102 protein-coding genes, 1 pseudogene and 1 riboswitch (2 of these 104 only partly in view) are annotated in these 115,343 nt (G+C 48.9%); of the genes and pseudogenes, 70 read left to right on the top strand and 33 right to left on the bottom strand.

Annotated features, from left to right (window positions below):
• Positions 1-1,026, bottom strand: the 5' portion of a protein-coding gene (locus tag AC58UX_RS21425; RefSeq protein ID WP_497256433.1) for a methyl-accepting chemotaxis protein. 441 nt of this gene lie to the left of the window's left edge; the window shows 1,026 of its 1,467 coding nt (coding positions 1-1,026); the start codon lies at positions 1,024-1,026; the stop codon falls past the left edge of the window.
• 159 nt (positions 1,027-1,185) lie between these two features.
• Here AC58UX_RS21425 and AC58UX_RS21420 point away from each other — a divergent pair, with 159 nt between their 5' ends.
• On the top strand, positions 1,186-1,956 hold the full coding sequence (locus tag AC58UX_RS21420) for a GNAT family N-acetyltransferase (RefSeq protein ID WP_497256431.1): 771 nt from the start codon (positions 1,186-1,188) through the stop codon (positions 1,954-1,956).
• Between the two features lie 50 nt (positions 1,957-2,006).
• Here the strand turns inward: AC58UX_RS21420 and AC58UX_RS21415 are convergent, their stop codons facing one another.
• Both AC58UX_RS21415 and AC58UX_RS21410 read right to left on the bottom strand, forming a co-directional pair.
• Entirely contained in the window at positions 2,007-3,296 is a 1,290-nt protein-coding gene (locus tag AC58UX_RS21415; RefSeq protein ID WP_497256429.1) for a sensor histidine kinase, read from the bottom strand.
• Positions 3,296-3,976, bottom strand: coding sequence for a response regulator transcription factor (locus AC58UX_RS21410; RefSeq protein ID WP_497256427.1), 681 nt, complete (start codon positions 3,974-3,976; stop codon positions 3,296-3,298). Before AC58UX_RS21410 ends, AC58UX_RS21415 begins: the two co-directional genes overlap by 1 nt.
• Positions 3,977-4,183: 207 nt before the next feature.
• Here AC58UX_RS21410 and AC58UX_RS21405 point away from each other — a divergent pair, with 207 nt between their 5' ends.
• From AC58UX_RS21405 to AC58UX_RS21350, 12 genes are all read left to right on the top strand, one after another.
• Complete coding sequence (locus AC58UX_RS21405; RefSeq protein WP_497256425.1) at positions 4,184-4,939, top strand: polyphosphate polymerase domain-containing protein; 756 nt, start codon at positions 4,184-4,186, stop codon at positions 4,937-4,939.
• Positions 4,936-5,616 (top strand): DUF4956 domain-containing protein, encoded by a 681-nt coding sequence (locus tag AC58UX_RS21400; RefSeq protein WP_497256423.1) that lies wholly within the window; start codon positions 4,936-4,938, stop codon positions 5,614-5,616. The genes AC58UX_RS21405 and AC58UX_RS21400 overlap by 4 nt, the downstream gene beginning before the upstream one ends.
• Before the next feature lie 30 nt (positions 5,617-5,646).
• The gene (locus AC58UX_RS21395) at positions 5,647-7,422 is read left to right on the top strand and encodes a carbohydrate-binding domain-containing protein (protein WP_497256421.1); all 1,776 of its coding nucleotides are present in this window, start codon (positions 5,647-5,649) and stop codon (positions 7,420-7,422) included.
• A 409-nt stretch (positions 7,423-7,831) separates the two neighbouring features.
• Positions 7,832-8,200 (top strand): GntR family transcriptional regulator, encoded by a 369-nt coding sequence (locus AC58UX_RS21390; RefSeq protein ID WP_497256419.1) that lies wholly within the window; start codon positions 7,832-7,834, stop codon positions 8,198-8,200.
• A gap of 3 nt (positions 8,201-8,203) precedes the next feature.
• A complete protein-coding gene (locus tag AC58UX_RS21385; protein ID WP_497256417.1) occupies positions 8,204-8,917 on the top strand; it encodes an ABC transporter ATP-binding protein in 714 nt (237 codons plus the stop codon).
• Entirely contained in the window at positions 8,918-9,661 is a 744-nt protein-coding gene (locus AC58UX_RS21380) for a hypothetical protein (RefSeq protein ID WP_497256415.1), read from the top strand.
• Positions 9,662-9,663: 2 nt separating this feature from the next.
• Complete coding sequence (locus AC58UX_RS21375) at positions 9,664-10,743, top strand: DUF4097 family beta strand repeat-containing protein (protein ID WP_497256413.1); 1,080 nt, start codon at positions 9,664-9,666, stop codon at positions 10,741-10,743.
• A gap of 41 nt (positions 10,744-10,784) precedes the next feature.
• Positions 10,785-11,717 (top strand): ABC transporter ATP-binding protein, encoded by a 933-nt coding sequence (locus tag AC58UX_RS21370; RefSeq protein WP_497256411.1) that lies wholly within the window; start codon positions 10,785-10,787, stop codon positions 11,715-11,717.
• Positions 11,710-12,654: an ABC transporter permease gene (locus AC58UX_RS21365; RefSeq protein WP_497256409.1), complete on the top strand. Its 945-nt coding sequence runs from the start codon at positions 11,710-11,712 to the stop codon at positions 12,652-12,654. The genes AC58UX_RS21370 and AC58UX_RS21365 overlap by 8 nt, the downstream gene beginning before the upstream one ends.
• Before the next feature lie 329 nt (positions 12,655-12,983).
• Positions 12,984-15,230 carry an EAL domain-containing protein gene (locus tag AC58UX_RS21360; protein ID WP_497256407.1) on the top strand — a complete coding sequence of 749 codons (2,247 nt, stop codon included), beginning with the start codon at positions 12,984-12,986 and terminating at the stop codon, positions 15,228-15,230.
• Between the two features lie 4 nt (positions 15,231-15,234).
• On the top strand, positions 15,235-16,878 hold the full coding sequence (locus tag AC58UX_RS21355) for a thiamine pyrophosphate-binding protein (RefSeq protein ID WP_497256405.1): 1,644 nt from the start codon (positions 15,235-15,237) through the stop codon (positions 16,876-16,878).
• Positions 16,879-16,896: 18 nt separating this feature from the next.
• Positions 16,897-17,289: a carboxymuconolactone decarboxylase family protein gene (locus AC58UX_RS21350; RefSeq protein ID WP_497256403.1), complete on the top strand. Its 393-nt coding sequence runs from the start codon at positions 16,897-16,899 to the stop codon at positions 17,287-17,289.
• A 43-nt stretch (positions 17,290-17,332) separates the two neighbouring features.
• Here AC58UX_RS21350 and AC58UX_RS21345 read toward each other — a convergent pair whose 3' ends face one another.
• The 6 genes and pseudogenes from AC58UX_RS21345 to AC58UX_RS21320 all read right to left on the bottom strand — a co-directional run.
• On the bottom strand, positions 17,333-18,013 hold the full coding sequence (locus AC58UX_RS21345; protein ID WP_497256401.1) for an ABC transporter permease: 681 nt from the start codon (positions 18,011-18,013) through the stop codon (positions 17,333-17,335).
• Positions 17,982-18,932 (bottom strand): ABC transporter ATP-binding protein, encoded by a 951-nt coding sequence (locus AC58UX_RS21340; protein ID WP_497256399.1) that lies wholly within the window; start codon positions 18,930-18,932, stop codon positions 17,982-17,984. Before AC58UX_RS21340 ends, AC58UX_RS21345 begins: the two co-directional genes overlap by 32 nt.
• A gap of 15 nt (positions 18,933-18,947) precedes the next feature.
• The gene (locus AC58UX_RS21335) at positions 18,948-19,883 is read right to left on the bottom strand and encodes a sensor histidine kinase (protein ID WP_497256397.1); all 936 of its coding nucleotides are present in this window, start codon (positions 19,881-19,883) and stop codon (positions 18,948-18,950) included.
• A 1-nt stretch (position 19,884) separates the two neighbouring features.
• The gene (locus AC58UX_RS21330; RefSeq protein ID WP_497256395.1) at positions 19,885-20,583 is read right to left on the bottom strand and encodes a response regulator transcription factor; all 699 of its coding nucleotides are present in this window, start codon (positions 20,581-20,583) and stop codon (positions 19,885-19,887) included.
• A gap of 73 nt (positions 20,584-20,656) precedes the next feature.
• A complete protein-coding gene (locus tag AC58UX_RS21325; protein WP_497256393.1) occupies positions 20,657-21,451 on the bottom strand; it encodes a DUF2705 family protein in 795 nt (264 codons plus the stop codon).
• 79 nt (positions 21,452-21,530) lie between these two features.
• Positions 21,531-22,178, bottom strand: a pseudogene (locus AC58UX_RS21320) (ABC transporter ATP-binding protein); the annotation flags it as partial.
• A 181-nt stretch (positions 22,179-22,359) separates the two neighbouring features.
• Here AC58UX_RS21320 and AC58UX_RS21315 point away from each other — a divergent pair.
• A complete protein-coding gene (locus tag AC58UX_RS21315; protein WP_497256391.1) occupies positions 22,360-22,851 on the top strand; it encodes an SRPBCC family protein in 492 nt (163 codons plus the stop codon).
• A gap of 32 nt (positions 22,852-22,883) precedes the next feature.
• A complete protein-coding gene (locus tag AC58UX_RS21310) occupies positions 22,884-23,900 on the top strand; it encodes an SDR family oxidoreductase (protein ID WP_497256389.1) in 1,017 nt (338 codons plus the stop codon).
• 298 nt (positions 23,901-24,198) lie between these two features.
• On the opposite strand, the gene AC58UX_RS21305 is transcribed toward AC58UX_RS21310, so the two are convergent.
• Positions 24,199-24,786 carry a TetR/AcrR family transcriptional regulator gene (locus tag AC58UX_RS21305; RefSeq protein WP_497256387.1) on the bottom strand — a complete coding sequence of 196 codons (588 nt, stop codon included), beginning with the start codon at positions 24,784-24,786 and terminating at the stop codon, positions 24,199-24,201.
• A gap of 173 nt (positions 24,787-24,959) precedes the next feature.
• Here AC58UX_RS21305 and AC58UX_RS21300 point away from each other — a divergent pair, with 173 nt between their 5' ends.
• On the top strand, positions 24,960-25,868 hold the full coding sequence (locus AC58UX_RS21300) for a ketopantoate reductase family protein (RefSeq protein ID WP_497256385.1): 909 nt from the start codon (positions 24,960-24,962) through the stop codon (positions 25,866-25,868).
• Positions 25,869-26,221: 353 nt separating this feature from the next.
• Here AC58UX_RS21300 and AC58UX_RS21295 read toward each other — a convergent pair whose 3' ends face one another.
• The 3 genes from AC58UX_RS21295 to AC58UX_RS21285 all read right to left on the bottom strand — a co-directional run bounded on the left by AC58UX_RS21295 (position 26,222) and on the right by AC58UX_RS21285 (position 29,979).
• Complete coding sequence (locus tag AC58UX_RS21295) at positions 26,222-27,796, bottom strand: catalase (RefSeq protein WP_497256383.1); 1,575 nt, start codon at positions 27,794-27,796, stop codon at positions 26,222-26,224.
• 120 nt (positions 27,797-27,916) lie between these two features.
• A complete protein-coding gene (locus tag AC58UX_RS21290) occupies positions 27,917-28,759 on the bottom strand; it encodes an aldo/keto reductase (RefSeq protein ID WP_497256381.1) in 843 nt (280 codons plus the stop codon).
• Entirely contained in the window at positions 28,756-29,979 is a 1,224-nt protein-coding gene (locus AC58UX_RS21285; RefSeq protein WP_497256379.1) for an MFS transporter, read from the bottom strand. Before AC58UX_RS21285 ends, AC58UX_RS21290 begins: the two co-directional genes overlap by 4 nt.
• Positions 29,980-30,116: 137 nt before the next feature.
• Between AC58UX_RS21285 and AC58UX_RS21280 the strand changes: the two genes are divergently transcribed.
• Both AC58UX_RS21280 and AC58UX_RS21275 read left to right on the top strand, forming a co-directional pair.
• Positions 30,117-30,533, top strand: coding sequence for a winged helix-turn-helix transcriptional regulator (locus AC58UX_RS21280; protein WP_497256377.1), 417 nt, complete (start codon positions 30,117-30,119; stop codon positions 30,531-30,533).
• Entirely contained in the window at positions 30,530-30,895 is a 366-nt protein-coding gene (locus AC58UX_RS21275; protein WP_497256375.1) for a DUF4180 domain-containing protein, read from the top strand. Before AC58UX_RS21280 ends, AC58UX_RS21275 begins: the two co-directional genes overlap by 4 nt.
• 351 nt (positions 30,896-31,246) lie before the next feature.
• Here the strand turns inward: AC58UX_RS21275 and AC58UX_RS21270 are convergent, their stop codons facing one another.
• Together AC58UX_RS21270 and AC58UX_RS21265 are read right to left on the bottom strand one after the other, a co-directional pair.
• Positions 31,247-31,573 carry an antibiotic biosynthesis monooxygenase gene (locus AC58UX_RS21270; protein ID WP_497256373.1) on the bottom strand — a complete coding sequence of 109 codons (327 nt, stop codon included), beginning with the start codon at positions 31,571-31,573 and terminating at the stop codon, positions 31,247-31,249.
• Positions 31,574-31,658: 85 nt separating this feature from the next.
• Complete coding sequence (locus AC58UX_RS21265) at positions 31,659-32,327, bottom strand: HAD family hydrolase (protein WP_497256371.1); 669 nt, start codon at positions 32,325-32,327, stop codon at positions 31,659-31,661.
• A gap of 170 nt (positions 32,328-32,497) precedes the next feature.
• Here AC58UX_RS21265 and AC58UX_RS21260 point away from each other — a divergent pair, with 170 nt between their 5' ends.
• The 3 genes from AC58UX_RS21260 (at position 32,498) to rlmN (ending at position 36,555) form a co-directional block, all read left to right on the top strand.
• A complete protein-coding gene (locus tag AC58UX_RS21260) occupies positions 32,498-34,282 on the top strand; it encodes a methyl-accepting chemotaxis protein (RefSeq protein ID WP_497256369.1) in 1,785 nt (594 codons plus the stop codon).
• 162 nt (positions 34,283-34,444) lie between these two features.
• A complete protein-coding gene (locus AC58UX_RS21255) occupies positions 34,445-35,290 on the top strand; it encodes an ABC transporter ATP-binding protein (RefSeq protein ID WP_497256367.1) in 846 nt (281 codons plus the stop codon).
• Positions 35,291-35,472: 182 nt separating this feature from the next.
• Positions 35,473-36,555: a dual-specificity RNA methyltransferase RlmN gene (gene rlmN, locus AC58UX_RS21250; RefSeq protein ID WP_497256365.1), complete on the top strand. Its 1,083-nt coding sequence runs from the start codon at positions 35,473-35,475 to the stop codon at positions 36,553-36,555.
• A gap of 59 nt (positions 36,556-36,614) precedes the next feature.
• Here rlmN and AC58UX_RS21245 read toward each other — a convergent pair whose 3' ends face one another.
• The 3 genes from AC58UX_RS21245 to AC58UX_RS21235 all read right to left on the bottom strand — a co-directional run bounded on the left by AC58UX_RS21245 (position 36,615) and on the right by AC58UX_RS21235 (position 39,834).
• Positions 36,615-37,115: a hypothetical protein gene (locus tag AC58UX_RS21245; protein WP_497256603.1), complete on the bottom strand. Its 501-nt coding sequence runs from the start codon at positions 37,113-37,115 to the stop codon at positions 36,615-36,617.
• Positions 37,116-37,286: 171 nt separating this feature from the next.
• Positions 37,287-38,675, bottom strand: a complete 1,389-nt coding sequence (gene thrC, locus AC58UX_RS21240) for a threonine synthase (RefSeq protein WP_497256363.1) — start codon at positions 38,673-38,675, stop codon at positions 37,287-37,289.
• Positions 38,676-38,805: 130 nt separating this feature from the next.
• A complete protein-coding gene (locus AC58UX_RS21235; protein ID WP_497256361.1) occupies positions 38,806-39,834 on the bottom strand; it encodes a copper amine oxidase N-terminal domain-containing protein in 1,029 nt (342 codons plus the stop codon).
• Between the two features lie 198 nt (positions 39,835-40,032).
• On the opposite strand from AC58UX_RS21235, the gene AC58UX_RS21230 reads away from it, so the two are divergent.
• Both AC58UX_RS21230 and AC58UX_RS21225 read left to right on the top strand, forming a co-directional pair.
• The gene (locus tag AC58UX_RS21230) at positions 40,033-41,763 is read left to right on the top strand and encodes an ABC transporter ATP-binding protein (RefSeq protein ID WP_497256359.1); all 1,731 of its coding nucleotides are present in this window, start codon (positions 40,033-40,035) and stop codon (positions 41,761-41,763) included.
• Positions 41,764-41,825: 62 nt separating this feature from the next.
• Positions 41,826-43,574: an ABC transporter ATP-binding protein gene (locus tag AC58UX_RS21225; protein ID WP_497256357.1), complete on the top strand. Its 1,749-nt coding sequence runs from the start codon at positions 41,826-41,828 to the stop codon at positions 43,572-43,574.
• 292 nt (positions 43,575-43,866) lie between these two features.
• Here the strand turns inward: AC58UX_RS21225 and AC58UX_RS21220 are convergent, their stop codons facing one another.
• A complete protein-coding gene (locus AC58UX_RS21220; protein WP_497256355.1) occupies positions 43,867-45,078 on the bottom strand; it encodes an MFS transporter in 1,212 nt (403 codons plus the stop codon).
• A gap of 173 nt (positions 45,079-45,251) precedes the next feature.
• On the opposite strand from AC58UX_RS21220, the gene AC58UX_RS21215 reads away from it, so the two are divergent.
• From AC58UX_RS21215 to AC58UX_RS21095, 25 genes are all read left to right on the top strand, one after another.
• Positions 45,252-45,695: a MarR family winged helix-turn-helix transcriptional regulator gene (locus tag AC58UX_RS21215; RefSeq protein ID WP_497256353.1), complete on the top strand. Its 444-nt coding sequence runs from the start codon at positions 45,252-45,254 to the stop codon at positions 45,693-45,695.
• Between the two features lie 112 nt (positions 45,696-45,807).
• The gene (locus tag AC58UX_RS21210) at positions 45,808-46,764 is read left to right on the top strand and encodes a ring-cleaving dioxygenase (protein WP_497256351.1); all 957 of its coding nucleotides are present in this window, start codon (positions 45,808-45,810) and stop codon (positions 46,762-46,764) included.
• Positions 46,761-47,369: an alpha/beta hydrolase gene (locus AC58UX_RS21205; protein WP_497256349.1), complete on the top strand. Its 609-nt coding sequence runs from the start codon at positions 46,761-46,763 to the stop codon at positions 47,367-47,369. Before AC58UX_RS21210 ends, AC58UX_RS21205 begins: the two co-directional genes overlap by 4 nt.
• A 36-nt stretch (positions 47,370-47,405) precedes the next feature.
• Positions 47,406-48,017, top strand: a complete 612-nt coding sequence (locus tag AC58UX_RS21200; RefSeq protein WP_497256601.1) for a flavin reductase family protein — start codon at positions 47,406-47,408, stop codon at positions 48,015-48,017.
• Between the two features lie 227 nt (positions 48,018-48,244).
• On the top strand, positions 48,245-49,282 hold the full coding sequence (desA, locus tag AC58UX_RS21195; RefSeq protein WP_497256347.1) for a Delta(5) desaturase DesA: 1,038 nt from the start codon (positions 48,245-48,247) through the stop codon (positions 49,280-49,282).
• A gap of 129 nt (positions 49,283-49,411) precedes the next feature.
• A complete protein-coding gene (locus tag AC58UX_RS21190; RefSeq protein WP_497256345.1) occupies positions 49,412-50,035 on the top strand; it encodes a TetR/AcrR family transcriptional regulator in 624 nt (207 codons plus the stop codon).
• A 63-nt stretch (positions 50,036-50,098) separates the two neighbouring features.
• Complete coding sequence (locus AC58UX_RS21185; protein ID WP_497256343.1) at positions 50,099-53,209, top strand: MMPL family transporter; 3,111 nt, start codon at positions 50,099-50,101, stop codon at positions 53,207-53,209.
• 178 nt (positions 53,210-53,387) lie between these two features.
• Complete coding sequence (locus tag AC58UX_RS21180; protein ID WP_497256341.1) at positions 53,388-54,350, top strand: ABC transporter permease; 963 nt, start codon at positions 53,388-53,390, stop codon at positions 54,348-54,350.
• A gap of 18 nt (positions 54,351-54,368) precedes the next feature.
• A complete protein-coding gene (locus AC58UX_RS21175) occupies positions 54,369-55,250 on the top strand; it encodes a carbohydrate ABC transporter permease (protein WP_497256339.1) in 882 nt (293 codons plus the stop codon).
• Positions 55,251-55,399: 149 nt separating this feature from the next.
• Positions 55,400-56,980 (top strand): extracellular solute-binding protein, encoded by a 1,581-nt coding sequence (locus tag AC58UX_RS21170; RefSeq protein WP_497256337.1) that lies wholly within the window; start codon positions 55,400-55,402, stop codon positions 56,978-56,980.
• Between the two features lie 88 nt (positions 56,981-57,068).
• Positions 57,069-58,106 carry a response regulator transcription factor gene (locus tag AC58UX_RS21165; protein WP_497256335.1) on the top strand — a complete coding sequence of 346 codons (1,038 nt, stop codon included), beginning with the start codon at positions 57,069-57,071 and terminating at the stop codon, positions 58,104-58,106.
• Positions 58,107-59,960, top strand: a complete 1,854-nt coding sequence (locus AC58UX_RS21160) for a cache domain-containing sensor histidine kinase (protein WP_497256333.1) — start codon at positions 58,107-58,109, stop codon at positions 59,958-59,960.
• 92 nt (positions 59,961-60,052) lie between these two features.
• Positions 60,053-60,820: an SDR family NAD(P)-dependent oxidoreductase gene (locus AC58UX_RS21155; RefSeq protein WP_497256331.1), complete on the top strand. Its 768-nt coding sequence runs from the start codon at positions 60,053-60,055 to the stop codon at positions 60,818-60,820.
• Positions 60,817-62,868, top strand: coding sequence for a heparinase II/III domain-containing protein (locus AC58UX_RS21150; RefSeq protein ID WP_497256329.1), 2,052 nt, complete (start codon positions 60,817-60,819; stop codon positions 62,866-62,868). Before AC58UX_RS21155 ends, AC58UX_RS21150 begins: the two co-directional genes overlap by 4 nt.
• Positions 62,869-62,992: 124 nt before the next feature.
• On the top strand, positions 62,993-65,293 hold the full coding sequence (locus AC58UX_RS21145) for a DUF4962 domain-containing protein (protein WP_497256327.1): 2,301 nt from the start codon (positions 62,993-62,995) through the stop codon (positions 65,291-65,293).
• A 222-nt stretch (positions 65,294-65,515) separates the two neighbouring features.
• On the top strand, positions 65,516-66,862 hold the full coding sequence (locus tag AC58UX_RS21140) for an extracellular solute-binding protein (protein WP_497256325.1): 1,347 nt from the start codon (positions 65,516-65,518) through the stop codon (positions 66,860-66,862).
• 104 nt (positions 66,863-66,966) lie between these two features.
• A complete protein-coding gene (locus AC58UX_RS21135) occupies positions 66,967-67,857 on the top strand; it encodes a carbohydrate ABC transporter permease (protein ID WP_497256323.1) in 891 nt (296 codons plus the stop codon).
• A 17-nt stretch (positions 67,858-67,874) separates the two neighbouring features.
• Complete coding sequence (locus tag AC58UX_RS21130; RefSeq protein WP_497256321.1) at positions 67,875-68,756, top strand: carbohydrate ABC transporter permease; 882 nt, start codon at positions 67,875-67,877, stop codon at positions 68,754-68,756.
• Positions 68,757-68,837: 81 nt separating this feature from the next.
• Positions 68,838-70,682 carry a sensor histidine kinase gene (locus AC58UX_RS21125; protein ID WP_497256319.1) on the top strand — a complete coding sequence of 615 codons (1,845 nt, stop codon included), beginning with the start codon at positions 68,838-68,840 and terminating at the stop codon, positions 70,680-70,682.
• 10 nt (positions 70,683-70,692) lie between these two features.
• Positions 70,693-71,889: a response regulator gene (locus AC58UX_RS21120; protein WP_497256317.1), complete on the top strand. Its 1,197-nt coding sequence runs from the start codon at positions 70,693-70,695 to the stop codon at positions 71,887-71,889.
• A 158-nt stretch (positions 71,890-72,047) separates the two neighbouring features.
• Positions 72,048-72,578 carry a C40 family peptidase gene (locus tag AC58UX_RS21115; RefSeq protein WP_497256315.1) on the top strand — a complete coding sequence of 177 codons (531 nt, stop codon included), beginning with the start codon at positions 72,048-72,050 and terminating at the stop codon, positions 72,576-72,578.
• 81 nt (positions 72,579-72,659) lie between these two features.
• Complete coding sequence (locus AC58UX_RS21110) at positions 72,660-73,058, top strand: pyrophosphohydrolase domain-containing protein (RefSeq protein WP_497256313.1); 399 nt, start codon at positions 72,660-72,662, stop codon at positions 73,056-73,058.
• Positions 73,059-73,070: 12 nt separating this feature from the next.
• The gene (locus AC58UX_RS21105; protein ID WP_497256311.1) at positions 73,071-73,289 is read left to right on the top strand and encodes a helix-turn-helix domain-containing protein; all 219 of its coding nucleotides are present in this window, start codon (positions 73,071-73,073) and stop codon (positions 73,287-73,289) included.
• A gap of 169 nt (positions 73,290-73,458) precedes the next feature.
• Positions 73,459-73,659 carry a cold-shock protein gene (locus AC58UX_RS21100; protein WP_028555213.1) on the top strand — a complete coding sequence of 67 codons (201 nt, stop codon included), beginning with the start codon at positions 73,459-73,461 and terminating at the stop codon, positions 73,657-73,659.
• A gap of 188 nt (positions 73,660-73,847) precedes the next feature.
• Positions 73,848-76,478 carry an SLC13 family permease gene (locus AC58UX_RS21095; protein WP_497256309.1) on the top strand — a complete coding sequence of 877 codons (2,631 nt, stop codon included), beginning with the start codon at positions 73,848-73,850 and terminating at the stop codon, positions 76,476-76,478.
• A 50-nt stretch (positions 76,479-76,528) separates the two neighbouring features.
• Here the strand turns inward: AC58UX_RS21095 and AC58UX_RS21090 are convergent, their stop codons facing one another.
• The 4 genes from AC58UX_RS21090 to AC58UX_RS21075 all read right to left on the bottom strand — a co-directional run bounded on the left by AC58UX_RS21090 (position 76,529) and on the right by AC58UX_RS21075 (position 82,411).
• The gene (locus tag AC58UX_RS21090) at positions 76,529-77,863 is read right to left on the bottom strand and encodes a 5'-deoxyadenosine deaminase (RefSeq protein WP_497256307.1); all 1,335 of its coding nucleotides are present in this window, start codon (positions 77,861-77,863) and stop codon (positions 76,529-76,531) included.
• A 73-nt stretch (positions 77,864-77,936) separates the two neighbouring features.
• A riboswitch (purine riboswitch) is annotated at positions 77,937-78,036 on the bottom strand.
• Between the two features lie 125 nt (positions 78,037-78,161).
• Positions 78,162-80,069, bottom strand: a complete 1,908-nt coding sequence (locus tag AC58UX_RS21085; RefSeq protein WP_497256305.1) for a multicopper oxidase family protein — start codon at positions 80,067-80,069, stop codon at positions 78,162-78,164.
• Positions 80,070-80,130: 61 nt separating this feature from the next.
• A complete protein-coding gene (locus AC58UX_RS21080; protein WP_497256303.1) occupies positions 80,131-80,307 on the bottom strand; it encodes a hypothetical protein in 177 nt (58 codons plus the stop codon).
• 7 nt (positions 80,308-80,314) lie between these two features.
• Entirely contained in the window at positions 80,315-82,411 is a 2,097-nt protein-coding gene (locus tag AC58UX_RS21075) for a multicopper oxidase family protein (RefSeq protein WP_497256301.1), read from the bottom strand.
• 308 nt (positions 82,412-82,719) lie between these two features.
• On the opposite strand from AC58UX_RS21075, the gene AC58UX_RS21070 reads away from it, so the two are divergent.
• The 4 genes from AC58UX_RS21070 to AC58UX_RS21055 all read left to right on the top strand — a co-directional run bounded on the left by AC58UX_RS21070 (position 82,720) and on the right by AC58UX_RS21055 (position 87,161).
• Positions 82,720-82,920 carry a cold-shock protein gene (locus tag AC58UX_RS21070; protein ID WP_314800096.1) on the top strand — a complete coding sequence of 67 codons (201 nt, stop codon included), beginning with the start codon at positions 82,720-82,722 and terminating at the stop codon, positions 82,918-82,920.
• Positions 82,921-83,010: 90 nt separating this feature from the next.
• A complete protein-coding gene (locus tag AC58UX_RS21065; protein ID WP_497256299.1) occupies positions 83,011-83,238 on the top strand; it encodes a cold-shock protein in 228 nt (75 codons plus the stop codon).
• Between the two features lie 126 nt (positions 83,239-83,364).
• Positions 83,365-84,810, top strand: coding sequence for a peptidoglycan DD-metalloendopeptidase family protein (locus AC58UX_RS21060; protein ID WP_497256297.1), 1,446 nt, complete (start codon positions 83,365-83,367; stop codon positions 84,808-84,810).
• A complete protein-coding gene (locus AC58UX_RS21055; protein ID WP_497256295.1) occupies positions 84,810-87,161 on the top strand; it encodes an ATP-dependent DNA helicase in 2,352 nt (783 codons plus the stop codon). The genes AC58UX_RS21060 and AC58UX_RS21055 overlap by 1 nt, the downstream gene beginning before the upstream one ends.
• 59 nt (positions 87,162-87,220) lie before the next feature.
• Here AC58UX_RS21055 and AC58UX_RS21050 read toward each other — a convergent pair whose 3' ends face one another.
• Positions 87,221-88,384: an iron-containing alcohol dehydrogenase gene (locus tag AC58UX_RS21050; protein WP_497256293.1), complete on the bottom strand. Its 1,164-nt coding sequence runs from the start codon at positions 88,382-88,384 to the stop codon at positions 87,221-87,223.
• 167 nt (positions 88,385-88,551) lie between these two features.
• On the opposite strand from AC58UX_RS21050, the gene AC58UX_RS21045 reads away from it, so the two are divergent.
• The 3 genes from AC58UX_RS21045 to AC58UX_RS21035 all read left to right on the top strand — a co-directional run bounded on the left by AC58UX_RS21045 (position 88,552) and on the right by AC58UX_RS21035 (position 92,006).
• Positions 88,552-89,604 carry a GGDEF domain-containing protein gene (locus tag AC58UX_RS21045; RefSeq protein ID WP_497256291.1) on the top strand — a complete coding sequence of 351 codons (1,053 nt, stop codon included), beginning with the start codon at positions 88,552-88,554 and terminating at the stop codon, positions 89,602-89,604.
• Positions 89,605-89,606: 2 nt separating this feature from the next.
• Positions 89,607-90,002 (top strand): VOC family protein, encoded by a 396-nt coding sequence (locus AC58UX_RS21040; protein ID WP_497256289.1) that lies wholly within the window; start codon positions 89,607-89,609, stop codon positions 90,000-90,002.
• 192 nt (positions 90,003-90,194) lie between these two features.
• On the top strand, positions 90,195-92,006 hold the full coding sequence (locus AC58UX_RS21035) for an ABC transporter ATP-binding protein (protein ID WP_497256287.1): 1,812 nt from the start codon (positions 90,195-90,197) through the stop codon (positions 92,004-92,006).
• Positions 92,007-92,061: 55 nt separating this feature from the next.
• On the opposite strand, the gene AC58UX_RS21030 is transcribed toward AC58UX_RS21035, so the two are convergent.
• Positions 92,062-92,670 (bottom strand): FMN-binding negative transcriptional regulator, encoded by a 609-nt coding sequence (locus tag AC58UX_RS21030; RefSeq protein ID WP_497256285.1) that lies wholly within the window; start codon positions 92,668-92,670, stop codon positions 92,062-92,064.
• A 179-nt stretch (positions 92,671-92,849) separates the two neighbouring features.
• Here AC58UX_RS21030 and AC58UX_RS21025 point away from each other — a divergent pair, with 179 nt between their 5' ends.
• Complete coding sequence (locus tag AC58UX_RS21025) at positions 92,850-93,833, top strand: Gfo/Idh/MocA family protein (protein ID WP_497256599.1); 984 nt, start codon at positions 92,850-92,852, stop codon at positions 93,831-93,833.
• A gap of 56 nt (positions 93,834-93,889) precedes the next feature.
• On the opposite strand, the gene AC58UX_RS21020 is transcribed toward AC58UX_RS21025, so the two are convergent.
• Positions 93,890-95,377, bottom strand: a complete 1,488-nt coding sequence (locus AC58UX_RS21020; RefSeq protein ID WP_497256283.1) for an MDR family MFS transporter — start codon at positions 95,375-95,377, stop codon at positions 93,890-93,892.
• Positions 95,378-95,494: 117 nt separating this feature from the next.
• Between AC58UX_RS21020 and AC58UX_RS21015 the strand changes: the two genes are divergently transcribed.
• Positions 95,495-96,034, top strand: a complete 540-nt coding sequence (locus tag AC58UX_RS21015; protein ID WP_497256281.1) for a PadR family transcriptional regulator — start codon at positions 95,495-95,497, stop codon at positions 96,032-96,034.
• A 13-nt stretch (positions 96,035-96,047) separates the two neighbouring features.
• On the opposite strand, the gene AC58UX_RS21010 is transcribed toward AC58UX_RS21015, so the two are convergent.
• Positions 96,048-96,533: a hypothetical protein gene (locus tag AC58UX_RS21010; RefSeq protein WP_497256279.1), complete on the bottom strand. Its 486-nt coding sequence runs from the start codon at positions 96,531-96,533 to the stop codon at positions 96,048-96,050.
• Between the two features lie 168 nt (positions 96,534-96,701).
• Here AC58UX_RS21010 and AC58UX_RS21005 point away from each other — a divergent pair, with 168 nt between their 5' ends.
• The 3 genes from AC58UX_RS21005 to AC58UX_RS20995 are packed head-to-tail and all read left to right on the top strand — an operon-like array spanning position 96,702 to position 100,225.
• Positions 96,702-98,285, top strand: coding sequence for an MDR family MFS transporter (locus AC58UX_RS21005; protein WP_497256277.1), 1,584 nt, complete (start codon positions 96,702-96,704; stop codon positions 98,283-98,285).
• Positions 98,286-98,336: 51 nt separating this feature from the next.
• Positions 98,337-99,011 carry a response regulator transcription factor gene (locus AC58UX_RS21000; RefSeq protein ID WP_497256275.1) on the top strand — a complete coding sequence of 225 codons (675 nt, stop codon included), beginning with the start codon at positions 98,337-98,339 and terminating at the stop codon, positions 99,009-99,011.
• Entirely contained in the window at positions 99,008-100,225 is a 1,218-nt protein-coding gene (locus tag AC58UX_RS20995; RefSeq protein WP_497256273.1) for a HAMP domain-containing sensor histidine kinase, read from the top strand. Before AC58UX_RS21000 ends, AC58UX_RS20995 begins: the two co-directional genes overlap by 4 nt.
• 783 nt (positions 100,226-101,008) lie before the next feature.
• On the opposite strand, the gene AC58UX_RS20990 is transcribed toward AC58UX_RS20995, so the two are convergent.
• The 4 genes from AC58UX_RS20990 to AC58UX_RS20975 form a co-directional block, all read right to left on the bottom strand.
• Positions 101,009-101,380, bottom strand: coding sequence for a DUF2500 domain-containing protein (locus tag AC58UX_RS20990; protein ID WP_497256271.1), 372 nt, complete (start codon positions 101,378-101,380; stop codon positions 101,009-101,011).
• Between the two features lie 47 nt (positions 101,381-101,427).
• Positions 101,428-101,871 carry a GNAT family N-acetyltransferase gene (locus AC58UX_RS20985; RefSeq protein WP_497256269.1) on the bottom strand — a complete coding sequence of 148 codons (444 nt, stop codon included), beginning with the start codon at positions 101,869-101,871 and terminating at the stop codon, positions 101,428-101,430.
• A 255-nt stretch (positions 101,872-102,126) separates the two neighbouring features.
• Positions 102,127-102,798, bottom strand: a complete 672-nt coding sequence (locus AC58UX_RS20980; RefSeq protein ID WP_497256267.1) for a DUF1961 family protein — start codon at positions 102,796-102,798, stop codon at positions 102,127-102,129.
• 141 nt (positions 102,799-102,939) lie between these two features.
• Positions 102,940-104,016, bottom strand: coding sequence for a M42 family metallopeptidase (locus AC58UX_RS20975; RefSeq protein ID WP_497256265.1), 1,077 nt, complete (start codon positions 104,014-104,016; stop codon positions 102,940-102,942).
• A gap of 291 nt (positions 104,017-104,307) precedes the next feature.
• Here AC58UX_RS20975 and AC58UX_RS20970 point away from each other — a divergent pair, with 291 nt between their 5' ends.
• Positions 104,308-105,033, top strand: a complete 726-nt coding sequence (locus AC58UX_RS20970; protein ID WP_497256263.1) for an MBL fold metallo-hydrolase — start codon at positions 104,308-104,310, stop codon at positions 105,031-105,033.
• 18 nt (positions 105,034-105,051) lie between these two features.
• Positions 105,052-105,624, top strand: coding sequence for a TetR/AcrR family transcriptional regulator (locus AC58UX_RS20965; RefSeq protein WP_497256261.1), 573 nt, complete (start codon positions 105,052-105,054; stop codon positions 105,622-105,624).
• Between the two features lie 166 nt (positions 105,625-105,790).
• Here the strand turns inward: AC58UX_RS20965 and AC58UX_RS20960 are convergent, their stop codons facing one another.
• Positions 105,791-105,922 carry a hypothetical protein gene (locus tag AC58UX_RS20960; protein ID WP_497256259.1) on the bottom strand — a complete coding sequence of 44 codons (132 nt, stop codon included), beginning with the start codon at positions 105,920-105,922 and terminating at the stop codon, positions 105,791-105,793.
• A 98-nt stretch (positions 105,923-106,020) separates the two neighbouring features.
• Here AC58UX_RS20960 and AC58UX_RS20955 point away from each other — a divergent pair, with 98 nt between their 5' ends.
• The 4 genes from AC58UX_RS20955 (at position 106,021) to AC58UX_RS20940 (ending at position 112,088) form a co-directional block, all read left to right on the top strand.
• Positions 106,021-108,021 (top strand): GTP-binding protein, encoded by a 2,001-nt coding sequence (locus AC58UX_RS20955; protein ID WP_497256257.1) that lies wholly within the window; start codon positions 106,021-106,023, stop codon positions 108,019-108,021.
• Positions 108,022-108,191: 170 nt separating this feature from the next.
• Positions 108,192-108,767, top strand: a complete 576-nt coding sequence (locus tag AC58UX_RS20950) for a glycerol-3-phosphate responsive antiterminator (RefSeq protein WP_497256597.1) — start codon at positions 108,192-108,194, stop codon at positions 108,765-108,767.
• A 2-nt stretch (positions 108,768-108,769) separates the two neighbouring features.
• Positions 108,770-110,275 (top strand): glycerol kinase GlpK, encoded by a 1,506-nt coding sequence (gene glpK / locus AC58UX_RS20945; RefSeq protein WP_497256255.1) that lies wholly within the window; start codon positions 108,770-108,772, stop codon positions 110,273-110,275.
• Positions 110,276-110,411: 136 nt separating this feature from the next.
• Complete coding sequence (locus tag AC58UX_RS20940) at positions 110,412-112,088, top strand: glycerol-3-phosphate dehydrogenase/oxidase (protein ID WP_497256253.1); 1,677 nt, start codon at positions 110,412-110,414, stop codon at positions 112,086-112,088.
• Between the two features lie 292 nt (positions 112,089-112,380).
• Here AC58UX_RS20940 and dgoD read toward each other — a convergent pair whose 3' ends face one another.
• On the bottom strand, positions 112,381-113,529 hold the full coding sequence (gene dgoD, locus AC58UX_RS20935; protein WP_497256251.1) for a galactonate dehydratase: 1,149 nt from the start codon (positions 113,527-113,529) through the stop codon (positions 112,381-112,383).
• Positions 113,530-113,731: 202 nt separating this feature from the next.
• Between dgoD and AC58UX_RS20930 the strand changes: the two genes are divergently transcribed.
• The 4 genes from AC58UX_RS20930 to AC58UX_RS20915 all read left to right on the top strand — a co-directional run.
• On the top strand, positions 113,732-114,292 hold the full coding sequence (locus AC58UX_RS20930; RefSeq protein ID WP_497256249.1) for an ornithine carbamoyltransferase: 561 nt from the start codon (positions 113,732-113,734) through the stop codon (positions 114,290-114,292).
• Positions 114,232-114,480, top strand: coding sequence for a hypothetical protein (locus AC58UX_RS20925; protein ID WP_497256247.1), 249 nt, complete (start codon positions 114,232-114,234; stop codon positions 114,478-114,480). Before AC58UX_RS20930 ends, AC58UX_RS20925 begins: the two co-directional genes overlap by 61 nt.
• Positions 114,481-114,499: 19 nt before the next feature.
• Positions 114,500-115,129, top strand: a complete 630-nt coding sequence (locus tag AC58UX_RS20920; RefSeq protein ID WP_497256245.1) for a LysE family translocator — start codon at positions 114,500-114,502, stop codon at positions 115,127-115,129.
• A 134-nt stretch (positions 115,130-115,263) separates the two neighbouring features.
• A protein-coding gene (locus AC58UX_RS20915) for a glycosyltransferase (protein WP_497256243.1) crosses the window boundary here: on the top strand, positions 115,264-115,343 show its 5' end (the start). 574 nt of this gene lie beyond the right edge of the window; the window shows 80 of its 654 coding nt (coding positions 1-80); its start codon is at positions 115,264-115,266; its stop codon lies beyond the right edge, outside the window.

Genomic DNA, 115,343 nt, shown 5'->3' with positions numbered 1-115,343 from the left:
GAACCCTCTGCCGTGCTCGCCGGCACGCGCAGCTTCGATCGCCGCGTTCAGCGCTAGTAAATTGGTCTGCGTCGAAATATGCTTAATCGTAGCGACGATGTCGCTGATACGCGAGTTCTGGTTATCCAGCTCGTTCATGAGCTGAACGGACGAATCCATGGTCTCGTGTGCACTCTTCATTTGGATATTCAGAGATTCCGCTTCTTCGCTGCCGGCCTTCGTCAGTTGAGCAGAGCTTACAGATAGATCTCTCATTTCCGTCGAGCGGTCGGCCAAGGACGTGACCGATTGCTCAATATGGCGAATCGATTCGCTGATGTCCGAGATGCTGGAGGTCTGCGTCTCCGTGCTTGCGGTGATTTCTCCGAAGGCAAAGGTGACTTCTTTGGAAATAGCCCCTGTGGCGGTGGCATTTTGCTTCAAATTGGAGCTGAATTCGGTCAGAGCAACTAGCGATGAGGAGACGAGATTAACCAAATCAACGGATTTGTTTTTCTCAAGAACAGCCTGCTCTCGCTCTGAAAAAATAGTGGTTTGCAGCCTCTCACTAAATCTCGTAGATGCGAATAACGGTACGGCGATAAAAGCTAAATACATAAACATCGTGACAATGTTGTTTTCACCGAATATTTCTGTTTTGTAGGGGCTAAGGAAGAAGTAGACAGTTAGAATCGCTCCCATAAGACTAGAGAAAGCAATCGCTCGAGAGCTGCTGTATAAGGTCATGATGGCTAGATTAACGTAGATAAGCAGGTAAGTTGTCAGGATAGGACCGGTAAGCATTAATAACCAGATTAGTAGTGTAACAATGGCGGATATGATATACATGATGTAGGTTGTAAGCCAACGTTTGTAAGTAAGAACGGTAGCCAAGCCGCTGGTCAATGTGCCGACGACGAGAAGGACGATAATCGAATCCATACCAGCGCCTGTCAGAAAATCGACGGCTATGCCAAGGACGAGCATCCCCCAAATAATATTCACAAGCAGTTTATTGCGGCGATGCAAAGTCTCCAAATAATTCATCCTTCGTCCACCTTTTCCATATAAAGTTACGTTAAAATGATATCATAATACGACAAATTTTTACATATAAACAGCGTGCAAGCACGTAATTCTAGTGATTAAGAACCAGTTAAGCTCAAAAGGAGAATCAACTTGCCCTACATAAAACCAACCGATTACATGAATCGAATTGAAAAAATAGAAACAGAGCTCACCCAGCTGAATGCAAGCAGGTCACTAACCTCAGTGCCAAGAAAGCTTGAAGTCAAGATCATCGGCAACTGCACACTGCTAAGGGACACATCGGGCCAGCCCTCCGCTTACTATAATCGCATCAAGGGCTTCGGTCCTCAGGACCTCGAGAATATCGGTGAATTGATCAGTGAATACGAGCAGGCTTCACCGCCTTCCTTCGATCTGACGCCTAATCACATGACCGAAGAGGTGACGAGTGCGTTAATCGCGAGGGGATTTCTCCCCGTGGAACAACTGGTGTTTATGGTGAAACATCCAGCTGACGATATGGAAGAAAGCACGGCACCCTACCAAATAGAGCGGGTAACGGAAGAAAATGCGGAGCAATTCATCCAGTGGATCGAGAAGTCACATGGACAGATGACAATCACACAGGACATGATTGCGCGGGCGAAGCCCTATTTTTATAATGCTAACTTTATCAATTACATGTTGACGATAGAGGGAGAGCCTGCGGCGATGGGGTCACTTTTCCGAAGCGGGGAAGCGGGGTACATAGCCAATGATTTCACATTTCCCTCGTTCCGAGGAAGAGGTTGCCAAACAGTGCTGCTGAAGCAAAGGCTATCAGATGCAGCGAGGCTAGGCATGACAACCGTGTTCACGGATGTGGAATTCGGTTCAACAAGCCATGCCAACATGGAAAGACAAGACTTTAAGACGGTATTTCTCAATACGTTATGGATCAAAACGTAACAAAAAAGAAGGCAGCCCCTGTAGACGTATCTACGGAGGCTGCCTTTCCTTTATGAAGGAAGCTGCACATAAAACGATGTCGTTTCATGCGGCACGCTTTTTGCATAAATTTTCCCTTTATGCTGCTCAACAATCGACTTGGCTATGGCTAATCCCAGCCCATACCCGCCATGCTTGCGAGAACGCGAAGGATCCGCGCGGTAGAAGCGATCGAAGATCCGCTCCAGATGTTCAGGCGAGATGCCCTCACCTGTATTCGTGATCGTGAGAAGCGCATCATGATGATGCTTCTTGAAGGTGAGTGTAATAGCGCCCTTAGCTGGCGTGTATTTGATCGCATTGTCTAGGAGAATCATCACGACTTGCTTGATTTGCTCGTTGTTGCCGTGCAGGGTCAAATCAGGGTCAATGGTATAGTCCAGTGAAATATCCTTCTCGAACACGACAGCTTCCATGGTAAGAAGGACGCTCTCCACAGACTCGCTCCCATTGAAATTGGCGTAAATCATACTCACCCTGGAATCATCCATTTCCGTGAGGTAAAGGAGGTCATTGGTGAGCGTCTTCATGCGCTCGGTTTCCGATTTAATGCGATGCAGCCATTTCGATTGATTGTCAATCGTATCGTCGCTGTTAGCCAGGAGCACGTCCGCGTTAGTGTTAATGACGGCTAGCGGCGTTTTCAGCTCGTGAGAGGCGTCAGCAATAAATTGTTTTTGCTTATGGAACGCTTCGCGAACGGGCGCGATGGAACGATTGGCGAAAAATCGGCTAGTAAAAAAGATAACGATCAGCATCACCAACCCGACGAGCGTGAACGTATACACAAGGTTCGTAAGGATGTTCTGCTGAGCGGTAACGTCAAGATAAACGACGCAATAGCCAGTGTCATTCTTTTGAACCATATAAGCCCAGCGGTTCCCATCCAGTGTGAACTGGCCGATATCCGACTTGCTGGAGGCGGCTTTCTGAATGGCAAGCTTGTAGAACGCTGTGTCCATGTCATAGCGGGAGTCCGTTGCGGTGATATTCCACTGCGTGTCCGTCTGAAGCTGGAAGGAGACCGACCGCTCGGGCGGCGGGTAGCTATTCAATTTGTTATCTGGCAGGTGAGGACCGCCGCCACCGCCACCACCACCACCGCCAAGCCCAAGCTGTGGACTCCCCTTTTTCCCATCAGGCTTCAGGAAGAAATCAGAGACACGATGCAGATCCATATCGATGTCAGCTCGTACGTTCTGGTAGGTGATGAAATAGATCGTAGCGAATGACAAAAGCATAATACAAGAGATAATCACCAGATTCACGATGAGAAATCGATTGCGAAGCTTGTTGAACATTAGGACGTTACCTCCTCCAGCACATACCCGACGCCTCTAAGGGTCGAGATTCGGACTGCCGCGTGTAGAAAGGTCAGTTTTTTTCGTAAAAAGGAGATATACACTTCCACGTTGTTATGCTCCACCTCGGAATCGAAGCCCCACAGCTTCTCGATAATCTGTTCCTTCGATGTGACCGCCTGCTTCCTCGTCATGAGCAGCTCCAGAAGCTCGCTTTCTTTTAAAATCAGCTTCAGTTCCTTCCCTTTGCACGTCAGCTTGAGATTTCCCGTATGCAATTCGATGTCCCCGAACTTTAGACCATCCTCAGGCACAACCTCGCCTTTACGTCTTAACGCCGCGCGTATGCGGGCTAACAGCTCATCAGTTGAGAACGGTTTGGCCACATAATCGTCGGCGCCGTAATCCAATCCCGTGATTTTATCCGAAATTTCGCCTTTGGCCGTCAGCAGTATGACAGGTGTTGAAATGCCTTTGGCACGAAGCGTCTTCAATATCGTAATCCCGTCTATTTCGGGGAGCATGATATCAAGCAACAATAAATCATATATATCGCTTAACGCGTTGTCCAGACCGGATTGGCCATCATGAACGGCGTCGACGGAGTAGTTGTGTTTTTTTAAAATTTGACTCAAAGCCTCAGCAAGATGAATCTCATCTTCTACAATTAATATCCTCATGTTTGTTTCCCCCTTGTGCTGTCCGACATGCCATCTTATGACATGGCTTCATTATAGGCAGCAAACCTTTAATCAACCTTAATAGTAGCACTTCATGCGGATTTACAAAAAATAAATATATTTAAGTTTCACTAAAGGTTCGGGGGCTAAGATACAGTCATGGAACAGCGAGCAACACCTGATATGAAGAAAAAGGAGGCCACCTCAATGGCAATTGAAGTATTTAATCGATATGAAAATAAGTATCTGATGGATACCAAAGCTTTCTATAACATTTACAATCGACTGCTTGCATACATGGATTTGGACGCCTACAACAAGAACGATGAATTTTATTCGATTAGCAACATTTATTTTGATACCGAACATCATTCGTTAATTCGAAATAGTTTGGCGAAGCCGAAATACCGAGAGAAGCTGCGACTACGAGCTTACGGGGTTCCGAAAGAGGATGCTAAGGTGTATTTGGAGCTGAAGAAAAAGGTGTTCGGGCTTGTGAATAAAAGAAGAACAGCGCTGAAGCTGAACGAGTCGTATGAGTTTGTGCGATCAGGGATAGAACCGGAGTTCAAGGAGTATATGAACAAGCAAGTCATTCAGGAAATTAAGTATTTCCTGTCACGTTATGATCTGGAGCCGAAGGTGTATCTGGCGTATGACCGCATTGCGATGTTTTGTAAAAATAACCGGGATTTGCGTATCACCTTCGATACGAATATCCGTTCAAGACGATATGATCTTAAGCTGGAGAGCGGTGACTATGGGGAACAGTTGATGCCCCGCGGGCAATGGCTCATGGAAGTGAAGGCGGAGAAGACGATCCCGCTCTGGCTGTCCCAAATGCTTTCAGAGCTTCAAATGTTTCGAACGGGTTTCTCGAAGTATGGCAATGAATATAAAAAAATGCGCATGACGCAGCACGAACAACTTCTACAACCAGAAAGGGAGAGGATCCTACTATGATAGATTCCATTTTTGCACAAGTCACAGCAGGTACAGAATTAACGCTAACGAACGCCCTTTTAACACTTATTATCGCAATTGCACTAGGCGGTTTGATCAGCTTAACCTATATGAAAACACAACCGAATTACACACAGAGCTTCACCCTCACGATGATCGTCTTGCCTGTCATTGTAGCCATCATTATTCTGTTGATCGGCAGCAACATTGCTAGAGCATTCAGCCTTGCGGGCGCATTCTCTATTATTCGGTTCCGAAGTGCGCCTGGGGATCCGAAGGATATCGCATTCGTTCTGTTCACGATGGCAGCAGGTCTGGCTTGTGGTGTCGGTTCGTTTGGTTATGCCGTTCTATTTACGCTTATTCTGTGCGTTTTGATGTTTGTTTTGAAGGTAACGAACTTTGGCGCTAAGAAAGCAGCTCAGAAGCAATTAAAAGTGACGATTCCAGAGAGTCTGGGGTATGAGGAAGCGTTTGACGAGATTTTTAAAAAGTTCAACATCGCTTATGAATTGAAAAAGGTACGTACAACCGAGTTAGGCAGCTTATATGAGCTGGTTTATGTCGTTACAATCGACCATCTGACGAGTCAGAAAGAATTCCTAGACGCTATTAGATGCAGAAATGGGAATTTAGATATTACGTTAACGATGAGTCCTACAGCGTCCGAATTCTAAAACAATTGTAACTAGAGAGGAAGAAATCCTATGAAAAAACGTTTAAATATGAAAGGTGCAAGTGTTCTGTTAGTATGTGCAGTTGCGTTAGCAGCATGCAACGATGCGACAGATGTAGCTTCGAATACCTCGGAGGCACCTGCTGCAACGATGGCTGCTTCCAGTGCAAAAGCAACGACCACAGCGGTCACCCAAAAGGTCGAGTATGTGGCGGAGGATGCTTATACGGATTGGGCTTCTGCGAACCCAACGAAGATTGCATTAACGGGTACTAGCGCAACGATTGAGGGTTCAGGCGCTGCGGTGAGTAGCGGTAAGGTTACGCTTACGGCGGCTGGAACGTATGTTGTGAACGGTAAATTGAACGATGGTCAAATAGTCGTAAATGTGAAGGATAAAGGCGTCGTTCGCTTAGTCCTAAACGGTGTGGAGATTACGAACAGCACATCTTCGGCGATCTATGTGGAAGAAGCGGGCAAGACAATCATCTCCTTGCAAGAAGGAACAGAGAACATCGTCTCAGACGGAAAGAAGTACGTGTATCCTGACGCGGCGACAGACGAGCCCAACTCAGCGATTTTCAGTAAAGACAATCTGACGATTAACGGAACAGGCAAGCTCGTAGTAAAAGGCAACTACAACAACGGAATTACAAGCAAGGATAAGCTGCGAATCACCGGAGGTACCTTGGATATTCACGCTGTTGACGACGGGGTGATGGGGCGTGACCTGGTCGCTGTCCAAGCGGGCACCTTAACCATAGATGCAGGCGGCCATGGGATTAAAACCTCAAACGATAAAGCAGGCTCCGAAGGTTATATCAGCCTTGCAGGAGGAACGTTCAACATCAAATCCGGCGAGGATGCTTTGCATAGCAGCGGCGGCATAGACGTAAGCGGCGGGGATTTGCACATTAACGCAGGCGATGATGGCATAAACGCCGATCTCTCCATTGCGATCACAGGTGGTACGATCGATATTGCGCAAAGCAATGAAGGGATCGAAGCGCCTGCTGTCGTGATCTCGGGTGGGAAAACCAACGTCGTCTCCAAGGACGACGGGGTGAACATCTCTAGCGGCAGCGGCGAGACTGCCGCAGGCGGCGCCACAGCAGGAGGGCGCGCACCGGGTGGCGCGCCAGGGGCGTCCGGCGCGAATTCGAGCAACATGCTGACGATTACCGGCGGCAGCTTGACCGTCGACTCCAAAGGCGACGGCTTGGATTCGAACGGCTCCATCACGATGAGCGGCGGTACGGTCGTCGTCAACGGGCCGACGGAGAACAACAACGGGTCGCTCGACTACGATGGCACCTTCGTGATGACAGGCGGCACGCTTGTGGCCGCGGGCAGCTCAGGCATGGTGCAAGCCACGTCTGACAAGTCGACGCAGGCTGGCGTGCTGATGACGTACACGAAGACCCAGCAAGCAGGCGCGCTGGTCCATCTGGCTGATAGCGCAGGTAACACGGTCATCACCTTTGCGCCATCGAAAGCGTACCAGTCCGTGTTCGTAAGCTCCCCGAATCTGAAGCAGGATACGTCGTATACGCTTAGCTCGGGAGGTTCATTGACAGGCACAGCATTGAAAGGGCTATATGAGGGCGGTACGTACCAAGGCGGTACGAAGGTCGTAGATTTCAAGACAGCGTCGCTCATCACGTGGTTAAACGAATCCGGCGTAACCACAGCGCGAAGCGGGATGATGGGTGGTCCGGGTGGCGGACGACCAGGCGGACAAGGCGGACAAGGCAGTGGAGGCGGCATGCCGCCACAAGGTGGCGGTGGACAACGACCGCAAAGATAACAAAGAGCTGTTCCACATCTAGGTGTGGGGCAGCTTTTTTAAGTTGGCGATATTTCACCATAAACGGCGGTGTCTAGATGGCAAAAATGCAAAAGAGCACCCTTTAACGAGGTTACACTTGAACGATTTTAAATAAATGCAAAAAGGCATCTTTTGGGGTCGAAAAGGTTTGAAATGAGCCGAAAACACCAAAATAGATGCCTATTTGCATCAATTTTAGCTAAAACCGTTGATTTGATAGAGAATAGTTGCACTTTTGCATTTCTCAGCACAGGGGAGTAAGCCAGTTGTCGTTTGCATCAGTTTGCATATCCACAAATAGGAATTGACAATCTAATCAAATACAAATATTCTTATAGTGCACTAGTTCAATAGTGCACTGGTTTACGGTGCAGAGGAGGGTAGGACCGTGCAACTTAATTTTAATAGCCCGAAACCGATTTATTTGCAAATGGTCGATGAGGTCAAGAAAGCGCTAGCCAGAGGCGAGCTCAAGCCTGGGGACAAAATCCCATCCCACAAGGAACAGGCACAACTTTTACAAGTGAATCCCAACACGGTAATGCGGGCTTACCAAGAGATGGAACGAGAGGGGTTAACGGAGACGTTGCGTGGACAGGGTACTTTTATCAAGCATGATCCCGCGATTCTGCAATCGATTCGTTCCGAAATGGCGCAAGCCGCGGTGCAGCAATTTATTGAAGACATGCGCGGTCTAGGCATTGAGCCAGAAGAAATGGCACATATGCTCCGTGTTACGTTAAACAAGGAGGGGTAAATCGTGTCCAATTCAGAGAATCCTTACATGATCGAATTAAAGGCTATACATAAGAAGTATTTACTAAAACAAGCCATAAGAGGGATCGATCTTCAAATCAAGAAGGGCACGATTGTGGGCTTGCTGGGGCCTAACGGCAGCGGCAAATCAACCTTGCTCAAGATGCTGGCCGGTTTGATTTATCCCACTTCAGGAAGTATTCTTGTAGGCGGCAGAAAGCCTGATGTGCACAATAAGCAACACGTGGCTTACTTGCCTGAGATTGATCACCTTTATGGGTGGATGACGGTGAAGGAAACGCTGCGTTTTATTTCTGGATTTTATACCGATTGGCAGGAAGAAAAGGCAGCTGCCATGCTGCTAAAGATGGAGCTGGATGAAAATCAGAAGGTTCGAAATCTCTCGAAGGGCATGCGCGCTAGGTTGAAGCTGATCGTAGCTTTGTCGCGCAAGGTTCCGCTTGTGCTGTTGGACGAGCCGTTCTCAGGCATTGATCCTCCGTCACGAGCCAAAATTATTCGCTCGATTATAAGTGAGTTCCAATCCGATGAGCAGACGATTGTTCTGTCTACCCATTCGGTGAATGAATCGGAGCCGATGTTTGACGATGTCATCTTTCTACAGAATGGCCAGATTACGATATTTGACTCCACCGAAAATTTGCGCGCGACCTACGGTTGTTCGTTAGAAAACATATGGGAGAAGGTGTACGGGTAGATGGCGGCTTGGAATCTATTTAGAAAAGAAGTAAAAAGTATTTTCCCCCTATATGGCATTTTCGCGGTGGCAGTTCTGATTCTGCATCTGATTGTTCTGTTTAAAAGCGCCGTCATCGACATGGATGTGACCATGGGGTTAGCACTCCTCATGCCCTATCTCTTCCTTGCTGCGATAGCTTTGGGTACGGGCTACTATCAACTCTATACGGAGTGGAAGTCGAATTCGATTTATCTTCTCCTTTCCTTGCCGATTCGAGGGTGGAAGGTGTTGACAGTTAAGCTGGCAGCGGTAATGTCGCTGCTCATTCTATCGAGTATATGGATCGCGGCTAGCTTTGCCATTTTGCTGTTGAGGAGTCAATGGGAGGAAGTAAGCACAAGTCAGGACTGGTCTTCGATTATGCCAAGCCTGCTTAATATATTGGGGAACTTCTTTTGGATGGGGATTCTGACACTCCTATTTCTGCTGATCGTGGTGCAGTTTACCTTTCTGTGCGGCCAGCTTGTCGCTAAATTCAAATGGATTGTGATGCTAAGCGCATTTCTCGGTATTTTATGGCTTGTCCTGCGTATTAGTCCTTTGCTAGCTTCTCTTCTAGCTTGGATGCCAGACATCGTGATTGGCGGACAGGAATCCGATATGGCTTTTTTACATTCGGGTGCGTTTATTGGAATTGCTTTACTTAGCATTGGATTGACTGCGGTGAATGGTTTTATTTTTGAGAAAGAAGTGGAGGTATGAGGATGTCTTTTCGCCAAAAAAGGAGTGTTCTTCTCGCCTCGGTTGCGTTGCTATTCTTGTTCTCTATCTTAGATATTTCTTTCCTCGAGGAGGACATATTCGAACGCTTTGGTAAGCAATTTGTGAATGAACAAAAGATGGATGCCATGATCGGGACCAATCGAGCCGTTACGGTCACTGCCCAGCTTCAATCGGAGATTACGAAGCAAGACATTAAGGAAGTGCTGCTTGCAAGTCGTAGAGGCAAAGTAACGGTAACGCGTTCAGATTCTCCGAACATCCGTCTTCAATATACGGTTACAGCTACAGGGGCGGATACAGAGACAGCCAATCGCAGACGAGAAGCTGTTAAAGTAGAAGAGGCAATCCAGAATGGACAGCTAACCCTCGTTACGAAGGCGAATGGCAAGCCCATCGATCCAGACAATGTATCCGTCGATTATGTGCTCTCTATGCCGGATGGCATGAAGGTGGCGATCCAGAATGAAGATGGAGCTGTGCGAATTAGCGGAATAAATGGGAATGTTTCTGCCTCTTCTACTAGTGGCCTTATGGAAATTGCTGATGTTAAGGGTGAACTTTCGGTGAAATCAACGTATGGCAGTCTATTTATGGCTAATATCACGGGCAATATGGATCTAGTAAGTCACTCTAGTAAAGTAAATATTGACCACACGCAAGGTAATTTGGTATTCGATAATCAATCCAGTCAAACCTATTTAACTGACATCACGGGTAAGATTACAGGAAAAACGCAATATGGCTCTGTGCATTTCCGTGAAATAAAGAGTCCTGTAGACGTGACAGGCCGCGGTTCCGATATGCAATTCGATCATATGCAAGGAGATACCCGAATTGTGTCTAAAGCAGGAGGCAATATGACCTTCATTTTACCGAAGGATGAGGGCTATACGCTGGATGCCGCGGTGAGTGGGGGACGCATTCAGACACTGCTTCCATTACCTATCCAAAAGGTGCAGGACAGCGAATACGAAACTCGTATGAGCGGTGTCGTGGGCAAAGGAACAAGAAAAGTAGACATCAAGATGAAGTCAGGTGACTTGATCGTTCAAGCCAACTAAATGAAGGCTGTAAACCAATTAAATTGAAAAGGAGACTCCTTATGAGTAGTGAGCCTATCGTAAGTCTGCGTGGTGTCACCAAGCGAATCGGACGCACCACGGTCATTGATAATCTGACCTTCGACGTACCGCAAGGTGAGATATTCGGATTCCTAGGGCCTAACGGCGCTGGTAAAACGACAACGATCCGCATGATGGTTGGTTTAATGTCCATCACGCAGGGAGAAATTGTGATTAAAGGGAAGAACATTCAGCAGGAGTTTGAGCAGGCCATTCGCCATGTCGGCGCCATTGTGGAGAACCCTGAAATGTACAAGTTCTTGAGCGGCTATCATAACTTGGTTCATTATGCGCGCATGGTGCCTGGGGTGACGAAGGAACGGATCGACGAAGTCGTTAAGCTGGTAAGGCTGGAAACTCGGATTCATGACAAAGTGAGGAAGTACTCACTGGGCATGCGCCAGCGCTTGGGTGTAGCGCAAGCGCTCCTACACAGGCCGTCGCTGCTCATTCTGGATGAGCCGACAAATGGTCTGGACCCTGCAGGGATTCGTGAACTGCGCGATTATTTGCGTTATTTGACGCGAACCGAAGGAATCACGGTGATCGTGTCCAGCCATTTGCTATCCGAAATGGAGCTGATGTGTGACCGCGTGGCGATCCTGCAGCAAGGGAAGCTTGTCGATGTGAAGACGATCCAAGATTTCATGCAAGAATCGAAGGATGGGACGCAAACGTATCTGATCGAAGCTTCGCCACCTGAACAGGTTCATGCGGCACTTGTTGGCATGACTGGCGTGAAAGAGTTGAAGGTCGTTCCAGAGGGTGTGGAGCTCGTTACGGAGCGGGATTGCATACCTGACATTCTAGCGCATCTCATGCGTCAGGATGTTCGCATTTATGGTGTTCAAGTGGTGCGGCAATCACTCGAAGATCGTTTCTTGGAAATGACAGGAGGCGAACAAGTTGGTTAATTTAGTTTTGAATGAAAATATGAAGCTCTATCGGCGTGTACGAACATGGCTCATGGTGGCCATTATGATTGCAGTTGTCTTCTTAGGCAGTTTTATGGATTGGTACTATGATGACAAATCAGGAGAAGCAGATGCATGGCGTAATCATGTCGTTGAGCAAAAACAGGAACTCACCGAATCTCTGAAGCAGCCGAAACTAAGTGAGGAGGCTCGGAAGTACATTGGAGAGAGAATAGCCGTATACGATTACCAATTAGCAAATGACATTCACCCGGAAGGGGGGACGATGTGGAGCGGTATTAATAGTTCAGCGGAGTTGATTTTCTTAATCACGGTGTTCACTGTCATCGTAGCGGGGGACAGCTTAGCTGGCGAATTTACGACGGGGACGATTAAGCTACTGCTGATTCGGCCAGCGAACCGAACCAAAATTTTAGTATCGAAGTATATATCGATGATTATATTTGGTTTACTCCTGCTCGTCATCCTGTTCATCGTTTCCTTACTATTGAACGGGCTGCTGTATAAGTTTGAGCATTGGAACTTGCCGCTCGTCAGCGTCAATGACGCTGGCAGCATTATCGAGAGAAACATGTTTAGGAACCTGTGGAAGTTGTACTTGCTCAATGGGGTATCGACCATCATTTTCGTTACGATGGCCTTCATGATATCCACAGCTTTCCGCAGCAGTATCATGGCGATTGGCTTCTCGATCTTCGCCCTCTTCGCGGGCGTGATCTTAATGGAGTTCCTGCAGCCGTATGCGTGGAGTAAATACGTGCTATTCGCCAATATCGACTTGTCGCAGTATCTTAGCGGCCGTCCGTTTCAGCAAGGGATGACGATGAATTTTTCCATTCTCATGTTGAGTATTTATTTCATCCTGTTCAATCTAACCGCGTGGCTCGTGTTCACGAAGAGAGATGTAGCAGCGTAAGTCGTAAGAAAGCCACCCAGTGCCGCACATAGGTACTGGGTTTATTTTTTACTGAAAGTAGGGATTTATTGGTAACTAGCGAATTTTATACTTACAACATTTTTTGATAATATATGCTATTTGGAGGATTCATAGCATTAGAACGCTTTTGAGCTTAAGAAATTGCTCCACCACTGCATTTTATTTACTTTTGTTGCCAAAAATTAAACAGAAAAAAATTGACAAAAAATGATATGCGTTGACATAATGAAAAAGAAACATTTAATGAAGGGTTTCCTCATTATTTAAGTATATTTTTACACTTTTCATGTAACGAAGGGGGGATTACTTTGACGAAAGTATCTTTGATATCGGAGTCTAAAAAGAGATGTGAAAAGCTAGGTATTGATCCATGCGGAATGCCCTCCTTTTCTAACTTTTTATCAGAAAGCGACTTGAATCTAAAACGGACCGAATACGAAGAGATATTGTCCGTTATTAATTTTTTTGTGCATAAAATGTTGGAGCTCATGAAAGGGATTCCACTGCTGATCCTAATCTCTGATGAAAAGGGCTGCATTCTGGAAATGGCCGGAGATGAAGCGATCAAGAGTGTGGTTCAACAATCGGGCATTAAGGTTGGCCTCGTATTTAACGAACAAGAAGCAGGAACCAACAGCATTAATTTAGTTTTGGATCATCTTGAGCCCATTCAACTTGTGGGGGACGAGCATTATTACGAATTTTTGGGATCCTCTGCCTGTTATTCTGTACCTTTTCAATATACGGACATCTCCAACTTGCTCGGGACGATTACGATCATGACGACGATTGATCAGCATAATCCATTTTTATTGGCGATGCTATGCACTGTCGTAGATTCGATCGAAAGAGAGCTACTGCTGAAAAAGCAAAATAGCCGATTGCACATCTTGAATCAGGTGGTCATAGAAACAACAAGAAATGGCATTATTATTACTGATCGGGATGGAAGCATTACCGAGTTTAATAAGTTTGTTGAAATTTTAAGCGGTTCCAAGAAGCAGGATGTCATTAATAAACCTATTCCTGATGTCAAAACAAATGATTTCATTAAAGAAGTCCTTCAAACGGGAAAAGACTACGAAGATGTGGAATTGATGCTTCCCACTCAAACGGGGCAAGATGATCTGGTTTACCTGTTCGACGCCTTCCCTATTCGCGATGAGAATATGCAGATCATGGGCGCATTTGCGCAGTTTCGGGATATTACGGAGCGTTATCATGCGCAAAAGCAGATCAATTATTTGGCCTATCATGACGATTTAACAGGTTTGCCGAATCGAAGATTTTTCACTAGACATATTGAAGAATTGCTGAGACAGGGAGTAAATGAAAACAGTATCTTTGCCGTCATGTTCCTCGATCTGGACAGATTTAAGAAGATTAACGATACGCTAGGTCATAACAACGGTGACGTACTATTGAAGCTAGTTGCCGAGCGTCTGAAATCTTGCTGCCATGCTCCGGATCAACTAGTTTCCAGAATGGGCGGTGACGAGTTCACGATTATCTTGCAAGAGATGACGGAGCAAACGGAAGCCATTCAAGTTGCGGAAGAGATTATTAAAGCATTCGAGAGACCATTTGCAGTAGATGGCTATGAATTCTACATCACAGCTAGTATCGGTATTGCCTTCTATCCTCAAGATGGCAAGAATGTCGAAACGCTGATGAAGAACGCCGACATTGCCCTTTACCGGATGAAAGATGACGGAAAGAACAACTATACCATTTTCAAGCCTATCCCAGACAGTGGCGGTATTGAACGTCTTACATTGGAGAATTCAATCCGCAAAGCTTTGCAACTAGATGAATTCGTATTATATTACCAGCCTCAAATCGATACGCGGACAGGAGAAATTATCGGTACTGAGGCGCTCGTTCGCTGGAATCATCCGACTCTCGGCTTGGTCCCTCCAGGGAAGTTCATCCCGATCGCCGAAGAAACTGGACTCATTGTCCCCCTTGGGGAATGGGTGCTGAGAACCGCCTGCCTTCAAAATCAAATTTGGAAAGAAAAAGGGTTTGCTCCTATGAGCGTATCGGTCAATCTCTCTTCTCGCCAATTTTCAAAGCATAATTTGGTAGATACCATCAGAGATATTTTACTCGAAACCCATATAGATCCCCGATATCTGGAACTCGAAATTACTGAGTCGATGACAATGAATGTTGATGTTGCGATCGAGGTACTCGGGAAACTGAAGAAATTAGGTATACAAATTTGCATCGACGACTTTGGGACAGGCTACAGCAATCTCTACTATTTAAAATTGTTCTCGATTGACCGGCTGAAGATCGATCAGTCCTTTGTCAGGGATATTATGACGGATTCGAATGACGCGGATATTGTAGCTACGATAATAGCTATGGCCCATAAGCTTGGAATTGATGTTATCGCAGAAGGCGTAGAAACCAAGGATCAATTGAATTTCCTGCGTAGTCAGAGCTGCCATGAAGTACAAGGTTTTTATTATCACCCACCTTTACCTGCAGAACAAATCGAGCAGTTGTTGATGGAAATCAAGGAAATCAAGACCAACTTGCAAAGGTGATGTAATGAAAAAAAGAGTGTATACCCTATTAGTCGAGCATTTTAAAAATTGGGGGGTTTCTCACGTATTCGGCATTCCCGGGAAGTCCATTTCTCCGCTGATGTTGGAACTTGAGAATCATGGAATTAACTACGTGTTAGGTCGCCATGAAGCCGGCAGCGGGTTTGAGGCGTCAGGTTATGCACTGGCGAAAAAAACAATGGGGATCGCAATTGGTACTTCCGGGCCAGGAGGAACGAATTTAATTACAGCCGCAGGGCAGGCCAAAGAGTTCCAGTTACCTGTATTGTTCATCACCGGACAGCCTTCGATGCAAGATACTGGACGCGCTTTAAGTCAGGATTCAAGCCAATTCGGGGCTGATTTGGTTAAAATGTTCGAACCCGTAACCTTGTTCAGTGCTCGCATCGAACGTGGTGATCTTCTTTACCTATACCTTAAACATGCGCTGGAAAAAGCCTACACTGGCGAAAAGGGCCCAGTTCATCTTTGTATCCCATTTGATGTGCTGATGGAGGAAGTGGAGAGCTTCTACCTGCCTTTGCCAGACCACATTGCCCCTGTTGTGTCCCCCGATATTGATAAGGCCATATCATTGATCAACGAGGCTAAGAAACCTGTCCTCTTTCTGGGCAAAGGAGCCCTCATGTCGGATTCATATACCCAATTGCGGATCATTGCCGAACATTGGGGGATTCCTGTAGTGACTACACCTGGTGGGAAAGGGGCATTTCCTACCAATCATCCCTTATGCTTAGGAGGTTATGGCCTAGGCGGTTCCCAGTATGCAACAGATTACATGAGATCCGGCATTGACCTGATGATCGTCGTTGGCAGTAAATTGTGCGACATGTCTTTGTCCGGATTTACGGTCGATATGGAGCCGGAAAAGGTGTTGCAATTTGAGTATAACCTTACGTTCGCAGGCAAAACCATTCAGGCGCCGACGCTAGTTCTCCTTGGCGATATTCATTACAATCTGACTCAACTCACACTGCGAAGCGGGGCAACGACCAAAGAGCACGAAGTGCTGACAGCCCGGGCACAAGTAGCAGCAACGACCTCCCAAATGGAGTCCACCATGTCAGCGGGAACGGCGTTCAGGAGTTTGCGGGCCGCGCTTCCCAAAGAGGCAGTTCTCTTCGGGGATGCAGGGAGCCACTCATTTCATGCCGTACAAAATTTTGAAATCATCGAGCCCGGGACATTCTACTTTGATGAAGTGTTCATAGCCATGGGGGCGGCGATCGGCTATTCGATCGGGGCGAAAATCGCCATGCACGAACGCCCTGTCGTCTGTGTGACTGGCGACGGCTGTATGATGATGCATGGCACAGAGATTTCGACAGCAGTTAATCATGGGGTACCGGTTATTTTCTTTGTGCTGAATAACGGTCGTTTAGATATGGTAGAAAAAGGAATGTCCTATAACACGGGGCGCTCCGTGGGCGCTATCTATGAGCGACCGCTGGATGTCAGCTTATTTGCCCAATCCATGGGCGCAATGGCATTTCGCTGTGAAAATGAAATGGACGTTAAGAGGGCGGTCAAGACAGCATTGCAGTCCAATAAGACTACAGTCATCGAGGTAATGGTGGATCCGCAAGAAATTCCGCCGATTCTTACCAGATTGCTTAGTTTAGAGTAAAACTTACGGAGGTCGTACATGGAGAATAATCGCTATGATAAAGGATTAGAAGTTTTACAACAGATGGTAAGTGAAGAAACACTGAACGCAACGGTTAAACAAATGGAGAAATTCTCTCCTGATATGGCTAAGCTGATTGTCGAGTTCCCTTATGGCTCGCTTTATTCTCGGCCAGGTCTGGATTTAAAACAAAGGAGCCTGCTGACCATTGCGGCTATGCTTGCATCAGGAGCAGCATCTCAACTCGATTTTCATATTCAAGGAGCTTTGAATGTCGGGCTTACACCAGCTGAAATTGTAGAGGCCGTCATGCACTGTGTATCTTATGCGGGTTTTCCCAAAACGCTGGATGCCATGTTTGTGGTCATGAGAGTGTTTAATGAACGGGGAATTACTTACCAAGAAGTATGACGCTCAGCTGTCATACTTCTTTTGTATTGTGTGGGAAATTTTTCTATAACTGACTCCTTCGCACGCCCGCGTAAGCCATGAAAACACCGAGGGCAAAGCACATCAAAGCTGCCACTATGAAGTTACCGTAACCTTGATCGACGGACATGTTATTGATAATCACCATCGAGGAATTAGATAGAATAAATGCGCTCACGATCAAGGCAGGCATCGTCTTCCGAATCATGCCGAAATAGAGCGGAATTAACGATACACTCGCGCATGAGAAGGCGAAAATCAGCATTCGAATCACTTCTGTGATCATTCGATCGCGAGTCAGCGGTTCAGTAATGTAGTGGTAGTGCGAATTGGCGAGCAGGAGCGCGGCAATGATGAAGACGTTAGCGAGCAGCACCGTTGCAAAGGTCCAAACGCCAATAATGATGAGCTTCGCGAGGAAGATCAGGTTGCGAGGCACAGGGTAAGCGAAGAGGAGCGTAATCGTTTTGTTCCGATACTCGTCGATGACCATACGAGACATAAGTACCGAAGCGAAGATGATCAAGGTGATCCCCGCATAATTCATAATGCTCAGAAAGGCACGGTCATACGTATGGACTTCGTTACTCGGCACATCACTGCCCACGACCCACAGGGCGAGCATAAGATTAGTGATCACAAGGCTTAGCAACAATCCGCGCCATTTGGTTTTCTTAATTTCCAGCAGGATGAGCTTCCACAGCATCTCGGTCTCCTCCTTCTTTGATTAATCCGAGGAAATAGTCTTCAAGGGAGCGTGTCTTCTTGTTGAGCGCCTCGACGCCGATCTCATGCTGTACCAACAAGCGGTTCAGCTCAGCAGGTGCAAGGCTTGGATCGTAGATCCGAACGGTGCCGCGGTCCATCATTTTATAATTGGTGATAGCTAAATGGTCCTCCAGTACAAGCACAGCCCGACGCACGTCGGTCACGACAATTTCGATATATTCGCTGTGCCGTCCACGGATTTGCTCCATCGAAACCTCTTCGAGCAGTCTGCCCTGACTGATGATACCAATCGTATCGGCAAGTTGCTCCATCTCCTGCAAAATATGACTCGAAATGAGCAGCGTCATGCCATATTCCTTGCTCAACATGCGAAACAGATCGCGGATCTCCCGGATTCCCGATGGATCCATGCCATTCACAGGCTCATCTAAGATGAGCAGCTCTGGCTTTGTACATATTGCCCTAGCGATGCCAAGCCGCTGCTTCATACCGAGCGAATAATCTTTCACCGGCTTGTTGCCGATATTGGATAGTCCGACGAGATCAAGCATTTCGCTAATTGCTTTTTTATCATAATAGCCCATATAGGCGCAGTGCAGCTCCAAGTTACCGCGTGCAGACAGATGTTCATAAAAGATCGGATATTCGATAATGCTGCCTATTCGTTTCATCGTTTCATAGGAGTGGGGCGTCAGGGGAGCGCCGAATAGCTCGATTTCTCCGCTTGTTGGGGGTATTAGATTCGTAATCATGCGCATCACCGTCGTTTTCCCCGCACCATTGGGCCCGAGAAAGCCATAGATCTCGCCACGGTGAACTCGCATATTGACAGAGGAGATGACTTCCGTCTTTTTGAACCGTTTCGTTAATTGTTTCGTTTGAAGAATAATGCTCATCAGATCGGTTTCCTTTCAAAAGCGGAGTGTGGGAAAGCGGACCGTAAACACGGTCTTTTCATGGGGAATACTGTGCAGGGTAATGCTCCCCTCCATAAGCTCAACCAGTCGCTTCGTAATTGCTAGACCTAGGCCGCTGCCTTGATAGGTCGGATTTCTGGAATCTTCCAGCGTGTATAGCCGTTCAAAAACATGCACACGGTCGTGCTCGCCGATACCTTTTCCTCGATCCCAGACGTCGATATAGACGCTGTCCGCATCTTGTCGCAGCGTAATGCCGACAATACCGCCATCGTTTCCATAACGGATCGCGTTGGATAACAAGTTTTGCAGCACACGCCCGAGCGCTTCTGTATTGCTATAGGCATAGATCGGCTCCTCGGGTATGGATACATCCACTTCAAGCCCCTGATCTTCGATCAGCTCATAATAAAATAGAATACCGTTCCGGCATGCTTCACTGAGATTGATTTTGGTCAAAGGGACTGCACGATCCCCCGATTCCAGCCGCGCTAGGTCGAAAAACTGATTCGTCAAATTCAAAATATCAAGCGTTCTCTCGTGAACTTTGAGGGAGAGACGTAGGCGTTCCTCATCACTGGCGGAATGGTCATGTACCAGCGTTTCCGTCAGACCTAGCACAACCGTAAGCGGTGTTTTCAGGTCATGGGACATGTTGGCGATCATTTTTTTAATGGCGTATTCCTTGCGGGTGTAGTCTGCTTCGACTTTGCGATTCGCCTCTAAGAGCCGATTAATGACGATTAACAAGCCTTGGAGCTGAGGGGAATCGGTATGAAGCAGAATTTTCTCCGAGGATTCCTTGTTCAGAATGTCGGTCAGCTTATCTCCCAAATACCGCAGCTCGCGCGCTTGTTTGATTCTATGTCTGACTAGCAGAATGACAAGAATCCCGAGTAGGATACATGCACTAAGCCCAAGCAGGTTCATCTTAGAAATCCCCCATTTTGTAACCGATCCCCCATACGGTCTTAATGTACCGAGGGTTCGCAGGGTCGTCTTCAATTTTCTCTCTGAGGCGGGAAATATGGACCTGAATGGCGTTCACATCATCATAGTAAGCGTCATTCCATACCGAATTATATATTTGCTCTTTGGAGAAGGCGCGTTTGGGATGCGACATCAGCAGTTGTAAAATAAGAAGCTCCTTCGCCGTGAGGCCCAAAGGGACTCCATTTTTGGTCACGAGATGCTCATCGGGATGAAGCGTGAGCTCATGAATGCGTAAGAGGGTGCGCTCAGCGCTAGCAGGCGGACTGGCATATTGAGACGCCCGTCGCAGCATTGCTTTGACCCGTGCAGAGAGCTCAATGAGAGAGAAGGGCTTGGTCAAATAATCGTCAGCCCCGAAGCCGAGGCCAAGCGCTTTCTCCACATCGGTGTCCTTCGCAGACAGAATGAGAACAGGCACCGTGCTTCCGCTCCGCACCCTGCGCAGGACCTCCATGCCATCCACGCCCGGCAGCATCAGATCAAGCAGGATGATATCAAAAGCTTCCTCGGCAAAGAGCCGCAGCGCCGTCTCTCCATCTGGGGCATGACTCACGGTGAGACTCTCTTTCTTTAAATGGCTTGCGACCATTTCAGCGATGGCCAGGTCATCTTCTACAAGCAAAATGTGATTAGACATGTCGTTTCCACCTTTTGTCTTCATGTGCTTTCAGTATACTGCTTTCCTCTCGCATATTGAAACCACACCCGCCTTAGATCGAAACGTCACGCTTCGCGAACACGTACCAAGCAAGGCCAAGGAAAAGAAGCTGATAGCCCGCCAACATAATCAATGAAAAAGAGAGTGACATACTAGGCATGAGCGGCCTGCCGTCGAGATAACTAAGCAAATTCGTATTGGCGAAAATCAGAAATTTGGACCACTCAAATTGTTTGAGGACATAGGCAAGCTGTGCCCCCGTCAGTAAGAAGAACAGAGAAACACCGATCGCTATAGAGCTAGCACGGAAAACGGATGAGAACATGAAAGCGAGTGTCACCATGACGAGCAGTTCGATACCGCTGTAGCCAACCGCTTGCCAGACGTAAGCAACATTGGAGTAAATACCTCCATCATGCAGCTCAGAACCGCCACCGAATCCGAAAAGAGCACCTCCCGTTAAGTACGCAGACAGCAAGAGCAACAAGGTAAGTCCAATTCCAAAAAGGATGACGGTGAGGAATTTGGCAAACAGGATCGTGGATCGGCTAAAAGGGCGAATCAGCAGCAATTTGATCGTACCGCCGGAGAATTCGGAGGCCACAATGCCCGCGGCAACGATAATCGTAAACAAGGTGACGATATCCATGAGATTCGGAATGACGGAGAGGATCAAGTCCATGAACTCCCACACATTGTTCACGGTAAGCTCATCTTCGCCCGAATATCGACAGAGTAAGCCAACGGCGATAGTAAGGATCGGCACGAATGCAAGCAAGACCCAATTGCTGATTTTGGTGAAAATTTTAATGAATTCATTACATACAAGTGTTGTGATATTACGCATAGTGGGCTACCTCCGTAAGTCCGATGTACTTTTCTTCGAGTGTCTGCGATCGTAAGTCCGCCTGCGAGAAGGTCACGCGCAAACGCCCTTCCGTCACAACACCGAAGCGGTCGCACATTTGCTCCATTTCGGCAAGGAGATGAGAGGACACCATCACGGCAATGCCTTCCTCAGCGGCGAGCTTGCGAACGAGCAGGCGCATTTCACGAATGCCCGCCGGATCAAGACCATTGGTCGGCTCATCGAGAATGAGCACAGCCGGCTTGTGCAGCAGGGCCTGAGCGATACCTAGCCGCTGGCGCATGCCGAGCGAGTACGTCTTCACTTTGTCGTGAATGCGGGTGGTCAGCCCGACAAGCTGCACGATCTCGTCGATGCGGCTCTGCGGGATTCCTGCCACCATGCGGGCGAATTGCTTTAGATTTTGCATCCCCGTGAGGTGCTTATACAGCTCGGGATTCTCGATAATCGCACCGACGTGCCGGATCGCTTCCCGGAAGGAGCTGCGAATGCTGTGACCATGAATAGCGACATCCCCGTCGCTCATTCCGATTAGACCGACCATCATGCGGATGGTGGTCGTTTTGCCGGCCCCATTTGGCCCGAGAAAGCCGAATACCTCCCCAGGAAAAAGATCAAAGCTGATCTGATCGACAATGTTTTTATTTCGAATCCGTTTCGTCAGCTGGCGTACTTCGACTACGGGTTGAATGCCCAGTGTGTTCATGTGCGTACCTCCAATAAAGTTTCATACGTTTATCTTACTGAACACACGTTGCAAGACTCTTTCCTAAACCTTACGAAAGTCTTTCGGAGCGAATTTCTTGATTGAGCTAGCAACTACAGGTAATATGAAACTAGGAAAAAGTGGTTATCCGTTCATAGGTAGAAACCAAAGGAGGAATCACATGCTAGCTGATTTTGGGCCGGTTCAAGGCGGTTACGTAGCGCTATATGAGCGTCATTGGCATCATTCTGTAGAGGACGTTTGGTCATGGTTAACGGAGAACGAAAAGCTGGTGCAGTGGTTCCCGGAACTTGAGGTCGAGGAGCTGCGAGCAGGCGGTATCATCAAGTTTCATATGCCAGATGGGACAGTTATTCCGATAAACATCCTAGAGGTTAAAACATGTGCCGTTCTGTCTTACACTTGGGACGAGGACCGGGTTCGATTTGAGCTATATGCAGAGTCAGATGGCGGATGTCGATTGGTTTTTAGTGAGCATTTACATAAAATAACGACCCATACGCCGAGAGATTTGGCGGGCTGGCATGTGTGCCTGGATGTGATCGAGGCTTTGCTGGAGGGGAGAACCATCGCTTCGCGTAAAGAAGTATGGGCTGTATGGTATGAGAAATATAAGCAGCTTACAGAGCCCTACATGACCCATCAGGCATAAGGTGCTGTAAATAAAGAGACGGAGGCGATCGTATGAAGGCGCTATTTATTGGGGGCACAGGTACCATCAGCTCGGCCATCACTAGGCAATTATTAGCCTCAGGGTGTGAGCTGTATTTATTGAATCGAGGCACGCGCAATGCGGACTTGCCAGCAGGGGCGCGCATTCTGCAAGCGGATATTAACGATGAAGCTCTCGTGGCCAAGCTGATCGAGGATTTATCGTTTGATGTTGTCGCGGATTTTATCGCGTTTGAGCCTTCGCAGCTGGAGCGGGATTACCGCCTATTTGCGGGGAAAACGAAGCAGTTCATGTTCATTAGTTCGGCTTCCGCTTATCAGACACCATTGTCCGATTATCGTATTACCGAAGGCACGCCATTATCCAACCCATTATGGGCTTATTCCAGAAACAAAATCGCTTGCGAAGAGTATTTGATCAAGCAGTATAGAGAGCAGGGCTTCCCGATCACGATTGTTCGACCGAGTCATACGTATGACGAGCGCTCTATTCCACTTGGTGTCCACGGGGCAAAGGGGAGCTGGCAAGTGGCGAAGCGCATGCTGGAAAATAAGCCAGTGATCATACACGGTGACGGTACTTCCTTGTGGACGATGACGCATAACAGCGATTTCGCCAAAGGGTTCATCGGGCTCATGGGCAATCTCCATGCGATCGGAGAGTCCGTTCATATCACGTCAGACGAGTCGCTGACTTGGAATCAGATCTACGAAGCGATCGCAGATGCGCTTGGCGTGAAGCTTCAGGCGGTGCATGTGGCGTCTGAGTTCCTGGATGCGGTTAGCACACAGGATTACCGTGGCGGCTTGCTAGGGGATAAGGCGAATTCGGTTGTCTTCGATAATTCGAAGCTGAAGCGGCTTGTGCCAGAATTCGTGGCTACCACCCGATTTGATCAAGGAATCAAGCGCACCATCGCCAATATTTTGGCTAATCCTGAGCTTCAGCGTGAAGATCAGGAGTTTGATGTGTGGTGTGATAAAGTCGTTGGCGCGTTAGAGGCTGCGCGTAGAGTTATCATAGAATAATACAAAGACACTCTCGGTTGAGAGTGTCTTTCTTTGGATAAGAATGGTGCAGGCCCGGTGCAGGTAGCAAGATGCAAAAGAGCATCCTTTACACAAGTAATCATTTAGATGTTTTAAATAATTGCAAAAAGGCATCTTTTGGGGTCGAAAAGGTCCAAAAAGTGCAGAAAACACAAAAATTGATGCTTTTTCGCATTAATTTTAGCTGAAATCGTGTATTTAATAGAGAAAAGTTGCACTTTTGCATTTCTCAGCCAAGAGAACCGTCAGTTCAATTTCACTGACGGTTTTTCTTCGTTTACGGCGCCAATGAGGCCCGCATTCCTGCTAAAACGAAGGGAAGTATTTTCTCCACGACCGCTTCTGGAGCCTCCGGTTGATTTTCCATCATCCACAATTTCGTGGCATCAAAGATGGAGCTGCTGATCATCGTAGCTACCAGTGCGATTCTATCCCGATCCCTTCCCGTTATGACGGTGTTGCTTTCTAGCATGGTTCGCACGATATGTTGAATACGTAGTCGGACAGTGGACTCTACGAGTGAGACCATCGATGTATAAGTATCGAGCTTACATTGCTTATAGACAGCATCTTGGTATTCACATATCGCCATAATGAGTTCTCGGCCAGAATCTTCCGTTAAGCTTTGGCCAGATGGAAGTCGATTGGAGACCATCAGTTGAAACGCTTCGGCGATCATATGCTCCAATAAGATGTACTTATCCTGAAAATGCGCATAGAAGGTTGCGCGGTTTACTGTGGCTCGCTCAGCAATATCTTTTACCGTTATGGACTCAAAGCTCTTCTCATTTACTAAGGCGAGGAAAGCGTCGATGATTAATTTCCGCGTTCGCAGGACGCGTGGATCTGTGTCATTTAGCTGCATGGGAGGGAAATTCCTTTCTATTAAAACAACACATGGCCTCAAGTGTTTACTAGGCAACACAAGGGCAACATTGCTGGTTGTAGGATCATTATTCGTATATTAAAATCCTATCATACAGAAGTTGCTTTAACAACACGTGTTGGATAGATGGTCAAAGGAAGGAAGATAAATAGATGTCAGTTAACAACGGAATTCGGATATTAATTTTTGGAGCAGGGGTTATCGGTAGTGCTTACGCTGTCAAATTTGTACAAGCTGGCTATGACGTCACCATGCTTGCCCGTGGGAAGCGACTGCAAGATTTGAGAGAGCATCGTCTGAGATATCATGAAAAAGGGTCCATCCAATCCATCGACGTACATGTCATTGGAGAACTGGAGCCAACGGATACGTATGACTACATTTTTGTGCCGGTTCGCTATGAACAAGCGGAAACAGCCCTCATGGCGCTGAAGGATAACCAGAGCAAGAACATCGTAACCATGATCAATAATCCCATCGGATACGCCTCTTGGGAGCGGATTGTAGGTGCGGGGAGAATCATTTCAGGTTTTCCGAGCGCGGGAGGCGAGATCAAGGATGGCGTTCTTTATGCCCAATTCGGGCCGAAAGCGATGCAAGCTACGATGTTCGGCGAGATTCATGGCCAGATCACGGCGAGGCTGCGCGCGTTAGGGACGATTTTTACAAGGAGCAAACTGCCATTTACCATTTCAAAAGAGATGGATGCCATGCAAAAGACGCATGTCGCCCTCATCGTGGCCTTATCCAAGGATATGTATACCGAGAACGGTTTTAAAGATCATGCAACAGCGACTAGTAAAGCGTCCGTGCGCGAGATGGTTCTGACACTCAAGAGCTATTTGCGTTCATTGGAGCAAGCTGGGGTTGCGATTGTGCCATCCAAGCTCAACATCCTTCAGCTTTGCCCAACCTGGCTGCTAACCTTCCTGATGCGGAAATTACTGCAAACGAAGCTTGTAAAAGATATTCTCTTTAGCGATCATGCGATGAATATGAAAGCGGAAGTGGAGGCTTTGCATAGGGATTTGGTTGGTTTTTTGCAGATGAATGCCAAGTGATTGCTAGATGAGTGCCAAATGGTAGGTCGCTTTTGGCTTGGACGCCGATTGCCGAAATAGATGGATTTTCTGCAGCTAATTTGGCCAAAAAGTTGGATACAGAGTGAATAACTGGATTTCCTCCAGCTAATTCTGCGTAATGGCGATGGAATGGCTGAAACGTGATAGATTAGCTGTTGTTTTTCCAGTTAGTCAGCTTTTTTCGGGAAAAACGGGGGAAATAGCTGGAGTTTTTCCAGCTAATCCCCGCCCCGCACCCGCCGCGCTGCGCCGCGGCCACAAAGCCCAACCCGCCGGCTGCGCCGCGGCTCCGCAAAACCAAAAAGGCACCCACCCCGGGTGCCTTTCCTACACTAATAGCCGTCCGTCCGACGTCCGGCCGTTTCCGCCAACTCCGCGCCAGCCTGCGCGGCAACGGAGCCCAAATGCTCCGTCGCTACCTTCGCTTGAGCGAGCCCCTCCGACACCCGCCGCCCGTAATCCGGATCGGCCTGACCAAAATGCTTGATCATGTTCTCCTGGATCACAGGCTTACAGATCTTCAAAGCATCCACCAAATTCGCGATCAGCTCATCGCGCTCCCAATCCTCGAACTTGCGGTACGTATCGCCCGCCTGGGCAAAATCATTCGTGCGGCTGAGCTTCTCCCTCACCAGACGATCATTGTACATCGGCTGATGCTCTTTGCCCGAAGGCGCTGCTTCCTGCAACCCGCCGAGTGAAGAGGGCTCGTAATTGACATGCGGATTTTGCCCAGCAGCTTTGTCCACCATCAGCGTCATCTGCCCATCCCGCTGGTTCGTCGCGACAGGCGATTTTGGCGCATTGATCGGCAGTTGCAAATAATTCGTCCCTACACGATACCGCTGCGTATCTGAATAGGAGAACGTTCGACCCTGCAAGAGCTTATCGTCCGAGAAATCGAGGCCATCGACGAGCACCCCCGTCCCGAAAGCAGCCTGCTCCACCTCAGCAAAATAATTCTCCGGATTGCGATCTAGCACCATTTTGCCTACCTTCCGGAAAGGAATCTTCTCATGATCCCACAGCTTGGTCGGGTCAAGCGGATCGAAATCGAGCTCAGGGTGGTCGTCGTCGCTGAGAATCTGCACACACAACTCCCACTCTGGATAGTCGCCGCGTGCAATCGCTTCATACAAATCCTGCGTGGCATGGCTAATATTTTTGCCTTGAATCGCCTCGGCTTCGGACTGTCTCAAGTTTTTTATCCCTTGCTTCAGCGGCTCCCAGTGGTATTTCACAAGCACGGCATCCCCGTTCTGGTTCACCCACTTGTACGTATTAACGCCAGACCCCTGCATTTCCCGATAGTTGGCCGGAATGCCCCACGGCGAGAAGAGGAACGTGATCATATGTGTCGCTTCTGGCGTATTCGAGACAAAATCGAACATTTTCTCCGGGTTCTGTAGATTGGTGACCGGATCCGGTCTAAACGCGTGCACCATGTCAGGGAATTTTAACGGATCGCGGATGAAAAAGACTTTTAAATTATTGCCGACTAAATCCCAGTTGCCATCCTCGGTATAAAACTTCGTCGCAAAACCGCGCGGATCACGCAGCGTTTCTGGCGAGTACGTGCCATGCACCACGGTTGAAAACCGCACAAAAACAGGGGTACGCTTCCCCTTCTCCTGAAAAAGCTTAGCCCGCGTATACGTAGAGACCGGCTCGTCGCCGACCGTTCCATACGCCTCGAAATACCCGTGAGCCCCGGCACCGCGCGCATGTACGACCCGCTCTGGAATACGCTCCCGATCAAAATGGGAAATCTTCTCGATATAATGGTAATTTTCGAGCGTTGAGGGGCCGCGATTGCCAATCGTGCGGATGTTTTGATTATCCGAAATCGGATGGCCTTGTCGGTTCGTTAGGGTCATATTGGTTTGATCTTTATTATCATTGCTCATAGTCCCAGTGCATCCTCCTAACCGTAGTTAGAAGTAATATTTGCCATTAAAAAGGGAATTATTCCTAGCAAAAAGCCCTTCCCGCTTTCCGAAGAAAGGAGGCAGGGCTTCATCACCACATTAAAAATCAAAATTATCCGGATCCGGGCCAACGCGCAGATTCTGATTCATCGCATTGATCGCCGCCATATCGTCGTTTGTTAGCTCGAAATCGAAAATCGATCCATTTTCGAGAATGCGCTGCTCCTTCGTGGACTTCGGAATCGTCACGATGCCACGTTGGAAATCCCAACGCAGAATGACTTGGGAAATGGATTTGTCATAACGTTCAGCGATTGCCTTCAACGTAGGGTTATCCAAAAGCTGACCCTGCATAAGCGGGGACCAAGCTTCCAATTGAATGTCATGCTTTTTACAGAAATCATGCAAGTCAGTCTGAGCGAGAAGGGGATGAAGCTCCACTTGGTTAACCATCGGTTTAATTGTCCCGGTACTCAACACATCCTCCAAATGATGAATCTGGAAGTTGCTCACACCAATCGCCTTGACGCGACCTTCCTTATAAAGCGTCTCTAGCGCTCGCCACGCCTCCACGTATTTGCCCTGAACTGGCCAGTGAATGAGGTATAGATCGAGATAGTCTAAGCCCAGCTTCGCTAAGCTAGCTTCATAGGCAGCAATCGTAGACTCATAACCGAGATCGGCATTCCATACTTTTGACGTTACAAAAAGTTGATCTCTTGTCAGGCCATGTTCAGCCAACCCTTCGCGAATTCCTTGTCCCACGCTGCTTTCATTGCCGTAAATCGCCGCGGTGTCAATACTGCGATAGCCGATTTTGATGGCTGCTTTTATAGCTTGCACAACTTCGGGGCCATCCTCTACTTTAAATACGCCAAGGCCGAGATAGGGCATCGTTACGCCATTGTGAAGTGTGATTGTGGATTGTAGGTTGTTTGTCATTGTGTTATTCCTCCTAAAATGGTTGGTTGTGATCGTTGTAGTTGATCTGCTTTTTCTAGATTGCGGCTCCAAAGGGTAAGTAATACAGCGCCGAAAACCATCAATCCACCTACCCATGTGGTATGAATGAGTCCGATGGAATCGGTGATTACACCGCCAAGGAATGCTCCGCCTGCAATACCGGCATTAAATGCCGCAATGTTGAAGGCTGATGCGACATCCTTAGCTTCAGGTGCGAATCGCTCAGCGAGTTGAACGACATAAATCTGCAGCCCGGGCACATTCATGAAGGCGAGTAATCCCATGAAAAAGAGGGTAATTAAGCCCGCGGCTTTGAACGGCGCTGTGAACATAAACAGGAACAGTACGAGAGACTGTAATAAGAACATGATCAGCAAAGCTTTGCTCGGTTTACGATTCGCGGCGCGTCCTCCGATGACATTACCGATCGCAATAGCAACTCCATACAGGAGTAGGATTAACGCAACGGTATGCTCTTTAAACCCCGTGATCTCATGTAATAACGGAGATAAATACGTGAACACCACGAACGTTCCGCCGTAACCTAGGGCTGTAATCGAGAAGGCGAGCAGCAGACGGCCATTCGTAACCAGCTTCAGCTGTGTGCCAAGTCGTGTGCGTGTCCCTTTGCGCAAATTGGCGGACACCAAGACAAGGTTCGCGATTAGCGCGAGCACGCCGACCGCGACAATGGCGAAGAACGCGGCCCGCCAGCCTAGCTGCTGGCCGAGGTACGTGCCCAGTGGCACACCGGTCACGGTGGCCACGGTCAGCCCCGAGAACATGAGCGCAATCGCGCTGGCTCTGCGGTTCTCGGGCACGAGATCGGCGGCGATGGTCGAGCCAATCGACATAAAGACGCCGTGCGCCAGGGAAGATACGACGCGAGCGATTAAGAGAGCGACGATGCCGCTTGCTGTAGCTGCTAATAGATTACCTGCGATAAAGACAAGCATGATCCAGAGGAGCAGCGTTTTGCGTGAAATGTTGGATGTCAGGGACGTTAAGATGGGTGCGCCGAAAGTAACGCCTAGCGCATATAAAGTGACGGTTAAACCTGCAGCTGTGATCGATATATGAAGGTCTTCAGCAATGAGCGGAAGCAGTCCGACACTGATAAACTCGGTTGTGCCAATGGCAAAGGCGCTAACCGCAAGGGCAAGCAGCGCCAGCGTATTTCGATTCGTTTCTTGTTTCATAGCATTCACTCCAAACTTGTATGTCCCGGCCGGTAAGTGCTATTATCAAGTATCTTAGTCAAAATGAACAGTACGTACTTTTAAGTAAGGTAGGTACTTTTTAGTGCCTATACATCGAATGGGAGGGAGATACTTATATGGGTAAAAAACTATATAACATTTCCGTAGAAGCCACCTTAGAAGTCATTGGCGGGAAGTGGAAATGCGTGATTCTCTGCCATTTAACGCACGGTAAGAGGCGCACAAGTGATCTCAAGCGACTGATGCCGAGAATCACGCAGAAAATGCTGACCCAACAACTCAGAGAGCTTGAGGATGACGGGATCGTGAAGCGAATCGTATACAATCAAGTGCCGCCAAAGGTAGAATATGAGTTAAGCGACTATGGAGCGAGCTTGAAGCCGATTCTGGATTCACTTTGTATGTGGGGAGAGACGCACATCATTAAAGAATACGGAGATAAATTCGCTGTACTTGAGGAAAATGTACTGAACAGACGGGAAGATGAGGACCTTGTCGACGAGCTTATGGAGAAAGAGGTAGAACTGACATGAACACATCAATTAATCAAAAGGGCAATTCCCAGGTTGCCATCGTGGAGAGCACGGACATTCTCATCAGCAACGCTCAGGATGCCCTCGATCTAATGGCCAGCGTCCGCTACTTGTCGGGATGCGACAAATTTATCATTCAACAGTGGAATGTGACCGAGGATTTCTTCGAGCTCAAAACAAAACTAGCTGGTGATGTTCTTCAGAAATACACGAACTATCAGATGAAAATGGCCATCATCGGCGATTTCGACCAATATAACAGCAAAAGCCTGCGCGATTTCATCTACGAATGCAACCATGGCAAGCAATTCTTCTTCGTCAAAGATGAACAAGCGGCGTTGGATGCGTTGCATGCGGTTTAGGGAAGCTGCTTAAGTGTGCATCAGTTCCTGCAGCTACCTCTTACAGCCGCTCGCACCCCAGTTCCCCGCGGCAACGAATAACTGGAAAATCTCCAGTTAATTCGGCTGATTTTCCACCAAAACACGATCTAACTGGAAAACATGCAGCTAATTTATCGCTTTCTGCTCAGTCGGAGATAATTTGCTGAAATTAGATGTAGGAAATCCGGTTAGTTGTCTATACTGTGGGAAATTGTCTGATTTAGCTGTACTTTTTCCAGCTAATCTGGTCGACGGTGGGCGGGCGAGAAGGGGCAACGCGGCTCCCAAGCCATTAAAAAAAGCAGCGCAGGATCTCCCCGCGCCACTTTCTTAGCGCCCGAACTGACCAGGCCGAATTTTTTTCACATCGAACATGCTAACATTCGAGGAGATGACGTACTCTGGACGCTCCTGACCCTTAGCGTTGCGGTGGCCTGCGAGATGCTCGGGGTTTTTCTCCCAGTTTTTCCACGCTTCTTCGGACTCCCAACGGATGAAGACGACGACTTCTTCAGTCTCTTTACTCCGTTTATTGACCATCACGGTCACATCGATAAGTCCTTCCATGCCGTCTAGCGGCCCTTCCTTGCTAAAACGCTCCACCACTTTATCGCTATTACCAGGTTGTACAATAATCGTTCTCTGTTGGATAAGCACGATGTTCAGCTCCTTTTTAACTTCGTTTGATTATGAGAATCATTATCAATGAAAAAGAAGGAGCCGTCAATACATGCTTTTCCAGCTAATTACCCCTAACCGCCTCCAGCAACGCTCCTAGCGATAGCTCCTCCAAAGATTGCACCGTCCGCGGCTCGCCATCAAAGGTAAGGTACGTCGTCACCGTGTTGGGCACGACGATGTAGTGCATGCCGGCAGCGGCAGCCGCGCGCGCTCCGTTCGGCGAATCTTCGATCGCAATCGCTTCATGCGGCTGTACGCCAAGATCCTTCAATGCGAGCTCATACAGCTCGGGGTGAGGCTTCACCAAAGCGACATCTTCAGCGGTGCGAATCGTTTCAAAATAATGGCCGATCCCCAGCTGGGCCAAATACTTATCGATCCAAGCTCGCTTAGAGCTGGAGGCTAGACCAATGCGCAGGCCTAATTCTTTGGCCCCCGCTAAATATGCAAGAATACCCGGCCGAATGCCCTCTTGCGCCATTAGCTCGGTATGTCGAGCGTGAATATTTTGCCTAAACGCGGTCCGATCCAAGGGGATGTTCAGCTCTGTTATCAAATATTCATAGGGATCAAACACATGCAAGGACGTCCCAATGCACTTCCCGTACATGTCCAAAGACAGCTCCACCTCATGCTCGAGATAGGCCTCCCTGAACGCCTCGTACCAAGCCGTCTCCGTATCCAGAATCGTGCCGTCAAAATCAAAAATAAGCGCTCGAATCGCAGTCATTGTCTACAACTCCTTTTTCTATCATCCTCGTAAAGGATCACAACAAATTCTAAATATCAATTAGGAAGGGTTTCTAAAAACTTTGTCGAAATCTAGAAGACTAGCTAGTCTATATTTCCTATTTTTACATAACTGTCGTATGCACAATTCTGGAGGTGTCTTTTTTAATCATGTCACATGCAAAACAACAAGGCAAGCAAGGCTCTGTAGGGTTTTTCAGATCGCTTTCTTTCAAAATTTCCGCTTGGACGGCCGCCTGCTATATTCTCTTATGCGTGTTGCTAACCCTTGTGTCGTACCAACAGCATCAACGTCAAATGTCAGAAAACTTGCTTGCGCTTGAAGGTGTTTTCCAAGCACCGCTCATGCAGAAGCTAGATTATATTGAGAAAGCTAAAACAGAATTGAAGAAAAGTCAGGATGCCTACAAATATGATCCTCAAGTTATGAATATACAAGAGGATATGGACCGCGTTTCACAAGGGGACTTGGTGGAAAATGCGTACTTATTTTACCCGGAATGGACTACGTCGGATGGGGAGCCAGCCCTGTTGAACTTATTGTCTAATGCGGAGCTTTATGTCTCTGAGAAGCCTGCTGAACCTTATGTGCCTGTGCCTGAGCTACTAGATGCCCTAAAGGAAGCAGAGAAATCAGGCTCTGCTCTCACTGGTACCTACACAGATTCATGGGGAACATGGATCAGTGTGGTGAGCGCGATTCGCGACAAGGATGACAAATTAGTTGCTTTCGTTGGTCTTGATTTTAATTACGCTGTAATTGATGCACAAATGTCGAAGTACACCATCGAGTCTTTATGGATTGGATTTACTGCGATTGTTGTAGGGATGATCTTTATTACGATTATCGTGAGGCTGTATTTACGTCAAATAAACCCGCTGGTCAAGCTTGCACAGGCGGCAGCAGCAGGGGATTTATCTCAAACAGATCTAGTTAAAAGTAAAAAGCGTGATGAATTAGGTGTGCTCAGCAATCATTTGCAGGAGATGGTCGGGAACCTTCGCGGACTCATTGTTCAAATCGCACAAGCTGCAGGGCAAGTCTCCTCCGCATCGGAATCCTTACAAACCGGTGCGCAGCAAACGAGTCAATCCGCAGCTTCTGTTTCGAATATGATGGGGCAGCTTGCTTCGCACTCGGATCAACAGCGTCAGGGCACAGAGGAAAGCAGCCATGCCATGAATGAAATGGCCGTCGGGATTCAGCGCGTAGCGGAATCAGCAGGACATGCGACAGACATTTCGGGTCATGCGCATACCCATACAAGCGAAGGGAATGCGCGGATGGGGCAAAGCATGCAGCAAATTACGGAAGCGCTGCGTTCCGTACAGCAGGCGGTACAAGCGATTCAAAGCTTGAAGTCGATGTCTGAGGAAATCGGCGAGATCACCGTACTCATCACGAATGTGACGAGACAAACGAACCTGCTTGCGCTAAATGCCTCGATTGAGGCAGCTAGAGCGGGCGAGCACGGCAAAGGCTTCGTCGTCGTTTCGACCGAAATCCGCAAGCTTGCGGATCAGTCACGACTTGCAACGGAGCGTATCGCTGAACTCGTCGAGCGAGTTCAACACGAAACCGGCGCCGCTGTTGTTGCGATGGATCGCGGTCTCGGAGAAGTGGTGGCGATGCAAGCTGTTGTCGAGCAAACGGACGGCACCTTTAAGGCTCTTTCTACCACTGTTCAGGAAGTCGTCGATCAGATGACCGATGTATCCGCCGTATCAGAGCAAATGTCAGCAAGCTCGGAGGAAGTGCTAGCTGGCATCGTGGAGATGGCGGAGCTGACTCGGATGACAACCGAGCTGACACAAGCCGTTGCTGCCGCAACGGAGCGTCAATTAACGACGATTTCGGAAGTATCCAGAACGGCTAACGAATTGAGCGGCATGTCGAATGAACTGCAATTGGCTGTTGCTCGGTTTAAGGTGTAACAAAAAGATCACATGGAAGAAGAAGGATGCCTTAGGGCATCCTATTTTTGTGTGAAAAACCTTGACATTTTCATTGATAATGATTATCATTTCTATTTAATGGAGAGAAATTATACAATCATTTAACCCTATATACATAATGAAAAAAAGGGGATGTTCCTCATGGCAGTAGCGACGAGAATATATACCGAACAGCTGCATGTTTCTTACGATAAATTGAAAATCATCAACGATTTGAGCATTGAGATTCCAACGGGCAAAATCACGGCGTTAGTCGGTGCGAATGGGTCGGGGAAATCGACGATTCTAAAAGCGATGTCGCGACTACTGAAGCCGACCGAAGGGACCGTATTCCTCGATGGTCATTCTATTCATCACCAATCAACGAAGGAAATTGCGAAGAAGTTAGCGATTTTGCCGCAATCACCCTCCGCTCCAGAAGGCATCACTGCCGAAGAATTGGTGGGGTATGGCCGTTTCCCGCATCAGCGCGGCTTCCAGAAGATGTCCAGCGCGGATCGTGAGATCATCAACTGGGCGTTCGAAGTCACAGGGATGACACCGTTCAAGGATCGTCCGATTGATCATTTGTCAGGTGGACAGCGTCAACGTGTATGGATCGCCATGGCGTTAGCGCAGCAAACGGATATGCTGTTCCTAGATGAGCCTACGACCTATTTGGATATGGCCCATCAGCTTGAAGTTCTTTGTTTGCTCAAAGAAATCAACGAACGCCATAAAACGACCATCGTAATGGTTGTGCATGATTTGAATCATGCGACGCGTTATGCGGATCATTTGATCGCGATAAAATCAGGAAATGTCGTCTACGAAGGCGCACCGATGGATATTGTAACACCGAAAATGCTGCTCGATGTGTTCGCCATTCATGCCGATGTCATCGTGGATAAACGCGCTGGCGTGCCGCTCTGTATCCCTTATGGGCTGGTATCGGATGATGAAGTCGCGGCAGAAGAGGAACGCAAAGTGGAAGTAACTAGCGCCTAATTGGCTCAGATGAGCTTGTGAAAGAGGTGCCTCCGGATTCGGAGGTGCCTTTTCTTTGTGGAAATGAGTACCTTCCCTTGTGTTCGGGGAGGATTTTTGGCACAATACCTATATAGATAGTACGCTTCGGCTGCTTAGAAGAATTAGACTGCACGTGATAGTCTCGAAATGAGGATAACGGAATGAATACATCATCCATTTATGGATTAACTTTTGATCAATTGGTTTCTTGGCTCGCTGAAAAAGGCTACAAAAAATCACGCGCCCTGCAAGTATGGGACTGGCTGTATCGTAAGCGGGTCGCTTCGTTTGCGGAAATGACGGATGTGAAAGCGGATTGCGTAGCAACGCTAAGCGAACACTTCGCCATTCAGACTTTGAACGAGCATACGCGACAAGAATCGGCTGATGGTACGATGAAGTTTTTGTTCAAGCTGTCGGACGGAAATTTGATCGAAACGGTGCTGATGCGTCACAAGTTCGGGTTATCCGTCTGTGTAACCACACAAGTGGGCTGTAACATTGGATGCAGCTTTTGCGCGAGCGGGTTGTTGGCTAAAAGCCGTGATTTGTCCGCAGCTGAGATCGTGGGACAAATTATGAAGGTCCAATTTCATTTGGACACCATGGGGAAAGGCGAGCGTGTCAGCCACATCGTGGTGATGGGGATCGGTGAGCCGTTCGATAACTTCGTGAACATGGTTGATTTTATCCGCGTCGTGAAAGACCAAAAAGGGTTAGATATCGCAGCGCGCCACATTACCGTATCAACTAGCGGTCTTGCGCCGAAGATTAGAGAGTTTGCGGACTCCGATCTGAAAGTGAATCTAGCGATTTCCTTGCATGCGCCGACGAACGAGCTTCGTACCCGCATTATGAAAATCAACAAAGCGATTCCGATCGAAACGTTGATGGAAGCAATCGAGTACTACCTGGAGAAGACGAATCGCCGTATTACGCTTGAGTATATTTTGCTCAAAGATGTGAACGATGGCAGAGAGCATGCGCTCCAACTGGCTGAGCTGATTCAGCATATCCGCCAGCTGGCGAATGTGAACTTGATTCCGTACAATCCGGTGGATGAGCACAGCCAATATCAACGGAGTGAGCGTGAATCGGTGCGCGCCTTCTACGATACGCTCAAGAAGCAAGGCATCTCCTGCAGCGTGCGCTTGGAGCACGGGACGGACATTGATGCAGCTTGTGGACAACTTCGCAGCAAACAAATCAAACAATCCACAGGGGATAACGTTGTGGCAGGATAAAATTAGAAAAAGCCGTCTCCGCAGGTACTCCCTGTGGGACGGCTTTTCATATTTGGCGACTAGTTGCGATTCCGTACAACCATCATCAGTCCACCAACCACGATGAGCGCGATCGCGATGATCGAATTGTTATGGAAGAGCGTTCCGAAGAGCGAGCCAATGGAGAAGATCGCGAAGAACAGCAGCGACATCACCGTCAGAATGTTAATCGGAATGAGCAGATACCGGTTACGGTCGCCGAACCAATACAGTTCGAACAAGCCTACGGCAACAGCCAGCATGAAGCCTGGCCACATGAGGTGCCAGATATCGAACAGTGTGGAGATTTGGCACACGATACCCGCGGTTAAGAGAATGCCTCCGGGAACGAGCACGCCGACACCGCGACGTTGCAGGATGAAGAAGTACATCCAGTGGAAGAAGACACCGACGGGGATTACGAACAGTGTCGGCCAAAAATATTCAAAAATGGTACCCGAGCTAAACGCGACGTCTCCCTTAAGAAACATAAAGACACCTAGTAAAATTAAGATCGGTCCGAGAAAAGCGCTACGATTCATATTCATATGCAATTTGTTCACTCCTACTATGTTGGATTCATTACTCTAAGAATACCACGACAGCGTACAAGTGTCTTCCGACTATAGGGAAGGTCGAAGATCGGTCTCGGGACTGATTTGTAACAAAAAACCTTCCCCCACAAGTGGAAGGAAGGTTTCTAACAACCCTTACTAGAAAAACTTCACGAGCTCATCTTTGATCGCATCGTTTGAACCGCCAACCACCTTCTGAAACTGTGGTTTGTCGAACAAGGCTTGGATTTGCTCCGGATAGGTCTGAGCAATCCCGCGCAAGCGAATCGACTCATCGAACTTCGCCGGATGCGCCGTGGACAACGACACCGTCACCTCGCCAGCAGTGGCGAGCTTATCGGCTGCAGCAACCCCGCACGCTGTGTGCGGATCGAGCAGGTATTCGTACTTCGCGTGGTAAGCGCTGATCGTGTCGAGACACTCCTCGTTCTTCACGCCGTACGCGGCAAAATCAGCCTGCACTGCTTGCAGCTTATCAGCAGGGATAACGACGCGGCCTTCGGCCTTGAACTGCTCCATGATTGCGTTAACTGCCGCAGCGTCTTCGCCGTACAAGTAGAACAAGTAGCGCTCAAAGTTACTCGCGACTTGAATGTCCATGGACGGGCTGTATGTGCCGCGGAACTTGCCTGGTTGATACACGCCTTCTTGGACGAAGCGCTCAAGAATATTGTTTTCATTCGTAGCGAGAATGAGTTTATTGATCGGAAGCCCCATTTTCTGAGCCAGGTAGCCAGCAAAAATATCGCCAAAGTTACCCGTAGGCACGCTGAAGTTGACCTTCGCAGCCTGTTGCTCCTGTGGAAGCTGGAAGTAAGCATAGAAATAATACACCGTTTGCGCCAAAATTCGGGCAATGTTGATGGAGTTAATCGCGCGCAAGTGGTAGCGATGCTTGAACTCGACATCAGCAAAAAGCTCTTTAATAATGCGTTGGCAATCATCGAAGGTACCTTCAACGGAAAGATTCAACACATTCGCATCATTGACGGTCGTCATTTGTAGCTCTTGTACTTTGCTGACCTTCTGGTGCGGATGCAGGATACAAATCCGGATGCCTTCTTTGCCGCGTACGCCTTCGATGGCAGAAGCTCCAGTATCACCGGAAGTAGCTCCGAGGATGTGGATGATGGAATTCGTTTTGCGTGAAACATACGAATACAGATTGCCAAGGAATTGCAGCGCAATATCCTTGAAAGCAAACGTAGGGCCGTGGAACAATTCCAGCACATACGTATCATCGCTCAAGCGTTTAACCGGCGTAACCGCTTCGTCGCGGAACGTGGCATAGCTTTCATCGACGAGCTGCTTCAGCTCATCGCGTGGAATTTCGTTGTTCACATAGAGCGAGAAGATTTCTAGGGCCAGCTCTGAATAGGAGAGCTTCGACCAGCTTTGAAGCGTGTCAGCGGATAGCTGCGGGATGTGTTTTGGCACGAGTAGCCCGCCATCATTGGCCAATCCCATCAGGATCGCATCGATAAAGCCGATGGGTTCTACTTTGCCGCGAGTGCTAATGTATTCCATATGAGTCCCCTTATACGATTGAATTTTCAGTTATTGTATCAAAAAACAGAACATTTGGACAGTGTACATCCACCACGGATATGCTGCCTTTAAAACAAAAGAACCTCCCCTGCTAGGGAAGGTTCACTATTTACTCTTGCGGACTCTCTACAACGATTTTCCAAGCGTTGCTGATCGGTGGCAAGCTTTTGGTCATCATAGGGCCGTAAAACCCAATAACGTTTGCGCCTTTCACAAGCGTGGATTTCTCCACGGGATCACCCTTGCCGTCCACGATCGCCGTATCTGCAGACAATTGCAGTACGATCTCATCCTGTGCTTGCTCTGTGAGGCCCTCACCTTTAACGAGAAGGCTGCCATCTTCGCGAACCGCCTCAATCACACCCGCTGTACCTAACGCGCCTTTATGAGCTGCTGTGTCAAGCACAGTGATATTGGATGCGGACGTTTGCGGTGGCAAGCTCATCGTCATCGCCATGGAATGCTCAGCAGTGATCGTCAATCCAACGTGCAGATCAGCAAGCGTCAACTTCGTACCGTCAAGCATTTGGTACGTTGTTTCTGGGCTTACATTAAGAACGATACCGCCAGTACCCGTGTCTTGAATGTGGATCTGAGCGTTATCTCCTGTCGTACGAATGGAGGTAATGACGCCAGTCGATTGCACCTTTTTGGTCGCTTCTTTCATCGAGATGGCAATGGAATTCCCTTTAGAAGCGAGTGTGCCGTGCAGAATTTTGTTGACGAAGGAAGCAGGCACATACAGCTTGCTGTTCACCAATTCAGGCGCGGTGCCGAGCCCAGTTAACATTTTATTAACCGTATAGCGGTCTTCCCCAGTTTTCACTGTTGTAAAAAGATTACCCTTCGACAGATCAACGGAGTAGGTTTCTGGATTCCACGTTAACGTAAAACCAAGACCTTCTGTTACAGCGCGAAGCGGCAGCATAGGCTCAGTGGCGCCTGATTTCAAATAGCCATTCTCAATGGATTGCCCGTTTACTTGTACGGCAACATCAAGCTGGGTTTTCACAGGTTGGATTTGTTTCGCGTTCATTTCGGGAACGACAGCTTCCGTAGTAGCCGCATATGCCGCTCCTGTTGTCAGCATGCTGGATAGGGAGAGGATGGCGAGCGTTTTTTTCATCATCGGTTTCATGGTTCGTATACGTCCTTCCAATTATGTAAATTATGGTTGATATTCTTGTTCTCTAACGCGTGGACTCGAGAGAAGGTTGCAGACGAGCCGAAAGTTTCATTTTAAATATGTGGCGGAGTAGACTTCATTTGGCCTACACGATAGAATCAATGTGAATGACTGAAATTGGAAAAAGGGGTGGACAGGTTGTCTTTTGTTATGAAGCTGCGATGGTTTTTTAAAGAAAGATGGAGGTACTATGTACTCGCGGTCTCTCTGATGATCGGTGTGAATTTATTACAAACGATTCCGCCTAAAATGATAGGAAACACCATTGACCATATTCGTTATGGAAATTTAACGGCATCGGGGCTCAACCAGACGGTGCTTTTATTAGTTGGACTTTCCCTTCTTCTTTATGTGATGACCTTCTTGTGGATCACGAACTTATTCGGCAACTCCGCCTTAGTGGAAAAGCTCCTTCGGGGTCGGTTGTTAGCCCAACTGACGAATATGTCGCCAGCGTTTTTCCAACGCAACACGACGGGGCAGCTGATGGCTTTAGCAACAAACGATATTTTAGCGATTGGTCAAACATCGGGTTACGGTGTGATGACACTTGTTTCAACGCTAGTAGGGGCTACGGTCGTCATCGTGACGATGGTGTCGCTCATCTCCTTCAAATTAATGTTGGCGGCGCTAATTCCACTGCCTTTCCTGGCTCTTGTGATCAATTTGTTAGGCAAAAAGGTGAGGGTCCGCTTCCTTGCGGCACAGGCCTCCTTCGGTGTCATGAATGATCATGCGTTGGAATCGATCTCAGGCATTCGCGTGATTCGCTCCTATGTGCAAGAGACGCAGGATTTGAAAGCGTTCGATGATGTCACCTCCGATGTGATGCATAAAAACCGCCGTGTTTCGATGCTCAACGCCTTATTTCAACCGCTAACCTCGTTGATCGTTGGCTTGAGTTACTCGATTGGCATCGGATATGGCTCTTATCTCATGTTTCATGATGAAATCACGCTCGGACAGCTCATTTCGTTCAATATTTACCTCGGTATGCTCATCTGGCCGATGATTTCCTTCGGTGAGTTTATTAACGTTCTGCAGCGCGGAAGCGCATCGGCGGATCGTCTGGATAAGGCGTTCTCGCAGAAAGCTGACGTAGTTGATGTAGAGAAGCCAATCCATGTAGCTGTTCCAGATCGTATCGAGATGAGGGGGTTGACGTTCACCTACCCGACAGCTAACCAGCCAAGTCTCAAGGATGTCTCATTTGAGCTAGAGCGAGGACAAACGCTCGGTATTGTTGGCCGAACCGGCAGCGGCAAAAGCACACTGCTCAAGCAGCTCATTCGCCAATACACGATCGAGCCAGGCAAGCTTCTTATTTCAGGCGTCCCTATTGAGCAAATAACGTTGGATCAAATCAAGCGTTGGGTCGCTTATGTGCCGCAGGAGCATTTGCTGTTGTCCAAGTCGATCCGCGACAATATTGCGCTTGGTAAGCATACAGCTTCACCGGAAGAGATTGCGCATGCGGTAGAGATGGCTTCTTTTACCCAAGATGTCGCTCAAATGCCAGAAGGCTTAGCTACCATTGTCGGTGAGAACGGCGTTATGCTGTCCGGCGGACAGAAGCAGCGTTTGGCGATTGCACGGGCCCTGCTGATTGATTCCGAAATTTTGCTTCTGGATGACTCCCTCTCGGCGGTCGATGCGCGAACAGAAAGTCGCATTCTTGGGCATATCCGCCAGGAACGCGCGGGGCGTACGACGTTGATTGCCACACATCGCTTGTCTGCCGTCAGCCATGCCAACTGGATTCTCGTCCTTGATGAGGGCCGAATCATTGAGGAAGGCACGCATGAAGAGCTCATGCTGTTCGGCGGCTGGTATCGCGAGCAGTGGGATCGCCAACAGATGGAAGCCAGTCTTGAAGATTGAGAACTTAGCCTATGCTTACGAAGATCGTTTTACCAAAGTAAAACTTTTAGGAGGACGACGGATTGTCTAAACCGACTACGGCCAGACGACTGATTGCCTACGCACTCGTCTATAAGTTCAGAATTCTCGGTGCGCTGCTGATTCTTTGCTGTTCAGTAGCAGCAGATCTGGGCGGGCCTTTTATAACCAAAACCATTATTGACGGTCATCTCTCCGGTGGTGCACGTGAACTGGCGCCTGTTCTCAAGCTGCTGGGGCTCTACATGGCTTTACTGTTAACCGCAGGTCTATGTAATTATTCGCAAGCTTACATTTTGCAATCCACTGCCTTACAAATTATTAAAAACATGCGCATGGATCTCATGCAGCACATTCATCGCATCTCGCTGCGATATTTTGATAACACGCCGATTGGGCAAGTCGTTTCGCGTATTGCGAATGATACGGAAGCCGTACGTGACCTGTTTATGAGCTTCATGGCGACCTTCGTCGTGAGCATGATGCAGCTCATTGGAATTTATGTGGCGCTTTTCTTGCTGGATTGGCATCTTGCGCTGTTTTGCTTGGCGCTGCCGCCGATCTTCGTCGTAATCATGACCATTCATTTAAAATATTCAAAAATCTTCATCACCATCATGCGCGCTCGACTGAGTGATATGAATGCCATGATTAACGAATCCATCGTCGTGATGCCGATTATTCAAGCTTTCCGCCGTGAGAAGGTCACACTAGATGAATTTGAAGAGCTGAACAAGGATCGTTATGTGAATCAGGTGAAGCAGTTCCGTATCTACGCGCTTTCTACGCGAAATGTGGTGGGAACGATCGGCAGCTTGGTGACAGCGATGGTCATTTGGTATTTTGGCGGAAAATCCTTGGAAAGCTTGATCTCTTTTGGGGTGTTCTACGCGTTTATTGATTATCTGGGACGGATCTTTCATCCGATCATCGGGATTTTTGATCAGTTGACGAATGCCCAGCGGGCGTTTGTATCAGCTGAAAAAGTATTCACGATCCTTGACATGGACGGTCAAGAAATCGATAAGGCGGATCGCGTGCAGCGTCCGGAAGGCATTGTGAAGTTCAACAACGTCACCTTTGCTTATAAAGAAGGGGAGAATGTACTCAAGCAGATTTCGTTTGAAGCGCGAAAAGGGGAAACCATCGCCTTGGTCGGACATACTGGCTCTGGCAAAAGCTCCATCCTAAACCTGCTCCTCGGCTTCTACGAGCCGCAGGAGGGCGCGATTACCATCGATGGCCGAGATATCAAAGGCATGTCGAAACAAGCGCTGCGCAAGCATATGGGGATCGTGCTGCAGGATCCGTTCCTGTTCGCGGGGGATATTAAGTTCAACGTGAGTTTGTATAATCAGGACATCTCACTGGATAGAGTAAAGGCTGCACTGCGCGATGTTGGGGCAGCTGGTTTTATCGAGCAGCTGCCGAACGGCTACAACGAGCAGGTCGTGGAGCGGGGCAGCACGCTGTCCTCCGGTCAGCGGCAATTGATCTCGTTCGCACGAGCGCTGGCGTTCGATCCGTCGATACTGATCCTCGATGAGGCGACAGCCTCCATCGACAGTGAGACAGAAGGACTCATTCAGCGAGCGCTGAAGGTGGTTAGCGAGGGGCGGACGACGCTTATCATCGCGCATCGGTTGTCCACGATCCGCGACGCGGATCAAATTCTTGTGCTGCACCGCGGCGAGATCGCCGAGCGCGGCAATCACGAGACGCTTATGGCGCTGGGCGGGCGCTATGCGAAAATGTACCAACTGCAGAAGGGTGCTGCGGCAGTTGTGGAATAGAAGAAAGGCGCTTCCTTGTGGGGAAGCGCCTTTTTTATATGCGGTCGGGCTGAACTCGCCTCCGAACCCGAGCCCCGAACTTCGCTCTCGAAGCCCAGCTCCCACTGGAATAACTGGAAAACCTCCAGCTATTTTCGCCGAAAACGACCGAAATAGCGGATTAACTGGAAACCCTCCAGTTATAAACCTCGGAATCGCCTGTTTCACCGAAATCAAGCCAAATTAGCTACAGGAAATCCAGTTAGTTTCCTAAATCCGATGAAAGTAGCAGAATTAGCTGTAGTTTATCCAGTTAAGCGTGAGCGGACCTCTTTTTCACCCTACGCTCATGCAAATAACTCCACACCATCAAAACAAACCCCGCCGCGGTCAAGCCCGCGCCGATCCAAGGCAAAGACGCTAGGCCAGTGTGCGTAATCGCCCAACCTCCAAGAAAAGCACCGCCAGCATTGCCCAGATTCAACGCAGAATGCGTTGAGGTGGCGGCTAGCTCTGGCGCTTCTTTGGCCAGATTCATGATACGAATCTGCAGTCCGGGCAAAATCGCGAAAGAGGCAATCCCCCAGATGAAAATGGTGATAATTGCGGCAACCGGGAACTGATCCGTATACGCGAATACGGCTAGAATGAGCGCCAATGCAGCAAAGTTGCCGATTAAGGACGGCATGAGCTTCCAGTCGGCCATTTTGCCACCTACAATGTTGCCGAGCGTCACGCCAAAGCCGAACAAGATAAGAATCCAGGTAACATTGCTTTCTTTGAAGCCAGTGATGTCGATAAGAATAGGCGCGATGTAAGTGAACACCGCAAACAAGCTGCTGCATCCTAATGCCCCGATCAGAAAGACTAACAACAATCGCGGCTGCAAGAGAGAGCGAACCTGACGCACAAGGCTGGTATTCGTTTTCTGTGTGATCTGTGGAATGAAAATAAGAATTCCTATGAAGGATATGATCCCCATGATCACAACTGAACCGAACGATGCTCGCCAGCCGAGATGTTGACCGATGTACGTACCGAGCGGTACGCCAAGAATATTCGCGATAGTTAGTCCCGCCATCATAACCGATATGGCACTGGCCCTTTTTTCAGGCCGAACCAAATTCGCCGCGATAACAGAGCCGACACCGAAGAAGGTTCCGTGTGCCAATGAAGTGATAAGTCGTGCCACGAGTACGATTCCATAGGAAGGTGCCAGAGCAGCTAAGCCATTGCCAAGGATGAATATGAGCATCAGCACCAGTAGGAGACGCTTTTGCGGCAGCTTATGAGTCAACATAGCAAGAATCGGCGCGCCGAATGCGACGCCTAGGGCGTAACCCGTAATTAATTGTCCCGCTTGGGAGATACTAACGTTCAGGTCATCAGCCACATTGGGCAGAATCCCCATGATCACGAACTCGGTCATCCCGATGGCGAAGGCGCCAACCGTTAGAGAGAAGAGGGAGATAGGGAACCGTTCTTTCTCGGTCACTGTCCCTTGTAAGACATGTGAAGTGTTCATATTACGTAACCACCTTTCTAAAGGTTTAATCATACCATGAGAACTAGCGAACAAGGTGTGACAGTCTATGTATCTTTTTTCCATCCATTTTAAAATTAGCCCATTGACAATTATCTTTAAATAAAGTATCTTTAAATTAAGATAAATGAAACGAAGAAACGAGGTGAAGCAACATGAGCGAGTCGAGAAATCATTCTCTAGATCTTTACATCGCCCTTTCCAGAGCAAGCGAGTGGGTGAACGCCCACGGGGATCGAGATATTCGCAAGCATGGACTTAACCGCACAGAGTTTGGTGTACTGGAGCTGCTTTACCATAAGGGAGCACAAGCGATTCAACAAATAGGCAGCAAGGTGTTAATGAGCAGCGGGAACATTACGTATGTTGTCGATAAGCTGGTGAAAAAGGAATTCGTAACGCGCAACACGTCGACGGAGGATCGCAGATTAATTTTTGCTGAAATTACGGACAAAGGGAAACAATTTATAGAGGACGTATTTCCGAAGCATGCGGAAGTGATCGAGAGCGCTGTGGCGGGGTTGACTGATGAAGAGAAGAAGCTAGCTAGTCAGCTGTTGAAGAAACTTGGCAAATTCGCTCAGGAAGGGTTCAAATAGAATCCCTCAGGCTATTTTCGAAAAAGATCACGCAACTTTTTAACATAAACGATAACATCGCATGCAAACTATCTTAAAATAAAGAATCTTAAATATGAAGGAGTTGGCTATTATGACAACAACACAACAAACTGCAGGTATTCACCATATCACCGCTTTCGTTCAACATGCACAGGCAACTGTAGACTTCTATGCTGGTATTTTGGGGCTTCGTATGATCAAAAAAACAATCAATTTTGATGCTCCAGAAGTGTACCATCTTTATTTTGGGAATGAAGCAGGTAGCCCGGGTACAATCATTACCTTCTTCCCTTATGCAGGATCTCGCAAAGGGCGGATCGGCGGAGGCCAAGTTGGCATCACTACGTATGCCGTGCCAACAGGCAGCCTTTCCTTCTGGGAGGCGCGTCTAGAGAAATTCCAGATTGCCTATGAAAAAAATGCTCGATTCGGTGAAACGTATCTACAGTTCAAAGACCCTGATGGTTTAAGACTCGAACTCGTTGAGCGTGAGCAGGGAGCGCTTAGTCAATGGGCATTTGGCGGCGTATCCGTGGACAAAGCAATCAAAGGCTTCGGTGGCGCTGTCCTATACAGCACCGCTCCAGACAAAACTTCGGAGCTCATCGTGAACGTCATGGGACTGCAAAAAGTAGGGCAAGAAGGTGCTTATGCACGCTTCGCTTCCTTCGGCGACTTGGGTAACATCGTCGATATCAACGTAACGCCGATGGACTACGGCGCTGGTGGAGCGGGAACGGTGCATCATATCGCATGGCGCGCTAAAGATGATGCAGAGCACGCGCTGTGGAGAAGTCACGTGGCAAGCCACGGCTACCACCCTACACCAATCGTCGACCGTCAATATTTTAACGCGATCTACTTCCGTGAAGAAGGCGGCATCCTGTTTGAGATTGCTACGGATCCTCCAGGCTTTGCAAGAGATGAAGAGCCGGAAGCACTAGGTGAAAAATTAATGCTACCGGAATGGTATGAACCAAGCCGTGATCAAATCGTGAAAAATTTGCCGCCGATCGAAGTGCGGGTATTGGAAGGTGATAAACAATGAGACATATCTATCAGCAAGGATCTGATATAACAGCGCCCGTGCTCGTTCTGTTTCACGGAACGGGCGGGACAGAGCAAGACCTGCTGCCTTTGGCGCAGGCGATTTCACCAACCTCCTCCGTACTCAGTGTGCGGGGGAACGTTCTAGAGAACGGCATGCCGCGGTTTTTCCGCCGGCTGGCAGAGGGCATCTTCGACGAGGAGGATCTTATCTTCCGTACGAAGGAAGTGTATGATTTCCTCGACGCGGCAGCGGTAGAGCACGGCTTCGACCGCAGCAACGTCGTCGCCATCGGTTACTCAAACGGCGCGAACATTGCGGGCAGCCTCATGTTCCACTACCCGAATGCGCTTCGCGCAGCCATTCTGCATCACCCTATGGTGCCGCGGCGCGGCCTGCAGCTGCCAGACCTCACAGATACGCCCGTATTCATCGGCGCGGGCAAGAACGATCCGATCTGCTCCCCTGAGGAGTCGGAGGAGCTAGAGCGCCTATTGAGCGACGCTGGGGCCGATGTTCATGTGCATTGGGAGTCTTCAGGGCACCAATTGACGCGCTCGGAGGTTTTTGCAGCGGCCGATTGGCTCAAAGTGCTCTCACTCTAATCGTTTAGGATAGGGGAGGGGATTGCGACTATGACGATGTTAGGTATTGATCCAACGACACAATCCGAGCGAGACAACTATAAGCTGCTTATTGGCAGCATTATTCCACGGCCGATCGCCTTCGTCTCGACCTTATCTACAGAAGGCGTACTGAACGCCGCGCCTTTCAGCTACTTCACCATCGTCACGGCAGACCCGCCGATGGTTGCCGTCTCCGTGCAGCGGAAGCAGGGTGTCCGGAAGGACACCTCCCGCAACGCGGTCGATACAGGGGCTTTCGTCGTCCACATCTCCGATGAGTCCTATATCGACCAGATCAACCAGAGCGCCGCTGCGCTGCCGCCAGAGGAAAGCGAAGTGGCGCTCACCGGGCTTACGCCTGTCGCGAGCCGCCACATCGCGGTTCCTGGCATCGCCGAAGCAAGCATCCGCATGGAATGCGTCCTGGAGCAGGCGATCCCTCTCGGGGGAACGGCAGATGCGCCAGCGGCAGATTTGCTGATCGGACGTGTCGTTTATTTTCACATCGATGATACCTTAATTGACAACGGGCATATTGATCCGCAGAAAGTGAAGCCTGTCAGCAGGTTAGCCGGCAGCTCCTATGCGAAGTTGGGCGAGCTTTTTACACTGAATCGACCCATTTAACAAGAGACGAAGCGCTTCGTTCTTACGCAGAACGAGAGGCGCTTCGTCTCTTTTAATAAGAATTACTTATATTGCATTTTACAAAAGGGATTTACACACGTATGATGAGATGGCTGTGTAATATTTGTTATCTTATAACGGGAACTTATTTCGATTCGTAACGTAGTACTTCAAGGATGTAAACTTACAAGTTTCGACACGACGCGGAGAGAGGGAGTTCTAACAGGATGAAGCATGAAGATAAGGGTGGGTGGCGGAAAGATATCGCGCCTTTTGAAAGACCACATATGAAGCATAGCGTGTGGCAGATCATCAATACAGTGGGACCCTTTTTCGTGCTTTGGTATTTTGCTTTTCTAAGTATTTCCGTTTCCATTTGGCTAACGTTCGTGATCGATATCATAGCCGCTGGATTTTTGATCCGCATTTTTATTATTTTTCATGATTGCTGTCACAAATCCTTTTTCAAAAACAAAATAGCGAACGAAATCGTCGGCACGCTAACAGGAATTTTAACCTTTGTACCTTACCATCAATGGCGCCATACGCACTCCGTTCACCATGCTTCCAGCGGTAATCTGGATCGCAGAGGTGTAGGTGACATTTGGACGCTGACCGTGGATGAATATATGCAAGCAACATGGCTCAAACGTATGACCTATCGACTGTATCGCAGTCCGTTCGTCATGTTTATTATTGGACCGATCTTTATCTTCCTCATTGATTACCGGTTTAACCGCAGGAAGGTAGGCATGAAAGAAAGATTGAACACGTATATCACCAATATTGCGATCGTTGGCAGTATTGCGCTGCTTTGTTGGGGCATAGGCTGGCAGTCCTTCCTGCTGATTCAAGGGCCGATGTTCTTCTTCTCAGGTATGGCGGGCATTTGGTTGTTTTACGTACAGCATAACTATGAAGAAACATATTACGAGAATGATGCCGATTGGGATTATGTGAAGGCCGCTATGCATGGTAGCTCATTTTACAATTTGCCGCGTGTGCTGCATTGGATCACTGGCAATATTGGCTATCACCATATTCATCATTTAAGCCCGCGTGTACCTAACTATCATTTGCAAAAGGTTCACGACAAGAACGCGGCACTTCGCAACGTGCAGACGATCACACTGAAAACGAGCTTGGAATCGCTGAAATTCCGTATTTGGAATGAGGAAGCCAAGAAGTTCATTCAGTTCAAGGATTTGAAGCAATTCCGTATCAAAGTGAAACCGCGTATTATTAAAGCTGTTGATGTTGAATAAAATAAGATGTGTCTGACCTGTGATCATCTTGCGGGTTAGGCTCTTTTTTTTATTAAAATATCGTTGAAATGGCCTAATGGGCGCTGTATAATCCATCTATGACGTCAAAAAGTGAACGGGTGTTTATTAATGCAAATTTTAAAAGATGAAGTCAAAAACAGCATCCGCCAAGCGGCCTTGACCGAGTTCAAGAAGCATGGATATTTAAAAGCCTCCATTCGACAAATTGCAGATAGCGCAGGTATAACACCGGGTAACATCTATCGCTATTTCAAGAGCAAAGATGATCTGTTCGACGAGCTGATTCAACCCATTCAGGAGCAATTGGCCGATGTTCTTCGCGTATGTAAGCAAGAAGTAGATGACACGCTGTGTACCGCTTTATCAGATCATTTGCTGATTTTACGTCGAATTGATGCCTCCCTGATGCTGCTTTTCAAGGAATCCAGCACAGAGCTTACGATTCTGCTTAACCTGAGTGAAGGCTCCCGATTCGCCTCGGTGAAACAAGATATGATTACACTAGTGAATCAGATTATTTCAGAAGTTTTTACAGCAGAATTGGCGCCTTCCGGCACGTTATCCCAAAAAGATCAGTTTTCGGCTCGCATGATTGCAACGACGATGATTGAGAGTATTTGTCTTATTTTGCGTGATCATGAGGATGGCGACACGATCAAAATGCTCGTTGATGAACTGTTGTACCTGTATTGCACAGGTATTTCAGAAAAAATAAAGCTAGCACAGTCCTAAAATTTTTTGGCCCAATAATGAACGCTTGTTTATTATCGGTTGGGCAAGTGGAGGAGAAGAGAGATGAAATCCATTATTAAGTGGCGCTGGGCGATTCTGGCGGTATGGTTGGTGGCGACGGTGTTGCTGACGGTTTTCCAACCAAATGTGAATGCGATCCTTGGATTACGAGGGCAAGATCCGCTTCGCAGCGACGCGCCGTCGAAGGGTGCATCCGCGATTTTGAACAAAATCAATGGGGTTGAGGGCACGAGTGATATCGTGGTCTTCCATAACCCAAACAAGCTATCGGATGCAGATATGAAGGCGATCGAGGCTGGTATTACGAATTTGAAAAGCCATCAAGAGAAACTGGGCTTCAATCAGCTGATTGATCCGTTTACGATGCCAGAGGCGAAGTCTTCACTGATTTCTGAGGATGGCACAACCTTAATGGCGAGCTTTTCCTTGGATAAAAGAGGGCGCCATGTCGAGGACATCAAGGTGGAATTTGAAGATGTTTTGAAAGACGTGAAGGTAGAGTATTACCTGTCCGGTGAGGATTTTATCCAGGACGATTACATTAAAGTTTCCGAGTCTGGTGTTGAAAAGAGTGCCGCGCTTACGGTCATTTTCATCCTAGCTGTCCTAATTATTATGTTCCGCTCCGTCATTATTCCGGTGGTTTCCTTGCTGGCGGTTGGTATTTCGTATCTCGTGTCCATGGGGATTGCCGCGCAGCTCATCGATAAGTTCAATTTTCCGGTGACGAGTGTCACGCAAATGCTGTTAATTTTGATTCTGTTCGGGATTGGAACGGATTATAACATTCTCTTATTTAATCGGTTCAAAGAGGAATTATCCCACGGCTTATCCGTGGATGATGCGATTGGTGTGACGTACCGCACGGCGGGTAAAACGATTTTTTACAGTATCTTGACTGTATTTATTGCATTTGCTGCATTAACGTTCTCGGATTTCGGTATTTATCAATCAGGGAATGTGGTTGCGATTGGTACGGCGATCCTCTTGCTCCAAATCGTAACGGTAACGCCGTTTTTCATGAAATTGCTAGGGAGTAAGCTCTTCTGGCCTTCTAAAGGGACTACAGGGCATAAAGAGAGTAAATTCTGGGCTGGCTTGACGAAAATCGCGGTGAAAAGACCGATCGTGACGACGGTAATTATCTTGATTGTTACGGTTCCGCTTGCGCTTGCGAATCATCAGAAGCTGTCTTTTGACCAGTTGAAAGAGCTGGGGAATGATCACCCTTCAACGAAAGGCTTTAGCCTTGTGGCGGAGCATTTCAGCCGTGGTCAGGCACTGCCAACGATGGTTGTCATGGAGAATGACAAACCTCTTAACACCAATGATGGTTTAGCGGCAATTGATAAGGTAACGGAGAAGCTGAAAAGCATTCCAGGTGTCGACATGGTATCCAGTGTGACACAGCCGCAATCGAAGCCGATTGACGATTTCTATATTTCTAGCCAAACGAAGGCAGTCGCGGATGGTATTACGGCTTCGCAAAGCGGTGTGAACCAAATTCGCGACGGACTTACCCTTATGCAGAGCAAGCTAGCGGCGCCAGACACATCGAGTGTTGGCCAACTTGTCGATGGTACGGGTCAGGTGCAGGATGGCTATAGTAAGCTAACGACTGCGCTGGATCAAGTGGCTAGCGGCATTGCGCAAGGTGCTGGCGGTGCAGGCGAGCTGAGTACGGGTATTGCTGCGCTGAAGGATGGCATTGACCAAGTGAGTGTTAATAGCGTGAAGATTACTGACGGGCTGACGCAGCTTGGGCAAGGCTATAACGCTATGACAGATGGCTACGGTCAAATCGAGGGTCAGCTTGCAGGCATTCAGCAAGGGCTTGTCGGTATGAATGGGCTGATTGGCGGGCTTGGCAGCAAGTACAGCCAACTGGCGACAGATAGCGATTATATTCAGCTGAAGCAAACGGGCGAAGGTTTGGCCTCCGGTCTGACTCAGCTGAGCGGAGGACTTGGAGAGCTTGGCAAGAACGCAGCCAAGCTGAACAGTGCTTTTGCGGAGGCGACGCAAGGCCTGACGCAAGTAAATGGCGCGCAGGCGCAGCTAGCGGCAGGGTTGGCGCAGCTAGAGAGCGGGGCGGCTGAGCTCGCTAAAGGGCTGAAGCAAGGCAGCGCGGGCAGCCGCGAGATTGCGGCCAACATGGCGAAGCTGAACGCTGCGCTAGGCAGCGTCAAGGACGGTCAGCAGAAGCTGAGCGAAGGCTTGTCGGGTCTCAGCGGCGGCATGGGCCAGCTGAAGGACGGCCTTGGCCAGAGCGGCAACGGACTCGGTGACGTGTCCGAAGGGCTCGGCAAAACGAGCCAGTTCCTGACGCAGCTGAACGGCTCGAAAACGTTCTTTATTCCAAAAGAAGCGCTATCTAGCGCGGATTTCGGGAAATCCATGGACAGCTTCATGTCCAAGGATCGGACAATGACGAAGATGATCGTCATTTTGAAAGATGATCCGTATTCATCGGCTGCGATGGATACGATTGAAGCGATTAACGCGGAGCTTGCTGCTAGCGTAAAGGGCACGGTGCTTGAGCACGCGAAAGTTGGCGCGGCGGGACCAAGCTCGACGACGTACGACACGAATAAGGCGCAGCTGAAGTCGTTCAATAGCACCGCAATTATTGTCATTATCGGTGTGTTCGTTGTCTTGCTGTTCGTTATTCGTGCCTTCTGGCCAGCGGTCTACATCATATTAAGCTTAGTGATTTCTTACTACGTGGCGATGACGGCGACGAATGTCGTAACGGATAAAATCATCGGTGCCGACGGCGTCTCCTCCTTCGTACCGTTCTTCTCCTTCATCATTATTATTGCTGTCGGCGTCGACTACAGCATCTTCCTGATGATGCGGTACAAAGAGCTTGGCGACCTGTCGCCAGCCAAAGCGATCGTGCAAGCCGCCAAGCACATCGGCGGCGTGGTCATCTCGGCGATGGTCATCCTTGGCGGAACCTTCGCCACGTTGGTGCCATCCGGCCTCGTTCTGTTGATCGAGCTGGCCGTGGCCGTGATTGTAGGCCTCATCGTGCTCTGCTTCGTCTTGCTGCCGATGCTTCTGCCGGCATTGCTTGCGATGCCAGAGGCGCTTCGTGCGAAGCGTGGCGTTACGGCTCGCAAGGTGGCGACGGAGAGTCGCACAGCGTAACAATATTGAAAATGCCTTCCCACCTTTGTGGGAGGGCATTTTTTTATTGGAGATGCCAAGAACCCCAAAAACCTAAAAAAAACACAAGTCAGTTAAAAGCCATTCCATAGTTGAAAGCGCTATATCAGGGTACGATAGACCTATAACATCGACGAAGATGAGTGAGGGGGGCCAGAGGATGGCGGTCAACGCACAAGCGGTAAAGCAAATGAATCAGCGTGCGCAGGTGAGTAAGGGTAAGGCCTTGCTGCGAACGTTTTGGAAGTATAGGGCGCTGTATCTAATATCGCTGCCAGGCATTATTTATTTTATTATTTTCAAGTACGTACCATTATTAGGCTCTGTTATTGCGTTTCAGGATTACAATATTTTCGACGGCTTCACAGGCAGCAAATGGGTAGGTCTTGAACATTTTACCCGCATGTTTGCACACTATGACTTTATCAATATTTTGAAGAATACAGTACTCATTGGTGTTTATGATTTGCTGTTAGGGTTTCCAGCGCCAATCATTCTCGCCTTACTATTGAACGAACTTCGCCTAGTGGTGTACAAGCGTGTGCTTCAAACGGTCGTGTACATGCCTCACTTCCTGTCCTGGGTTATCGTGAGCGGGATCGCAATTGGCATTCTTTCCCCATCTACAGGGGCTGTCAACCACTTCATTACTTGGTTAGGCTTTGAACCTATTTATTTCTTAGGGGAAGAATCATGGATTCGCACCGTGTTGATTTCTTCGGGAATTTGGCGGGATTCCGGGTATGGAACGATCATTTATTTAGCGGCTTTGGCTGGGATTAATCCAGATTTATATGAAGCGTCTGAAGTGGATGGGGCTAACCGTTGGAGACAAACGATTTCGATTACGCTTCCTTCGTTGCTGCCTACGATCATGATTCTGTTCTTGCTTCATATTGGTAAATTCTTAGATTTCGGCTTTGAACGTGTTTTCGTGTTCTTGAATCCGCTTAATAAAACGAACGGTGAAATTCTAGACACGTACATCTATACGCAAGGTTTGCTATCCCAGCAGTTTAGTTATACAACAGCAATTGGTCTTTTCAAAGCCGTAGTAGGCGTGATCTTTATCGTAACAGGTAATGTTCTAAGCAAAAAAACAACGGGTGAAAGCTTGTACTAAGACGGAGGTGAACGCTATATGAATCGCAAGCCGACAGCCGGCTGGCAAATGTTCAACGGCTTCAATATATTATTTCTTTCTCTCTTATCGCTAGCGATGCTCCTGCCGTTCTTAAACGTGCTGGCTCAATCGTTCAGTTCCTCGGAAGCTATTGTCAATGGGAAGGTATTGTTCTGGCCTGTTGAATTTACATCAATTAACTATCAATATGTATTTAGTGACGCAGCAATCTGGCGTTCTTTCGGAGTAACGGTGTATATTACGGTGTTGGGTACACTAATCAATCTAATCGCGACCGCTTCACTGGCTTATCCGGTGTCGCGCCCTGAGTATGCTGGCCGTAATGCTGTCGTTATTATGGTTTTGATTACGATGGTCTTCACAGCGCCACTTATTCCTAACTTTATTTTGATGAAAAATTTACACCTGACCAATTCACTTTGGGCCTTAATGATTCCAGGGGCGATCAGCGCCTTTAACTTCTTCATTATGCGGTCGTTTTTCATGCAAATTCCGAGTGAATTAATTGATTCCGGGCGTATCGACGGATGTTCCGAGCTTAGAATGATCTGGAACATCGTCCTGCCGCTATCCAAACCAGTTATGGCTTCTCTAGGGATTTTCTATGCGGTAAGTCACTGGAATACGTATCAAAGCGCCTTGTACTACGTAAATAAGCCGGCCCTTTGGCCGCTTCAAGTCAAACTGCGTCAACTGATTGTATCCGAGGATATTAGTATTGATCCGAATGCTGCCCAATTCAGCGGGCTTGCCCATATGGATCCAGAGGGTATCAAAATGGCTACCATTATCATTGCGACGCTTCCGATTATTATCATCTACCCATTCTTACAGCGTCATTTCGTCAAAGGTATGATGGTTGGATCAGTGAAGTCCTAGTCATAATCTGCTTGAAATGATCAATATTTACAAAATTCTAAAAAAAAGACAATTCAAACTAAAGACAGTCCATATCAGTGAATTGTAAACGCTTTTACAATGAGAGCAGGAAGTGTATATAACTTAGTGAGATGAAAAGAGGGGTAGAAATGAAAAAATGGATTCCGGTCACAATGGCTACCGTTTTAATGGCTTCCATGTTGGCTGCTTGCGGCGCAAAAACAGATGATCAACCAGCATCAAGCGCAGCTGGCGCAGCAAGTGCTAAACCTGCAGAAAAAACGAAATTCTCCATCTCCATGCGTACACTAGCATTCGGACATGTTGAGAAATCGCCTGATATCAATCAAGACAAATGGGTGAAGAAGCTTGAAGAGCTAACGAACTCCGATATGAATATCGTGCTTGTTCCACACAAAGAATATGAACAGAAAATGATCCAAATGTTTGCAACAAACGACATTCCTGATGTTGTTCAGGCTAATGGCGGTGTAAACGGCAAAGAAATGGCAGGTTCCGTGAAAGCTGGCGTGTTCATGCCGCTGGATGATTTGCTGAAGAAATACGGTCAGAATTTGCTGAAAAAAGTGCCTAAAGAAGCTTGGGATAAAGTGACGTATCAAGGTAAAATTTTCGCGATTCCTGAGTACTTGTCCAACCCATCCCGCCGTGCGATCTTCGTTCGTAAAGACTTGCTCGATAAAGCAGGCCTAGGCGTTCCGAAAACGGTTGATGAGTACATGAAAGTACTTCGCAAGTTCAAGGAAATGGGCGTAGAGAACCCTTATATGGGTCGTGAGAACTTTAAGTACGCGGATTCCTTCTTCGGTGCTTATGACGTCTATCCTTACTTGTCCATGTTTGAAAAGTCAGGCGATCAAGTATTGCCGAAATTCTATGATACAGAAAATATGATGAAAGCTCTTCAAACGTACAAAACGATGTTTGACGAAGGCTTGATCAATAAAGAATTCGCAACGATTAACGCAACAGTGTTCAAGAACACGATTCTTGCTGGTAAAGCGGGTATGTGGTCCATGAATGCGAATGAAATGCTGCAATGGGAAACACAGCTGAAAGCCAACGTGCCAACAGGTGACATCGAGATCATTTCCGCACCAACAGGACCAGATGGCAAAGGTGGTCACTACCTGTATGGAGCAGCACCGCGCGCTTATTTCATTAACAAAAACGTGAAAAATGCTGAACAAATCATCAAGTTCTTCGATTGGATGATGTCTCCGGAAGCAGAGAAATTCTTTACATTCGGTATTGCAGGCGACACGTACACAGAAAAAGATGGCAAAATCGAATACAAACAGCCAACCGATACGGCAGCTGTAGATGAAGAGCGCTACCGTCAATCCTTCTTGTGGATGGTTCAAGATACAACTTATAATAAAGGGACACTTGGCTTGACAGATGAAGGTAAAAAGTTGATGAATATTTTCGATACAACTTTGAAAAATGAAGGCCGCGATGGTATCGAATTCGAACCTCGTTTGGATTCGTTAGCAAAGAATCCTGACATTGCACCTATTTCTGACCAAGCACCTCCTGTACTTCTTCAGCACATGGTTAAAATGGTTTACGGAAAAGAACCGATTTCCGACTGGCCGAAAGTGTTGGAAGAGTGGAAGTCCAAAGGTGGAAATGATGTAATCAAGGAAGCAAATGAGAAATTTAATAGCAAAGATTCCGGTACGACTGTGTCGATGCCAAGAAAATAAGCTCAGCTCCTGAGCATGCCGCCTCCTCACGTACCCAATGGTACGTGGGGAGCGTGCATTTCATCAGGTTTTGAAAGGAGAGTTCCCCATGTACCGCATACTCATTGTCGATGACGAACCGATGATACGCCGAGGATTACAGAAGCTTGTGGAACAATCGGAGCTGCCCATTGAAAGCTTGCGAACGGCTGAGAATGGTGTTGTCGCAATGCAGCGGATTCAGGAGGAACGACCTGATTTTTTATTCACAGATATACGGATGCCGAAGATGGATGGCCTCGAGCTTTGCGCTCAAATTGCCCAGATGGATGCCGACATTCAAGTGGTCGTGATTTCTGGTTATGGCGATTTCGAGTATGCGCAGAAGTGTGTATCTTACGGTGTTAAAGAATATTTACTAAAGCCTGTCAATATTAAGGGATTTCAGCAGGTGTTAGAGAAGCTCATTCTGAATAAAAGCAAAGTAAGTTCGGAGTCCTTTGTGGCTGTCACCAAGCTGGAGGGGTGGGCTACCCGTCTTGAACAAGCTGTGTGGATGCTGCAGCAAGAGGAGCTTGAACGTGTTCTAGAGGAGATTCAATCCGAGCTAGGCACCTATAAATTAAAACTTAACCGCGTCAGTGATATTGTTCAGGAAATCTATACACTTGTGCATGGGCGGCTTACCGTTCGCGATGTGTATGTGATCCAGGAAGAGTTGAAGATTTCCGCTTCGCTTAGCGAGGAGGACGTATGGCTGTGGTTTACGACAGCTGTGAATGGTCTGCTGCAAGAGCTCAAGAGCAAGCGTAAAGGCAAGCAAAAGGATCCTGTTGAAGAAGCGAAGCAATACATGGAGAAGCATCTGGCAGAAGAAGTTTCTTTAGAAGAAGTAGCTGAATTCATTGGGTTGAATCCTTCTTACTTTAGTCAATTGTTTAAGCAAAATACGCAAGAAACCTTCGTTCAGTATCGAACACGTCGCCGTATGGAGAAGGCGAAGAAGCTGCTGCAACAGCCGCATTGGCGCATTACCGATATTTCCGGTGAGGTTGGGTATGCGGATCATCCGCATTTTACAAAAACATTTAAAAAGTATGAAGGCTGTCTACCCTCGGAATACCGTCAACGAATGGGGATCCGATAGATGAAGAGAAAGTCGCTCTCGCGTCAAATTTATGCGTATTTTCTCATCGTTATTGTGCTCTCATTGGTGTCGGTTGGGGCTGTTTCCTACTGGCAATCCTCGCGAGCGCTGGATGATCAAGTGAAGCAATATATGGAGCAGATGGTCGATAGTGCGAACTATCAAACGGATAGCTATTTACAGGCGTATGAGCTGCTCAGCAATGCCTTTTCGTCAAATTCCGACGTGCGAGCGTTCATGGAAATTAAGCCGGATGATTCGTATGAGTATTATGTGTATTCGGATAAAATCAAGGAATTCGCCCGTATTTCGGTTACGTCCATTATTACCTTATACAAACAGCTAAATATGGCCTATGTCGTGGGTCAGCATGGTCGATCGGTTATTTATGAGAACCAGAACTTGCTGAATTTTGATCCTGTGCTTGTGCGTGAGAAGTACGAAAATTTGATGAAATCAACGCCTGGTGATGGCAAAATTGCGCTGCTCAATTTGAGTATCCGGCCTGTGGATCAAGGCTCCGTTGTCACGATGGCTCGCAAAGTAAGAGGTCCTTCATATGGGGATGCGAACCGTGGTGTCGTAGCTATTGAAATCAAGTTAGATGAACTCGCGAAGACTTGGGATCGGGTGAGCTTGGGGAAAGAGGGGTTTTTCTTCATCGTGGATGATGCGGGTAATTACATTTATCCGCGGACAATGAGTGAGCGCAAATCGAAAGACGAGCTTGCTTCTCAAGTGCTGTCGAGCGGCAATCAAACATTTTTGTCCAAATACAATGGAGAGGAACGTATGTTTGTATCTCGAAAGTCGGGTTACTCGGATTGGAACCTTGTTGCATCCATGCCTGTTGAAGAGCTTCGTCGTCCCGCAAATACCATTCGGACAACGACAATTATCGTCGGTCTGGTTACATTGGCTGCTGCGCTTTGGCTTGCATCACGCTTTGGTCGCACTATCATTCGGCCGATTCGGGATCTCAAAGACAGCATGAGGGAAACGGAAAAAGGGAACTGGCAGTACATTGAAGACGCAGGTCGAACGGATGAGATGGGTGGACTTATTCACAGCTACAACCTGATGGTAACGCGCTTGTCCGATATGATCGAGCGGGTGTATGAGGCCGAGCTGGAGCAGCAAAAGAATGCTCTGGAGCTTGGCGAATCTCAGCTTGAACGTCAGCGGGCGGAGTTCCAGTCACTCCAGCTGCAAATTAACCCGCACTTCTTGTACAACACCTTGGAGACGATCAATTGTTACGCGATTGTTCAGGATTCCAGTGAAATTACGGAAATGGTTGAAGCGATGGCTTTCATGCTTCGCTACTCCGTCCAAACCAACCTAGAGGAAATTACGGTTGCGAATGAGTTAAATCATGTGCGGAACTACATGATTATTTTACAGCATCGAACGGATCGGGAATTCGAGATTGACGTTGCAATTCCGCCGAGCCTGCTGTTAGAGAAAATGGTGCGCTTAACGCTGCAGCCTTTGATTGAAAATATATTCCAGCATGCTTTTCCAGATGGCGTGGAGGAGCATCACAAGATTCGCATTGATGCCCGCAAAGAAGGCGGTTTGTTCCAGGTCTTCATCGAGGACAACGGCACAGGTATGATGCCGGAACGCCTAGCCGAGCTGCGCAGAAAGCTGGAGGAGAACCGCTTGGCGGAGCCGGAAGAAGCGAGTACCGGGACCAAGCGTGGCGGTGGCATCGGCCTGATGAACGTCCACCGACGGATTCAAATGGTGTTCGGCGAAGCCTACGGGCTGTCCGTCGACAGCGAGTGGGGACGCGGCACCTGCGTCACGATGACGATGCCGGAGACGGTGCGGCCTCGGCTGCGCGGATGAGTCTTTCAGGCACCTAAAAGAGGTAGTTACGCTGCACTAGCAGTGATTCAAATATAAAAAAATAAGATGTATATCCATGGGAGGATACCACTATGAACATCAACTTGACGGGGAAAATTGCACTTGTAACAGGATCTAATGCAGGGATTGGACGCGCGATTGCGCTAGCATTGGCTAGCAATGGTGCGAAAGTAGGCGTGAACTGTTTGAACAATGTGACACAAGGGCAGGAAGTTGTTGCTGAAATTCAAGCATTAGGCGGGGAAGCCGTACTTGTACAAGCTGATGTAACGAATATAGAGCAAATCGATAGACTTGTAAGTGAAGTTGAGCAAGCGTTGGGTGGAACTATCGATATTCTTGTCAATAACGCAGGTCACTTGGTACAACGTGTACCGAATGCTGATATGTTTGAAGAAATGTATGATCGCATCATGGATGTAAACTTGAAAAGCACGGTTTTCATGTCCAAACGTGTGCTTGCTGGCATGAAAGAAAAAGGCTACGGCCGTATCATCAACATGACTTCCGTTGCAGCGCATAACGGCGGCGGACCGGGATCCAGCATTTATGCAGCAAGTAAAGCAGCAGTACTTACATTCTCCAAAGGTTTGGCGAAGGAAGTTGCTGCAAGCGGCATCACCGTGAACAATGTATCCCCTGGTTTTATCGGCAATACGATGTTCCACGCGACATTTACGACGGATACAGCACGCCAAGCTACGATTAACGGCATTCCGTTGCAACGTGAAGGCACTCCGGATGATGTAGCAGGTGCGGTACTGTACCTTGCTTCCAATCTAGCTGGCTACTTAACTGGTGAAACGATCGAAATCAACGGCGGGATGATGATGCGATGATTACCGCGATCCCATTAGGCGCAAAAGTAGAGACAATGTCGTGGGCGGGTCAAACCGCCCAGAGGTTGAAAGAAGAAATCGACAGGCTGCAGCAAGCAGGCAGCCTGGTCGTTCCTAAAGAACCTGGTGGTTGGTGGCACCAGTATGTTTGTCCACACCATCATACCGAACTGATGTTCGATGAAAGCCTTGTAGATGCTTCAGAATTTCTCTGTCCGCATGGCTGTGTCATCACAGGTGATGCTTATCGCGGTGCGTGGCTCGTGTTCAAGCATCAGTCGCTAGCGCGAGTGGCATTGCAATCTGCGGCTGTGTATGCGGCACTGGGCAATGTATCGTATGCGCAGATTAGTAAGCGATTGCTTGTCGAATATGCGGAGCAGTTTCCGCTGTATCCGGTGCACCCTGAAGCACAGAGTTGGATGCTGAAGGGACGCGCATTCCACCAAGCACTGACAGAGGCGATCTGGTCTACTACGCTGATTCGCGCCTATCTGCTTCTTCGCGATGAGGGGATTACCTTTGATGCGAAGGAACAGGTAGCCATCGACGTGTTCTTAGGATTATTGGCGGGGAGTATGGAGGAGTACCGTCATATTTTGATTCATGAGCGGAATAATGCGGAGAACAACTATACTGCTTGGTTGAACGCGTCGTTATCTTGTGTCTATGCGGCTCGCGGCGAGCAGGCTGAACTTGAAGCGCTTATTGAAGGCCAAGGCGGCTTCATTCATCATCTATCCATCGGCGTTAAAGCCGATCAATTCGAATTCGAAGGCAGCACGTACTACCATGTCTTCGTGCTGCGTGCCTACCTCATCGCTGCCGAAATGGCGCAGCGCTTCGGCATTGATCTCTACGCCACGACAGGCGCAGAGGGACAATCCATGCGCGGCATGCTCGAAGCGTTGGCCGACTTGGCCGACGACCAGGGCGCTTTGCCGGCCCTGCACGACGGACCGCTCGCGCGGGGCCCTTACGCCCGCGAGATCGCCGAGATCGCGGAGCAGGGGCTCGCGATCTACGACATCGCCGGCCTAGCGCCGGTGCTGCGCGAAGCGTACCGGCAGCTAGGCGCTGCCGGTAACGAGCAGCTCGAGGCGCTGCTCTACGGCGGTGGCGCTGACCGCGCCGCTTCTCTAGAGCCGCGCAGCTCGCGGCTCTGGCCGGACGCCGGCTTTGTCATCGGCCGCATAGCGGGGAACCCGCTGTCGTTCCTCGCCGATTTCGGCGAGCACGGCGGTTCCCACGGCCACTACGACAAGCTGCATCTGACGCTGATGCACAAGGATCAAACCTTGACGCCCGATCTCGGGATGGTGCCTTACGGCTCGTCCATGCGCAGATCGTGGTTCGCAGAAACGGCCAGCCACAACACGGTGTCGCTGGCAGGCCAATCCCAAGCGCCGCATGAAGGGCGTCTGAAACAATACGAAGCGACCGAATCATCGGTCTATACTTGGATACAATCGACGGACAGCTATGAAGGCTGCACGATGAATCGCCATCTTTTACTCACAGGTGACTGGCTGTTGGATTGGTTTCAAGTGGAGCTCTCCAGCGATCAACCACAAGCGATCGAATGGTGGATGCATCCTGTAGTACCCATAGAGGCTAAGCTGCAACCGCTAAGCCAAGAAGCTGATTACAAGCTGCTAATCGCCGAAAAAGCGGGAGAAACCACAACGCTCAAGGAGCAACTGCTGCCCATCGTTGGACAGTACGTACCGAGTGGAGCGGGTCAACTACAGGCTTCATACGCCCTCACGGACTCAGAAGCAGTCATCTTCCAATCAGCGCTCGTTCAACCTGGTGATGAGGTTGTGGCCGTTCAAACGCCTGGAGATGCCATAGATCCAAGTCGTTCCCTAACAGCGATGCTTCATCGCCGGAATGATCGCAAGGCGGATTTCATTCACGTGTATCGTGCAGGCAGTACTACGCAATTATCCCAAATTACCGATCATGAAATCAGCATTACCGTTCCTAATCATCCGAATGGTTCTGTCCGCGTAAGAATGACAGATGAAGGATTACAAATCTTGTAATTTGTCATTCAGGCTTTTGTCCAAAAGACATACGCGACGAGCAGGAATGTTGTTGGACTTATAACTATACTCATTTATACGCTTATACGCATTACAGAGAGCCGAGCCTGGAGGGGAATTATCAATGACACAATCTCCACTTTACGAACCGCAAAGCGGTGTGCTAACCGTACAATACGAGCCGAATGAGAAGACGGTGTTGCTGGAAAACCCGCCTCGCTTCACATGGATTCCGGCACAGCTGGAGCACGATCGTTATGTGCTTCAGATTGCGCCAACAGAGGCTTTCGAACCTGCCGAAACGCAGACGGTTAAACCGATTCCATATAACTTATATACACCTGATGCTGCATTTGCCGCAGGCACATACTTTTGGCGTTATGCGCTGCTGCAAGACAATGGCGAGCAAACAGCGTGGAGCTGCGTTCGACGCTTCGAAGTACCGGCAGATTTGCCGGAGACGCCATTGCCAAGCAGAGCTGCGCGCTATGCAGAGACATCAGCCCAGCATCCAAGATTATGGCTGCAAGCAGCGGAAGTAGAAGCTTTCCGCTCTGAATTAGCGAGTGATCCCGCCTATTGCGGTTTTGATGTTTTCTTTGAGAAGTCCGTTCAACCATGGATTGAACGCGATCTAATGGCGGAGCCGCTTCATTACCCAGGAAATAAACGGGTAGCCAAATTGTGGCGCCAGATGTACATGGATACGCAAGAAACGTTATATGCGGTTCGTCATTTGGCCGTTGCAGGGAAGCTGCTCAACAATGCTACGCTCTTAGAGCGTGCCAAAACTTGGCTGCTCCACATCTGTACGTGGGACGTTAAGGGCACGACTAGCCGCGACTATAACGATGAGGCTTCCTTCCGAATGGCTGGCGCCATTGCGTGGGGCTATGACTGGCTCTTTGACCAGCTATCGGAAGATGAGCGGAAACATATTCGACACGTTCTTCTTGAACGTACACGTCAAATTGCGCAGCATGTCATGGAGCATTCCAAGATTCATCATGTGCCTTATGACAGCCACGCTGTGCGGTCCTTGTCAAGCGTACTTGTACCGTGCTGTATCGTGCTCTTGCAGGAAGAGCCAGAGGTTCAGGAGTGGTTGGACTACACGCTTGAGTACTACGCGGGTCTTTATTCCCCATGGGGAGGGCCAGACGGAGGCTGGGCGGAAGGTCCGATGTATTGGACAACAGGCATGGCTTTCGTGACGGAAGCTATGAACCTATTAAAGAAATTTACAGGCATCAACTTCTATAAACGACCGTTTTTCGCTAAAACAGGCGATTTCCCACTGTATGCGTTCAGCCCTGATACGTTGCGGGCAAGCTTTGGCGATCAATCGACATTGGGCGATCCGGTCAGCTTGAAAACCGGCTTCAACATCCGTCAATTTGCAGGTGTGACAGGAAACGGTTTGTATCAATGGTATTTCGAACGCGTCAAAGAGACAGATACCGATTCAGAAATGAAATTTTACAATTACGGCTGGTGGGATTTCAGGTTTGACGAAATGGTGTACCGTCACGACTATCCGCAGGTGGAAGCCATCGCCCCAACCGATGCGAATATTCAGTCGGTCAAATGGTTCCGCGATATCGACTGGGTTGCTTTCCACTCGAATATGGCGGATCCAGAACGTCACATAATGCTCCTGACGAAAAGCAGCAAATACGGCTCCGTCAGCCATAGCCATGGCGATCAGAATGGGTTCTTGCTGCATGCCTACGGAGAGCCGTTAGCGATCGAGAGCGGCTACTACGTGGCGTTCAGCTCCACGATGCATATGAATTGGCGCAGACAGACGCGTTCGACGAATAACATTCTGATCGACGGTCTGGGCCAATATGCGGAGAAGAATAAAGTGCTCAACATGGCCGCCAATGGGTTCGTCGAAATTGCCGAGCAGCGCAAGGGCTACGGGTATTCCCGCAGCAACGCAACCGCGGCATACCAAGAATACGTGCCGTATCTGGAACGGTATGTGCGGGAGTTGTACTTTTTCGGCACGTACGTTGTCGTTGTCGATCACATTGATCTCGCGCAGGCTGGTACCGTGGATTGGCTGTTCCAGACGCTATATGAAATGAAGCTAGGTGGGCAGACCTTCAAGGTTCAGGGCCGTAAGGCTGATATGGACGGTCGATTTGTGTACTGCTCCTCTGGTGAGCTGGAGCTATCGCAGCATCAGAGCTTCACAGACATCGATCAGTCCGAGATTGAAGGGTTGCCGCCGCACTACCATTTGAAGGCGACAACGAAGTCAGCACGAAGCCACCGCATTGCGACGCTGCTTGTGCCGATCAAGCATGGCGAGCCGAAATACGTGTCGTATTTTATGGATGATCAAGGCTTTGATGTTCATATTTACTTTACCGAAGACGGTATCACGAACCGCGTAGAAGTGCCGAAGGCCTACTAAAATATCCTTATAAATCAAGCGATTCCTAGTCAGCGCGAGCTGCCCAAGGGATCGCTTTTCCTTTTCAATTCATAATAAATCCTCTAAACGGGAACCTTAGATGAGGGAATAAATCTATAGAAATCAAACATGAAACCTAAAGTTCCTGCATTGTAAGGGGTACCAAAAACACGGCATAATAAGTGCATAAAGACATCACTCAAACGAGGGGGATTTACATTGGTGAAAAAATATAAAGCACTACAAGTCATTGCGGCGAGCTTGCTAGCCATCAGTTTAACAGCGTGTGGTTCAGGTGGAAGCAGCTCAAGCACGACTTCACCAGCGGCAGGATCAGGTGCAACTGCGACACCAGCAACAACGAAAAAAGATAACATTACGATCACGTTCCAAAACATATATCCGGATCCGACTGATCCGAAAAATGGTATGTTGAAAAAAATCGTAAACGACTATCAAACAAAAAATCCGAACATCAAGATCGAGCTTGACTCCTTGAACACGGATCAACAAAAGCTAAAATTGAAAACACAAGCAGCTTCCAAAGAAGTTCCGGACATCACAGTCGTGAACCCAGCTGCTCAAATGCAACCTTTCGTTGATGCAGGCCTATTCGCTCCTTTGAATGATATGGTTGAGCAAAACGGACTTAAAGCTACATTCCAAGAAGGTATCCTTAACTGGTATACATTCAAAAATAACATTTACGCATTGCCAGATGGTAACAACATCGCAGTTGTTTACTACAACAAAGACTTGTTCAAACAAGCTGGCGTAGAAGTGCCAAAAACGTTTGAAGATATGGTTGCAGCAGTTAAAACATTGAAATCCAAAGGCATTCAGCCAATGGCGATCGGTGAAAAAGATTCCTGGACAGGTTCCTTCTTGTTCATGAACGTATTGCTTCGCACGAACGGCGGCCCTGGCTTCTTGCAAGCTGTTGTTGACGGTAAGAAAACATTTAATGATCCAGCATTCACGGATGCAGTTAGCTCTTTCCAAGACTTGATTCAAGCTGGCGCCTTCCAAGAAGGTGCAACATCCTTTGATTACAACGCAGGTGAAAACTTGTTCAAAACAGGAAAAGCAGCTATGTACTTCATGGGTAGCTGGGCAACTGGCGGTATCGAAACTTCTTCCGTTAACGGTAAAGTTGGCGTGTTCAAGTTCCCTACAGTTAAAGGTAAAGGTAACCCAGACGAGTTCATGTTGGCTCCAGGATCCGCATTCGCTATTTCCGCGAACAGTAAGCATTTGAAAGAAACGAAAGATTTCTTGAACTACTTCATGTTGAACTTCCCTAAAGAAGCTTTCGCAGTGAAAGGCGCTGTAGGTATTGCACAAAAAGTAGATGGCGACTTCAAAGCTGCTGGTTACTCCGATATGGCTATGGAAGTGCTTGGCTTGTTCAAACAAGTTAAAGGTGGCGACCTTGCCTTCGATAACACAATGAACCCAGGAACAGCTCAAGGTCACTTAACAAGCATTCAAAACCTATTCGTGAAGAAAACAGATGCTGCCGTTGTTGCGAAAGAGCACCAAACAGCATACGACACGAACAAAAAATAAATGAATTAAAGTCATAAGCCCAATCGGGACTTACCTTGAGTGCCAGCCCTGGTGCTTGAGGTAAGTCTACGTTTGGTATAATCCCATGAAGGAGGCGAGCGCAAGTGAATGTGTTAAGAGTCTCCAAGTGGACGATTGCCATGTTTGTACTGCCCTGTTTATTGATCTACGTTTGTCTCGTATTTGTGCCAATTCTTGTGTCGATGTATAGCGGATTGCTCGATTGGAACGGGATTGGTGAGTCTAAATTCATCGGTCTAGAGAATTTCCGTACCATGTTGTTTCATGATCCTGTATTTTGGCCATCTGTGAAGCGTACCTTAATGTTTGCTGTATTTTCCATGTGTGAAATTCCAATTGCCTTGGGTGTAGCTATTTTACTGAATCGTTTTATCAAAAAACCGAATTTCTTAGTTTCTGCTTACTTTTTGCCTGTTATTTTATCCGTCGTTATTATTGGACAGTTATGGAAAACAATTTACAATCCAGCTGCGATGGGCGGTATGCTCAACCAAGTTTTGGAATTACTTAACCTACAGAGCTGGACAAGATCGTGGTTAACGGATCCGGCGATTGCGATGTATTCCCTCTACTTTGTAGCGCTTTGGCAGTACTTAGGTTATCACACATTGATCCAGTTTACTGGTATTCAGAACATCCCTGCTGATATTTATGAGGCTGCGCGTCTTGATGGAGCAGAAGGTCTGAAAGCCGACTGGTATATCACTTTCCCTATGAATATTCCGATTTTCAAAATATCGATCGTCCTTGCTTTCATTGGTTCCCTACAAGCGTTTGACATGGTTATGGTTATGACAGCAGGTGGTCCTGCCCATGCAACAGACGTGATTTCAACGCTGATGTACAACAACTCGTTCCTGTCCATGAAATATGGCTACGGAAGCGCGATTGCCGCGTTCTTGGTTGTGCTTTGTCTAGTAGCTACAGTAATTATTAACTCGGTGTTTAACCGTTTAGAGAGAAGATTTTCTTAAGGAAGGGGAGTGTCACCATGCAAAACGCCAGGGAAGCAGCTTCGGCTAAACCTGCCATTATACGGAGACGCAAAAGCTTCTCTATCCTAAAAGTCATTGTTATTGCATTCTTGTCTTTACTTGTGGTCACACAGGTATATCCACTGCTATGGCTGTTCATCTATTCACTAAAAACCAATGAGGAAATTCTCTCAGGACGTTTTTTCGCATTACCGCACGCTCTTCAATGGAAGAACTTCTCCGATGCGATTGAAGCCGGGAATTATTTCAAATATTTAAAGAATAGCCTATTTGTTACCTTGGTAACGATGGTAAGTGTTCTGTTTTTAAGCTCATTAACGGCATTTGCGATTACACGGTTCAAATGGAAATACGGCCAATTGGTTATGGTCATCTTCCTTATCGGAATGATGGTTCCGATGCAGGCGACGCTTTTGCCGCTGATGATTATTTTCAAAAACATGAGCATCCTGAACACGCATCTTTCCATCATTCTGCCTTACATTGCGTTTCAGACGCCAATCGCCGTCTTTATTCTTAGTGGCTTCATGAAGTCCATTCCAGCTGAAATTGAAGAGTCCGCCGTTGTCGATGGAGCAGGGGTCTTTAAAATTTTCAGAAGCATTATTCTTCCTATTTCTATCCCTCCAATGATGACAGTGTGTATTCTCACTTTCATTAATATCTGGAACGAGTACATCCTCGCTGCGACGTTTATCTCGTCCGAGCGGCTTAAGACGCTTCCTTTCGGGGTGAATAGCTTCGTAAGTCAATATTCCGTCAATTATGGAGCGATCGGCGCTTTCCTCGTACTAGGTGCGCTGCCGGTTATTCTCGTGTACTTCTTATTAGCGGACAAAATCACAAAAGGTATGGTAGCGGGAGCGGTGAAGGGTTAACTTCACCCCTCTCTTTTTTCATTTTCAGATTTGGGTATGGTAAAATAGCAAATACTGCCAACGAAAGGGGGCCGCATAAGCGTGAAACGGGGCTTTAATTCCATTCATAATCGGTTGTTTTTGCTATTTATCACTTCCATGCTTGTACTCGTGTTACTGGTTAGTGTTCTGTATTATCAGAAGACGACCCAAATTATACATAGCAAGATTAGTGATCTAGCTCAAAAAAATATTTCACAAACCGTAGGTTTATTTGATTTGCTCTTACAGGGCTACGATAGCATCACGAAATCGTTGAATAGTAACTATGAAATGCTTCGCTTGATTCAAGATCGGGATTCCAATCCTGATGTAACGGCTAGTATTTTTAATGAGCGTACGATTACGAATATTTTGGGAGCGATCTATTATTCGCGTGATGACATCGTCGGTATTCATGTCATTACGAATGCAGGGAAAAACTATAATTACGAGCGCGGCTTTGACAGTGTCATCAATACGAATTATTCGAGCGCTGAATGGTACCAGAAGCTGCAGGATTCCACCGGGGAGATGGTCTGGTTAGGTCTGGTGGAGGGCTCGGTGATTAACCAGTTCCAGCGGGCTCCTCTCTTCGTATTTGGCAGGAAGCTGTATGACCTCACAGATCATCGCGTGATCGGTGTCATGCTGATCGAAACCAATCCGCAGCCGATCCTTGCTGCCCTTTCTAACGTGACAATTAGTCCGAACAGCCGTGTATACATCGTCGATCGCGAGAATCGCATGATTGCATCGACGGCCGAAGATAAAGCGCCTTACCCATCGTTCAGCGGTCTTCCGCGTCCGCAGCAGAATGAGATCATCATTGATGATCGAACAGATCAATTAATTGTAGCGGCGAAAGCGAAAATGTCAGATTGGACCGTGTTTGGCTTAACCCCCAAAGGGGATATCAATGCGGAGGTTGTCAAAACTCGGGAATACTTATACGTTGTCATTTTAGTCCTTATTATTCTTTCTACAGCCTTGGCAAGTCTGATTTCGCAAAATATTGCTTCCCCGCTGAAGCTGCTGATTCGTGAGATGAAGCAAGTGGAGATGGGGAATTTCAAAGGGTCTGTTACCGTCAAATCCTTTGAGGAGATTAACTCCCTCGTATCCTCCTTTAATCGCATGGTGAATCGGATGGATGAGTTGATTGAACGCATTACGCTAGCTTCGATGAGTGAGAAAAATGCGGAATTACAGGCACTTCAGTCTCAGGTGAATCCGCATTTCTTATATAACACCCTAGATATGATTTATTGGATGCTGGACGAACGAGAGAATGATCGTTTGGGCAAAGTCATTCTGGCACTATCCCATATGTTCCGGTACAGCAGCGACTGGCAGGAAGCGTCCAAAACGACGCTGCAACAAGAGCTGGATCAGATGCGTCATTATATGACGATCATCGAGAACCGCTTGGAGGGCAGGGTCAGTACAGATATTCACATTGATCCTGAATGGCTCGACGTTGTTCTGCCGAAAATGACGCTCCAGCCCATCATCGAGAATGCTGTGAAGTATGGATTAGAGCCGTTGCGAGAGCCTGGGTTGCTCCGCGTTTTCGCCGAGGTACATGAGCAAGAGCTGCACATTATTATTTCCGATAATGGTGTAGGCATTGAAGAGGGTCTTCTTCGCCAGATGCAGGAAAGACTAATAGAAGACGCGCGTATGATTGGTGATCCGTACACTTATAAAGCGGAGGAACATACAGGTACAAGCGAGCTGAAAGCCGTCCTGGACAGCAAAATGACGCGGAGAGGCATCGGGCTGACCAATGTGCATCGTCGTATCGTATTACTGTTCGGAGAGGCCTACGGACTCCGGATACATAGTAAACAAGAGGTAGGAACTACGGTGATCATAGCGATGCCGCTTCCTCGTAAGGGGGTATAAACAGACCATCATGGATATTCTTATTGTTGATGACGAAACGGTTATTTTGCAAGGCATCCAACGTACGATTCAGAATCGATTTCCTGAGCACACAATCCATTTAGCTTCGAATGCGGAGCAGGCGATTAGTATTCTTCGCAGTCAGACGATTCATATCGTGCTCACGGACATTCTGATGCCGGGGATGACAGGCCTGGAACTCATGAATATGTCGCGGAGCCGCCATCCACATGTGAAGTGGGTTGTCATCTCCGCTTATTCGGAGTTTTCGTATGCGCAAGAAGCTGTGCGTCTTGGAGCCAAGGACTATTTGCTGAAACCGATCGGCAAAGAGGTGCTGATTGAAATGATCAGGAAGCTTGGCGAGGAAATCGCCCATGATACAGAGCTGATCGAGGAAGCGGAGCTGCTCAAGACGAATCGCAAATTTTTGCAGGAGGCTGTCTTCCAGCGGTGGGTGCAGGGTCTGGATACGGGGCGTATCGATATGGGACCATTCGTCGAACAGCATCCTTATTTCTATTTAATCATGGTTAAAATGGAGACCGATAAAGCCGTCTTTCTCGAAAACTTCATTATCGAGAACGTTCTGTTGGAGTTGATTGAACGCTACGGCAAGGGTTTCGTGACCGTTCACGATAGCAAAAGCCTGCTAGGGCTCGTAACGCCGCCAGATGCTGCGAATATCGGGCAGCTCGTTGAGGAGCTGCGCAGCCATCTTATCAAATATTTGAAGGTTCCCTTCCAAATCATGAGCACAGAGCGGATTGAGCAGTTCCAAGCGGTTCCCGCGGAAGTGCAGCGGATGAGGCAAGCCTCGACGACGCAAGTGTATGAGCATCACGCCAGCGGCAGCGATCGTTCCATCGAAGTCGCTATTCAATATATGCGTACGCACTATCAAGACGACCTTTCACTAGAGAAAGTAGCCTCGATTGTGTACTTGAATCCCGTTTACTTTAGTCAACTATTTAAACAGAAGACGGGGCAGGGCTTCAAGGAGTTTGTGATTAACCTGCGACTAGAACAGGCGAAGCAGCTGCTGCAGAACCCAAAGATGAAGCTGGCGGACGTCGCGGAGCGCATTGGATATCAAGATATGAGGCACTTTTCCCAGGTGTTTAAAAAGAAATATGGTGTTACTCCATCCGAGTTCCGTCTGGAAGTTACTGGCGATAAAGCGGATTCATTGCTGTCAAGAGATTGACTCTCAGGAAATTCTCATCGAATTCTCAGAATTGAGCCTAGAATTAGGTATGGTGCGGTTTTCCTCCTTTGCTGTTAAATATTAGGTTGTTTGGCTTGTGTTATGGTAGTAGCAGGTCAAGTAAGCGCAATATTTAACTACAAAGGAGGAAATCAATCATGATTTTTGTGAAGAAGAACCGCCTTAATCAATCTATCGTTGGTCTAAGTCTTTCCTTGTTAGTCGCGGGATCGGCGCTTTTAAGCCCTCATGCGGCCTCAGCAGCCACGTCGACCACCAATTCAACCATAACGGCAACAGCAACGAGCACGTCCCGTGCAGACAGCATAGTGCGTACAGCGAAGTCTTACATCGGAGATGTTACCTACCGCTATGGTACTAGAAATACTAGTCGTCTGATTCTCGACTGCTCTGCGTATACGCAACTTGTTTTTAGCAAGAATGGGATCAAGCTGCCATGGGGCTCCCAGGCGCAAGCGAAGCTGGGAACTAAAGTCTCGAAGAAGACAAGCCTAAGCAAAGGTGACCTTGTGATGTTCAGTGTATCGACACCAGGGAAGATTAATCATGTAGGTATCTATATCGGCAATGGGCAGTTTATCAGTAATACAACCAGTTCAGGTGTCGTTGTACGTTCCATGACCTCAGGCTATTGGAAAGATCGTTTCATTATGGGACGCCATTTTTAAATAAACGTGTATATTGACCATAACTCCCTCCAAATGGTATATAGTAGAAAACTATAATCATGGTAAGGGAGTTAAGAAAAGATGACATTAAAGCTAGCTTATGAAGCTGTGAAGAAATTTCATGAAACGTTTGAGCATCCGGTGGGCGCATCACCGCAGCGCCTATCCGCTCAGCGTAAAGCTGCGCGCCTTGCGTGGATGCAAGAAGAGCTGAATGAATTTGAGGAAGCCGCTACGTTAGAAGATGAAGTCGATGCGATGATTGATGAATTGTATTTTGTACTGGGGACGCTTGTTGAAATGGGTGTAGAGCCTGGACCGATCTTTGATATCGTTCAACATGCCAACATGTCCAAGGTTTGGCCTGACGGCAAGGTTCACAAGAATGAAATGGGCAAAACGATCAAGCCGCCAGCCTGGGAAGACCCATTCGACAAAATTAGAACTGAAATTCAAAGACAAATAAATAAGGAAAGTTGAGGTGAGGCGATGATGGCTTTCCATATTCGGCTCAAAGAGCTGCGGCAGCAGCAAAATCTCACTTTACGCAAGCTTGGAGAGAAAGCGGGAATCAGCTATTCCATCCTGAATTCGATCGAAAATGGTCGAATCGTTCCGTCGAAAGATGTCGCATTAGCACTAGCTGTGGCGCTTAAAATTAATGATAGAGAAGCCTTTATAGCGTTAGCAATAAATCCCTCTCAGGTATAATTGCAATACCTAATGTTGTGTGGTACAGTATTAATAGTCTTAAGGGTAAACCTAGATTGCGTATTGCAAAGGGTTATCATTTTAAGTAAATGAAACCTTTTCCAATGTGTAATTTTTTTGTTCGAAACAAGAAAAAAGACATGTTAATAAAACTTTGGAGGTATTACCCATGGCAGTAGGAACAGTTAAATGGTTTAACGCAGAAAAAGGATTTGGATTTATCGAAGTTGAAGGTGGAAACGATGTATTCGTACATTTCTCCGCAATCACTGGCGAAGGTTTCAAATCTTTGGACGAAGGCCAACGCGTTGAGTTCAACGTAGTTCAAGGCAACCGCGGACCACAAGCTGAGAACGTTGTAAAACTGTAAGCTTCAGCTTGCACATATAGCATTCTCTAGAAGGGCCCTTAACTTAGGTTAAGGGTCTTTCTTTTGTTTATTTTTAAGGATGGCAAGGAATTTGTGGTGGACAAATTTGTCATATGAAGCGTACAGTATTCTTGGAGTTCATAGCTTTGTAGGTTTACATAGCATCGAGCAAGGAGAGTAGATGATCCGTGGCGATTAAAGATATGGAGATGTTTAAGGACTTCTCTAATATAGAGCTAGCTAAGCTTTTGGGGAAATTAGATAGGTGGAAAAGGCAGGCCGGAGACACGTTGTTCGAGCAAGGTGATTCGGGCGATAGTATGTATCTAATTGAAAGCGGCAGCATTGAGCTATTCTCTCAAAACCAAGAAGGTAAACGGCAATTTTTAGCCAGTTTGCAAGAAGGGGATACGCTGGGGGAAATGGCGTTGTTAACGAATGAGCCTAGATCGGCAACGGCGATTGTCGCAGTCGACAGTGTTCTTTATTATATTGACCGCGAAACCTTCGATCGCTTAGTCGTGGAACAGCCGCAGATCTCTTCCTATTTCATTCGGCTGCTTTCGGGGCGGCTCGTATCGACCAATGGTCGATTGCAGGCCTCCAAGGAAGCGAAGGAGCAATGGGTGCTGCACGAAGTGGAGCAGCTGCCAGAGCAAATGCGAGACTTTTTGTTTGCTACTGCATGCTTGCCAAGTATGAGCGGAGAGCTCCTCAAGCATATGTTTGGCATGACTATCGAAGATGCGGATCAGGCGTATGCTGCTCTGGAGCGCTTCGTTCAGAAGGATTTGGAACGGAATGCTGTTCAGATGCGTGCTGAAATCGCACGCGTGTTGCTGGATAGTTTGCCTGGGAGGTACGGAAAGACACAGGAGCAGCTATGGGTGGAGCATGCTTTGGAATACTATCAAGACAAGGGTGATTGGGCGGCAATGGTGGAGATTTATGCCGCGCGAAGTCAATGGGAGCGGGCACTCGACGTGGCAGCTATAGCTGCAGGCGAAACAGAAGGCGCCACGACCGCTTCTGAGCGGCAGCGGCAAGTGATCGGGCATGCGTTGAGGCGCTGCCCGGACGAGCTGCTTGTCGCGCGCTACGCGGTCTTGTGGGCCCATGTCCGCTACTGCGTGGAACACGCGCCTGAAGCGGGCTTGTCCATCGTAGAGGCGGCGCTGGATCAGCAAGGCGCTGCTTATTCGGCGCAGCAGCTCACCACCGTCTACGAGTGGGGCGCGGATCTGTGCCGCAAGCTGGGGCGTAAGCAGCTTGCGCTCGAGTATTTGCAGCTCGCGGAGACGGCCGCGTTGACGCGGTTGGGCTCGTCGAAGCGCAGCGACGAGCAAAGCTTTGGCCTGGCCAAGCAGCTGCTGGCCAGAAGCAAGAGCGAGCGCCTCGCCGCAGGCGCGGGGCGGCTCGGTGATCGCAGCCGCTGGCTAGGCATAGCGGCTGTCATCTTGGCCGTGGCCGCCGTGCTCGGCTTCCACATCGCCGAGCCTGTAGCGGGGCTGTCCCGCCACGGCATGGACTTCATCGGGATCGGCTTAGCCGCCGTGATCCTCTGGATCGTAAACATCGTGCCCGACTACATCGTAGCCTTAGGCATGGCCATGCTCTGGGTGCTCGGCGGGCTCGTCGAGCCGGAGGTGGCCTTATCGGGCTTCGCCACGCCGACGTGGCTGTACATGATCTTCATCATGGCGATGAGCGCCGTGATTACGAAGTCAGGCTTCTTATACCGCTTCTCCCTCCATGCTCTCAAGCGCTTCCCCGCGACTTATCGCGGGCAGCTATGGGGCATTGTGGCCGGCGGTATTATGCTTAACCCGATGATCCCTTCTTCGTCAGCGAAGGTATCACTCGGCGTGCCGATCGCGCAGACGCTGTCCGAATCGATGGGATTCGGAGCTCGCAGCCACGGCGCAGCGGGTTTAGGGCTGACAGCCATGCTGTTCTATGGCTTCACGGCCCCTTTCGTGCTCACAGGCTCGTACACGAACGTCATGGCCTTCGGGCTGGTCAACACAGCTTCACCGGTGAACTGGATTCAATGGTTTATTTATGCCTTACCGGCATTTCTTGTATTTAGCAGCGTGCTGCTTGCCATCATATTCATCATGTTTCGCAAAACAACTTCCGCTAAGCAGATCTCAGCTGACGTGCTAGACGAGCAGCTGCGACTGCTGGGCCCTCTCACGCGGGAGGAACGCCTTGCTGTTATCACCGTCCTTAGCTGCATCCTTATGCTGGTGCTGCAGCCGTTACACGGCATCGACAGCGCTTGGATCATGCTCATTGGCTTTGCCGTTCTCGTCATCAGCGGCGTGCTGGATCGCAAAACGATTTCAACCGGCATCGATTGGACGTTCCTGCTCTTCCTTGGCGTAGCCTTCAGCTTCTCGGCTGCTGCTAATGAGCTTGGGCTTGTCGAGGCGCTTTCCTCGTTCCTTGGACAGCATATGGGCGTCTTCGTGACGTCGCCGTTCTTCTTCTTGGCCGCCGTTATCGTGCTCTCGTTCATCGTCACGCTGATCGTCAGGGACGATCCGGCTGTTATTTTGCTAGTTACGGCACTTTTGCCGCTAGCCGATCAAGCCGGTGTACACCCGTGGATTCTCGTATTCGTGGTGCTGCTATCGACGGATCCGTTCTTCTTCGCCTATCAATCGCCGACGTATCTCACGGCTTACTATAGCTCCGAAGGAAAAGCGTTTAGTCATCGGCAAGGCCAGAAGATTGCCTTTGCTTATGGCTTAGCTGTGCTGCTGCTTGCACTTCTGTGTGTGCCTTATTGGAAGTGGTTAGGGTTGATACATTAAAATGAAAACCCTTCAAGCCTGTGATTTCACGGGCTTGGAGGGTTTTTGGTTTAGCGCAGGTTCGCTCTCTTCAGCAACCGCTGAATCGAACGGTCCGCTTCGGGCAGGACGATGTCCTTATCGACGGTCCGCATGATGCGGTTTTCCATAACGATGCGACCATTAATGATGGTCGTCTCCACATCAGCGCGCGTCGCCGAGTAGACGATGCGTGAGATCGGATCCACGTCAAAGGACGGAAACGTGTGGAAGTTGTTCAGGTCAAGGATCGCTAGATCGGCTTTCTTTCCGACTTCAAGTGAACCGATTTCATTGGCCATGCCAACGGCACGAGCGCCGCCGATGGTTGCCATGCGGAACACCGTCTGTGCATTCATCGCCGTCGGTCCGTGGACGGGCTTTTGGATGAGCGCAGCGAGCCGCATCTCGTTGAACATATCGAGATTGTTGTTGCACGGCGCACCATCTGCGCCTAAGCTGACAGAGATGTCCAGCTTCAGCAGGTCTGGCGTTTCGGCGATGCCTGAAGCCAGCTTCAGGTTGGAGCCTGGACAGTGGCTGACATGCACGCCGCGCTCGTGGATGATACGCTTTTCCTCATCATCAAGCCAGATGCAGTGCGCCAAAATCAGCCGTTCATTCGCTAAGCCGAGATGATCGAGATAGACGACGTTGCGCATGCCCGTTTCGGCTTGCACGATCTCGATTTCGCCGCGATTTTCAGACGCGTGTGTGTGCACCTTCACTTTGTACTGTTCCGACAAGTTTCGCACTTCACGCAGCAGCTCTTCCGTGCACGAAATGACGAAACGCGGTGAAAACGCGTATTGAATACGACCTTCGTCGTGTCCGTTCCATTTTTCCAGCAAATCAACGCTTTGTTGCAGCGATTCTGTCGTGTTTTCCTGCAAGGCGAAAGGAACCTCGTCCCCTTTGTCCATCATCACCTTGCCAGACAGTGCCCGAATGCCGCTCTCGGCAATCGCCTGAAAAGCAAAGTCGGTATGGTGTACCGTTTCCATATCCACGATCGTCGTCGTTCCACTCTGAATCAGTTCTCCAATACCGAGCATCGCCGAGTAGTAGATCGACTCCTCATCATGAGCGGCTTCCAGTGGCCAGATCCGCTTTTTCAGCCAATCCATTAACTCGAGATCGTCCCCTTTTCCCCGAAATAACGTCTGACAGAGGTGGATGTGAGTTTGAATAAAGCCGGGAATGACGGTACGATTCTTGGCGTTGATGATTTTATCTGCCTGTGTGTGGTTCAAATCCGGTCCAATCGCAGTAATGCGGTCATTTTCGATCAAAATATCCCCGTTTACAATGTCTCCATCCCGGTTCATGGTCACGATCTGTGCATCTTTGATTAAAATAGTTGTCATCGTACGAAAACCTCCTACTCCCCTAATATATGAAAATGTAGGCATAAAAAAACTAGCCATGAAAAATATGCCCATCTGTCTGCACATTTTTCGTAGCTAGAAATTTACGGTTTCTAAGTAGAGACCCTTAATCCAATTATTAAGGTTATACGAAAGAGGTCGTATGCAATTGTGTCGTGCTTATCTTTAGAGTAAACCGACTAGAGCATTTTTGTCAAACGGGTGTAAGTAAATGTGACATGCCCTCCCTCTTTTTTGAAAAAACGGCTTCCAATCTTGTCGAAATGGTGAAAAACGGTCACTCCGGATGATTCGACGTTGCACTTCCAACAGAATAAGGCGTTGTGATCCCCTCATACATCAGATGCAAGGTCATTCCAGCGCTCGCATGCTGCAAGTTGTGGCAATGATCCATCCATAGTCCAGGATTATCTGCGATAAATGCAACCTCATATGTTTCGCCTGGGTCAACGTTTAATGTATCAACCCACCACGGGCTTCCGCTCGACGGCTGTCCGTTTCGGCTTAGCACGATCATGTGATGTCCGTGCAAATGCATGGGATGGCTGGCGCTGCTGTGATTGACGATTGTTGTTTTCACGATGTCTCCCTCTTTTACCATTAACATTGGCGTGTCAGGGAACAGCTTTCCGTTGATCGTGAACGAATACTTGAATGCCCCATCGAATAAGCCTAATCGTTTATCTAAAATAAGCTGAAACTCGCGATCATAGTGTCCAGTGAATGCCGCTACAGATTTGGTATCTGATCTGCCATAGGTCAATGGGTCAAAAGTAATGTTGCGTTTGGCGACGACATCACCGAAGTCAGCGTCCTTGCCATCTGGGCTCATCAGCAAAGAAGCGTGACTCCCCTCCTTTTTATCGGTCGAAGGACCTAATAAAACGTGCCCCATAGGCATGGTAAACGTCACGTCATAGCGTCCGCCAGAGGCGACAGTGAGGTCCTGATCTACCAGATCGGTAGGTGAATGAAGGTCAGTTCCATCAATGGCGGCCACCTGAAAATGTGTCCCTAACAACTTGAACCTTGTCGGTTCATTGTCGGTATTGATGAGACGCAGCCGGACTGGCGTTCCGGGCGCAATATGCTTGATTTGAGGTGTATCTGAAGCACCAAAGGAGATCATGTTCTTGTTCGAAGCAACCCCTAACGCGCTATATGTGTGCGCTACAATGGGAATGTCCACGACCATCTGAGTAGGAGATTGCCCCGGTTGAGACGCCTGTGGCTCTACAATTAATGAACCGAACAGCCCCTTCCCAGCGCCCACATAAGACTGCTGATGGGAATGGTACCAATAGGTGCCTGCATCGCTGGCTATGAATCGATACACATGTGTTTGTCCTGGCATGACGGCATTTTGGGTCACGCCAGCCACCCCGTCTTCGGCATTGGGGACATCCAGACCGTGCCAATGCAGGGTAACCCCATCTTCTATATTGGTGTTTACTAACGTGACCTCGATCAATTGACCTTGCTTCACACGCAGCTCAGGACCTGGTAGTTGGCCGTTAAACGTCCACGCTTCCACCTGTTTACCTGAGCTGAGCGTGACGGTTTTCTTCACCGCTGTGAGCGTAAACCGCTGATCTGGCGTCCCCTCGCGGGGACCCGTCAGTGTCGCTACGCTCGTCCCGCCCACGCCGTGGTGGGCGTGCTCGGCATTCGCCGGCGCTGCGCCGCCGCCGTACTCCATGACCCCCGCCGCCATGTTCATTTCGGCGGGCAAACGGCTCATCTGGCTAGCTGCGCTGAGCCAGATCGTTAATGCAGCGGCCGCCGCTAGGACGCCGGCGGCTGCGCGCAACACCCGCACCCCGAGCCGTGGCTTCGTCCACGCGGGGCTGCGCATGGCTAGGTATCGGCGGTGCAGCCGATACCCCTGCACTAACGTGCCGACAAACGCTAGCGCCGTCGGCACCAAAACAAGCTTCACCGGCAGTGGAACCGCGGTGAAGAAGGTGTAAAAGAACACGGTCATCGCGCCTAGCATGACCGCCTGCACGGGCAGCGCCACCGCGATATGCGCGGCGCTCGCACGCACTTCCGCAGGCAGGGCTTCGCCCTGCTGCTCCTTAAAACTGAGCCGAGTCAGCCGCCACAGCCTCGGCACGGACCACACAAGCGTCGCTAGCGCCGGAGCGACGAACAACGCCAGCTCCAGCCCCAGCTTCAGCTGCATGGCGGGCCAGCCTATCGGCCATCCGGAGAGGATGATGGCCGCCTTAGTAAAAGCTAGTACCTCACCCAGCAGGATGAGGATGAGTAGACCAAAAGACCTGCGACGCAGCTGCTTTTGTCCCGAACTGTAGGCTAAACGGCTGATCCAAAATGCCGTGATCGACCATATAAAAAGAAGGCCGAAGGAACTGAATCCCGCGGCTCCAAATAAGTCTTCCGTCATGTTTATTTTCCCCCATGCCTAGGTTATTCTGGATGGTTCTGTGTACCGCTTCCGACCGAATACGGCGTTGTGATGCCTTCATACATGAGATGCATCGACATCCCATCAGCAGCATGTGTGAGATTGTGGCAATGATCCATCCATAAACCCGGATTATCAGCGATAAATGCGACTTCATACGTCTCCCCTGGCTGCAGATCAAGCGTATCCGACCACCATGAACTGCCAGTGGAAGGCTTCCCATTACGAGAAAGAACGAGGATATGATGGCCATGTAAGTGCATCGGATGCTCCACATTACCTCGATTAATGATCGTTGTTTTGACGAGATCACCTTCTTTAACCATGAACATCGGAGCATCAGGAAACACTTTTCCGTTTAACGTATAGAGAAAATTGAAATTACGATTATAGAAGCCTAATTTATTATCTAAAATAAGGGTGAAATCACGATCAAATCTGCTATCTGCATCAAAAGGTGTAGCCGCTGGAGACCCATAAGTTAGGGGGTCGAAACGGACAGTTTGCGGGATTTCAGGGATATTTCCTTGACCATCAGGGGACAAGAGAATACCGCCATTTTTACTCCCTTCAACATGTAAATAAACAGGTCGATCCGGCATAATAAAGGTAAGGTCATAGCGACCACCTGTAGGAACCATGACATTGGTATTCGTCAAAAGATCTGGCTTATTCAAGTCTGTCCCGTCGATCGCAGCCACCTCAAAAGGCGTCCCAACTAACGTATACACTTGATCTACCCAATCATCGGTGTTAATAAGTCGCATCCGGACTGGTGTACCTGGAGCGACCGATTGGCGATCAAGTTCCTCGTTGGCACCAATCAGGACGGAAGTACCCTTCCAACGATGAGTCAAAACGGTGATATCTTTCTTGATCAAACTGACTTGGTCTGCTGCTTTCGGCTCCACAATTAAAGCGCCAAAAAGTCCTTTACTAACCGCCTCTTGCGAATCTTGATGTGAGTGGTACCAGAAGCTCCCCACCTGCTCGGCGCGGAAGCGATACGTGTAGGTTTCGCCTGGCATAACGGCATTTTGCGTAGCGCCGGCAACACCATCTTCGGCATTTGGAACGTCTAAACCGTGCCAATGGGCAGTAACACCAACATCAATATCTTCGTTCGTTAGCGTGACTTCAATGAGTTCGCCTTCTTGCATACGAAGCTCAGGTCCAGGGATTTGACCATTATAGGTCCATGCATCGACCGTTTTGCCGGAGCTGAGTGTAACTGTTTTTTTCTGCGCTACGAGTGTGAACTTACGGTCAGGCGTCCCCTCTTTGGGACCTGTGAGATCAGTGACAGACATCATGCCCGCCATAGCGGCCATATCATGATGAGCGTGATCCATCGTGACGACCCCTCCACCGTAATCGAGAGTCCCGCTCGCCATATCGATCTCGGCTGGCAGTATGCTTTTATCCATAGCGAACGTAATTAAATAGAAGCCGAGACCTGCAATCACGACGAGCACACTTGTCATTATGGAGAAACGTTTCCATAGACGAGGCGCCTGATAATTTTCTGCTTTACGCACCTGATTGGAACGAAGCTGATGTCTCCACCAGAGTCCTGCTGCTAATACAACCAGTAATGCTAGCGGAATTGTGATGTCCAACCAATAGAATGGCACAGCCGGCACCAGTGAGAAGTAAAGTGAAGTTACGGCACTAAGGGCGGTTAACTGGTAGGGAAAAATAAGGACAGGACTTGCAGCTCGTTGAAACATAGCTGGTTCAATCGTAGTACCGCCCTCTGCTAAGCTTTTTTTGGTCAAGGAGCGTAGTTTCAGCAGCTTAGGAACAGCTACCAACCATATGCTCAAAAGTGGGATGATCACAAGCGGCGCTTGAAGGAATACACGGTCTTGCCAGAAAATCAGATCCCTATGCTGCTGCAGCCAGACGATAGCGGCAATAATTGCTGCCGTAGGAAGGACGGGAAACCAAGCCCAGAAAAGCAGTTTGCGCGTTTTACGGTTCAGCTTTTCTAAGCTGCCGCTATACAGTAGTCGGGACGCTTTGACGCCGCCGATCCAAGTGAAAATGACCAATAATACACTAACTGCTAATATCGTTTGAATACTTGCGTTATACACAATAAAAACCCTCCTAAGCTCGATACCTCAAGTATAGTCCCCCTGCCCTGCGCATCAAACGGTCTGGAGACCAAGAGGCAACCTAGACTAAAGTTGGGGAGCCCTTTTATCAATTTTATACTTGTAAAGTCTGGAAATAGTTTGCGTTTTCATAAGTGGTGTGTTATGATGAATCCAATCGACAAATAGAACCTGAATTCACATATTGTAAAGGGTTTTCATTTTTGTTAGTGAACCTTTTTCAATGTGTGAATTTTTTCTCTTTGAAGAATAAAAAACATGTTAATAATTTTTGGAGGTATTTCACAATGGCTACTGGTACAGTAAAATGGTTTAACGCAGAAAAAGGTTTCGGTTTCATCGAAGTTGAAGGCGGCAACGATGTATTCGTACACTTCTCCGCAATTCAAGGCGAAGGTTTCAAAACTTTGGACGAAGGTCAAGCAGTTGAGTTCAGCGTAGTTCAAGGTAACCGCGGACCACAAGCTGAAAACGTTGTAAAACTGTAATATAATTAAAAAGACTGCCTTTACTTCAGTAATGGCAGTCTTTTTCAATTTAAAGCTAGCCGACGCTTAGTACTCTAAGGAGGTCTATCCATGTATTCCAGAAAAAAGTCGCTTGAAGAGATGCCTCTAGAAAATGTGACGGTATGGTCTTGTGAAAACGAAGGCTGTAAAGGCTGGATGCGAGATAATTTTGCATTCGATCACGTGCCGACATGCCATTTATGTCAGTCCACAATGATTCGAAGTGTCAAGTTGCTTCCATTAGTGAATAACACGAATAGTGATCAGAAAGCGCTCAAAAAGGGCGTACAAATATAGCGTAGTAAAAACCCGGGGGCATAGCTGTCTCCGGGTTTTTTGTGTTACCATGAAATGAGCGAAGACAAGACGAGCGGTGTCCAACTAGAGGACAACCCATCGTCAATCAAGGGAGGTAGAACTTCTGTGAGACCAAGAAAACGGCGTCAATGGCCACTGCTGGCAGGCGCTTGCATCCTTGCGGCGAGTAGCGTCATTCTTTTCGGTAAATATCCTTTTGAGTCAACCCCCACGGTGAAAACGAATCAAACAGAAAAGATAGTGGCAACACCCGTGCCGACACCAACACCGCGTGTATCGGTGGAATTTCGGATGCTCGATCTGGATCGAGGCTGGGTGAAATATGCGGACGGAGTGCTTCAGACAACGGATGGCGGCGCGCATTGGCAGGAAACTTCGAGTACGGAGATATCTCCCGTTGTTGGCGGGGCTGATGCTTCGGGCATTGAAACGATTGCGAAGCTGTTAAGTTTGGAAGCTGGGAATGGGAGTGTGGCGGCTTCTGCTGGAACGTCTGGTACGGCATCTACGGTAGCTGTCGGAGTGCCGACGCAAGAGAGTCTAGCTTCTATTGCGCTTAATGGGACTTCGTTTGCTGTGAAGCAGTCTCAATTCGTGACGCCGAAAATCGGTTGGGTTCTTTTGACCCGTACGACGGATAGCAAGAACCCTCTGCTGTTAACAGTAGACGGTGGACAAACCTGGATAGATGGCCTTACAGAGGATGCTAAATCAATTATTCAAGCGGAGAAAGCGCATTTGGCCCAGCTGAAAGCGGAATCTAATTTATATACAGATGAAGCGGGGGCGAAAGCCGCCATGGGCGCTAGCTGGAAGCTACTGCCGGAACAGGCGTCGCCGGGAGATATTGTGCTTGTGCGCCATAAGGAGCCGGGCAGTATTGCTTGGCAGGGCAAGACGTATACGCTTCAGCCCTATGAAGCGGGCTATTTCACGTATTTGCCAATCTCGCTGAGCGTGAAAGCCGGCACTTATCCGATTGGCGATCAGACATTGACCATCAAGGCGAAAAAATTCGAGACGCAGTACTTGAAGGTTACCGAGCAGATGGAAAGCATGAAGCAAGATACGGCGCGCATCAATGCCGATCAGAAGAAGATCGATCTGGCGCGAAGCAAGTCGGAGCCGACGTTTTTATTTCGTGGACCGTTCGTGAAGCCGGTCGAGGGGATTTTGACTACGCCGTATGGGTACACCCGTTATGTGAACGGGAAATACGACAGCTCGCATTTGGCCCTTGATCTGGCCGCCAAAGAAGGCACACCGATCAAGGCTACGAACGATGGGGTTGTCGCGCTGGCGGAAACCCTGTATTTGACCGGAAATGCCATCTATCTCGATCATGGGATGGGGCTGTTCTCGCAGTACGCGCATCTCTCCGAGCTGCGTGTGAAGGTGGGCGACCGCGTCAAGCAGGGCGACATTATCGGGCTCGTCGGCACGACCGGCTTCTCCACAGGGCCGCATCTGCATTTTACATTCTGGGCACACAATATACAGGCTAATCCGGACTTATTTTTTAATACAACCCCGTTTCAGTGGGTGAAATGATGCTGCCTAGTATACAAATGTCAGTTCGTTCACTTGTGGAATATGTGTTTAGCAGTGGCAGTATCGATAGTGAGTTTCGGTCAACGACATCGCTAAAAGAGGGCACGAAGGCACATCAAAGGCTGCAAAAGCAATACGGAGAATTAGATCAGCACGAGGTCTATGTTTCTGCAGAAATCGCATATGAAGGGCTTCTTTTTGTCATTGATGGACGCTGTGATGGGCTTCTTGTTGGTAGTGATGACGGCGGCGGAGATACGTTAACCGTGGATGAAATTAAATCGACTTCAGGCGATATCGCGCTGATCGAGGAAAATTCTTACCCTGTGCACTGGGCGCAGGCCATGTGTTACGCCTATATGATTGCCCATGATCGCGGACTCAGCCACATGCGGATTCAGCTAACGTATACACAGGTGGATACGGAGGAGACACGGCATTTTGTGAGGGAAGCTGGTTATGACGAGCTTGAGCGATTTGTGCATGAGGTCATTCAGCGCTACTATCCGTACGCACGGGTGAAACTTGATCATGAGCAGCGTAGGAATCAGAGCATCAAGGAGCTGCCATTTCCTTTTTCGCAGTATCGGGAGGGGCAGCGTAAGCTGGTAGGTGCAGTGTACAAAACGATCCAGGATGGGCACAAGCTGTTCGCTAAGGCGCCGACAGGGATCGGGAAGACGATGTCGACGTTGTTTCCGTCGGTGAAAGCGATGGGCGAGGGCGTGCTGCAGCGGTTCTTTTATTTGACGGCGAAGACGATCACACGTACAGCGGCGGAGGAAGCTTTTTACCTGTTGCAGGACAAAGGCTTGCAGCTTCAAGTGGTGACGCTCACAGCCAAGGAGAAAGTGTGCTTGAAGGACGAGGTTAGGTGTACGCCGGCCCACTGTGAGTTCGCGGATGGTTACTATGATCGGGTGAACGAGGCTGTGTTGGATTTGCTTAGGCAGGAAACGGTGATGACACGTTCTGTGATAGAGACGTATGCGCGCAAGCATCGGGTGTGTCCGTTTGAGTTTTCGCTCGATGTGGCTTATGCGGCGGATGCAGTTATCTGTGATTATAATTACATTTTTGACCCGCGTGTGAATTTGAAAAGATTGTTCGAGGAGCAGAAGCGCCGCACAGCGCTGCTTATTGATGAGTCGCATAATCTGGTGGACCGCGCGCGGGAAATGTACGCCAGTGAGCTGCATAAATCAGCTTTCCTTGCGCTGCAGCGGGAGTTCAAAGGTGTCAGTAAGGATGTCCATGACGCGGCGAAGGCGGTTAACGCCTATTTCATAGCGCTCCGCAAGCAGGTGGGAGATCGCGAAATGATGGTGGAGTCCACGCTGCCGGAGGCGTTGTTGGTTCAAGTGGAGGCTTTTATAGCGGTAGCGGAAAAAGAATTAGCAAGATCGGCTGGTGGTAACGCAGCGAGTGCGTTGCTCTTGGAAGCGTATTTCGGTGCGCAAAATTTTGTGCGCATTTCTAAGCTATACGACGAGCGTTATGTGACGCTGGCTGTAAATGATCGGGACGAGGTGAGCGTGAAGCTCGTCTGTTTAGACCCATCCCACCTGCTGCGGCAAATGGGAAAGGGGTATCGGGCGCATGTGTTTTTCTCGGCGACGCTGTCGCCCTTGTCTTATTTCATGGACACGTTAGGGGCGGGGGAGGACGATTATTCGGTGACGGTGCCGTCGCCTTTTGCTAAGGAGCAGCTTGAGGTGTTTGTTCAGCCGCTGTCGACCCGTTATCAGGATCGGGAGCATAGTCGAACGCTGATTGCCCGTTCCATCTTTGACCTGGTGGCGGGGCGATCGGGCAATTATTTGGTGTTTTTTCCCTCGTATGCGTATATGAGCAGTGTCTATGAGGCTTTTACGGATCTTGTAGGTGAGCGTGAGATTGCAGAAGGCGACAGTGGCCTGAACGTACTCGTCCAGCAGGCCAAAATGACAGAGGAAGAGCGGGAGCACTTTCTTGCAGCTTTTCAAGCGGGCGCGGAGCAGACGCTTGTGGGTTTTGCGGTGATGGGCGGCATCTTCTCCGAGGGCATCGATCTGGTTGGCGACCGCCTAACGGGTGTCGTCGTTGTGGGTGTTGGCTTGCCACAGCTAGGCGCGGAACGCAATCTGATCAAGGATTACATGGAGCGTACCGGCAAAAATGGCTACGACTACGCCTATGTGTACCCTGGCATGAACAAAGTTCAGCAGGCTGGCGGCCGGTTAATCCGCTCCGAAACGGATCACGGCGTGTTGCTGCTGATCGACGATCGGTACTTGCAGCCGCGCTATCAGCGCCTGCTGCCGGAAGAGTGGCGCGACTATACGGTGCTGCCTGTGCCGCGAAAGCATTGAAAAAAGCCGTCCCCAAGGTTCATCACCTTGAAGGACGGCTTTTCATATGCTCGCTATTCCTATAGCGACATCTGATAAATCTTAACCACATCTGCACGAGTCAGCTTCTGGAAGTTGCCGAAATCGCCGTAAATCATGGCTTTATCCGCCATGAGCTCGATCGTGGAGTCGTCGATGTTGTAATCCGCCAACCGGCTCGGTGCGCCGATGCTGACAAAGAACGCGCGCAGTGCTGCGATGCCTTCTTCGGCGACTTGCTTGTCGGATTTGCCTGCGGCATCGATGCCGAAGACGCGCTGCGCGAACTGCTTGTAACGTCCAACGTTAGCGTCAAGGGTATGGGTCATCCAGTTCGGGAAGAGGATGGCCAAGCCTCCGCCGTGCGGGATATCATGGACAGCGGAAACCGCGTGCTCTAGATTGTGCGTCGCCCAATCGCCGCGAATGCCCATGCTTAGCGTGCCGTTCAGCGCCATAGTGCCGCTATATAGAATCGTTGCGCGGTGTTCGAGATTGTTCAAATCTTGGAGCAGCAGAGGGGCTGTATCAATCACAGTACGTAGAATCGTCTCACAGAACCCATCCTGAATCGGGGAGTTTGTGACATGATGGAAGTATTGTTCGAACACGTGCGACATAATATCGACCATACCGTAAACGGTTTGGTTTTCAGGCAAGGATGTTGTATGAGCTGGGTCAAGGATGGAGAATTTCGGAAAAGCATGAGGGCTTCCCCAGCCGAGTTTATCTTGCGTTTCCCAATTCGTAATGACAGAACCGGAGTTCAATTCAGAGCCTGTTGCAGCAATCGTGAGTACCGTTGCTAACGGGATAGCACCTGTCGCTACTGCTTTACGCGTTGCGATATCCCAGAAGTCGCCTTCGAACTTGGCACCAACAGCGATCGCTTTCGCGCAGTCGATAACACTACCGCCACCAACAGCAAGAATGAGGTCGATCTGGTTACTGCGACATAGTTCAACACCTCTGTGAACGGTCGTTAGTCGCGGGTTCGGCTCGACGCCGCTTAGCTCGACGATCGTTGCGTCAAGAGCTTGCAACAACTTAACAACGTTGTCGTAGATGCCGTTGGCTTTTATGCTGCCGCCACCATAAACGAGTAAAATATTTTTCCCATACTTAGGCACTTCGGTCGTTAGCTTTTCTAATTGACCCTGACCAAAATGTAGGGTTGTTGGATTGTGAAATGTGAAAGTATTCATGCGTAGACCTCCTCGAACATGACTAGGGGATGCTCCCCTCTTACTATTGTATAGTAAGCTTCCCCCAAAAACAAAACCTGCGCTGCCAAGTAGAGAAGCAGGACATTCCATCCATTTTAGAGAATGAATTAAGCAGGAAGTCATCTTGTAGGGATGTGAACAACAGCATGGTGAAGACAAGGAAGTCTGACCATATTTTAGAAATGGCATACAGCTGTGTGCGATGGTTTCTAGTAGTTGCTTCAACGTATTTATTTCTTATCTACTATCATAAAACCCCACAGGATTTGATTGTATTTTTCAGTCTATTATCAGTGGCTGTTATCTTTATGGGAGCGACGGAATTCGCTCTGCATCGTACTCCGATTGCGTCTAATGTATATCGCTTTATGACGCGGTTTGGCGTGGTCATGGACTATTTGGCATTTTTTGCGATTATCTCACTCACAGATGGGACGCACAGTCCGCTTTTCCCAATAGCCTATTTAGTTATTTTACATGCATCATTATATTGGAGTTTCCGCGGATCCATGGTAGCGACACTTATGATCTCCATCGGTTATTTTTTCGTGGTTGAACTGGTGGATGGCGGCTTCCTGATCGATGATATACCGCGGCACTTATTTAATATTGCTTTTCTACTCATGATTGGTGTCGTTGGGGGCATCATTGTAGCAAGGGAGCGAAAACATTTCGTCGAGAAGGGGATCTACGAAAACTTAGCAAAGCAGGATTACTTGACGGGGCTTTATAATCATCGAAGCTTTCAAGAACTCATGCGAGAGGCCTTTGCAGGAAAGCAGCCGATTGTGCTGATGATGGGGGATATTGATTGTTTTAAACAAATCAATGATCGGTATGGACACCAAGCAGGGGATGCCGTTCTGAGGACGATCGGAAGCTTGCTGCAATCAACGATTCCACTTACACACGGGCGGGCCTTCCGTTATGGCGGCGAAGAGTTTGCGATTATTCTATACACGGACAATCAACAAAAGGCGACTGAGATGTTTGAACGATTTATGGACGAGCTGCGATCATGGGTATTTGAACATGGCAAAGATGCATTTCAAGTCACAATGAGCTTCGGTGCAGCGGTCCGTGTTCAGGGTCAAGGCAAGGAAGAGCTAGTGGCCGCAGCAGATGAACTGTTATATGTAGCGAAGACCCACGGCAAAAATCGATTACAATGGGGTCGTGCAGAAGGGATGGAACGATAGCAATGGCAACCTTATCACCCTATATTTATAGTGCAAATGCACGAGAGCAGGCTGATTTTTATGTACGCGTGTTTGGAGGGGAAATTATCAGCATCCAAACATACGGCGATCTGCCGGGAATGGAAGCGTCTATGAAGCACTTAGTTATGCATCTGGAGCTGCAGGCGCTGGGTCTGCGATTTTTCATGGCGGACGCTGGTGCAGAGGCGAATGATCGAGGTACTGGCATGGATTTGGCGCTGACCTTCAAGGACGAGGAGGAAGCGGGCACGATTTATGAAGGGTTAGCAGCGGAAGGCGATGTGATCATGCCGTTTGAACGGATGTTCTGGGGCACCATGCTCGGTCGTGTGCGCGATCGGTACGGCGTGATGTGGCAGGTGGCCACGGAATCGTAGACGGAATGATAGGAGAGCTCCTTTGTGAGAAGCCATGCGGCTTTTCGTGAGGGAGCTTTTTTTGGAATCACCCCACCTCCAATCCGCCTGCGGACCGATTCGACCTCGTTTATATTCCGTTTAAAATAGGGGAGTATGATCGTACCAGTGTTAGAGATAAACAAATCCGATCGGGTAAAGGAGTAGAGATAGATGGCTGTAACGAAGACTGAACGAACCAAACCTAAAAACGACTGGCGGGGATTCATCCGCCTGCTAATGGAGGCGAATCCGCCGAAGCTTCTGCTGGGCATTGCCCTTGGCTTAAGCGTGATTGCTACCTTGGTAGCTTTAGTCATTCCGCTTTTCACCAAAAATGTGGTCGATAATTTCTCGATTTCTTCCCTGAATTGGTGGCAAATCAGCGGGATGGCCCTTGCTTTTATCGCATCCGCCTTGGCTTCCGGTTTAGCTACGTACCTGCTCAACTATTCAGGTCAGCGCGTAGTGGCGGGTATCCGAGATCGCTTGTGGAAGAAGCTGCTGGTACTCCCGGTCCGCTACTATGATAATCATCAAACAGGAGACACGATCTCCCGGATGACGAACGACACGGCTATTATTAAAGGACTGATCGCAGAGCATACCGCGGGCTTTATTACAGGGAGCATTTCCATCATCGGTTCCATCATCGTACTTCTATATATGGATTGGAAAATGACGCTGATCATGTTTAGCATATTTCCAATCGCGTTTCTTATCCTTTTTCCACTTGGCATGCAAATGTACAAAATATCGAAAGGCATGCAAGCCGAGACGGCTAATTTTACTTCCGTGTTAAATCGAGTACTGAGCGAAATTCGCTTGGTCAAGGCAGCAAATGCAGAGCCTATCGAGTATAAAGAAGGCAGCGCAGGAATTCAGACGCTGTTCAAATTTGGTCTTAAAGAAGGTAAAATTCAGGCATTAATGTCGCCGCTGATCATGTTTGTCATGTTGATGTTGTTCGTTGTCTTATTCGGGTATGGTGGTACACGCGTGGCATCTGGAGCTATATCTGCTGGTCAACTGGTTGCTTTTATGCTGTATTTATTCCAAATCGTGATGCCGATTACGCAAGTTACGCAATTTTTCACGCAAACGCAGAAAGCAATGGGAGCAACGGAAACGATTCTGAAGGTGTTAGATCATGAGGAAGAGGATCCGCATACGGGTGTACCCGTCAAGGATGCTTCACAATCATTGCATTTTGAAAATGTGACGTTCGGCTATAAAGAGGGCGAGTCGGTCCTCAAGGATGTTAGCTTCACGATGGACGCGGGGAAGGTCACCGCGATTGTAGGACCAAGCGGAAGCGGGAAGACGACGATGTTTTCGTTGCTGGAACGGTTTTATGCGCAGCAGGAAGGCCATATTTCGCTAGGTGAGGATAGCATCGATCAGTACTCGCTCGTCTCTTGGCGAAGCCAGATCGGCTATGTGTCACAGGAGAGCCCGCTTATTGCCGGGACTATTCGGGATAATATCTGTTATGGCTTGCAGCATGACGTGACGGAAGAAGCGCTGAAGCGGGCATCCGAGATGGCCTACGCTGATGGCTTCATTGATGAGCTTCCGCAGAAATATGACACGGAAGTCGGAGAACGCGGGATCAAGCTGTCAGGTGGACAGCGTCAACGTATTGCGATCGCCAGAGCGCTGCTGCGGGATCCGAAGATTTTAATGCTGGATGAAGCAACCTCCAGCTTGGACAGCAAGTCCGAGGTCGTGGTGCAGCAGGCGCTGCAGAATTTGATGCAAGGACGTACAACGCTCGTCATTGCCCATCGCTTATCCACGGTCGTGGACGCAGATCAGATCGTGTTCCTCGACAAAGGTGTTGTCACAGGTCGCGGTACGCATCAGGAACTCATCGAGTCGCATGAGATGTATCGCGAGTTTGCTACCCAACAGCTGCAAATTCAAGAGCAGTTGATTGCGGAGCATTCACCGATGGAGTCCACATCCATGCAGATTCACTCTTAATTGCAAAAAGCCTCTACCCTCGAGAAGTTCATAGGGGGTGGAGGCTTTTTATGCGTTAAGGGTGCAGGTTCGCTTTCATCAGTGCGGCAATCTGTTGCTCTTGGTACCCTTTGAGCTCAAGTGCCTGAATAATACGTTCCTGCCGTTCAATCGGCTGATTCTGGCTCAGCTTGGCTTTGCCTTCGATACTAGAGATCGGGAGCTTGAAGGCTTGTATTCCTTTACGCAATCCAGTTAAAAACTGTGGATCAACATTTTCTAAGGTATACGAGCTGCCCCGATCCTCGTACTTAAGTGTCAGCTCTTCTAGGAGGCGTAAGATTTCCGCATCATCGTGGAGGAGTTCCATTTTGCCATAAACATGCACAGCCGTATAATTCCACGTAGGAACAGCGGCAGGCGTATCATACCAGGAAGGTGAGATATAGCAGTGAGGGCCTTGGAAAATGGCCAGAACCTCTTGCTGCTCGATATCCGTCCACTGCGCATTAGACCTGGCGAAATGCCCGTATAAACAATGCTCCTCCGGATGTAATATTAGGGGAATATGTGTTGCAAATGGGCGCTCCAGATGCTGAGAAACGACCGTAGCAAAGCTATGGGCTGCTAGGAACTCATACATCTTCGAAAGGTCCTCTAATTTAAAATGTGAGGGATTGTACATGTGTTCACCTGCTTTTATCCTATGTTAGGAAAAGTATAGCAACCCTAGTGGTACATACAAAGTACCAATTTCTTTGTTTTTAATTAGTCCACTAGCTCATGCGGTAGAACAGGAAGTCGACGGCTTCTCGTCGAATTACCTAACTAACTACGTAATCACGAGGTAATCACGAGGAGGCAATACGAGTGGAAAAGGTACGTTGGGGAATTATTGGCTGTGGTGATGTGACAGAAGTCAAAAGCGGTCCCGCCTTGCAGAAGGCAGAAGGTTCGGAGCTAGTCGCGGTTATGCGCCGCAATGGGGCACTAGCAGAAGATTATGCACAGCGGCATGGTGTGGCAAAATGGTACGACGATGCGGAAGCATTGGTGAACGATCCGGATGTAAATGCGGTCTATGTGGCAACGCCGCCCGGATTTCATCACGAATACACCTTACTCGCTGCCAAAGCAGGAAAGCCGGTCTACGTGGAGAAGCCAATGGCTAGGAATCACGCCGAATGTCAGGAGATGATCGCCGCTTGTGAAGAAGCGGACGTGCCTTTGTTCGTGGCGTATTATCGCAGAGGGCTGCCGAAATTCGTGGAAATCAAGCGACTGATTGATAGCGGTGCAATCGGTGAAGTCCGTTTTGTTCAATCGACCTATCTGCAACCAGCTAGAGAGTATGAAGAGGGGCTAGAGCCATGGCGCATTCAGCCTGAGCTGTCTGGTGGCGGACTTTTCGTAGATCTGGCGAGTCATACGTTAGATATTCTCGATTATTTACTCGGACCGATTGGTGAGGTCAAAGGCTTTGCACGAAACCAAACAGGTAAGCAAAAGGTAGAAGACATTGTTACCACGAGCTACGCATTCGAATCCGGTGTGATGGGTACAGGAGTTTGGAGCTTTAACTCCTATACGCGCCTAGATTTGAATGAGATTGTTGGCAGCCGCGGCAAGCTCTCGTTCTCCACCTTCAGTGGGGATCTACGCATTGTGGCGGAAGATGGCTCTATAGAAGAGTTGGACATTCCGAATCCTCCACACGTTCAACAACCGCTGATCCAGACCGTGGTGAACGATCTCAGAGGCATCGGGCAGAGCCCAAGCACTGGAGTAACGGCCGCGCGTACGAATCGCGTGATGGATGAATTGCTGCGCGACTTCTACCGCGCATAAAAACAAGAACCCCAGCCTGATGTACGTAAAACACACATCGGACTGGGGTTCTTTCATTAAGCCTTCGGGCTCGGCGCTGCGACAATAGGAGCAGGTGCTGAAGCGGAAGGATTGTCTGGTGAAACAGAGCGTTTGCGTATGAACAAGCTTAGCGGCAGAGCCACTAGGACAATAAATGTTGCGAGCAAATACACATCGTTGACACTCATTGTAAAGGCGTGTGTACCAATTTGAACTTTGTCCTTCATCCCGCCTACAGCGAGTTCCTTGCTGTGTGTAACGGTTTGGGACGAGAGCACCGATGTGAATAGGGCAATCGCGAAGGATCCGAATACGTTGCGAACCCAGTTGTTAATGGACGTTGCATGACCAGACAGGGTTCTAGGGATTTGTTCCATACCCGCATTACTTGCTGGCATTGTAGCGAAAGCAATCCCGACGTTACGAACGATCATCCAGAACACAATATAACCGCGTGAGACGTCTGTACTTAACCAACTAAGTGTGAGCGTACCAATGGCAATTAAGGAAATACCGATAAAAATAAGAATGCGCGGCCCGACACTGCTATACAGCTTGCCTACAAGGGGCATACAGAGCGCCATAACAAGGGATGCCGGCAGCAAGATTAGTCCCGTATCCAGCGGGGTGACATGTTGAATATTTTGCAGGAAAATCGGTGTTAAGAACGTTCCTGAGTATAAGCTGATCGTAACAATACTAGAAATAATAAGAGATAAGGTGTAACGCGAGTTTTTCAACACACGGATGTTCAATAGCGGTGAATCAACCTTAAGCTCTCTCCAGATGAACAATAGAAGGATTAGGAAGCCTGTTGTAAATAATCCGATGACACGACCGGATGTCCAGCCCCAAGCATGGCCCTGCGAGAAACCGACGAGCAAGGCAAGGCTGCTGACAACGACGGTCAGTAAGCCGATGAGATCAAATCTTTTTGGAACGGAAAGACGGTAATAAGGAATTAATTTAAAAACAAGAATAATAGCGACTACACCGACGGGTACGTTCATAAGGAACAACCAGTGCCAGCTCCAGTTTTGCAGCAACCAACCGCTTAGTGTTGGCCCAATGGCAGGCGCCATCATGGCAGATAAGGACCAAAGGGAAATCGCAATCGGTTGCTTATCCCGCGGAATTACTTGATAGACGATCGTCATCGTAGCAGGCATGATCAGACCACTGAACGCCCCTTGTATAATACGGAATGCAATTAATGAAGAAGCATCCCAAGCTAACGCACATAAAAGTGAGAAAACGGTGAAACCGATCAGCGCAATCGCGTATAGACGTTTGTAGCTGAATTTCTCCCCGAAATAGCCGGTAATCGGAGCAATTGTACCACTTGCGAGCATAAAGCCAGTAATCGTCCATTGGATTTTGCTCAAATCGGTATTGAAATGCTCACTAAGAATTGGTATGGCGATATTTATCGTGCTCATGCTTAGGATTGAAACGAACGACCCGAAGAAGATCGCGATCATGATCGGCCAAAAGCGCACTTGCTGTAGCTCATCCTTACTCAAAGTAATGCCTCCACTCTATCCATTGATCTTAACGATAGTATTCTCTATAATTTGAATGAAAATCATCATACTACCGATATGTTTATATGTCAATAATGACATAAAGGAGGAGCGGCAATGAATACCCTTTCATATGGACTACTAAGCCTGTTAACTAAAAACTCCCGTTCAGGGTATGAGCTCATGCAGCATATACAACCTTTTTGGTCAGCTAAACATAGCCAAATTTACCCATTATTAGCACAATTAGAGCAAAAGGGACACGTCGCTTTCGTTCATGTTCCTCAATCCGATAAGCCGGATAAGAAGGTTTATTCCATTACGGAGCAAGGGAAGGATGCCCTACGGGGATGGATTGCTGAGCCAACGGATGAACCTGTGACGCGAGATGAACTTGCTTTAAAGATGTATTGTATCGGTTTAGTGGATAAAGAGCAGGCGCGGCAGATGCTGGCGGTACGCGAAGTGTATTATAAAAAGAAAAAAGAGCGATTCAACCTCCTGATGGATAAGCTCCAACAAGGAAGTGATAAACCGCTTGATCAATTAGAAATTGGTGATGATGCATTTGGCATGTACGTCCTCGTGCATAAAGCTACAATGAAGGTAGATACGGATTTGTATTGGTGTGAGTGGATGAAGGAGAAGCTGAAGTAGAACGAACTTCAGCTTAACTGCCAATCTCCTGAATGACCGTTTGGATTTTTTGGAGACGAATGTACTCCGATTTCTCTAATTGAGGTCGGAAATAAGCGTACAAGTAGGCCGCGTCCTCGAAAGTTAAGCCCGGGTAACAGACGACTTCTTGCACAACGAGCGGATTATCCATAATAACCTGCCATTCCCCGGCTCGATCCGCAGGGGGGATGTTGGTGAAAATATGTTTTTTTGCAGCAATTGTCGATTCGAGTTCTGGCCAAATGGTCTCCCACGAGGGGCTAAAATCCACGGGTTCTGGAAAAAGTCGCTTCGCTTTCGCGACGGAATGCGCAACGGTCTCTATATCTGTGTCTTCTGCTGCTTTGATCGCATCTGTGAGACTGTCGAGCAATCGCCTGAAACCTGCGAATCCTTCAGATAGAACCTCGCGTTGAAACAGGGCTTCCGCTTCCGCGGTAGTCAGTTTGTTGAAATCCGCCAATGTGTTATTTGTCATACAGGCCATATCCCCCCAAAAGAATCTGTTCCTTCCCCAAATTTATCATAAAGTTTTTACCAAATAAAGCACTTTCATTCGCAAAACGGTTCATCTGGTTTAAATTCAGTTTATATTTCGCGCTTATGCTAAATGCAACAATGAAAGCAGCAAAGGAGCGAAAGGAACATGAGCAGTGAGCAAAAAAATGTAAAATGGGTCATCGTTGGACTCATGCTAGGTATGCTGTTGGGTGCGTTGGATCAAACGATCATTTCAACAGCCATGCCGACGGTTATTCGTGATTTAGGCGGCATCGCCATGTACAGCTGGGTGTTCTCTATCTATATGTTGACGTCCACAACGAGCATGCCCATCTTTGGGAAGCTAGCCGACCTATATGGTAGGAAGCGTATTTACCTCACGGGTATCGGGATATTCATCGTGGGGTCTGCGTTATGCGGCTTAGCAACGAATATGACGGAATTAATTATGTACCGAGGTCTGCAAGGGATTGGTGCGGGTGCGCTTATGCCGATTGCGATCACGATCATTGGTGATATTTTGCCTGTTGAAAAAAGAGGTAAAATGCAGGGGATGTTCGGCGGTGTCATGGCCTTGTCCAGTATTATTGGACCTGCGATCGGCGGTTTTATCGTGGAACATTTGAATTGGAGCTGGATTTTCTATGTTAATCTGCCTTTCGGTATCGCGGCGATGGTTCTTATCGCAGTTACCCTGAAGGAAAGCCGGACGCAAGCGAAGCGTGCCATTGATTGGCTGGGTGCCATTACGTTGAGCGTTGCAATCGTATCTGGCTTGCTTGCGCTCGTCTTAGGCGGTGATCCGGAAGCAGCAGGAAGCACACATTACGCTTGGGGCTCTCCACAAATCGTTGGCCTGTTCTCCGTGAGTGCGATTATGCTTGCTTTGTTCCTATGGGTTGAAACGAAAGCCTCAGAACCGATGATTCCCTTACATTTATTTAAAAATAAAGTGATTTCCGTCACAAGTATTATCGCGGTACTCATGAGCGTGGGGATGTTCGGTGCCATTACGTACATTCCATTATTTGTGCAAGGCGTTATCGGTGTGAGCCCCTCGATCGGCGGCTATATTCTAACGCCATTGATGCTGTCCGTCGTGGCTACAGCCATTATTGGCGGACGGATGTCGAGCAAAGTGTCCTACCGTACGTTAGTGATCACGGGCATGTTCCTTATCGGACTAGGTTTTACATTTATGTCGACCATGGACGTGGGAACAAGTAAACTAGTGATTATCCTAGATATGATCGTAGCCGGTTTGGGTATGGGTCTCATCATGCCAACGCTCAACATTGCGGTGCAAGGGGAAGTCGGACCTGCGAGCCGGGGCGTTGCGACTTCGCTCGTTCAGTTCTTCCGCTCCATTGGTGCCACCATCGGGGTCAGCATCATGGGGGTTCTAATGACGAACCGGATGACAGATGGTCTTGGCGGCATGGGTGAGAAATTCAAGCAAATCCCTGCGGAGCAGCTGAAGCAATTTGCTAACCCGCAGCTATTATTGGATCCTGGTGCGAGAGGCAAGCTGCCAGGAGATATTTTAACCGAGCTGCAGCACGTATTTGCCCATTCCCTAAGCGGCGTATTTATTACGGGAAGCATCATCGTATTCACGGGTGTAATCGCGGCGATCTTCCTTGGGAAGGCTAGAATGCTGCCGAATGCGATGAAAAAGCCGACGGATAAAGATCCTGGAATGCCGAAAGATACGCCAATGCAAGCATAGATAAAGCTTTTCTGGTAAACAAATACATCAAGAAGTGAGGATGAATGAACCATGGCACCCATTATGATCGTAGATGATGATCCATATATTCGTGAGCTTGTCCGTGTTTTCATGCTGAACGAGGGCTTTGATGTCGTCGAGGCTGCGGATGGCGCCCAAGCACTCAAAAAGCTGCAAACCGTCCAAGTCGATCTGGTCATCCTAGACGTGATGATGCCAAATATGGACGGGTGGGCGCTGTGCAAGGAGCTTCGTGAGCATTATGATCTGCCGATTCTCATGCTGACGGCCAAAGGAGAAACAGCCCAGAAGGTCAAAGGCTTCGAGCTTGGTGCGGATGACTATCTCACGAAGCCCTTCGAACCCCTTGAGCTGACGATGCGGGTAAGAGCGCTGCTCAAGCGCTACAGAATTGCCTCCGCGCAAAACATTCAGGCCGGCGATTTGAGCATGAATCGCAAAACGTATGAAGTCACCGTAGGCGCAGAGAGCATCACGCTGCCGCTCAAGGAGTTCGAGCTGCTCTACAAGCTTGCGAGCTACGCGGGCAAAACCTTTTCCCGCGATCAGTTGATCGAGCAGATCTGGGGGTTTGACTACGAAGGCAACGAGCGCACCGTCGATGTGCATATCAATCGGCTGCGCGAGCGGTTTCCGGAGGAGCGGCACGCCTTTCGCATTGCGACCATTCGCGGCTTAGGCTATCGCTTGGAGGTGCTGAAGTGAACGGTCAACACCCGAGGAATCATGATCAGTGGGAACAGAGATGGCGGAAGAAGCTGGAGAAGAAAGAAAAGAAAATACGGCTGAAAATGGAACTGAAAAAAGAAATAGAGAAAAGAAAACGATTGCGAAAGGATACTCATAAGAAACAGTCCCTTCTCCAGCGGATAGGCGGCGTCTTCTTTGGCATAGGGATATTTGTCCTTATTATCTTGTATTGGCTAGCGGCCTTCTACGGAACAGAGCATCTCTACACACATCTGGGGAAACGCCCAGCGGAAGTATGGGTGCAGTTGATCAACTGCTTAGGCGGGATGTTCCTCTGGGGGATCACCATGGCGATTCTTGGCCAATTTTTGCGCAAGCACCAATTGATTTTCTTTCAAAGCTTGAATCAAGCGATACGCAGCATGTCGAGAGGGGATTTCAATGTGTCCGTTGACAATAGCCATCAGAATGGCCCTTTCGTAGAGTTGGCGGAATCCATTAATCAAATGGCGACCGATCTCGGGCAGCTGGAGCGAATGAGGCAGGAGTTTATTTCGAACGTCTCCCATGAAATACAGTCCCCTTTAACGTCCATAAGCGGCTTCTCCCGCGCTCTGCAGAATGATCAGCTGTCGCCCGAGGATCGTAAACATTATTTGACTATCATTGAAACGGAAAGTGTACGCTTATCCAAGCTCAGCGAAAATTTGCTAAAGCTGACCTCCTTAGAGTCGCAGCATCATCCTTTTGAACCGAAGAGCTACAGACTGGATAAACAATTGCGCAATCATATTCTCGCTTGTGAGCCGCAGTGGGTTGATAAAGCGATTGAAATGGATATCGAGCTGGATGCGGTAACGATTGACGCGGATGAGGATTTGCTCAGCCAAGTATGGACCAATTTGATCCACAACGCGGTGAAATTTGTTGCTGTTGGTGGTTTGATTCGTGTGAGTGTGGCGAGTAACGGGAAAGAAGCGATTGCACGCATTTCCAATAATGGCGCGAGTATTCCCGAAGAGGATCAGACACATATTTTTGAGCGGTTCTACAAAGCCGATAAATCCAGAAATCGCACAGCAGGCGGCAATGGACTTGGCTTATCTATTGCGAAGAAAATCGTGGAAATGCATCATGGCTCCATCTCGGTGGAGAGCGCGGTTGATGAAATGACCACCTTCATCGTGCGACTGCCGATTGTGCAGCAAACACAGCTCCCGGACAAGTAACGCTGCTTAAACGTAAATAGGAACCCCCGCTTATCCAAGATAACCGGAGGTTCCTATGAGTCGTTTTGCCTATTCAATTGTTCTTCCGTACACTCCATTCCGAGAAATTTCGTTCATCCGGTCCTGAAAGCGATAAGTCATTCTCAAAGTCAAAGTGTCCTTTCTCCGTAGTTAGTCTCCAAACGTAGTCTCCAATAGCCTCTCTTTACGACAAGTCCCTCACTTCAGTTCCTTTCTTAAATGATGACCTGCCTGATCTGATTTCCCGCATGCTAAGTTGAACGAGTGAGACGTTCACTTCCTACACGTGGCTCCTGTCGTTGGAGCGTAAGTGAGTAGCATGCTTCGCTAACGTGGTCCAATGGACTATCCCCTCTCACCGAAGATTTCAGGCTCTGCGTTGTTGCTGCACCGTCTGGTGCGGGTTGTCCTTCCTGTTTGCCTTGGACTTATAATAGCCTATTATTAAAATATTGTAAATATTCAGATTATTTAAAAAACGGCGGAATTTTGTCGATTTTTTGGTGTTATCTTGCCCATGCTTGCAATTTCGCTGTTTTGTGAAAAAGCGCTTTCATTCTAATCCATCGCGGGAGGCCGCCTATTGTACAGGAGGTAGGGGGCCTTGTATTGCCGTGTGCAATCTGCAATGGTCCGAAGGCAATGTCGAGAAATGACGGCTCTCCACGAATTGCCTTCCATTAGGGATTCAGTAAGTTGGATTTTACAGAGAAGTGTCTGTAGTAGAAATCCCTGAAGTACAGGGACCTAATAGCTAAATAGTTAAATGGCTTGTTTGCGTTCGAACTCTTTGAAGCGTGTGCCTTGAAACGTTAATTTGCCCGTGTCCCCCTCTGCCATGTAGCCAAACTGCTGCCGTCCTATCCATAGCTCCAATCTACTCAGATCATCGAACTCGAACGTAACGTAGTAAGAGGCATTTGAGTTCAAATCACCAGAGCTTCCAGAGAACTGTATTCGTTTGGCAACAACCTTACAGGATCGATCTTCAATGGGCGCGTTATTGTTAGATGTCCAGACCGCAAGCGATCGTATGAGGATGAAGAGAAAGATGCCAATGACAAGAATAAAGATGCTGATGAACAGGATCAGAACTAACGAACTTAAAGCTCCTTCATTAAAGCCAGTCAGCACGTGTAAGCACTCCTTCGTAAAATAATAGAGAAGGTGTATCTACTTCGTTAGAGAAATCGTTTAACAAATCGGTAGCCGGATTCATGAAAGCCCATAGGTGAATGGCGGGAGCGGGTAATATCGGTGGATGCCATGTCAGTTAGCCACATCATTCCAGAGCAATTATGATCGTAGGTAAGCTGTTCAGCATAACTTTTCAATTGTTCCATCGGTGCTTGGTTCGTGTCAGGGTCGTTCTGGAACGAAATAACAGATATTTCACTAAAGGTTACATGCTGTGCTTCATGATCTCTGCGAATTCGAAAGCTTAATGTGCCAAGAATACGGTTCTTTTCTTCGTACACATAGAGCAATTCGTCTGGATTATCCCGCATGTTATGCAGCCTGTTTTCAATATGTAAAGGGGAAATAACCTTGCCGGTAAGATGAGTAACAAGTGAGCTGATCGCGGATGTATCCTTGGGTGTTGCTTCACGAATAATTGAGGTCATGGGTCTCCTTCTTTCTAAAACAAGTTATAGGGATAATTGTACCATATATTGGAACATTAGTTCTATATTTATGAAAAAAATGTAAAAATTTTACCACATTAGAAGAATTAGTTTTCGGTTTCTGAAACTGATTTCTGATGGGCGATATATCCGCAATAAAACAAAAAAACTGCTGCCAGGCCATATCAAAGGAGTGGCTAGGCAGCAGCTATTCGTTTATGAACTGTGGTGTGCTATTTCACGAAGTAATGCCAACTATGGCGCATAAATGGCAAGATTGGCATATTCGGCGATTAATGGGGTCATCTGCCGGAAGCCGATGCGCCCCTCTCCAAGTATCGGACCAAATGTCGTGCCAGGATCTTCCCACGTGAAAATGGGGAGATCGTTAATCGCGAATGTCACGCACGCGCCTTGCTTCAGGATAGTAATTCGATATGGACCGCAGGCATCCGCTACGTCGGGAATAGGATCCGCCCCTTGCATCACGAGATGAAAGCCATAGCTTTTCCTTAGATTGCAGGTATGAAAGGCACGCTCTGATGCGTAGCGCCTACGGAAATAAGAGATATGCAGCGCATTCATCTTTCCGTGATGGTATTGATCATATTCGCCTGTTCGCGCAGGGAGTATAGGATCGAACAAGTCGTACCCATCCTTTCCCGCAGCAGCGAAAAACAAGATAGCGAGTCCTGGCTCTCGAATCGGCCAAAACTCCCATGTGATGGCAACGTCAGCAGGGAATGTGTCCGGACACCAATAAACGATGTTCGCCTTATATTCGTCCTCTAGGCTGCGCGTTCCCTCCAGCCTCATCCTGCCCATTGGGAAGGAGACGGCACCATCTCCTTCCATGCGAAAGCCTTCCACATCCTGTGGCGAGGAGAGTGGATTCTCATAGATGCACTTCCATCCTGTAGGAATCATAGCTTTTATGGTAAGCCTCCTTGTATCAATACATAGTTCTACTCCATACCTACACGAATTGTCAGATGACATGAGTCAGTATAGGAAAGCCATCCATTCCGCAATTAGCTGGAACGGACGGCTTTTTGGAGTGGATATGGTTTAGGCTTGTGAATGAATGGTATTCAATGTCGTGCGATCGCTGGCTTGCACCAGCTTGATTAGCAATTCCTTCGCCGCGGCATAATCATCCACGTGAAGAATTGAAGCGGAAGTGTGGATGTAGCGCGCGCATACCCCGATCACAGCGGAAGGAATCCCTGTGCCTTGCACGTGCACCTGCCCAGCATCCGTTCCGCCTTGCGAGATGAAGTACTGATACGGGATCTTATGCGTCTCCGCCGTATCCAGAATGAACTCGACCATCCCACGGTGGGTAATCATCGTGGGATCAAAGATCCGCAGCAGCGCTCCGCGCCCCAGCTGTCCAAAAGCTTGGCGGTCGCCGGTCATATCGGCCGCCGCACTTGCATCGAGCGCGTAGAACAGGTCCGGCTGAATCATATTCGCAGCCGTCCTGCCACCGCGCACGCCAACCTCTTCCTGTACGGTGGCACCGGCGTACAGGACGTTCGGGAGCTTCGGCCCGCCGTGAAGCTCCTTCAAGAGCTCAATCGCGAGGCCGACGCCGTAGCGATTGTCCCAAGCCTTGGCCATAATCCGCTTCGGATTGGCCATTGGTGTGAACGGGCAGATCGGCACGATCTGCTGCCCAAGCTTGATGCCGATGGCGATGGCATCGGCTTTATCTTCCGCGCCGATGTCAATGTACATCGTCTTGATGTCTGCGGGCTTGCTGCGCGCAGCCTCGTCCAGCAAGTGCACGGGAACGGAGCCGATCACACCGATGATCGGTCCGTTCGCCGTCATGATCTGCACGCGCTGCGCGGGCAGCACTTGACTAAACCAGCCGCCGAGCGGCTGGAACTTGACTGTGCCGTGCTCGGTGATGCCGGTCACGAGGAAGCCGACCTCGTCGAAGTGGCCAGCGACCATGATGCGCGGTCCTGTTTCATCGCCGCGCACTACCCCGAAGAGACTGCCGAGGCCGTCCTGCACGAACTCATCGGTATATTTGGCTAACTCGCCGCGCACAAAGGCGCGGATTTCTCGCTCGAAGCCGGGTGCGGCTTGCATTTCGGTTAATGTTTTAAAAAGCGCTAATGTTTCACTATTCATAAGGTAACCTCACTCTTTGGTAGGGATGGTAGGACAAATATGAGAACTATTTTACCACATAAGGAAGATTAAGTTTTCGATATACGAAAAATGCACTTATTGGCGATAAAACCTACATCTAAACGCGGTCGCTCATCCATGAATGGCTTCGATAAGGGTTTTCTCACCACAGTCTAATTAAGAACACTCAGACATTTGCTCAAATTCCCATGCCCAGGAAAATTACCTCTTCACAAAACTAATGTCATTAGTTATAATACTAATATAAGTAGTTAACAGGAGACGTTGAAAATGAAAATAACGCGAAACGGACATTTATACCAACTGGCGTTTATGCCAAGATTTTTCCCAGTGAATTGCTACTTGGTGGAAGAAGAATCCGAACTAACCTTGATTGATGCAGCTTTGCCATTCAGTGTGAAAGGCATCCTCCAGGCAGCGGAGCAGCTCGGGAAGCCGATTACACGCATCGTTCTCACGCATGCTCATGGGGATCATATTGGTGCCCTCGACGGTTTGAAAAAAGTGCTGCCACAAGCACAGGTTTACATCTCCCGGAGAGATGCGAAGCTGCTGGCAGGCAATGTGGAGCTGGAGGCAGGCGAGCCTCAAACGCCTATTAAGGGCGGCGTCCCTAAAGGAATTCAGACAAAGCCCGATGTGCTGTTGGAGGATGGCGATCGGATTGGATCGCTGCAAGCTTTTGCTGCTCCAGGTCATACACCGGGATCCATGGCTTTCCTCGATGTGCGGACGAAGGCGTTGATCGCTGGGGATGCTTTTCAAGTACGTGGCGGTGTAGCTGTGTCGGGTGTGATCAAATTCTGGTTCCCGTTCCCGGCGATGGCTACGTGGAGTAAAGCAGCTTCATTGGAGAGTACACGCAGATTGAGACAGTTGGAGCCTAGTTTACTGGCAGTGGGGCATGGACGAATGATTGAGCAGCCAGCTGCCATCATAGATGCTGCGCTTGAAGAAGCATCGGTAAAATTCCAAGGCACATCAGCGACCATTTAGAAAAGAGGGACACACATCATGGCTATTCGACAAGGTTTAGATGCAGAAATCGTGCTGCAGGCGGCGATTGAAATTGCCGATCAACAAGGAATCGAGCAGCTTTCGCTTGCTGTGTTGGCCGCCAAACTCAACATCAAAACACCTTCCCTGTACAACCATATCAAAGGTTTGCCTGATCTGCGGAAGCAGCTTTCCAAGCGTGGGCTTATTCTCGTAAAAGAAGCGATGATCGAGGCTGTCATAGGTAAATCCGAGGATGATGCGCTGTTGGCTGCGGGCGTGGCTTATGTGGATTTTGCTCGGAAGCAGCCAGGTCTGTACGAGGCGATCTCGGCGCTCCCTGATTACGAGGATCCTGAGCTTAAAGAGGTCGGCGCTGGGGTTGTGAGCTTCCTGCTCCGCATTCTTGCACCCTATGGGCTAAGCGAAGAAGACGCGCTTCATGTGGTTCGGGGGTTTCGGAGTATGGTGCATGGCTTCGCCTCGCTCGAGCATCGGAATGGCTTCCGAATGGAGCTAGATCGGGATGAGAGCTTGCGTCGGTTGTTGCAGACGTATTTGCGTGGGCTGCGGGCAGATGCTAAGGCATGATAGAGATACTGTAGAGTGTGAACTTGAATGTGAGCGTGAGTGGCCTAATGCGGCTGCTTGCGCTAATTGTTGTTGAGTTAGGAAACTGGGCAAGATTCAAGAGAGCCAACACATAATAAGGTGATACCATAACGCTAACTTTTCGTTCTGAGCCCAACGCAGAAGACTAGTTAGGCGTTAACGTGAGTTCACCTATGAGCTCGATCAGACGAGCTAATTTTGGATCAGCTTGTGATAAGGCGATGATGGCAGGGTCCCCTCTGTCGAGTCTTATGGCGGTGGGTTCAGGTGGATGCAAAGGAGTTCCTCCTCAATGGAATTTGGTGAACTTATCCAAATCGGCACTCTTTTAGTATAATAGATGAAAGAATGAAAGCCAAAGGGGCCGGGTCTTAAATGACAGATGAGAAACGCATAGTGTCGAGAAGAAATGTGGGCATTTTCGCGCATGTCGACGCAGGCAAAACGACAACAACTGAGCACTTGCTGTACATAAGTGGACGTATTCGCGCGTTAGGCAGTGTGGATAGCGGAACTACGCAGACGGATTCCCTAGAGGTGGAGCGTGAGCGGGGGATTTCGGTTCGCAGTGCAGCGACTAGCTTAGTCTGGCAAAATACATGGATCAATCTGGTAGATACGCCGGGACACGTCGATTTTCTATCGGAAGTGGAACGCTCGCTGCGCGTAATGGATGGGGCGATTTTGATTATTTCCGCTGTGGAGGGCGTGCAGTCGCAGACGGAGATGATCTGGCATGCGTTGCAATCGCTGAAAATCCCAACGCTGCTTTATATGAATAAATTAGACCGCGTCGGGGCGGACCCCGAACGGGTGCTGCAAGAGATTCATAAGCAGCTCACGGGAATGGCGGTGCCGATCTATGCGCCGCTCGGTATTGAAGACACGTTCCGCGGGGCGCGGAACGTATTGGACGACGCGCCGCCCGCAGACGGCGCGCCACAAGGATTCGACCTCGCGTCCGCGGTCGAAAAGCTTTCCGAGCTCGATGAGCCGATGCTCACGAGCTACATCGAAGGTGCGCCCATCGCGGCGCACGACGTCAAAGCCACCCTGCAGCGATACGCGCGGCAGGGTGAGGCTTTTCCTTTGCTGGTCGGAGCCTCCAGCAAAGGGCTTGGCACCCGAGAATTGCTTGCAGCAATTCTCGATTATTTGCCTGAGCCGCGCGGCGATGCCGAGCAGCCGCTATCGGCTGTGGTGTTCAAGGTCGAGCGCGACAAGACCATGGGGCGGATGGCATACGTCCGCCTCTACGAGGGGACGCTTCGCAACCGGGACACCGTCGTCAATGCCACGCAGGGCGTGGAGGAGAAGGTGACCCAGATTCGCCGCATCGACGGGCGCAAAGCCGAAGATCTCGGCATTGTTGCGGCGGGCGACATCGCGGCCGTCTGCGGCTTGACGCAGGTGCGGATCGGCGATGTGCTCGGCCTGCCAGACAGTGTGCCGCCTGCGCCGCGCATGGCGGTGCCGCTGCTCACCGTGCAGGTGCACGCCGAGAGCGATGCGCAGTACCCTGCGCTTGTCGCCGCCCTGCAGGAGCTCACGGACGAAGATCCGCTGCTCGATCTGCAGTGGCTGCAGGAGGAACGCGAGCTGCACGTCAAGGTCATGGGCGCGATCCAGCTCGAGATTCTGACGAGTCTCTTGAGCTCGCGATTCGGCCTCGCGGTACGGTTCGACCAACCTTCCGTGATCTACAAAGAAACGCCTTCCCAAGCCGGCGAAGGCTTCATTGCCTATACGATGCCCAAGCCGTGCTGGGCCATCTTACGGTTTCACATCGAGCCGGGTGCGCCGGGCAGCGGGCTCGTGTATGAGTCCCAGGTACGCGGCGAGCAGCTGCTCGTGCAGTACCAAAATGAAGTGGCGCGCCGCGTGCCGGAGGCGCTCCAGCAGGGGCTGCTCGGTTGGGAAGTCACCGATGTGAAGGTGACGCTCGTGGAGGGTGAACACCATGTGTGGCACACCCATCCGCTCGATTTTGCCGTCGCTACGCCGATGGGTATCATGCAAGGTCTCGCACAGACGGGCACGACGCTGCTAGAACCGATGCTGCATGTGCGCATCACGGTGCCAGAGGAGTTCGGCGGCAAGGTGCTGAGCGATCTCGTGCAGATGCGGGCGACCTTTGACGCGCCTAGCATCGCGGGAGGCCGTTTCGTCTTAGAAGGGCGGCTTCCTGTCGCGACGTCGCTTGAATATCCCGTAAAACTAAGCGCGATGTCAGGCGGGCGCGGCGTGATTACTTCCTCTTTTGCAGGGTATCAACCGAGCCCTCCTGATGTTCATGCAGAGCGGAAGCGGCGCGGTGTGAATCCGCTGGATCAATCGAAGTATATTTTAGCTGTACGGAAGGCCCTATCCAATTAAGCTCTGCAGGTGTACCCACCTGCCATTGACACGGCATCCTATCTTTCAGTAAAATACAAGTAAGTTAATAACATGTGACGGAGAACAGGAGACTCACTTGGATTGCCCTTTGAATAAGAGAAGGCAAATCTTTGTGAGTCTTTTTGTTTCAGAAAACAGGGGTGAAGCGCATGTCGCTGCAGGATCAGTGTATTTTACCAGCCATCCGTAAGATGAAGGATTTAGAGAAGCTGATGAAATCGTCGTACACGTATATCGTGCTATTGGACAGTCATATTGGCCAGCTAAAAAGCATTGTAGACCTGGGCCGATCTCATGGGAAGAAGCTGCTGTTGCACGCGGATTTGATTGAGGGGTTGAAAAACGACGAGTTTGCCGCGGAGTTTCTGTGCCAAAGCATTCGCCCTGCGGGGATCATTTCCACGCGTGGCAATGTAATTACGAAGACGAGACAGAACGGCTTGATCGCGATTCAACGGCTTTTTCTGCTGGATAGCTCGGCGCTGGACAAAAGCTACACCCTGCTCGAACGCACGCAACCCGATTACATTGAGGTCATGCCGGGAGTCATTCCGCACATTATCAAAGAAGTGAAAGAGCGCTCGGGTATTCCTATTTTTGCAGGTGGACTGATCCGTTCAGTTGATGATGTGGAGCAGGCGCTTGCGGCAGGTGCGACGGCGGTAACGACTTCGAACCATGAGCTGTGGCAGCATTACGATGGCGTGACAAGGAGGCATAATTAATCATGACAACGGGATCCAAGCCCTCATATATCCTTTCCCTCGATCAGGGGACAACGAGTTCTAGAGCGATTTTATTTGATCAAAAAGGGAGTATTGTGCATACCGCGCAGCAGGAATTTAAGCAGTTTTTTCCGAATCCAGGCTGGGTGGAGCATGATGCGAACGAAATTTGGCTGTCGATTCAAAGTGTAATCGCGACGCTTCTATCCGAATCTGGGGTGCAGCCCGCGGAGATTGCAGGCATCGGCATCACGAACCAGCGGGAGACGGCGGTTGTGTGGGATAAGCATACGGGAATGCCCGTCTACCATGCGATTGTATGGCAGTCGCGTCAGACCGCAGACATCTGCGAAGAACTGAAAGCTGCGGGCCTTAGCGACCTGTTTTGGGAGCGGACCGGGCTGCTGATTGATGCGTATTTTTCAGCGACCAAAATCAAATGGATCCTCGATCACGTCGATGGCGCTAGAGCGCGGGCGGAGCGTGGTGATTTGCTTTTTGGCACGATGGACACGTGGATCATCTGGAAGCTGACAGGCGGCAAGGTGCATGTTACGGATTACTCGAACGCTTCGCGGACGCTCATTTACAACATTCACGAGCTGAAATGGGACGAGGAGCTGATGGGGCATCTGGACATTCCTGCAGCGATGCTGCCGGAGGTTCGTTCTTCGTCCGAGGTGTACGGACATACGCAGGAAAGCCTATTCTTTGGTGCGGCGATTCCAATCGCTGGCGCGGCAGGAGATCAACAGGCCGCATTGTTCGGGCAAGCTTGTTTTGATAAAGGAATGGCCAAAAATACCTATGGTACCGGCTGCTTCATGCTGATGAACACGGGTAATCATGCGATTCCGTCGCGCAGCGGCCTTTTGACTACAATCGCATGGGGATTGAACGGCAAGGTTGAGTATGCGCTGGAGGGCAGCATTTTCGTGGCAGGATCGGCGATCCAGTGGCTGCGTGATGGACTGCGGATGATCAAATCAGCGAAGGATTCAGAAGAGTACGCCAAGCGAGTTGTTTCAACCGAGGGTGTGTACGTCGTTCCGGCCTTTGTAGGGCTGGGGACGCCTTATTGGGACAGCGATGTGCGCGGCGCGGTTTTTGGGCTGACACGGGGGACGTCGAAGGAGCATTTTATTCGGGCAACGTTGGAATCTCTCGCTTATCAGACGAAAGACGTGTTGAAAGCGATGGAAGAGGATTCCGGTATTGAGCTTACAAAGCTGCGTGTTGACGGCGGTGTCGTGAAAAACGACTTCCTCATGCAGTTCCAAAGCGACATGCTGGGTGTCACAGTTGAACGTCCGGTGATTAATGAGACGACGGCGTTAGGGGCGGCCTATTTGGCTGGTCTTGCGGTCGGCTTCTGGCAGGATCAGGCGGAAATTGCCGCGCAGTGGCAGGTGGATCGGGCATTTGAGCAGGAAATGGAAGCGGAGCTTCAAGAGAAGTTATACAACGGGTGGAAAAAGGCAGTAAATGCCGCAATTGCTTTTAAATAAAGATATATCGTGTTATACTATACCTAACAAGTTCATATTCGGTTGGAGATTGGGAGAAACCACAGCGGACCTTCACGTGAAAACGTGATAGGTTGTTGTGGTTTCTTCTTTTTTTCATACAAGGGGAGAGATTAGGATGACAACATTTAGCGGATTACAAAGAAAAGAAACACTTGAGACGATGGCACAGCAACAGTTCGATGTGATCGTAATCGGCGGTGGGATTACAGGCGCGGGTATTGCACTGGATGCGCAGAGTCGCGGGCTTCGTACGGCGTTGATTGAGATGCAGGATTTTGCATCGGGCACGTCGAGTCGTTCGACCAAATTGGTGCATGGCGGATTGCGTTATTTGAAGCAGCTAGATGTGAAGGTTGTCGCAGAGGTAGGGAAAGAACGGGCGATTGTATATGAAAATGGACCTCATGTGACGACGCCGGAGTGGATGCTGTTGCCTTTCTATAAAGGCGGTACGTTCGGCAAGCTTTCTACGTCGCTCGGTCTACGCGTTTACGATTTCTTGGCGGGGGTTAAGCGTTCGGAACGACGCAAAATGTTCAGCCCTGACGTGACTTTACAGCACGAGCCTTTATTGAAGAAGAAGGATCTTAGAGGCGGCGGCTATTATGTGGAATACCGTACGGACGATGCGCGGTTAACGATTGAGGTTATGAAAAAAGCAGTGGAGCTCGGCGCGATGGCGGTGAATTATGCCAAGGTTGAGGAATTGATCGTGAAGGATGGTACGCTCGTTGGTGTGAAGGTTGTGGATCAGCTCGTAAAAGATCAAAACGCGTCCTACACGGTGTATGCGAGTAAAATCGTCAATGCGGCGGGGCCGTGGGTGGACACTCTTCGCGAAATGGACCGTTCGAAGCAGGGCAAAACGTTGCATTTGACCAAAGGGGTTCATTTGGTTTTTGATCAGAGCCGTTTCCCGCTGGGGCAGGCGATTTACTTCGATACGCCGGACGGGCGGATGGTGTTTGCGATTCCGCGCGATGGCAAAACGTATGTCGGCACGACCGACACGAACTACAAAGGGGATATTGCCAATCCCCGTATTACATTAGCGGATCGCGCTTATGTGCTGCGTGCCGCGAACGAGATGTTTCCGTCCCTCGGGTTGACGGAGGCCGACGTCGAATCGAGCTGGACCGGGCTGCGCCCGCTGATCCATCAAGAGGGCAAAGACCCTTCCGAGATTTCGCGCCGCGACGAAATCTTCGTTTCTGCTTCCGGCCTCATTTCGATGGCCGGGGGCAAGCTGACCGGCTACCGCAAAATGGCGGAGTCGGTCGTGAACCAGATCGCCGCCATGCTGGTGACGGAGGGCAAGGTCTCGGCGGCCTTGCCGCCGAGCCGCACGAAGACGCTGCCGATCTCCGGCGGCGATGTGGGCGGCTCCGCGCAGCTGGCGCCGTTCTTGCGCAGCAAGGTCAGCCAGGGCCTGCGGCTGGGGCTGACCGAGCCAGAGACGCTGCTGCTCGCGCAGCGATACGGGTCCAACGTGGACACCGTGTTCGCGCTGATTGCGCAGCATAAGGGTGAGGCGGAGCGGCGGGGCATGCCTGCCGCGGTGCTCGCTGCGCTCGTGTACGCGATTGAGCGCGAGAGTGTCGTGAAGCCGGCGGATTTCTTTATCCGCCGCACGGGCGCCCTCTTCTTCGACATCGCGTGGGCAAGACAGTGGAAGGCGCCGGCGACGGCCTTCCTCGCGGAGCGCTTCGGCTGGAGCGAAGCGCAGACAGCGGCTTACAGCGCCGAGCTGGAGCAGCTGCTCCACGAGGCGGTGCATCCGCTGGAGGCTTAAGATATGTTTTTAGCGGAGTGGCTGCTGGAATAACAGGATTTTCTGTAGCTAATTTAGCTGAAATAGCCCTTTTTGGGAAAATAACTGGATTTCCTCCAGCTAAAAACTAGCTATTTACTGTAAAATGAGTATTTTCTATTGAAATAGCTGGAGTTTTTCCAGTTAGTCTGTAATTAGACAGAATTACGGACGAAATAACTGGAGGTTTTCCATTAATTTAGTTGATTGGTTTGAGCAGTTGTTTGAACAGAAATAAGACCGCACCCCCTAAAGGATGCGGTCTTATTTAATTCTACCACTCCGCCACCGTACCATCCTCTTGACGCCAAATCGGATTCTTCCAATTGTGCCCGATGGCCGCCATTTCGCGGACCTTTTCTTCGTTAATTTCGATCCCTAGACCGGGACCGGTCAAATTCTTTACGAAGCCAGCTTCATATTGGAATACGGTTGGATCTTTTAAATAATCCAGCAGGTCGCTGCCTTTATTATAGTGAATGCCCAAGCTTTGCTCTTGAATGAACGCGTTAGGCGAGCAGGTATCCAGTTGCAGACAGGAGGCTAATGCAATGGGACCAAGCGGGCAATGCGGGGCGATAGCAATGTCATACGCTTCGGCCATTGCCGCGATTTTGCGGGTTTCTAGTATCCCACCGGCATGCGAAAGATCAGGTTGAATGATGTCCACGATGCCTTGGGCCAGTAGCTCTTTAAAGCCCCAACGCGTATACATGCGCTCTCCCGTGGCGATCGGGCAGGATGTATAGCGAGCGATTTCCTTCAATGCCTCATTGTTTTCAGGCAAGACAGGCTCTTCTATGAACATCGGACGATAGGGCTCGAGCTCTTTCACGATGATTTTGGCCATCGATTTATGTACACGGCCGTGGAAGTCGATGCCGATGCCGATATCTTTGCCAACCGCTTCGCGAACGGCCGCAATGCGGGCGATGGCTTCATCCACTTTGCTTATCGAATCAATGTAGTGCAATTCTTCTGTAGCGTTCATTTTCACCGCAGTAAAACCAGCCTGCACCTGCATCTTAGCAGATGCGCCTACATCACTTGGCCGGTCTCCGCCAATCCAAGAATAGACACGTGTGCGGTCGCGGCAGGCTCCGCCTAATAAATCATAGACTGGGGCATTGTAGAATTTGCCCTTAATGTCCCAGAGTGCTTGCTCGATGCCGGAAATCGCGCTGGTGAGAATAGGTCCTCCACGATAAAATCCGCCGCGGTACAGCACCTGAAACATATCCTCGATCCGCATCGGATCCTTCCCGATGATATGATCGCTCATCTCCATGACAGCGGCAGCAACCGTATCTGCTTTCCCTTCTACGATAGGTTCTCCCCATCCAGTGATGCCTTCATCCGTATCGATTTTCAAAAATAACCATCTTGGCGGTACTTTAAACAGTTCTAATTTCGTAATTTTCACGGAAATACGTCCTCTCCCTGTTGCCCTAATGTTTGATAGTTCACATGTTTGAATTTCGTGAAGCGCCGGCAAAGTCCTGCTTATAAATCACCGCGATCAAAACGTTCTCTGGTTAATGGATACTATTGACAGGTAACTCTCTTACACCTACAATGTATAAAAATACAAATAGGTGAATAAAAATACGGAAGTGGTGACGAAGTTGCAACACATTCTGTCTTTGCAAGAACTCGATAAGGAGACTTTGCTCTCCATACTTCTTAAAGGAATTGAGATCAAAAACAATCCTGAAGCTTACTATCATCACTGCGAGCGCAAAGGGTTGCTTATGTTTTTTCAAAAATCATCGACCCGAACGGCACTTTCCTTTCACTCAGGTATTCATCAAATGGGCGGATACGCAGTGAATATGGATTGGAATGCCAGCAACTTTAGCATTTCTCCCATTCAGTACGAAGCGCGCTATGCTTCAAGGAACTGCGATGTGATTATGGCTAGACTCAAAAACCATGTCGATTTACTTGAACTAGCAAATTATTCTAGGGTACCTGTGATTAATGGCTGTTGTGAGAAGTATCACCCGTGCCAAGCGCTCGCTGATCTGATGACAATTTATGAAATCAAAGGAACGTTTGAAGGTGTAACCGTCGCATATGTCGGCATCCATAATAACATTTTATTTACACGGATATATGGGTTGATATGGAATTGTTCTCTGATGCGGAGTACCAAAAAGAGAAGACGAGACGTATCGACATTATGATGCCTTTTCAAATTAATAGACGGAGCCTCGGGAAGTATTCACCCTATATTATGCATGATATGCCGATTCATCCAGGCTTTGAAATCGCCGAAGATGTGATTGAATCGGAGAATGCGGTCATATATCAGCAAGCAGAAAATCGGATGCATGTGCAGAAGAGTTTGCTTCTATACCTACTAAACCAATAACGAAGGGGATCACGACGACATGACATTCACGACGCTGCTAGCCTTCGCTTTAGTCTCCCTAGGCATGGTGTGCACGCCTGGTCCTAATATGATCTATTTAATCTCACGTTCGGTCACGCAGGGGAGGATGGCCGGCTTCATCTCCTTGCTGGGCATCATGCTAGCCTTTCTCGTCTATATCGTGACCACGATGCTAGGGCTTTCGGCGCTGTTCTTAGCGGCTCCCTGTGTTTTCGATGCAATAAAAATAGCAGGTGCTGCCTACTTGCTGTGGCTGGCTTGGCAGGCTGTAAAGCCTGGTGGTAATTCGGTGCTAACCGCTCGGGAGCTGCCCGTGGACCCGCCAAAGAAGCTATTTTTGATGGGTTTCATGACCAATCTGCTAAATCCGAAAGCTGCGGTCCTATATGTATCGCTACTACCTCAGTTCGAGGACCCTGCAAGGGGCTCCTTACTGCTGCAAAGCGCAACACTCGGACTTACACAAATCACGATGAGCTTTACGGTGAATCTCTTCATCGTGTTAACGGCCAGTTACATCGCATCATGGTTCGGCACTCGTCCGAAATGGCTGCAAATCCAGCGGTGGCTGACGGGAAGTGTTTTGGCCGGATTGGCTGTGCGTCTCGCTTTCGAGCGGAGACAATGAAATCCATTGAGACCCTTAACAGATGCCACTCGCTGGGGTCTTTTTGTTTACAGGAGAAGGCTGGGGCATAAAATTAAGGAATTGGCTCAAAATAAACCATGTCCGAGAATTGCTGACAGAGGAGAAGATACATTTTGAAACGAAAAATCGTAATATCAATGCTACTGTTAACCATGGTGCTCTCCTTCACTTTTATGCCGTTGGGTGCGCATGC

This window comes from Paenibacillus sp. J22P90 (assembly GCF_059692195.1).
The sequence above is the reverse complement of the archived record's forward strand: the minus strand, read 5'-3'. Positions and strand labels throughout refer to the sequence as shown.

Coding starts and splice junctions, on each gene's coding strand:
- AC58UX_RS21420 (WP_497256431.1), top strand. CDS start 1,186: ATGAATCGAATTGAAAAAATAGAAACAGAGCTCACCCAGCTGAATGCA.
- AC58UX_RS21415 (WP_497256429.1), bottom strand. CDS start 3,296: ATGTTCAACAAGCTTCGCAATCGATTTCTCATCGTGAATCTGGTGATT.
- AC58UX_RS21410 (WP_497256427.1), bottom strand. CDS start 3,976: ATGAGGATATTAATTGTAGAAGATGAGATTCATCTTGCTGAGGCTTTG.
- AC58UX_RS21405 (WP_497256425.1), top strand. CDS start 4,184: ATGGCAATTGAAGTATTTAATCGATATGAAAATAAGTATCTGATGGAT.
- AC58UX_RS21400 (WP_497256423.1), top strand. CDS start 4,936: ATGATAGATTCCATTTTTGCACAAGTCACAGCAGGTACAGAATTAACG.
- AC58UX_RS21395 (WP_497256421.1), top strand. CDS start 5,647: ATGAAAAAACGTTTAAATATGAAAGGTGCAAGTGTTCTGTTAGTATGT.
- AC58UX_RS21380 (WP_497256415.1), top strand. CDS start 8,918: ATGGCGGCTTGGAATCTATTTAGAAAAGAAGTAAAAAGTATTTTCCCC.
- AC58UX_RS21375 (WP_497256413.1), top strand. CDS start 9,664: ATGTCTTTTCGCCAAAAAAGGAGTGTTCTTCTCGCCTCGGTTGCGTTG.
- AC58UX_RS21370 (WP_497256411.1), top strand. CDS start 10,785: ATGAGTAGTGAGCCTATCGTAAGTCTGCGTGGTGTCACCAAGCGAATC.
- AC58UX_RS21355 (WP_497256405.1), top strand. CDS start 15,235: ATGAAAAAAAGAGTGTATACCCTATTAGTCGAGCATTTTAAAAATTGG.
- AC58UX_RS21350 (WP_497256403.1), top strand. CDS start 16,897: ATGGAGAATAATCGCTATGATAAAGGATTAGAAGTTTTACAACAGATG.
- AC58UX_RS21345 (WP_497256401.1), bottom strand. CDS start 18,013: ATGCTGTGGAAGCTCATCCTGCTGGAAATTAAGAAAACCAAATGGCGC.
- AC58UX_RS21340 (WP_497256399.1), bottom strand. CDS start 18,932: ATGAGCATTATTCTTCAAACGAAACAATTAACGAAACGGTTCAAAAAG.
- AC58UX_RS21335 (WP_497256397.1), bottom strand. CDS start 19,883: ATGAACCTGCTTGGGCTTAGTGCATGTATCCTACTCGGGATTCTTGTC.
- AC58UX_RS21330 (WP_497256395.1), bottom strand. CDS start 20,583: ATGTCTAATCACATTTTGCTTGTAGAAGATGACCTGGCCATCGCTGAA.
- AC58UX_RS21325 (WP_497256393.1), bottom strand. CDS start 21,451: ATGCGTAATATCACAACACTTGTATGTAATGAATTCATTAAAATTTTC.
- AC58UX_RS21315 (WP_497256391.1), top strand. CDS start 22,360: ATGCTAGCTGATTTTGGGCCGGTTCAAGGCGGTTACGTAGCGCTATAT.
- AC58UX_RS21310 (WP_497256389.1), top strand. CDS start 22,884: ATGAAGGCGCTATTTATTGGGGGCACAGGTACCATCAGCTCGGCCATC.
- AC58UX_RS21305 (WP_497256387.1), bottom strand. CDS start 24,786: ATGCAGCTAAATGACACAGATCCACGCGTCCTGCGAACGCGGAAATTA.
- AC58UX_RS21300 (WP_497256385.1), top strand. CDS start 24,960: ATGTCAGTTAACAACGGAATTCGGATATTAATTTTTGGAGCAGGGGTT.
- AC58UX_RS21295 (WP_497256383.1), bottom strand. CDS start 27,796: ATGAGCAATGATAATAAAGATCAAACCAATATGACCCTAACGAACCGA.
- AC58UX_RS21290 (WP_497256381.1), bottom strand. CDS start 28,759: ATGACAAACAACCTACAATCCACAATCACACTTCACAATGGCGTAACG.
- AC58UX_RS21285 (WP_497256379.1), bottom strand. CDS start 29,979: ATGAAACAAGAAACGAATCGAAATACGCTGGCGCTGCTTGCCCTTGCG.
- AC58UX_RS21280 (WP_497256377.1), top strand. CDS start 30,117: ATGGGTAAAAAACTATATAACATTTCCGTAGAAGCCACCTTAGAAGTC.
- AC58UX_RS21275 (WP_497256375.1), top strand. CDS start 30,530: ATGAACACATCAATTAATCAAAAGGGCAATTCCCAGGTTGCCATCGTG.
- AC58UX_RS21265 (WP_497256371.1), bottom strand. CDS start 32,327: ATGACTGCGATTCGAGCGCTTATTTTTGATTTTGACGGCACGATTCTG.
- AC58UX_RS21260 (WP_497256369.1), top strand. CDS start 32,498: ATGTCACATGCAAAACAACAAGGCAAGCAAGGCTCTGTAGGGTTTTTC.
- AC58UX_RS21255 (WP_497256367.1), top strand. CDS start 34,445: ATGGCAGTAGCGACGAGAATATATACCGAACAGCTGCATGTTTCTTAC.
- rlmN (WP_497256365.1), top strand. CDS start 35,473: ATGAATACATCATCCATTTATGGATTAACTTTTGATCAATTGGTTTCT.
- AC58UX_RS21245 (WP_497256603.1), bottom strand. CDS start 37,115: ATGAATCGTAGCGCTTTTCTCGGACCGATCTTAATTTTACTAGGTGTC.
- thrC (WP_497256363.1), bottom strand. CDS start 38,675: ATGGAATACATTAGCACTCGCGGCAAAGTAGAACCCATCGGCTTTATC.
- AC58UX_RS21235 (WP_497256361.1), bottom strand. CDS start 39,834: ATGAAACCGATGATGAAAAAAACGCTCGCCATCCTCTCCCTATCCAGC.
- AC58UX_RS21230 (WP_497256359.1), top strand. CDS start 40,033: ATGAAGCTGCGATGGTTTTTTAAAGAAAGATGGAGGTACTATGTACTC.
- AC58UX_RS21220 (WP_497256355.1), bottom strand. CDS start 45,078: ATGAACACTTCACATGTCTTACAAGGGACAGTGACCGAGAAAGAACGG.
- AC58UX_RS21215 (WP_497256353.1), top strand. CDS start 45,252: ATGAGCGAGTCGAGAAATCATTCTCTAGATCTTTACATCGCCCTTTCC.
- AC58UX_RS21210 (WP_497256351.1), top strand. CDS start 45,808: ATGACAACAACACAACAAACTGCAGGTATTCACCATATCACCGCTTTC.
- AC58UX_RS21205 (WP_497256349.1), top strand. CDS start 46,761: ATGAGACATATCTATCAGCAAGGATCTGATATAACAGCGCCCGTGCTC.
- AC58UX_RS21200 (WP_497256601.1), top strand. CDS start 47,406: ATGTTAGGTATTGATCCAACGACACAATCCGAGCGAGACAACTATAAG.
- desA (WP_497256347.1), top strand. CDS start 48,245: ATGAAGCATGAAGATAAGGGTGGGTGGCGGAAAGATATCGCGCCTTTT.
- AC58UX_RS21190 (WP_497256345.1), top strand. CDS start 49,412: ATGCAAATTTTAAAAGATGAAGTCAAAAACAGCATCCGCCAAGCGGCC.
- AC58UX_RS21185 (WP_497256343.1), top strand. CDS start 50,099: ATGAAATCCATTATTAAGTGGCGCTGGGCGATTCTGGCGGTATGGTTG.
- AC58UX_RS21180 (WP_497256341.1), top strand. CDS start 53,388: ATGGCGGTCAACGCACAAGCGGTAAAGCAAATGAATCAGCGTGCGCAG.
- AC58UX_RS21175 (WP_497256339.1), top strand. CDS start 54,369: ATGAATCGCAAGCCGACAGCCGGCTGGCAAATGTTCAACGGCTTCAAT.
- AC58UX_RS21170 (WP_497256337.1), top strand. CDS start 55,400: ATGAAAAAATGGATTCCGGTCACAATGGCTACCGTTTTAATGGCTTCC.
- AC58UX_RS21165 (WP_497256335.1), top strand. CDS start 57,069: ATGTACCGCATACTCATTGTCGATGACGAACCGATGATACGCCGAGGA.
- AC58UX_RS21160 (WP_497256333.1), top strand. CDS start 58,107: ATGAAGAGAAAGTCGCTCTCGCGTCAAATTTATGCGTATTTTCTCATC.
- AC58UX_RS21155 (WP_497256331.1), top strand. CDS start 60,053: ATGAACATCAACTTGACGGGGAAAATTGCACTTGTAACAGGATCTAAT.
- AC58UX_RS21150 (WP_497256329.1), top strand. CDS start 60,817: ATGATTACCGCGATCCCATTAGGCGCAAAAGTAGAGACAATGTCGTGG.
- AC58UX_RS21145 (WP_497256327.1), top strand. CDS start 62,993: ATGACACAATCTCCACTTTACGAACCGCAAAGCGGTGTGCTAACCGTA.
- AC58UX_RS21130 (WP_497256321.1), top strand. CDS start 67,875: ATGCAAAACGCCAGGGAAGCAGCTTCGGCTAAACCTGCCATTATACGG.
- AC58UX_RS21120 (WP_497256317.1), top strand. CDS start 70,693: ATGGATATTCTTATTGTTGATGACGAAACGGTTATTTTGCAAGGCATC.
- AC58UX_RS21115 (WP_497256315.1), top strand. CDS start 72,048: ATGATTTTTGTGAAGAAGAACCGCCTTAATCAATCTATCGTTGGTCTA.
- AC58UX_RS21110 (WP_497256313.1), top strand. CDS start 72,660: ATGACATTAAAGCTAGCTTATGAAGCTGTGAAGAAATTTCATGAAACG.
- AC58UX_RS21105 (WP_497256311.1), top strand. CDS start 73,071: ATGGCTTTCCATATTCGGCTCAAAGAGCTGCGGCAGCAGCAAAATCTC.
- AC58UX_RS21100 (WP_028555213.1), top strand. CDS start 73,459: ATGGCAGTAGGAACAGTTAAATGGTTTAACGCAGAAAAAGGATTTGGA.
- AC58UX_RS21090 (WP_497256307.1), bottom strand. CDS start 77,863: ATGACAACTATTTTAATCAAAGATGCACAGATCGTGACCATGAACCGG.
- AC58UX_RS21085 (WP_497256305.1), bottom strand. CDS start 80,069: ATGCAGCTGAAGCTGGGGCTGGAGCTGGCGTTGTTCGTCGCTCCGGCG.
- AC58UX_RS21080 (WP_497256303.1), bottom strand. CDS start 80,307: ATGGGGGAAAATAAACATGACGGAAGACTTATTTGGAGCCGCGGGATT.
- AC58UX_RS21070 (WP_314800096.1), top strand. CDS start 82,720: ATGGCTACTGGTACAGTAAAATGGTTTAACGCAGAAAAAGGTTTCGGT.
- AC58UX_RS21065 (WP_497256299.1), top strand. CDS start 83,011: ATGTATTCCAGAAAAAAGTCGCTTGAAGAGATGCCTCTAGAAAATGTG.
- AC58UX_RS21055 (WP_497256295.1), top strand. CDS start 84,810: ATGCTGCCTAGTATACAAATGTCAGTTCGTTCACTTGTGGAATATGTG.
- AC58UX_RS21050 (WP_497256293.1), bottom strand. CDS start 88,384: ATGAATACTTTCACATTTCACAATCCAACAACCCTACATTTTGGTCAG.
- AC58UX_RS21045 (WP_497256291.1), top strand. CDS start 88,552: ATGGTGAAGACAAGGAAGTCTGACCATATTTTAGAAATGGCATACAGC.
- AC58UX_RS21040 (WP_497256289.1), top strand. CDS start 89,607: ATGGCAACCTTATCACCCTATATTTATAGTGCAAATGCACGAGAGCAG.
- AC58UX_RS21035 (WP_497256287.1), top strand. CDS start 90,195: ATGGCTGTAACGAAGACTGAACGAACCAAACCTAAAAACGACTGGCGG.
- AC58UX_RS21030 (WP_497256285.1), bottom strand. CDS start 92,670: ATGTACAATCCCTCACATTTTAAATTAGAGGACCTTTCGAAGATGTAT.
- AC58UX_RS21015 (WP_497256281.1), top strand. CDS start 95,495: ATGAATACCCTTTCATATGGACTACTAAGCCTGTTAACTAAAAACTCC.
- AC58UX_RS21010 (WP_497256279.1), bottom strand. CDS start 96,533: ATGACAAATAACACATTGGCGGATTTCAACAAACTGACTACCGCGGAA.
- AC58UX_RS21005 (WP_497256277.1), top strand. CDS start 96,702: ATGAGCAGTGAGCAAAAAAATGTAAAATGGGTCATCGTTGGACTCATG.
- AC58UX_RS21000 (WP_497256275.1), top strand. CDS start 98,337: ATGGCACCCATTATGATCGTAGATGATGATCCATATATTCGTGAGCTT.
- AC58UX_RS20985 (WP_497256269.1), bottom strand. CDS start 101,871: ATGACCTCAATTATTCGTGAAGCAACACCCAAGGATACATCCGCGATC.
- AC58UX_RS20980 (WP_497256267.1), bottom strand. CDS start 102,798: ATGATTCCTACAGGATGGAAGTGCATCTATGAGAATCCACTCTCCTCG.
- AC58UX_RS20975 (WP_497256265.1), bottom strand. CDS start 104,016: ATGAATAGTGAAACATTAGCGCTTTTTAAAACATTAACCGAAATGCAA.
- AC58UX_RS20970 (WP_497256263.1), top strand. CDS start 104,308: ATGAAAATAACGCGAAACGGACATTTATACCAACTGGCGTTTATGCCA.
- AC58UX_RS20965 (WP_497256261.1), top strand. CDS start 105,052: ATGGCTATTCGACAAGGTTTAGATGCAGAAATCGTGCTGCAGGCGGCG.
- AC58UX_RS20955 (WP_497256257.1), top strand. CDS start 106,021: ATGACAGATGAGAAACGCATAGTGTCGAGAAGAAATGTGGGCATTTTC.
- AC58UX_RS20950 (WP_497256597.1), top strand. CDS start 108,192: ATGTCGCTGCAGGATCAGTGTATTTTACCAGCCATCCGTAAGATGAAG.
- glpK (WP_497256255.1), top strand. CDS start 108,770: ATGACAACGGGATCCAAGCCCTCATATATCCTTTCCCTCGATCAGGGG.
- AC58UX_RS20940 (WP_497256253.1), top strand. CDS start 110,412: ATGACAACATTTAGCGGATTACAAAGAAAAGAAACACTTGAGACGATG.
- AC58UX_RS20925 (WP_497256247.1), top strand. CDS start 114,232: ATGGAATTGTTCTCTGATGCGGAGTACCAAAAAGAGAAGACGAGACGT.
- AC58UX_RS20920 (WP_497256245.1), top strand. CDS start 114,500: ATGACATTCACGACGCTGCTAGCCTTCGCTTTAGTCTCCCTAGGCATG.